The sequence below is a fragment of the Corynebacterium sp. HMSC064H12 genome (assembly GCF_001809925.1).
GTDB classification, from domain to species: Bacteria; Actinomycetota; Actinomycetes; order Mycobacteriales; family Mycobacteriaceae; genus Corynebacterium; species Corynebacterium jeikeium_D.
In genome coordinates this window covers 37963-123763 of the sequence record NZ_KV799345.1, presented here as the reverse complement: position 1 = coordinate 123763, position 85801 = coordinate 37963, and the positions used below count along the sequence as shown (strand labels likewise).

The following is an 85801-nucleotide window of genomic DNA, read 5'->3' as shown; positions in this document are numbered from 1 at the left end:
AAAGTCAGACACACTTTTTGCTACTTAACCCTGAAATTATGTAAGTGTTACTGCTATGGCTTCCTTTTTGTACAAAATCGGTAGATCCGCTTATCTTCACCGCTGGCGATTCCTCATTGTATGGCTGCTGCTCATCGCGGGCATGGGTACCGCGACGGCAACGCTGTACAGCGGCACGTCTGAGAACTTCACCTTTCCCGGCCTTGAGTCAGTTGAAACTCAAGAAGAGATTCAGCAGCGCTTTGCCACCGATGAAGATCAGCTAAGCGCACCCACGGGCACTGTGGTCATTCAAGCTCCAGAAGGCAAGACCCTCGAGGACCCAGCTATTGCAGGCGAGGTCGATGAGCTCGTCGCCGCAATGCGGAGCACCGAAGGGCTGACGAAGACCGAAGAAATTGTCCCGCCCATCATGGCGGCTGAGGGGATGAAGCAGCAGGCCATCCCGGCAATGCAAGCTCAGGGATTCCCTGAGGAGCAGATCAATTCGAACCTGGAGGCCGTCTCCCCACTGAGTGCCGATAAGACCACCGGCACCATTTCCGTGACTTTCGATGCTGCGACCAGCATGGATATCGAAAGTGGAGTCCGGGATGCGTTCACGGAAACCGTCGAAAAGCACAAGGGCGATCTGAACGTCGCCTGGTCCGGTAACGCGTTCCAAATGAGCGAGATTTCCGCCACTGCGGAGATTATCGGCATCATCGTGGCCGCAATCGTGCTCATTGTTGCCTTCGGAAGCTTCGTCGCCGCTGGACTGCCGCTGCTGTCGGCTGTCATCGGCCTGGGAATTGGCATGGCGGGCATCTTCGCCGCCACCGCTTTCACCGACACCATCTCCACCATGACACCGACGCTGGCGTCGATGATTGGTCTGGCTGTCGGCATCGACTACGCGCTGTTTATCGTGGCTCGCTTCCGCAACGAGCTGGTTGCACACGTCGATGGCTCGAACCTTGAGCCGAAGGAACTGGCCGCCGAGCTCAAGAAAATCCCACGCGAGGAGCGTGCACATCTGGCGGGCCTGGCCGTCGGCAAGGCTGGTTCCGCAGTGGTATTCGCAGGCCTCACCGTGCTGATTGCTCTTGCGGCACTGTCGATCATCAACATCCCGTTCCTGACCGCAATGGCGCTGGCCGCAGCATTTACCGTCGCTATGGCGGTGCTCGTTGCCATCACGTTGCTGCCGGCTATTCTCGGCCTGTTCGGCACCAAGGTTTTCGCCGGTCGCGCGCCATTTGTGAAGGCACCGGACCCGGAGAACGACACCCCGACCATGGGCCTGAAGTGGGTCCGCATCGTGCGCAAGCGTCCGCTGGCGTTCGTCCTGGGCACGGCAGTTGTCCTAATCCTGCTGGCCATCCCGGCTACCAACCTCCGTTTGGCCATGCCTTCTGACGGCATGATGGCCAAGGGCACTCCTAACCGCACGGCCTACGAAATGACCGAAGACGCTTTCGGCCCCGGCCGCAACTCCCCGATGATTGCGCTGGTGGACTACAAGGATCTCGCCGCACCGGAAAAGCAGAACGCCATGATGTCTGCCCTGACGGAGCTGCAGAGCGTCGATGGTGTGGTAAATGCTCAGGTCATCGCTACCAATGGCAATCCACAGGATCCGAGCGATCTCGGTGATGCCGCCCAGATTCTGATTACCCCGGCGTACAGCGCAACCGATGAGCGCGCTGCTGACCTGTTGCAATCCATTCGCGACGCCGAAGGCAAGTACAACGAGGACACGGGCGCCCGCTACTCCATCACCGGTGTTTCGCCCATGTTCGAGGACATCTCGCAGCGGCTTTCCGACGTGCTGTTGCCCTACATCGGCATCGTGCTGGTCTTGGCCTTCCTACTGTTGATGCTCGTCTTCCGCTCCATCTGGGTACCGCTGGTGGCAGCTCTCGGCTTCGCACTGTCTGTGGCCGCAACCTTTGGTGTCACGGTGGCTCTGTGGCAGGAGGGCGCCCTGGGCATCATCGATGACCCGCAGCCGCTGATTTCCTTCCTTCCAATCATGCTGATTGGTATCGTCTTCGGCCTGGCCATGGACTACCAGGTGTTCCTGGTTACCCGTATGCGTGAGGGCTGGGCGCACGGCAAGACAGCTGCTAATGCAACGTCCAACGGTTTCAAACACGGTGCTCGCGTGGTCACCGCTGCGGCACTGATTATGATTTCGGTGTTCGCCGCCTTCATCCTGATGGATGAACCGTTCATTAAGGTCATGGGCTTTGCCCTGGCAGCCGCAGTTCTCTTCGATGCCTTCATCGTCCGCATGACATTCATCCCGGCCATGATGTTCCTGCTCGGCGAGCGCGCCTGGAAGATTCCGCGCTGGTTGGACAAGATCCTCCCATCCGTGGATGTGGAGGGTGAGAACCTCAATAAGCAGTTCGGAAATGCTGAGGTGACCACTACAACTGAGGTAGCTACTGAAGCCAAGTAGCACCAGCTAGACAGCCATAAGCCCCGCCTCGACTCCAGTTTCGGAGGAGTCGGTGCGGGGCTTTTTGCCTACGTGTGGGGCTTTTGCGTAGGGCGCGGTTTAGGCCAAAGACAACGGCAAAGCCTAAGTCGATGGCGCGGTATATCTCAGCCACCGCAATACTGCTTTGACACGACGGTTGTAATCTTCAGGTTGGAAGCCGAGCTTCAAGAACACATTCGCCACATGTTTACTCACAGCGCCTGCGGTTAGTACCAGGCGTTTTTCTATTTCCTTATTACTGAGTCCCTGCGCCATCAGGTCGAGCACTTCGCGCTCACGTGGAGTCAGCTCGGCGATGCCGTCCTGCTTTGCGGCCAGTAGCGTCGCAACCACTTCAGAATCGACCACGGTACCGCCGCCACGCACTTCTTCCAGCGCCGCAACGAAGTGCTCGACATCCGAGACGCGTTCCTTAAGCAGGTACCCAAAGCCACTATGCTGCAGCAGGCGATCCAGGTAGCTGGCCGCCACGTATTGGCTGAGCACCACAACCGGCTGGTCGGGGTTGTCCTTGCGAAGTGTGGAAACCGCGAGCAGTCCGTCGTCACGCATGTTCGGCGGCATCCGGACATCGGTGACGATGACATCGAACGCCTGCTCTTCGGCGGTGGCGAGCAGCTGATCTGCATCGCCGACGGCGACAACCTCGTGCCCCAGCGCCCGCAGCAGGCCGGTCAGCCCCTCGCGCAAGAGTACGGAGTCCTCTGCCAGCAGTACTTTCATCGCGTCCTTCCTTGGCGAATCGGCAGTTCCAGCAGCAATTGGGCTCCACCGTCGGCGTTGGTGAGTTCCACGGTTCCACCGAGCGCCGCCGCCCGTTCGCGCAGGCCCGCAATGCCGGTTCCACTGTCATGCTTTACGACGTCTACAGCGTCCGCACTCGATGGTTTTTCCAGGCCTTCGCCATTGTCGTGCACAGTGACCGTAAGCGTACCCAGATGGGACACGAGCGCCTTCTTCGGAGCCTGAACCGCGAGAGTGATATCAGCTCGATCGGCATGGCCATGCTTGGTGGCGTTGGTCAGCCCCTCCGCTGCGCAGTGGTAAGCGAGCAGCGCTGTGGTTTCATCAATCGGGCCGAAGTCGGAGACACCGTCCTCACGAACAGAAACCTCCATGCCAGAGTGCGCTGCCAATTCCTCTACTGCTGCGACTAGGCCATTTTCGAAAAGCACTGGCGGGGCAATGCCAAGCACCACGGAGCGCAGCTGCGCAAGAGCCTGCGTTGCATTGCGGTCGGCGGCGGAGAGTGCCTCGGCTACCTTTTCCTCAGTCTTACCCATGCGAGCAGCGGCAATGTTGAGTTTCAAGGCGGTCAGGTGCTGCTGCGGACCGTCGTGAAGCTCGCGCTCAATGCGACGGCGCTCGCCTGAGAAGGAGTCAATGAGCACATCGCGGGACTGGCTGACTTCCTCGCTGGATGGTGCGAGGATGACGCGGGAGAGCCAAATGGACAGCAGGCCGGCACCGAGGTTGATGGCGATGGTCAGCACCAAAAAGACGATGGCGAAAACCCAGGCAACACCGATTTTCTGTGTGGGGTCTGTCAGAGTCCAGCTGAAAAACTCCACTTCATCAACCAGGAATGGTGCGCCAAAAAGTACACCAACAGTGAACCCGCCGCCGACCCACGCTATGAAGGTGACAAAGCCAATGGCCAACTGGACAAGCAGGTTGACGAAGTTGCGGATGTCGAACCAGCGATTGGTCACGCGGTTGGCGATTGGGGTGCCGGACCACGATGCTGCCCAGCGGGAGAGCCAATCGGCACCGCGGCCAATGAGCGGAATCCAGGGCAGAAGAAAAGCGGAGACAATCAATCCCGGAATGAACAGCAGTCCGAGAATAAAACTCCAGGCCAGCGCGATTAAATTCTTTTTCTTTGTCATAGTTTCAAAGCTAAGTTGGCCCGTGTCCAAATACAGTGGAGCTAACTCCCCTAAATTCAGTCGAGCTGAATACGTCCCGGCTTCTTTTCGCCGATACCTCGGTCGGCCAGTTCGTCATCAATGTACGTTGGCCGACCGACAATCAACCCAAGCACTGCTAGCACCACCGTGGTGCCAAGCAGTACGACCAGAATAGGTGTCCACGTTTCCGTCGTTCCAGCGGCCACACCCACCAGGAATGGCCCGACTGCGGAGAAAATGTAGCCGATTGGCTGCACGAAGCCGGACAGCCGCGCGGTCAGCTCATGGCTGCGCGTGCGGCCCGGAATCAGCGCGATAGCCATGGGGAAACAAAAACCACCCACGCCCAGCAGGAACGCAGCCCCAATCGCGTATCCAACACCAGTTTCCGCCGCTCCCCGCTGGTCGATCAGAATCATCAACGCGTACCCGAGGAAGAAAAGGCATCCGAGAACAAAGGCAACGTAGGACATGGTGCGGAGCCGTGCAATCAGCGGCGGCATCAGCAGTCCGCCGATGATGCCCAACCCTTGAACAATCATGGACGCTGCAGTGGCTATGTTTACGCTGATACCTGCGTCGATAAGCATTTTCGGCATCCAGCCCATGAGCACGTAGGCGTTCATCGACTGCACGCCGAAGAAAACTGCCAGTGCAATGGCTGTCGGTGACTTCCAGATTGGTGTGCTTGCCGAGGCACTGACCGGCGCCTTCGGGTAGTCGAATCCGATGCGTGCACGCAGCGGCAACCACACGACGAGCTGCACCAGGGCGGTGATTGCCCATGCGGCAAGCGCCCAGCGCCACATTTCGATACCACCTGCAGATGTCTCGGGAGAATCGCTAATCAAAAATGCCGTCGCTGGCCCCAGTCCACCGCCGAGGGCGAGCATGCTGGAGTACAGCATCATCAGCACGACCGTATGGCGACCACCGCGCACCTTAATCCACGCAGGTAGCAGTACATTTCCCAGCGCAATGCCAGCAACCGACAACGCAGTAAACAACAGGAATAGCCAGATGCTGCTCACCCACGGGCGCACCGCAAGACCGACGAATAGCAACGCTGCAGACAGTGTGAGTGCGCCGCTTAAACCCATGCGCTTGCCGACGGACACCGCGGACAACCCAATCGCGAAAAACGCGAGCCCCGGAATGGCCGTAATCAGACCACCAAAGGCGGAGGATGCGCCGAGGTCGGAGAGGAGCTGATCGAGCACCGGACCAATCGACGCAATACTCGGGCGCAAGTTCAGCGCCGCAACGATTACGGCTATGACAAGGACGGGGACGCCGAGTGCAATGGCGTTCTTCGAGGACCCAGGAACTTTTGATTGAGGTTGCCCTGGATTTTGTTCTGCTGCCATAACAGTGGACGTTACCGCTTTCTGTTAATGACTCTCTATCTGATTCAAGCCGCTCGTTCGGAGTAGCTTTAAAGATTGACGTACTCGATGTCGCTGTTGTCCTATCCTGGACTACAGCGACATCTCTTTTTCTGTATCTATTGACAGTCTTTCGGCTATCTCTGACGTAAGGATTGAACTGAAAATGGTTGAACCGATTTCTGATTCCATGCTCATTGCCTATGACGGCTCCGACGAAGCCAAGCGGGCGCTGGCCTACGCCGGAAAACTGCTGCGCGTTAAGAAGGCCTACATTCTGACGGCCTGGGAGCCTCTACAGCGTGCTGCAGCACGCACTGCTGGCGCCTCTGGCATGATGCAGCCCGACTGGGACGCCACTACTGAAGACGGCGATCCCGCTCACGACGAGGCCGTCCGTATTTGCCGTGAAGGTGTGCAGATTGCCGCTGAGGCCGGCTTCGTCGCGGAGCCCTACTTGGTAGAGACTGAAACTACTATCTGGTCGGCCATCGTCGATGCAGCTCACGACCTCGATGCGGGCGTGATTATCTCCGGCACTCGTGGTGTGACTGGCTTGCGTGGTCTGTTTACCGCCTCGACCTCTGACGCGTTGCTGAAGAATGCTGGCCGCCCGGTCCTCGTCGTTCCGGGGGAAAAGGAATAATTTCTAGAAAATTTTTAAAAACTTACTTAGCTGATAGAAAATGGGTTAATCTCTCAACTAAGAAAACTCAATGACCGCTGAAACCACCCAAAGTTCAAGGCAGGGAGAGATTCCCAGCTGTTCCACTGGTTTACAGAAGTCACAGAGTGTAGTTTTAAAAACAGTATTGACTTAATGCACACGAGGAGTCCTCAACATGGCATACGAAACTGATTCCGAGCAGCGTCGTAGCGTTGGCCCTGCCCTGGCCTCGGCGCTCATTGGCGCCCTTCTCGGTGGTGCCGCTATCTTCGGCATCGGCCAGGCTCTGACCGAAGACCGAATTCCGGAAGCACAGGCTGTTTCCACCGATGACGCTCTGCTTGGCGGTGTCGAGTACGGTCAGCGTTAAGCCCTTAACGCTAACCCTCCTTTAACGCTATGCCCACCTTTGTTCGAGCGCGTAAGCGCGTGCTTGTACCTTGGTGGGTTTTGCTGTGCCTGCTGGCATTCATCCAGTCCCCCGGCAAGACTGTCGCTGACACAAAGCACGACCTGACAGAAGACCCCATCGGGTTTTTGTCCGCCTCGCTCAACATGTGGTCAGACACCATGCCACTGGGACAGCTCCAAAACCAGGCATATGGCTATCTCTTTCCACAGGGCACATTCTTCGCGCTGTTCAGCTTGCTGCCCGATGTCCTAGCGCCCGGCTGGATCATCCAGGCGCTGTGGTGGAGTCTTACTCTCTGCTTGGCTTTTACTGGCGCATATCGCGTGGCCGAAGCTATAGGCGTCGGCACGCATACCTCTCGCGTACTGGCGGCGTTGTTGTACGCGTTGTCGCCGCGCGTGATTACGACGTTGGGCGCGATTTCGTCCGAGACCTGGCCCGTAGCGCTGGCACCGTGGATTCTGCTTCCGCTCCTGCGGGTCGCGGCCCGGCGCGAGGAACTGCCCTGGCGTGCGACTGCCCGTGCCGTATTGCTGTCCGGTCTAGCGGTACTGTGCACTGGCGCGGTCAATGCGGTCAGTACAGCTGCGGCTTGCATCCCCGCAGGTCTGATGCTGCTCTTCTTCGCTTTTACGGGGCCTCGCCGCGGGCGTGCGTGGGCGATGCTCGGCGGTTGGCTGGCTGCGTGTGCAGCGGTCAGCATGTGGTGGATCGTGCCGCTACTACTGCTGGGCAAGTACTCGCCACCGTTTACGGACTACATCGAGTCCTCCGGCGTGACCACTCGTTGGTTGAGTCTCGGCGAGACGCTCCGCGGCTCCACTTCGTGGACCCCGTTTGTCTCTTTCGAGCGAGTCGGCGGAAATGCGCTGGTCGCGGAGCCCATCCTCATTTACGCCACTCTGGCTGTGGCGGCGATTGGTCTGCTTGGCTTGGTCATGCGCTCACTGCCGCTGCGTCGGATGTGGCTGATGATGCTGCTCATCGGGCTTGTCATCGTGGCGGCCTGGACGGAGCCATTCGGGCTGGTGTGGGAATCGGCTCGAGAGGTGCTCGATTCCACGCTCGCAGCAGTACGCAACCTGCACAAATTCGACACAATTGTGCGCCTGCCACTTGTTATCGGCTTCGCTCATGCGACAGCCCAGCTGCCATGGCCGTGGCGAGAGTCGGCGAACGAGCACAAGAACGAGCCGGCGAGCGATTCAGCAGCCACTGGCTGGCAGCAGTGGCTGCACCCTGAGAAGCACCCGCGCGCTATCGCATCGATGCTGGTTCTGGTGGTTATCGCCAGTGCCACCGCCCCTGCGTGGAGCGCCCGCCTCGCTCCGGCAGGCGGTTTTTCCGAGGTTCCGGGCTACTGGCACGAAGCTGCCGACTGGCTGAATGAGCAGGGCGAGGACACCCGCACGCTGGTGATGCCGTCATCTCCGTTTGCTGATCAGACATGGGGCAATACTCGCGACGAACCGCTCCAGCCGCTTGCCGACGTGCCCTGGGCCGTCCGCGATACCGTGCCACTAGTGCCCCCAGAGGCGATTCGCGGCCTCGATGGTCTGCGCAATTCGCTGACTCGGGGCCGTGAGGTACCGGCGCTGGATGCCACCCTGCGCAACAATGGCATCGGCTATGTGCTGGTCCGCCACGACTTGAGAGTTACCTCGAGGGGCGATTCACTGCGTGCCATCACCTCCACGCTGCAGGACTCCCCGACCATGGAAAAGGTGGCGGAGTTCACGGACGAGGACGGCCATACCGCTATCCAGATCTGGGGCGCGGGCCCGAAGGAGCTGCGCAATCGGGCCCTTTCGCCGCGGTTGGTGGACACTACACAGGTGCCGCTGGTCGCCGGTGGTCCTGAAGTGCTCCCGCGGCTTGATGAGGTCGATTCCGATGCCCCGGTGCGCATCCTGTCAGGCAAGAACGCCGGCACTGTCACCGACACTCCCGCCCGCCGCGGCCGCAACTATGGTGAAGTCGTCGGAGCGGAGTCGGCAATCCTGGCCGAAGACGAGGACTCATATGTCCGCAACCTCGTTCCGGACTACCCCGTCGCGGGACTGCCGCTAACACAGACAGCAACGGGTCGCGCCACAATTGAGGTTTCATCGTCGGCCTCTGAGCCATACAACGTCGGTGGTGCATCGGCTGACCACTCGGTCAACGCAATGCTCGACGGCGACACCTCCACCTGGTGGGAACCCCTGGCGGGCAAGAGTCAGGCTGAGTGGGTCAAGCTGTCGTGGAAGGAACCGACCGATAACGCAGTGCTCAGCCTGACCGGTGCTCGCGTTCCGGCGCAACTGCGCATCCAGACCGATACAGCTTCCAGCTCCGTACAGTTGGTCCCGGGTGAGACGACCCGCATTCCGCTGCCCGGCGGCAAGACCACATCTGTGCTCATCACAGCAAAGATTGCTCCTGTGGGGTTTGCTATCTCCGAGCTAGGACTGGTGATTCCAAAGCGGGACACTGGCTTCGACGCATTCGAATCCAGCAACCCCGATTCCGATGAAGAAGCGGAACTTTCCGCCGAGGATATAGCGGAGGACCTCACGCCGGTTCGTGTCCCGGTGGTACCGAATTCCTCGTCGCTGGCTCAGCGTTGGGTCTTTGGCCAGGAGATTCACGAGGGCACGCTGGTGCGCCTGTTCACCGTTCCGAAGCCGGTAAAGGTGAAGGTCGATGCTGATACCTGCCGCAGCAGCATCGGAGACCCGTGGGCCAGCCTCCAGCGCGGTGACGGTTCTGATCACCGCGGGCTGACCTGTGGTGAAGAGATTGAGCTCTCGCCGGGGCCATGGCGCATCGATGCCAAGTCCGATTGGGTATCGCTCACCTCGACTGACTACTTCGCACCGTCAGCTGAGCAGCAGAAAGCCACGCCAATCGACCTGAACAATCCTATTGACGCTGCCGACCACGATCGCATCGTGTGGTTGCCAATCTCTGTCAATGCTGGCCACGAGCTTCGTGTCGGAGGTGCCCCCATGAAGCCGGTAACGGTCTCTGGTTGGCAGCAGGGTTGGACGATTCCGGCTGGAATTGGTGGTGCAGTCGAGCTGACCTATCCACCGCAGCAGACCTGGCGTACTGGAATCCTCGCAGGCGGCGCACTCGCAGCTGTGTACGCACTGGTCGCTGTGGGGCTGGCTTTCGCTTGGCGACGATTCGCTCTCACCTCTCCGATTCCCGCATCTTCGCTGGGCAATGACTTGCCGCGGGCGGCTATTGGCATTGCGGCTGCCGCGACAGTGACCCTGGTATCCAGCTGGCCTGGCGTGGTCGTTGCCCTCGTGGTGGTTGCCGCTACCCTTGGTGCGGTTTTCTGGGCACGGAAGCGTGGGGACGTCGTCAAGCCATGGCTGAACGTGCGAAATGCACTAATTGTGGCGCTTGCTGCGATGATGTCGATTGCGGGCTTGGTGCTGGCGGCGAACCCATGGCCAAAGGATGACTACGCCGGTGCCGGCTGGCCGCTTCAGTTACTGCTGACGGCGGCGCTGACGATCGTGGCGTGCTGCTCGATGCTTTCCGGTGGCGGTGCTGATGACGACACCGACAACACCGCTGATTAAAAGCCGTTAGCGGTTGACCCAGACGCGTGCGAAGAAGCGGCGGGCAGGTTCCTCGACGAGCGCGTAGGAGGCGGCGGCCACCGGAATCGACAGTGCGACCGTGACAATGGTGACACTGAGCAGATGTCCGGTGAACAGCTTCACGCCAAGCAGCGGGAATGCAATGGAGAGCATCGCCACATGCCAGAGGAAGATACCGTACGACCAGCGCCCTAGCGCCTGCATGATGGGGTGTTCAAGGAAGCGAGACTCCGGCGCTATCGTCCAGGGGCCGATGATGGCGGCACCGAAGACCAGACCGCACAGCAGGCGGCGGGTGAATTCCCAGTTGGTGAGCTCGACTAGCCCTTCGGGACCCAGGTAGGAAGCCAGAACCAGCGCACCAACGGCGATCGCCAGCCACAGCGAACGGCGGCGTGCCCAGCGCTGCATGGTCTCCACCTTCGCGCGGGCGGCATCGGTATCGACGCCCTGGAGCGATTCCAGCTCGGCGAGAATCATGCCAGCTGCGAACCAGGAAAAGTAGGCAATCGGCTGAATATGCGGGTTAACGCCTTCTGGGTACGGCAGTGGCAGGTAGGGCCAGCCGAAGCTCAAGATCGCAAGCAGGGAAATTGCCACTATGCGGCGCCCCTGCTGGCGATGTGGGTCCAACCGGCTAAGCCCAATGGCAAACAGCGGCAGCGCGATGTAGAACGCGACCTCCACCGACAACGACCACAGGTGCGTCAACCCACCGTGCAGCGAGCCGGAGAAATACACCTGTGTCAGCGTCAGATTTGTTAGCCAAATCTTGAGATCCGCGCCGCGCCCCACCGGCAGTGCGATGAGCACAATAAGCACTAGCACCCAGTACGCGGGCATAATGCGCGCGACGCGCTTCTTGTAGTACTTCGCCCAGCTCTTCTTCCGTCCGCCGTCGGCATCGGACAATGCTTTACGACGGGGAATTCCGCCGTAACCCGAGCGGTGAGAACGCCACAACAGGAATCCGGACAGCACGAAGAATACGGCCACGAAGAAGTCGAAGCGGCCGAGGATGCGCTCCCACAGGGCTCCCACATCATGCCCGGTCTGGAATGCGACGTGCGTGCCGATGATGCCCATCGAAGCCACAGCTCGCAGGCCCTCCAGCGAAGGCAGGAAGCCTGGGCGGAATATGGTGGCAGAGCTCGATGCAGTGCTGGATCCCGAGCTGGATGCAGTGTTCGGCATAGCGCTCGACGCTGTGTCTTGCCTAGCGCTTGGAGCTGCCGCAAATGCCTTGGACGTCATAGTACTTTCTTACACGGATACCGGAATGAGTAAAATCACTTGTATTCTATTATGAAATAAGTCCTGTTCAGGCCGGTTTTTCCAAAACTCTTTTGTTTTCCCGACAAGTTATTTTTTAAAAACACACCACATAACTCCTAACTTCCTGCTAGGTTTTGCAGCAGAAAGTTACGTACAGTTAAAGGACTATCCGCTGATGAAGAGAACTCTCGGACATGCACTGATTATCATCGGTGCTGCATTGATTGTCATTGCCGTCCTTCTGCCAACCTTCCTGGTGCCTCGCCTCCGGGTCATCCCACTTGACACTGTGAGCGACACCATCACGGAGGTGCGCGACGGCACCCTGTTGGACTCCAGCCAGCTGGGCAAGAATGAGCCAACGCCAAACCGCAAGAATGACCCGCGCTGCAAGGCAGAGACGGACGAAGAGAAGCGCGATCTCCCGGTCCACTGCTTCATCAACGACAAGACTCCGATGCAGTCGAAGCGCCACGTTGAGATTGAGGAGCCGGCTGACGACAAGATTGCAACTCTCCAGGTCGGTACCACTCTGCTGCGCGATGACCGCGAAGAGCCGAAGAACCTCATCAATGCGACCCTCGACCGCATCACTGTTGACCGCAGCACTGCGTACCCGGTAGATGACCCGATCTCCAGCGTTGCTATTAACGCACCGCAGGGTGGTTCGGACACCAAGCCGCCGACGTTCACCCGTCCGGGCATCCAGTACCAGTTCCCGTTTGGTGCTGAGAAGAAGTCCTACCCGTACTACGACGTCCAGGCGATGCGTAACTTCGAGATTGACTTTGTCGGTGAGGAAACTCAGGATGGCGTCAAGGTCTACAAGTACTCCATGACCATTCCGCCGCAGAACCTCTACGAGTCCCTGACCGAGCACTTCACTCGCGACGGCCGCAAGCTCACCGAGGCTGACAAGTCCTCGCTGGCTTCCATGCGCCTGAGCTTCCCGGCTCACAAGTGGGGCCTGGAGGGTGACGACGACGTCGAGCTGGATCGTTACTACACCAACGTCCGTACTGTCCGCGTCGAGCCGACTTCTGGCGTGATCGTCAACGGTACTGAAGAGATGTTCATGTTCTACGCCAAGGACGACAAGGAAGCTGAAGAAATTGCTTCCAAGGCTGGCCGTGAAAAGGAAGCCAAGGAGCAGAACCGTACCGCGATGAAGTACACCGCTCAGTGGGACGAAGGCTCCAAGGGCCGCCAGATGGACCGCGCTAAGGAAGCACGTAAGTCGCTGACTATCGGCGGCACTGTCGCACCGTGGATCCTCGGTATCCTCGGCCTGGTTCTCATCGTGATTGGCTTCCGTGTTCGCAGCAAGTCCGCCTAAGACGCCAAACTACGGTGCCACAGGCTCTCGCTTACCCTAAGTTTCACTGAGGAAAGCGAAAAATAATTTAATATAGGGCACGTGACACAACGTTTCCGCACTACTCTGACCCAGTCGGCTCGCTCTCATTCGGAGCGAGTCGCCTGGGTTTTTGTGTTGTCGTGGATTCTCCTGCTGACCGCTGCCGTGTGCTGGCCGCTCTTTGTGCCCCACAAGGCCCCGGCCGATGGTCGCTTTGGGGCACCGATGTTTCTGCTGCGCGACATGGTCATCCCCAATCACCCACCGCTTACCGACGCGGCCCTGGGACTCGGCCCCGCTGCGGCACGAGCTGTTCCGCAGGACACCGCACTGTGGGCACTGGGCTACTTTGTGGATGCCAGCCATTGGGTGCGCTTCGGCATGGTGGGCGCCTGTTTGATTGGTGGTCTTGCAGCTGCTGAGCTCGCCCGCAGGTTCACTCGCCACGGCTCGGGCACCAGTAGCGCATCCGGTGCGGGCCTTGTACCCATGACTCCGAGCTTAGCCAGCCAGCTGATTGCACCGACGATGCTGCTCTGGAACCCGTTTGTGGTCGAGCGTTTGCTCCAGGGACAGTGGTCACTGGTCATCGCCGTATTGCTGCTTCCGGCAGTTGTTCTGGCAACGCAGATGGGTAGTGCCTTGTGGCGCACCAGCGCAATTGCCGCTGCGGGTCTCACGCCGACCGGTGCCCTTTTGGCTGGTATCACCGGCATTGTTACCGCTCGCAATAACCGCGACCGCGCTTGGATTGTGGCCACAACAGTAGCGGTCAGTTCACCGTGGCTAGTGGCATCTTTGCTGAACCCGAGTGCAGCTGGGTCCTCTGATGCGGCTGGCGCTGCCGCATTTGCGGCCAGAGCAGAGGCACACGTCGGCACGCTCGGCAGCCTGTTGGGATTGGGTGGCATCTGGAATAAGCAGGCTGTGCCACTGACGCGCGAGGTTGGTTTTTCGGCGATTATGGTGCTGGCACTCCTGGTGCTTATGGGTCTGGGATTCCGTCGTGCCTGGCATTCGCAAGAGCGCTGGCGGGGGCTGATTATCACTGGCGCCACGGCCATCATGCTCGTCGCTCTCGCCGCAACAACGCCGGGCATTTTGATGATGGGTTGGGCGCTGGAGCACATCCCGGGCGCGGGCCTGCTTCGTGATACGCAAAAGTGGATCGCGCTCGCCGTCCCCGCCTATGTCATCCTCGCCGCAAGCGGTGCGGAATACCTGGCACGCCGCGCTCGCGGGGCCACCGCCAATATCGGCCAGTGGTTGGCTACTGGCGTCAGCGCGCTCATCATCATCGCCGCTGTCCCCACGCTGCCCGCCGATGTCGCTCCACTCCGCCCCATTCCGTCATGGGAGGGCTGGTCGGCGGTTTCCGGTGTCGTCGCGCTTGACGACGATCGCGTTGCGGTTCTACCTGCCGGTTCTTACCGCATCATTAATGGGCGCCCTGTCCTCGACCCGGCTACGAAGATTTTGCCCGCTCCGGTGGTGAGCTCCGGCGAATTGATCGTGTCTGGGCAGTCGGTGTCTGGCGAGGGAGCCACAACCGTTGAGCGTACGCTGCTCGGCGGTGCAAAGAAGCAGGAGGAGCTTGCGTCTGTGCTCCAGAGCCTTCGGGACCAGGGCGTTGGCTGGGTCCTAGTGGAGAATTCGCCCGGCAACTTCGGCGATTCAGCTGACATTGTGGCAGCGCTAGATCCCGTCTATGAAACACCTGACCTGCAGCTATACCATGTTCCCGGCGTTATCGATCCGACCACAGAACCAAGCCAGGGGGCCTATGCAGCTGCGTGGATAGCCTTTGGAATCTGGACTCTTTGCCTGCTCGCTGGGCTACTGGCGGGACTATTGGCTGGAGTAAAGGAAGCGCTACTGCCCCGCCGCAGGTAGCAGATTGTCCAGAGTTGGGTTTTCCAAGACATTCAGAACTGCCTCGCCAGTTTTGTCCCAGCCAAATTCTGCGGCACGGGCGACGCATGCCTTGAACATGGCGCGATGCAGTTCGCCGTTATCGAGAATCTGTCGTGTCTTGGTAATTAGGTCAGCTTCATCGCTGGCCAGCAGGCCAGTTTCACCGTCGTTGACCGAGTCGCGCAATCCCGCCGAGGATCGGTAACCGACCGTCGGCACGCCGTGCTGCGCCGATTCGATGACGGCGAGCCCCCAGCCCTCCTTGCGCGAAGGCATCAGATGCAGACATGCCTTGGAGAGGATGCGGTGTTTATCCGCCTCGGTGACCTGTCCGTGGAAGACCACGTGATCCGAAACGCCCTTGTCACGGGCGTAGTCCACGAGATTGTCGTGCCACCACCCCGAGCCAATAACATCGAGAATCGCACCTGGACGATCCTGCACAAGATCTGCGAGCACATCGATGGCGTGCTCAATCTGCTTATGCGGGACCAATCGCGACAGCGTCACCAGATGCGGTGCTGGACCGTCGCACTCGGATAGGTCTGCCATGATTTCGGTCGACTGCAATTCCCCCGGAATCGGGTCCACACCATTGCGAATCACCGCGATGCGCCCCGGCGACACTCCGAGTTCTACCAGTTCAGCGGCACTTGGTTCGGAAACGGTGATGTAGCGGCTGCGGCGGTGAATCATCGGCGACAGACGCGACTCAATGAACCACCCCAGCTGGCTAATAATCGGCCCCGCCACTGGCCACTGCTCGCGGTGGCAGTGATGTGTCAGGAGCACCGTCGGTGCGCCGGAGAAAATCCGCGCGAAAAAGGGGACACCGTTTTGGGTATCGACCACAACATCCGGCTTGCCGCCGAGCGCCTTGGCAAGTGGCCCCACGCCAAATCTAGCCCCCAGCATCGCGGTCCAGGAGCGCACGTAGACGGAGAAGTTTCCACCAGCGCGGGAGAAAGTCACGCCGTCACGACGTGAAAGGGCCGGTGCGCCTGGGTAGCTGGCCGTGCGGAACACCACAGTGTGGCCTTGGTCGGCAAGGTAACCTGCGACGCGCTCCAAATAGCGCTCACTACCTCCACCTTCGGGATGACCAGTGTCGCGCCAACACAACAATAAGATTTTCATAACAATATGAGCCTAACGCTCGGCACGGCTTTCGTTGCCGCTTTAGCTCAAATCCATACTCCCAGACCCAACCAGTCCATTAGATTGTTTGACGTGACCAGCTTTCGCTTTCCCGCTTTTATCGTCCCGCCCGCTCTGAAAGAGCTGCGCAGCTTTGCTACGCTGTCGCGCTCATTTGGGCTGCTCAACGACTTCAAATACGAGCAAACCGATCCCGATATCTTCTACGGGCACCTGGCTGAGGACACCATCGGCCTGTTGGAAGGCATCGCAGCTGGGGCGGATGGTGCGGCGGGGTCGACGGACACAGGGGGCACGTCGTCAAGCGTTACGACGAATACCGCACTGCGTGGCAAGCGCATCCTTGATGTCGGCGGCGGCCCTGGGTACTTTGGCCGCGCATTTGCCCAGCGTGGCGTGGAGTATTACACCTGCGAGCCCGATGTGGGTGAGATGGCGGCGGCGGGGATCAAGCTGGAGTCGTCGGTACGCGGATCGGGGCTGGAGCTGCCATTTCGCGATGATGCTTTTGACCTAACGTACTCGTCGAACGTTGCCGAGCACGTGCCCGAGCCGTGGACGATGGGCGAGGAAATGCTGCGTGTGACCAAGCCGGGTGGTTTGGTCGTTTACTCGTACACCATTTGGTACGGCCCGTTCGGCGGCCACGAGATGGGGATGACGCATTACCTGGGAGGTGACCGCGCGCGGCGCATGTATGAGAAGAAGCATGGCAAGCGGCCGAAGAACTACTTTGGCGAGTCCCTGTTCAAGGTCGGTTGCGGTGAAGGGTTGAAGTGGGCGCGCGCTGCCGCGGAGGCCGGCGACTGCGAGCTGCTGGCCGCTTTCCCGCGCTACCACCCATGGTGGGCCTGGTGGATGGTGCACGTGCCGGGGCTCCGCGAGTTCGCGGTGTCGAACCTGGTGCTGGTGCTGCGGAAGCGGTAGGGGGTCAGTTTCTCCCGGAGCGTGCTCCCCTGACTTCGTATCGTCTGCCACTAGACTGGAAACTCAAGCATTTTTACTGATTGAGCGGGGTTTTCACTATGAGTGACGCAGACCGGGCACAGCTGCACAGGACTATTTGGAACATCGCCAACGACTTGCGTGGCAGCGTGGATGGTTGGGATTTTAAGTCTTATGTGCTCGGCATGATGTTCTACCGCTTTATCTCGGAGAAGCTCACCGAGTACATCGATGACGGCGAACGTGCCGCTGGAAATGAGGACGCGGACTACGCTTCCCTTTCTGACGAGGATGCCGAGTGGGGCCGGGCCAGCATTGTCGAGGAAAAGGGCTACTTCATTGTGCCCTCTGAGTTGTTTACCAACGTCTGCAAGCAGGCGGCTGACGAGCACTACCGCGAGAACCTCAATGAACGACTGCAGCAGGTATTCAAAAATATCGAAGCATCTGCAAAAGGCACCGCTAGCGAAAGCGATCTTCAAGGGCTTTTCGACGACATCAACCTAGACAGCAACAAGCTTGGCAACTCGGTCATCGAACGCAATAACAAGATTTACGATCTGATGAGGCACATCGGCAATATGCCTCTCACCGTTAAAGCCGATGACAACTCCATCGACCTATTCGGTGATGCCTACGAGTACTTGATGGGTATGTACGCCTCTCAGGCAGGCAAGTCCGGAGGCGAGTACTACACGCCGCAGGAAGTCTCTGAGCTGCTGACCCGGATTACCGTGGTGGGAAAGAAGAGCGTGAACAGGGTGTACGACCCAGCTGTCGGCTCTGGTTCGCTGCTGTTGAAATTCAAGAAGGTGCTTGGCGAAGGCGGTGTCCGCGAGGGCTACTACGGCCAGGAAATCAACCTGACCACGTATAACTTGGCACGCATCAACATGTTCCTGCACGATGTGAACTTCGATAATTTCGACATTGCGCTGGGCAATACCCTCACCGAACCTGCACACTGGGATAACCAGCCGTTTGAGGCAATCGTGTCCAACCCGCCCTACTCCATCAAGTGGGAGGGCGACAACAATCCTCTGCTGATTAACGATCCACGCTACGCACCGGCGGGCGTCCTGGCCCCGAAATCGAAGGCCGATTTGGCTTTTACGATGCATATTCTCTCGTGGCTTGCGACGAACGGCACTGCCGCAATTGTTGAGTTCCCCGGTGTGCTTTACCGTGGCGGCGCGGAGAAGAAAATCCGCAAGTACCTGGTGGATAACAACTATGTGGATACGGTTATCCAGTTGCCGCCGGATCTTTTCTTCGGCACTACCATCGCGACCTGCATCATCGTGTTGAAGAAGTCGAAAAAGGACAATTCGGTTCTCTTCATCGATGCCTCCGCAGAGTTTGAGCGAAGTGGCAACAAGAACCGACTAAATGAGAAGAATCAGAAGAAGATTCTGGATTCCTTCACTGCCCGCGAGGATGTGGAGTATTTCACCAAGCTGGTGCCCGCTGAGGAGATTGCAGAAAACGACTACAACATCGCAGTTTCCTCCTATGTCGAGCCCGAGGACACCCGCGAGGTCATTGACATCGTAGAGCTGAATAAGCAGATTGTTGGCATCGTGGAGCGCCAGCGCCAGCTGCGCGAGGCAATCGATGAGATTGTGGCAGATCTTGAGGGAACCCGCACCGATGTCTGACACGAACGGCGACATGAGCATGGCGTCTGCGGGCGAGCTGGTGATGTTCCGCACGGACGACGGCGCTACTCGCATTGAGGTACGGCTTGTCGACGAAACCGTCTGGCTCACCCAGGCCCAAATGGTGGAGCTGTTTCAGTCGTCGAAGGCGAATGTCTCCGAACATATTAGGAATGTGTTTGCGGAAGGCGAGCTGCCCAGGTCAGAGGCAACTGTTCGGAAATTCCGAACAGTTCGACTCGAAGGCTCAAGGGAAGTTTCGCGCGAGCGGGAGCACTACAACCTCGACGTGATTATCTCCGTGGGTTACCGAGTGAGGTCCTTGCGGGGTACTCAGTTCCGACAGTGGGCGCTAGGCGTTTTGCGCGAATACCTGATTAAGGGCTTCGCCATGGACGATGAGCGCCTGAAAGAGGGCGGTGGCGGAACATACTGGCGTGAATTGCTGGAGCGCATCCGCGATATTCGCTCTAGTGCGAAGGTCATTCATCGCCAGGTTCTAGATTTGTACGCCACCAGCGTGGATTACGATCCGCGGGCCGCTGTGAGTAAGCAGTTCTTTGCGACGGTCCAGAATAAACTTCATTTTGGTGCTCACGGCCACACGGCAGCCGAGGTGGTTTTCGAGCGTTCGGATGCCACAAAGCCAAACATGGGGTTGACCAATTGGAAGGGCGAGCGCATCACCAAGGCTGAGGTGGAGATTGCCAAAAACTACCTTGCCGAGGACGAGCTAAAACGCCTGAATACCTTGGTTTCTGCCTACTTCGATGCGGCAGAGTTCCGTGCCCAGATGCACCAGCCGACGTATATGGCGGACTGGATGGATCACCTCACCACAATGATTGCGGCCATGGGTGGCAAGTCCTTGGAGGGAGCAGGAACGGTTTCCCACCGCCAAGCGATACAGAAGGCCCATGCGGAATACGAGAAGTACAAATCAGTGATTGATACCCAACCGAGTGGTGTGGAACGGGACTATCTCAAGGAAATCACTGCAGTTCAGAAGCAGATCCAGCAACCACCGAAGGAGCAGAAGTGAACCAGATCGAAAAACTCATCGAGGAACTCTGCCCGAATGGTGTAACGCATCTGCCGCTCGAAGACTTTCTGACAATTAGAAATGGTAAAGACCATAAGCACCTGGAGGATGGGGAGATTCCTGTCTACGGCAGCGGAGGAATCATGCGCCATGTAAATCAGGCAGCTGCTTCGGGCCCTTCAGTTCTCATTCCGCGAAAGGGTTCCCTGGGCAATCTTTTCTACGTTGAGGGACCTTTTTGGGTAGTAGACACTATTTTCAGAACAGAGATTAATGAAGATATAGCGTTGCCTAAATTTGTGTTTTACGAACTTCAAACTCTCGGCCTGGGCGAAATGAATCAAGCTGGTGGAGTGCCAAGTCAAACTCAAAGCAAGCTAAAAAAACTTAGGATTCCTATTCCACCTCTACCTATACAACAAGAAATCGTAAAAATTCTCGATACCTTCCAATCGCTGGAAGCGGAGCTGGAAGCGGAGCTGGAAGCGGAGCTGGAAGCGAGGAAAAAGCAGTATGAGTTTTATCGTAATCAACTGCTGACGTTTACCGAGAGAGAGAGAGAGTCCAGCGGACAACGCTAGGGGACATATTCGGAATGAAGGCCGGCAAAGCGATACGACGAGACGAAATCAGTCCAGTGCGTACTGCTTCTCACCCATTTCCCGCCTTTGGCGGAAATGGAGTTCGCGGCTATGTTCGGGAGGCATCGCATCCAGAAAGGGCTGTGCTGATAGGCAGACAAGGGGCTCTTTGCGGAAATGTAAATTGGGCTCCTGAAGATTTCTACGCAACAGAACATGCGATTGTTATGAACGCCCATGATTCAGTCAACATTCGCTGGGCCTACCACATGCTCAAATTTCTTGACTTAAACCAATACGCAACAAAATCCGCCCAGCCAGGTTTATCTGTGCAGCGGCTGAAATCAGTTCCAATCCCCATCCCTCCTCTCGAAGAGCAGGAGCGCATCGTGAATATTCTCGACAAGTTCGATGCACTCGTGAACAACCTCACCTCCGGCCTGCCAGCCGAGATTGAAGCTCGCCGGCAGCAGTACGAGTACTACCGGAATCAACTACTGACTTTTAAGGAATTGGCAGCATGAACCAGGACGGCGTCGGCAAGCGACGAGTAACCAAGTACGACCCGATTGCTGTCGGTGAGCAAAGCACCGTCGTAGCGGAGTACAAGGCCGAGGAGCGCATCTCGGAGGACTACCAAACCGAGGCGCAACTGGAGCAGGAACTCATCGACATCCTCCAGTCGCAGGCCTACGACTACCTGCCCATCCACAGCGAAGCAGACCTCGTTGCCAACCTGCGCCGTCAACTCGAAACTCTCAACCACGTCACATTTAGCGACGCGGAATGGGAACGGTTCTATCGCACCTGCGTCACCAGCGCCAACGACGGAATCAAAGAGAAGACCCGTCGCATCCACGAAGACCACATTCAGGTTCTTACGCGTGACGACGGCACGAGCAAAAACATCCGACTGCTGGATAAAGCAAATGTCCATAACAACCGGCTGCAGGTCATTAACCAGTACGAGGTTGGAAAGGGCGAAGGCGGTGCGAAACACTCCAATCGTTACGACGTCACCATCCTGGTCAATGGCCTTCCCATGGTGCACATCGAACTCAAGCGCCGTGGCGTAGATTTGCGTGAAGCCTTTAACCAGATTAGGCGCTACCAGCGCGACTCTTTCTGGTCCGGTGACGGTTTGTTCGATTATGTGCAGCTGTTTGTCATCAGTAACGGCACGCTGACCAAGTACTACTCCAACACCACCCGTGAACTACACATCAAAGAAACGGGAGGAAAAGGCCGCCCGGCGCGCGGTGCTAAGAGCTTTGAATTCACATCGTGGTGGGCTGACGCAAACAACAAACCCATCCGGGATCTTGTTGGCTTCACTAAGACATTTCTGTCCAAGCACTCGCTTCTCAATATTCTGACTAAGTTCTGCGTCTTCACTGCTGCGGAAGAACTACTGGTGATGCGCCCATACCAGATCGTCGCCGCTGAGAAGATTCTGCAACGAGTTGAGATTTCCAATAACTATCGTGAACGCCTTGGCACCACGGAGGCTGGCGGCTACATCTGGCACACAACCGGTTCGGGGAAAACCCTCACCTCATTCAAAGCCGCACAGCTGGCTAGCAAACTTTCGCATGTAGATAAGGTTCTCTTCGTCGTCGACCGTAAAGACCTCGACTACCAAACCATGCGTGAGTACGACCGCTTCCAAAAGGGCGCTGCGAACTCCAACACCTCGACCGCCGTGCTGAAGAAGCAGCTGGAAGACGACGACGCATCCATCATCATCACCACAATTCAGAAGCTGTCGAACTTCATCGCAGGCAACAAACACCACGATGTCTACGGCAAGCACGTGGTCATCATCTTCGACGAATGCCACCGCTCCCAATTCGGTGACATGCACACTGCCATCACGAAGGCGTTCAAGAAATACAACCTCTTCGGTTTCACCGGAACGCCCATCTTCGCCGACAACTCCACCAGCGGAACCAAAGCCAACCTCAAAACCACCGAGCAGGCTTTCGGCAAACGACTCCACTCCTACACCATCGTTGACGCCATCAACGATAAGAATGTCCTGCCCTTCCGGATTGACTACGTCAACACCATCTCGGTTGGAAGCGTTAAGGACAAGGAAGTCGCAGGCATCGACACCGAAGGCGCACTCCTGGCGGAGCCACGCCTGAAAAACGTCGTCGACTACACGCTCGAACACTTCGCTCAGAAAACAAAGCGGGAAACCTTCTACGAACACCGCGTTGTCGAGAACGTATCCGCCTCAGCAAAGGCCCGGCACCGCGGTCGGATTAAGGAAATAAAGAAAGAACAACGAGTTCGTGGCTTCAACGCTATCTTCGCCACCGCTTCTGTTGAGGCTGCCTACACTTACTACAACCTCTTCAAAAAAGCGCAAGTATCACTGCCAGAAGCAGAGCGCCTGAAGATTGCCATGATTTACTCATTCGCACCAAATGAGGCCGAAAAGGATGAGTCACCGACGATTCCGTCGTCAAGCGAAAAGAAAAGCGATGCGGCAGCTACTGCCGTGGCCGACGAGGCAGGCCTGCTCCGTGAAGAAGGCATGGAGCCCGAGCAGCTACCCAAGGTTGCGCGCGATTACCTGGAAGCGGCGATTGCCGACTACAACGGGTATTTCAAGACCAACTACGACACCTCCGCCGAGAAATTCCAGAACTACTACAAAGACCTCTCCCTGCGAATGAAGAACAGGGAAGTCGATATGACCATCGTGGTCAACATGTTCCTCACCGGATTCGACGCCACTACCTTGAACACGCTGTTCGTGGACAAGAACCTGAAATACCACGGGTTGATTCAGGCATTCTCGCGTACCAACCGAATCCTCAATTCCGTCAAGACGTACGGCAACATTGTCTGCTTCCGAGACCTCGAAGACGCCACAAATCAGGCGCTGCGGCTCTTCGGCGATACCAAGGCGCAAAGCGTGGTACTGCTTAAGCCCTACGCTGAGTACTTTGCCGAATATGCCAAGCTAGTGAAGCGACTGCTCCAGGAATACCCGCTGGATAAGGTCATTGTTGGCGAGAAGGCGAAGAAGGAGTTCATCAAGCTCTTCGGCGCGATTCTGCGTGTCCAAAACATCCTGACTTCCTTCGACCAATTCGCTGATGACGCGCTGTTGACGCCGCGCCAGGAGCAGGATTACCGCAGTATCTACCTCGACCTTTTTGCGGAATTCCGTACTGAAAGCGACGGGGACCGGGAGTCCATCAATGACGATGTCGTCTTCGAGATGGAGCTAATCAAGCAGGTCGAGATCAATGTCGACTACATTCTCATGCTCGTCGAGCAATACCGTGAAACCCACGGCAGCGACGAGAGAGAAGAAATTCGTGCCCAGATTTCTCGTGCTGCAAACTCCAGCCCATCGCTGCGGAACAAGCGCGACCTGATTGAAGAGTTCGTCAGCACCGTGAGCCTGACACAGCCCGTTGATGAGCAGTGGGAGGAGTTCATCAGGACCAAACGCACGGAAGAACTCAATGCGATCATCACGGAAGAAAGACTGCGGATGCCCACTGCGCAATCTTTCATTGAAGAGGCGCTGACCACCGGCATTGTCAGCACGCTTGGCACCGGAATTGTTCGAGTTCTTCCACCAATGTCGCGGTTTACCCCAGGTAATGAGCGTGAAAAGGTCAAGACGCGGGTGCTGCAGCGCATCCAGGCCTTTGTCGAACGCTATCAGAACTTGGGGTTCGCCGAGGATGATGGAGAGGCGGCATGATGGTTGCGGGCGGACGTTTGCGGGGGCTGGAGGGGCTGACGGAGTGGCAGCTGGGCGGGCGTAACGGTTAGGCCTTCACATAGCAGACCGTTACCGCCTCACTTCCGCGACTCCACGCCCCAAACTACTTATGTAATTACCCCCGGTTTCTCCCATAACCGCAGGTAGACAGGTGCGACGAGCTAACTTTCTCCCCAGTACCCCTCAAATTACCCCCGCCAATCCGGCATTCGTTATAGAGTGACGCACGACACTTTACGACGAATCTGTGAGGTAAAAACACATGACTTCCGCCACCATTCAGCCGGGCGGCGAAGCCTTCATTTACGAGGCAATTCGCACCCCGCGCGGCAAGGGCAAGAAGGACGGCTCCCTCCACGAGGTACGCCCGGTATCGCTTCTCGTCGGCCTCATCGACGAAATCCGCAATCGTTTCCCTGACCTGGACGAAGAGCGCATCAGCGACCTCATCGTTGGCTGCGTCAGCCCGGTCGGCGACCAGGGTGCGGACATTGCCCGGACCGCAGCACTCACCGCAGGTCTGCCGTACCGCACCGGCGGTGTCCAGATCAACCGCTTCTGCGCTTCCGGCCTCTCCGCCATCAACTTGGCTGCTCAGAAGGTCCGCTCCGGTATGGACGAGCTCGTCCTCGCCGGTGGCGTGGAGTCCATGTCCCGCGTGCCAATGATGTCCGACGGCGGTGCAATGGCGATGGACGCACAGGTCTCGTTTGCGACCGACTTCGTCCCGCAGGGTATTTCCGCTGACCTGATTGCATCGCTCGACGGCTTTGACCGTGAGTCCCTCGACGAGATGGCAGCACTCTCCCACGCTCGTGCCGCAAAGGCATGGTCTGAGGGGCGCTTCGACCGCTCCGTCGTCCCAGTCAAGGACGCGAACGGCCTGACCATCCTCGACCGCGATGAGACCATTCGCGAGGGCGTCTCCGCAGAGTCCCTCTCCGGCCTGCGCGCAGCCTTCACTATGATGGGCGAGCAGGGTGGCTTCGACGCAGTTGCACTGAAGAAGTACCCGCAGCTTGAGCGCATCAATCACGTCCACCACGCAGGTAACTCCTCCGGCATCGTCGATGGCGCTGCACTGACCCTGGTTGGTTCTGAGAAGGCCGGCGCAGACATGGGTCTGACCCCACGCGCACGCGTTGTCGCCACCGCCGTTAATGGTGTCGAGCCGACCATCATGCTCACCGGTATCGAGCCGGCTGTCCGCGAGGCACTGGCCAAGGCCAACCTGACGGTCGACGATATCGACGTGTGGGAAATCAACGAGGCGTTTGCCGCCGTCGTCAAGCACGCTCAGCAGAACCTGGGCATCGACTACGAAAAGCTCAACATCAACGGTGGTGCAATGGCCATGGGTCACCCGCTGGGTGCAACCGGTGCCATGATCACCGGCGCCGCAATCGACGAGCTGCACCGCACCGGTGGCCGCTACGCCCTCATCTCGCTCTGCGTGGCTGGCGGCATGGGTGTTGCAACCATCATCGAGCGCGTCTAAAGCAAACCGGAACGAAACTCACAGCGACAATTACCGCGGTCACACCGCGATAACCACAAAGGACTGACTGATTTATGAGCACAGATAACATGTTCCGGTGGGATCAGGACGACGCCGGAATCGTCACCCTCACCATGGATGACCCGAATGCGCCGGTCAACACCATGAACAAGACCTTCCAGGACGACATCCGCGCCACCGTGGAGCGCCTGGAAAACGAAATTGGCGACGGCTCTGAGACCTCCATCAAGGGCATCGTCATCACCTCTGCGAAGAAGACCTTCTTCGCAGGCGGCGACATCAAGCAGATGTCCAAGGCCACTGAGGACGATGCAGCTGACATGTTCAACATGGTCGAGGACATGAAGGCCTCCCTGCGTCGCCTGGAGAAGCTCCCGGTGCCGATTGTTGCTGCCATCAACGGCGCAGCACTGGGCGGCGGCCTCGAGGTCGCGCTGGCTGCTAATTACCGCGTTGCTGCCGATGCCCGCGGTTCCAAGATTGGCCTGCCAGAGGTCACCCTCGGCCTGCTGCCGGGTGGCGGCGGTGTCTCCCGCGTCGTTCGCATGCTGGGCATCCAGGATGCGCTGATGAAGGTCATTCTGACCGGCGCCCAGATGAACCCTGGCAAGGCCCTCGCAGCTGGCCTCGTTGACGAGGTTGTTGCTCCGGAGCAGCTCATCGACACTGCTCGCACATGGCTGACCAGCGAAGATGCTAAGGCCGCACAGCCGTGGGACGAGAAGGGGTTCAAGATCCCGGGTGGCGACCCGAAGACTCCTAAGCTCGCAATGAACCTGCCGTCCTTCCCGGCAAACCTGACCAAGCAGCTCAAGGGCTCCCCGATGAAGGCTCCCCGCCTTGCTATGCAGGCTGCCATCGAGGGCTCTCAGGTCGACATCGACACCGCACTGCGTATCGAGTCCCGCTACTTCACCGAGCTGGTCACCGGCACTCAGTCGAAGAACATGATGCAGGCGTTCTTCTTCGACCTCAACCACGCTCAGGGCGGCGGCTCCCGTCCGCTGCAGGCTGATGGCACCCCGTACCCGAAGCGCGAGTTCAAGAAGGTTGCCGTTGTCGGCGCCGGCATGATGGGCGCAGGTATCGCCTACGTGTGTGCAAAGGCTGGCATGGAAGTTGTCCTGAAGGACATTTCCCTGGAGAACGCCGAGCGCGGTAAGTCCTACTCTGAAGGTCTGGAGGCCAAGGCTCTCAAGCGCGGTCGCACCACTGAGGAGAAGTCCGCAGCGCTGCTGAACCGCATCAAGCCGACTGAGTCCTACGACGACCTCTCCGACGTCGATCTGGTCATCGAGGCCGTCTTCGAGAACACCGACCTCAAGCACAAGGTTCACGCCGAGATCGAGGCTGCAGTTCCGGAGACCTGCATCCTGGGCTCCAACACCTCCACCCTTCCGATCACCGAGCTGGCTTCCCACGTCAAGCGTGAGAAGGACTTCATCGGCCTGCACTTCTTCTCCCCGGTGGACAAGATGCAGCTGATTGAGATCATCTCCGGCGACAACACCGACCCGGCTATCCTCGCCGCTTCGCTGGACTTCGCTGTTGCAATCCGCAAGATCCCGATTGTTGTCACCGACTCCCGCGGTTTCTACACCTCCCGCGTCATCGGCACCGTCATCAACGAGGCCCTGCGTATGGTCGCTGAGGGCTACGACCCGGCCATCATCGAGGCCGCTGGTCGCCAGGCTGGTTACCCGGCACCGCAGCTCCAGCTTGCCGACGAGCTTAACCTCAAACTCATGGAGAAGATCGCTGGCGAGACCCGCGCTGCCGCCGAGGCTGCAGGTCAGACCTTGGACGAGGGCGGCGTACCGGATTTGGTCGAGGCCATGCTGCACAAGTTCGAGCGCCCGGGCAAGCTCGAGGGTAAGGGCTTCTACGAGTACGTCGACGGCAAGCGCTCCGGTCTCTGGCCGGGCCTGTTCAATGAGCTCCGTGAGGAGCTGAACATCGCCCCGATCGCTCCGGAGGACACCGACCTGCAGGAGCTGGTCGACCGCATGCTCTTCATCGAGGCCATCGAGACTCAGAAGTGCGTCGACGAGGGCGTTCTGCTTCACGACGCCGACGGCAACATCGGCTCCATCTTCGGTATCGGCTACCCGGCCTGGACCGGTGGTACTCGCCAGTTCATTAAGAACTACGACGGCGCCACTGTTGTCGACCCGGCCGCAGCTCACCCGGAGCGCCGCGGCGTCGCGGGCTTCGTCGAGCGCGCCGAAGAGCTGGCCGCTAAGCACGGTGAGCGCTTCAACGCTCCGGAGTCCCTGAAGAAGTAGGACTACCCCGAGCGCACCCCGGTTGCTGGAATTGTTCCAGTAACCGGGGTTTTTCGCCTTCGAGATCACCTCTACGCGCGTAGCACCGCTGAACGCACCAGCGCGCCAACCCCAATTCGGCCTACCCGTTAAACTGCGCACATGGCTCGAAATGTCGCTGATCTTCCCACCGCACTGCCTGAACTCGCTATCTCCCAGGAGGGATTCGCCGCCCCATCACCGCAGCTGGTCATGCTTAACGACGAGCTCGCGACCCAACTCGGTCTCTCCCCACAGTGGCTCCGGTCAGACGCTGGCCTGAAGTTCCTCACTGGCCGCGGCGCCGATCACGGAGTCGGCCAGGAAACCGATACCCCACTCGGCGCATACACAACCCCGATGGCCACGGCCTATGCCGGCCACCAGTTCGGCAACTTCGCAGGCCTACTCGGTGATGGTCGCGCGCTCTTGCTTGCCACAGTTGAGGCTGAACCGGGGCTGACTGGGCTGCACTGTCCGCCTAACCAGCCCGACTGCCCCAAAGAGACAACCCACAGCGACAACACCCAGTCCTACGAGATTCAGGCGAAAGGCACCGGCCCCACGCCCTTTTCCCGTGGCGGTGACGGCAAAGCCACGCTGACCTCCGCGCTGCGGGAGTACCTCATCAGCGAAGCCATGTATGCGCTCGGCATCCCCACCACCCGCGCGCTGGCGGTCATCAAAACCGGCGAAGAGATTTACCGCGGCTCGCAAACCCCATTCGACAACACCGACCCCACCACCGAACTTCAACCGGGTGGCATCGTCGTGCGCGTAGCATCCAGCCACCTGCGAGTTGGCACGTTCGAGCTGGTCGCTCGCTCCGGAACGGACACCGGAATCATGGATCGGCTCATCGAGTTCGCCGCGCAGCGGCATGGCTACGAGGGTTCGGCGGAGTCGGTTCTCCGGGACGTCGTCAAGCGGCAAGCCAATCTCGTTGCGGCGTGGCTGGCCTGTGGATTTGTCCACGGCGTGATGAACACCGACAATGCCAGCATCGCGGGCGAGACCATCGACTTTGGGCCGTGTGCGTTTCTGGATGCGCACGACCCCCGGGCGGTGTTTAGCAGCATTGATCGAGGCGGTCGATACGCGTTCGGCGCGCAGCCGACGATTGCCGGGTGGAACATGTCGAAGCTCGCGGAGACTTTGCTACCGCATTTCGCAGGCACCCCGGAGGATGCCCTCGCACGCGCCCGCGACATCCTGGGCGAATTCGCCGACGAGTTCACCGATGCGCTCAGCCGCAGGTGGCTGCCCAAGTTGGGGATTCTCCCCTCGCTTTACGACGACCCGCTGGCCATCCCCCTGGTGCAGCAGTGGCAGGCGTTGCTGGCGAAGTTTGGGCTCGACCATACGAATGCTCATCGGGCGCTGATTGAGGTTCTGGCCGATGGTGATGGGGATACAGTTGCTGCGTTGGCTGCGCTGACCAGGCTGACCGCTGATCCTGCGTTCCCCGCCGCCGCGGCTGAGTGGGGGCAGTTGTGGAAGCAGACGCGGGAAGAGCTGGGAATCGACCAGACGACGGCCCTGACACTTATGGAGGAAACGAATCCGCTGTATATTCCGCGAAACTACCTGGTCACGGAAGCGTTAGCGGCGGCAGGGGCGGGGGATCTGACCGACTACCGGCACCTGCTGGAGGCGGTAACCAACCCCTTTGAGTCGCAAGACGTCCCTGCGGGGTTCACGGAGCCGGCACCGCGGGAGTTGGGTGCTTTCCACTCGTACTGTGGGACTTAATGCGCTGCCTCTCCGCCTCCTCCAAAGTCCACTTCCTCTTCCAAAGCCCACTTCACGACACAGGTGTCACCTCGTGCCAGCTGTGGAGGTGGCATGAGGTGACACCTGTGTCGTGAAGTCGCGGATGGGGCCGGACAGGAGCCCGGCGGTGGGACAGCCAGAAATTCAGCAGCCCCAACCCCTGCGGGGGTGCCAGGATGTTACAACGTTGCACCACTGCACAGGATTAACTCCCCAATCGAGGGTAAAAGACACCGTCAAATAAGGGATGGTTCGCCTGATTAATACTCATATGTTTTTTGGACTTGTATGGTTAGAGACTGTATTGAACGGTCGTATCCAAACCTTAGAGCCCACCACACCCAAGTTGTCACCACCACCATTGCCTATGCAGGTGGGAGGTGGGTATCTAAGTCATTTGGAGTGAGCCGATCACCAAATTCATATCGCCTATCTGGCAGAATCTAGAAAGGCTCGCGATGCATAGACCCGTTGCCTCCGGCCCCTTCCACACCCGGCAGAAACTCCGGCGGAAGCTCCGACAGCGAGAGAAGTCCCGTGCCACAAAACTGCACGCAACAACGCTCAGCGGAAAAGGAAAGTTCACGCTGCATGTCCGCCAGATCCTGGCGGCTTTGCTGGTAATCGCCTTGCCAGGAAGCGCGCTCGCTGCCTGCAGCACTGACCAGCAACAGGTCGGCGCGGGGTTCATTGTGGTCCAGAACTCCGAACCACAGTCGCCGCTGTACACCACTGACACCAATGAAACCGGTGGTGGCGATATCCTCCGCATGCTCTACTCAGGTCTGGTGCGCTACGACACCGACGGCTCGATGATCCTGGACCATGCGGCAGAAATTAAGCCCAACGAGGACTCGACCCATTTCGACATCACGCTAAAACCGGGCTGGACCTTCCACAACGGCGAACCAGTCACCGCGCAGAGCTACATCGATGCCTGGAATTACGCTGCCTACGGCCCGAACCTGCAGAAGCAGCAGTCCTTCTTCGCCAACGTGCAGGGTTTTGATGCTGTTTCGGGAGAAAAGGCCACGGAGAAAACACTCTCCGGCCTGAAAAAGGTCGATGACCTGAGGTTCACCGTGGATCTGACCAACCCAGATTCTTCCTTCCCGCTCAGCCTCGGCTATGTCGCGTTTATGCCGCTGCCGAAGGCCGCGTTCGAAGACAAGAAGGCTTTCGGTGAACACCCAATCGGCAATGGACCGTACAAGATGGCCGAAGGCCGCGCTTGGCTGCACAACAACCAGCTAACTGTGGTTCGCAATGATGACTTCGCCGGTGAGCACAAGGCCCGTAACAACGGCCTGGTATACCGCTTCTACTCGGACGTGGACACCGCATATGCAGACCTCCAGGCCGGCCGCCTGGACACGCTGCCACGCACAATTCCACCAACGGCTCTCGCCAGCTTCCAAACCGACTTCCCCGACTCCAGCGCAAACGTCCCGACCTCCTCTTCGCAGTACTTCGCAATTCCGCGAAATCTGCCAGGTTTTTCGGGTGAAGAGGGCAAGCTTCGTCGTCAAGCGATTTCCATGGCGATTGACCGGAAACTAATCACTGAGAAGATTTTCTTCGACACCCGCACCCCGGCGCGCGAGTTCAGCTCGTTGACGCTCGGCGACCTTGACCCGAACGTACCTGGCCAAGAGGTGCTGGAATACAACCCGAAGAAGGCCCGCCAACTGTGGGCCGAAGCCAACAAAATTGCGCCGTTTACCGGCTCGTTCGACATCGCCTACAACGCCGACGGCGGACACCAGCAGTGGGTCGAAGCGGTGACCAACATGATTGGCGAGACCCTCGGCATCGATTCCCACGGCAAGGCCTACCCGACCTTCAAGCAGCTGCGCGATGAAATCTCCAACGAGACCATCACCAGCGGCTACCGCACTGGCTGGGCAGCTGACTACCCATCTGTGGCCAACTACATGATCCCGCAGTTCGTCACCGGTGGTTCCTCGAATGACAACCACTACTCCAATCCGGAGTTCGACAAGCTGATTCAGGAGGCGGCCTCGGCAAAGAGCGCAGACGATGCCAAGCCAATTTATGTCAAGGCTCAGTCTGTGCTGATGGAGGACCTGCCAGCGATTCCGCTGTGGTACCCCAATGCTTCGGTGGCGTGGAACCCGAAGCTGCGCAATGCCGTAGTGATGTGGGACGGCATCTTGGACTACCCGATGATTGAGAAGGACTAGCACCATGGGTTGGTATATCGGAAAGAGACTCCTGCAGATGGTGCCGGTATTCTTCGGTGCCACACTGCTGATTTATGCAATGGTCTTCGCCATGCCAGGCGACCCCATCGCTGCACTGGCTGGCGATAAGCAGCTGCCACCGGAGCAGGTCGCAGCACTGCGCGCCCACTACCACCTGGATGAGCCTTTCCTCGTCCAGTACTGGGAGTACCTCAAGGGCCTGTTCACCCTGGATATGGGCGAGACCTTCTCCGGTCGCTCGGTCGGCGAGGAAATCGCGCTGGCCTTCCCTATTACAATTCGCCTGGCTCTGATGGCCGTTGCCATTGAGGCCATTTTCGGTATCGGCCTCGGCGTTATTGCCGGTATGCGCAAGGGCGGCTTCTTCGACTCCACCGTTCTGGTGATGTCCCTGCTGGTTATCGCAACTCCGACCTTCGTGCTCGGCTTCGTGGCCCGCTACCTCTTCGGTGTGCGCTGGGAGATTGTCTCCCCCACCGTTGGTAGCGATGCCTCCTTTACCTCCCTGCTGCTGCCGGCATTCGTGCTGGGTCTCGTCTCGGTTGCTTATGTTCTGCGACTGACGCGCTCCGAGGTCTCGTCGGCACGCCATGCCGACTTCGTGCGCACTGCCCGCGCCAAGGGCTTGCCAACCTCTGAAGTCACCCGCCGCCACATCTTGCGTAACTCGCTGATTCCCGTTGTGACCTTCATCGGCGCTGATCTCGCGGCTCTGATGGGCGGCGCAATTGTCACCGAGGGCATCTTCAACGTGCCAGGTATCGGTGGCCTGATCTTCCACGCCGTCCAGATTGGTGAAGCTCCCACCGTGGTCAGCATCGTGACCATCCTGGTGGTTATTTACATGTTCGCCAACTTGCTCATCGACTTGCTCTACGCAGTCCTGGATCCGAGGATTCGTTATGCCTAAGCCAGATTCGACGCAGTTAGATTCGACTCAGCCAGAAAAGCAGGCCAACGCCGTGCATACCGGCACCGCACAGTCCGGCACCGCGCAGGCCCCCGCCGCCCAGGCGACGAACCCCGACCACAAGCAGTTACCGGATACCCCACCACTGGGGCTCTGGGGTTCGGCCTGGCAGAACCTGCGTTACCGCCCACTGTTCTGGGTTTCCGCATTCATTATTTTGCTCTCCATCGCAGTGGCCGCATTCCCGTCGCTGTTCACCTCTGTGGACCCGACGGCGGCAAACCTGCGTGACTCGCTGGCCCCAGCCCGCGACGGCCACCCGATGGGCTTCACTCAGCAGGGCTACGACGTCTACGCCCGTGTCATCTACGGTGCCCGCGCCTCGGTCATCGTCGGCATCGGCGTCACCCTGGCCGTGACCGTGGTGGGCATCATCCTCGGTGCCATCGCTGGCTATCTCGGCGGTTGGGTCGACGCGGTGCTCTCCCGCATCACGGACATGTTCTTTGCCATCCCCCTGATTCTCGCCGGCATCGTGCTGATGCAGCTGTTTACCGAACGCACCATTTGGTCCGTGGTCTTCGTGCTCGCTGCTTTCGGCTGGCCGCAGATGGCGCGCGTGGTGCGCTCCTCGGTGATCTCAGTGAAAAACGAGGAATACGTCACCGCCTCCAAGGCGCTCGGTCTGTCCAGCACCGGCATTCTCTTCCGCCATGTGCTGCCGAACTGCCTCGCCCCTGTCATCGTCATGGCCACGACCTCACTGGGTATTTACATCGTCGCCGAGGCCACGCTGTCCTACTTGGGCATTGGCTTGCCGACGACCACCGTTTCCTGGGGCAACGACATCTCTGTCGCACAGCAGGTGCTCCGCCAGGCCCCGTCCAACCTGTTCTGGCCAGCACTCGCCCTGGCGATTACCGTTCTCGGCTTCATCCTCATGGGTGACGCTTTGAAGGATTCTCTCGACCCGAAGGAGCGTCGTCGATGAGCACCGACACCAATACTTCCGCAGCGCCCATTCTCACCTTGAAGGATGTCTGCATTGGCTTTCCGACGACCACAGCGTCCGGCCGCCGCAGTAAATCGTTGACCGATGTGGTGCATGACGTCGACCTGGAGGTTTTCCCCGGTGAGACGGTCGCCATTGTCGGCGAGTCCGGCTCGGGTAAGTCCACCACTGTCCACGCCGCGCTGGGGCTGTTGCCCGGTGATGGTGAAGTCACCGGTGGCACCATCACCTTCGATGGCCGTGACATCACACACCTGACCGACCGCGAGTTTGTTAGCATCCGCGGCAACGGCATCGGCCTGGTCCCCCAGGATCCGATGACCAATCTCAATCCAGTGTGGACCGTCGGTTCCCAGATTAAGGAGGCGCTGCGCGCCAACAGCATCGCCACTGGCTCCGAGGCCCACAAAAAGGCGATTGAGCTGCTGGAACAGGCTGGCCTGCCGAACGCTAAAAAGCGTATCGACCAGTACCCGCACGAGTTCTCCGGTGGTATGCGCCAGCGCGCGCTTATCGCGATGGGCTTGGCCGCGCACCCAAAGCTGCTGATTGCCGATGAGCCCACTTCCGCTCTCGACGTGACCGTGGCGAAGAAGATCCTCGACCACCTCGACAAGCTCACTAGCGAACTCGGCACGTCCGTGGTGCTTATTACCCATGACCTCGGCTTGGCTGCCGAGCGCGCTGACCGACTCGTCGTTATGCAAGCAGGACGTGTCGTGGAGACCGGCCCTGCCCTGCAAGTTCTCACCCGCCCGCAGCATCCATACACCAAGCAGCTAATCGCGGCGGCTCCGTCGCTGGCTGCCCGGCGCGGTGATCGCGTGGTGGCGGCGCCGACGACATCGGATGCGGACCAGAAGGAGATTCTGGTCGCGAAGAACTTGGTGCGCGACTTCGCCATCCGCGGCGACCGTCCGTGGCGCAAGGATTCCTTCCGCGCCGTCGATGACATCAGCTTTACGCTGCGTCGCGGTCGCACCATCGGAATCGTGGGCGAATCCGGTTCGGGCAAGTCCACTGTCGCCAACATGGCGCTGGGGCTGCTCGATCCGACCGAAGGCGAAGTGCTTTTCGACGGCAAACGCGTCCAGGGCCGGAATCGTAAAGAGGAGCTGGAGCTGCGGCGTCGCATTCAGCCGATTTTCCAGAACCCGTATGCGACGCTGGACCCGATGCGCACGGTGCATTCCTCCATCGAGGAGCCGCTGCGGATTCACAAGATTGGCACCAAGAAGGAGCGTGAGCAGCGCGTATTCGAGCTTCTCGACCGCGTCGCTCTTCCCGCGGAAATGGGGCGCCGCTTCCCCGGTGAGCTGTCGGGTGGTCAGCGTCAGCGTGTGGCGATTGCGCGTGCACTGGCCCTGAACCCTGAGGTTGTGGTCTGTGACGAGGCGGTGTCAGCACTCGACGTGGTGGTGCAGGCTCAGGTGCTCGAACTGCTCGCTGAGCTGCAGGAAGAGATGGATTTGGCCTACCTGTTTATTACGCACGACCTCGCTGTGGTGCGGCAGGTGGCTGATGAGGTCATCGTGATGGAGCACGGCAAGATGGTTGAACACCGTCCGACCGACAATCTCTTCGACCACCCGGAGAAGGAATACACCCAGCGGCTGCTGGACGCCATCCCTGGTGCGTCGTTGGATTTGGATCTGTAGCTGGGCGGTGGCCTGTTTCCCCAGGGCACTTCGCTCCGCCCCCCTTCTGGGCCACTTCACGACACAGGCGTCACCTCGTACCAGCTGTGGAGGTGGCATGAGGTGACATAGGTGTCGTGAAGTGGCTGGGCGATTTTGAGTCGGAGCGGATTGAGCGGGAGAAGAGAGAAAGCTATCCGGAAAGACCGTCCAGACAGCCTGCTAGTCCTCCGGAGCAAGCTCGCTTTCAGTAACCCACTTGTGGTTCTTCATGGTCATACCATCATCGTCAATGTCGACCATGTACACCGGCTCCTGGGTGGAGTAGTCAACAGTGCCCTTGGCCCCCTTCATGCCCGCCATATGCTCGGCGTTGATGGTGATCTCGGAGCCGTCGGCAAGCGGTGCTTCGCCTGGGTTCTCCAGCTCCTCATGAACGACCCAGCGGTGGTCCTTCACCGGCTCACTGCCATCGGTCGGGGTGTAGGAAACGGAGTAGGTAGTGGTGTTGAAAACACCAACAACCTTGCCTTCTGCACCCTTCATGCCCGGCATGTGATCGGCGAGAACCTGCACTTCACTGCCGACCGGGAACTTCGCGTTGTCCGCCGCAATCATTCCCTCTGGAGCCGGACCACCATCGGCCGGATGGTCATGGCCGGCCATCGCGTCATCACCATGGTCACCATGACCGCCATGCTCATCGGCATCGTCCATATCATCCATGTCGTCATGGCCCTCAGTGCTGGTGGCCGACACGGAAGAGCTGGTCTCGCTAACAGTGCTGCTTGCCTCAGTACTAGCCGAATCATCGGAGGAGCAACCGGCCAGCACAAGGACGCTGGCGGCACCCGCGACTACGAGAGCATCTAGTGGTCGAATATTCTTTGCCATGGTTGAGCTCCTTTGTTGTTGATGTCAATCAATCTATGCCCTCACCCTAACAACGCTCCCCCGCCGTCACCATGCCTTACTTCCCGCGGCGGACGGAAATCGTCCAGCCAGCTTCACCGGTCTGCTCAAAGTTGGTGACCTCGTGGCCATCCTTCGCAGCCCAGCGCGGAATCGCATCCGTGGCCTGGGTGCAGTCGAATGGGATCACCAGCTCCTCGCCGACCTCAATCTTGTTGATCGCGTCCTTGGCCTCGATCAGCGGGAAGGGGCACACCGCGCCGACGGTGTCGAGCTCGTAACGCCCATCGCCCAGTGGCTTGAGCTTGCCGTCTTCCTGCTTGACGACGCTCCGGTCGAGCAACGCTACCGGCGCGACAGTAAAGGCACCCGCCAGCGGGGAGGCCTCGGTGCCAGCGACACCGGCACCTTCGCTACCCGGCAGGGACACAGGCGAAGTAGCAGCCGAAGTGACCGGAGCAGTTGCCGATACCGCTGTGTCGTTGGTGGTGGAAGGGGTGCTCGGGACGTCGTTAAGCGAAGATGCGGACGGCTTCAGCCAGAGCTTTGCGGCGATAGCGACACCTGCGGCGATGGACGCCAGTGCGAGCCAACCCTGGTAGCTGAACAGCGAGGTCTGAACCATGCCGTTACCGACGGTGCAGCCGCCGGCCCACGCAGCGCCGACACCCATGAAGATGCCGCCGACGACGGAGCGAGCGCCCTGGGTGGCGTCCGGGACGCGGAGGCGGAATTCACCGGAGGCCTTGGCCGCGATGAAGGAGCCGACGAGGATGCCGAGGACGAGGAGGACGCCCCAGTCGAAACGCTCGGTGTCACCAGTAACAACGTAGTTGGCGAGGTTGGAGGACGGAGTCGTGATGCCGAGGCCGTCGTTGCGGCCGGTGGCGGCGGACAGCGGCCATGCGATAACGCCAAGTACACCGACGATGGCGGCGGTGGCGTACACGTGCCAGGCCTTTTCAGTCAGAATGTGCGCGAGACCGGACTTGCGCGGCGCCAGAGTGGCCGGGCGCGGGCCGGAGAATTCTTCGCGCAGGAAGCGGACAGCGAAGTATGCCGTGACGGCGCTCAGCGCGATGACCAGTGGCCAGATGCTAATGCCCAGAGAGGCGTGAATGCTGGTCAGGCCGACGGTGCGTTCCTTCAGGGAATCCTGCAGGCCGTTGAGGAAGCCAGTCTTCATGGCAGCAGCGGATAGGGCGTAAAAGACCAGTGCGATCCAGGAGCCGATCAGGCCCTCACCGGAGCGGTACCAGGTACCCGAGGCGCAGCCACCGGCCAGGACGATACCAAGTCCGAAGATAACGCCACCGACAATAACGGCCAGCGGTGCCAGCTCGTTGTATTCGGGAGTAATCACGCCGGCGCTGGTCAGTGCGGCCAGGCCGATGGCGTGGACGGAAATAACAATCAGCAGGGAGACAAAGCCGCGCCAGCTGCGCTGAGTGAAGATATCGCGCAAGAAGCCGGTGACGCAGAAGCGTCCTCGCTGCATAACAAAGCCGAGCACGGCACCCAGCGCTAGTCCTGAAATGAGCATGAGAGTGTTTCTCCTAAAATTATGAGCCAGTCCGCCATCAAAGCCATAATGAACAGACCTGTCTATTAGTGGATTAGAAGCTACTCTACACAGCGAAAAAAGTCCAACTTAATGAAGTTTTCATAGGGTAGAACACCTGCCAATAGACAGACCGAACCGTATAGCTGCTGGTGAGAAGCGCAAGTTGTGGCAAGCTAAAACACTATGAGCGCACAGAATTCAGCCCTGGTTGGACACCAGCGACACCAGCGGTTCCTTGCGATGCGCTCGATACTCGACCTTCCTTTTACCCATGCTTTCGCCCTTGATCCTCAGGCGGTCATCGATATTTCCGGCGTGGCCCGCCTCAGCGAGCTCAATGCCAAAAATGTCGCAATAATCGACAGCTTGCGTTCACTCGCCCACACCAACACGCAGGACTTTTACGCCATCGATGACGCAGCAGAAGCTCTGGGGACCGCCTTGCGAATGGCGATTTCCTCCCGGCAGCTACTCTGGTTCAGCTCGCTGCCCGAAAGTGATGTGAAGAAGGTACAAAACATCCTCGGCGGCGACATCGTTCATGTGGTGGGCCCGGAACTGGCCGTCGATAAGCTCGATGGCAGTACCCTCGAGCTTCCCACTGCGCTGAAACAGCGCGGAGAACCACTGGTGCCCATCGCTATCTCGCCAAGCGAGCTGGTGCAGGCCTGGGCACACGGCAGTCTCGAGCAGCAAAAACTGCTCGCTTACCTGTTGGAGGGAACAAATACGCTGGTCATGCAGCAAAAGGATCTGCATGCACTACGCAAAGTCGGGACCAAACTCATCGAGCGCAACCCCGTGTGGCGCCTGCTCTACAACCCGAAAGTGTTGGCCTATCTGGTGGTAATGGTCTACTCTTCGCTCCGCGCGCTACCTGTGGTTTTCGTCCCCGGATTCCATGGCAATGTCTGGGTGCTGTGGAGCATCGACATCATTACCGCTATCCCCTACACCTGGGGAATTGTCGAGATGATCACCGGCCGCTCATTCGGCCGAAGAATGCTGGGGCTCCTGATCACCCTAGTGACTTTCGTCTCGCCTTACGTCTACTTCTGGGCCAATGGGCGCGATTATCCGATGTGGGTCACCATCTTTGTCATCGCGTTAATTGTCGCAGCCTGCGCCGTCGAATACGTCCGCTGGCTGCGCGACCGCGCCATCTCCGCAATCCTGCGCCAACCACCCACCAACTGCCGCTAGCGACCGCTAAGCGAGCGCCGCACGCCGCCAATAATCAGCCAGGCACCGGCGGCAACGTTGACAGCCACAAGCCCGTGGATAGACGCCTTGCTTAACGACGCTGCCATCGTCTCACTTGCGATAAGCATGCCGGTCGAGACAATCCAGATGAACGTTGCGGCAATGTTGGCAATCCGGCCGCGTTCCACGCGGAATGGATGCGTGTAGTGCAGCGGCACCAACGTCATTGCGCTGAAGATAAAAATGGCAGAGATACACACCGCCATCGGCGCGTTCCATACCCACAGCAAGACCGCCACGATATTCCACGCGGCGGGGAAACCAACGAAGTAGTAGTCGCCGGACTTGGCGGCTTCGTTGGCATAGCAGAACATCGACGACACCAGGACCAAAATGATCAGGGCAATCGCCAACGGCCGTGGCCCCAGCGGCAGATACATAACCATGAAAGCCGCGGGTATGGCGGTCCGGGTGAGATAGTCGACGATATTGTCCACCACTGCGCCGTTAAACCACGGGACGACTTCCTTGATGTGATGCTTACGCGCCATATTGCCGTCGACACCATCGACGACGAGGGCAATGCCCAGCCAAAACCACATCCAATGTGGGCGGCCCTCCAACAGTGCGACCGCAGCCAGCGTTGCCCACACCAAACCGGTCAGCGTAAAGGCATGCACAGCCCAGGCGATGACATGCTGGCGCCGGGTGAAGCGGGTGAAGGTCGCGGCGGTGCTGGCAGTATCGGCGCAGGCAGTATCTGGCCCACTGGCGGCACTAGAACTGGCATTGTCGGAGCGGGTAGTAGCGTTCACGGCAGATGTCCTTTAGAGAACAAATGCGCACAACTGCAAACCTTTATCGCAGTTGTGCGCAGAGTCGATTTTTTCAATCGGTGAGTATAACGGCCGATGGGTCGTTTTCCCGTATTTTTACTCGGGCTTGTTCCGAGTTATTTAACGACGATCCTCGAACCAACCGGTAACAGCCGGTGCTGTGTTCTCGTAGACCAGCTTGGCTTCGGTGTACTCCTCCAGGCCGGTCGGGCCCAGCTCACGGCCAATACCGGACTGACCAAAGCCACCCCACTCGGCCTGTGGCAGGTAGGGGCCAAAGTCGTTGATCCAGACGGTACCGTGACGCAGCTCGCGGGAAACGCGCTCAGACACCTCGCGGTTGGATGACCACACCGCACCGGCCAGGCCGTATTCGGTGTCGTTGCCAATCTCGATGGCCTCGTCAACCGTGGTGAAGGTCTCCACCGTCACTACCGGGCCAAAGGCTTCGTCGTGGACGCAGTCCATATCGCGGGTGACCTGGTCAATCACGGTTGGGAGGTAGAAGTAGCCGTCGGCAAGCGAGGCGGAACCATCGGCGGTGGTACCTGCGGCGATCTCGCCGCCTACGCGCACACGAGCGCCCTGCTCACGAGCTCGATCGACGTATGCCGCGACCTTATCCAAGTGCTGCTTCGAAATCAGCGCACCGGTCTCGGCCTTCTCGTCGAGCGGACCGCCGAGCTGGATGTGTCCGGCGCGCTCGACCAGATCGTCGACAAACTTCTCGGCGATGGACTCCTCCACAATCAAGCGAGCGCCCGCCGAGCACACCTGACCGGAGTGCAGGAACGCAGCATTGAGGGCATTGTCCAAAGCGGCTTCGTAATCGGCGTCGGCGAAGATGATGTTCGGGTTCTTGCCGCCGAGCTCAAGCGCGACCTTCTTCACAGACTTAGCCGCTTCACCAGCAATAATCTTGCCAGTGACAAGACCGCCAGTGAAGGAGACCATGTCCACCTTCGGATGCGAGGACAGCGGTGCGCCCGCTTCGGCACCAGCTCCGGTAATGAGGTTGGCAACGCCCGCCGGAACACCCAGATCATCGATGACGTGCATGAGTAGAATTGCTGTGTGCGGAGTCAGCTCCGCCGGCTTGAGCACAAAGGTATTGCCCGTGGCCAGCGCCGGTGCGACCTTCCATGCGGTCTGCAGCAGTGGGTAGTTCCACGGCGTAATCAGACCACAGACACCGACGGGCTCACGCACAATACGCGCGACGACGGACGGGTCATCCGCATCCACGAGACGACCGGCATCATTGCCTGCAAGCTTCCCGAAGTACTCAAAGCAGGCGATGATGTCATCCATATCGGCTGCCGCCTCTGGCAGGCGCTTACCGGTATCCATGGCCTCTGCCCAGGCAAATTCGTCCTTGCGCTGCCTGATGGCAGCACCGATGTCGAGTACCAACTTGCTGCGCTCAGCTGTGCTCCAGGATGCCCAGGAACCTTCCCCGGTACATCGGAAGGCGGCGTCGGCGGCGGCGATGGCGCGCTCGGTGTCGGTCGCATCTGCTTCCGCAACTTCGGCGATGAAAGAGCCATCGGCCGGGCACTCGATAGTGCGAGTGTTGCCAGCGGCTGCAGCGGACCAGGTGCCGTCGATAAACAGCGTGGCCGCGCCTTCGTGGGATTTGGCGGTCTCGGGTGCGAGGGCCTTATCAGTAGTTGAAGGCTTAAAGGTCATTTAGGAATCCTCCTTGGCGTAGTCATCAGACCATTCGCGGACAGGTTCGGCATTATCGGACAGATCTGAGGTGCCCGGGAGATCAGACTGCATGTGCAAAAACTCCAAGTGCCGTTCGTAGAGGTCGAGGACGTCGGAAATCAGCTGCTCTTGGGTGTAGCCATAGACGTCGTAGCCGAGCGAACCGGTCAGCGTGAAGACCTCGAGGCGGTAGTAGTAAATATCAGCATCACTGTCCAGGTGTACCAGGCCAGCAAAAGACGGCGTCAAGTGTTCAACCGGATAGACCTGGTAGCGGAAGCTCATCTCCTCGCCGAATCCGACCTGCAGGTCAATCTGGTCAATACCGACTTCTTCTGCTGGTTCACGGTGCAGCGTCACTTCACCGCCACGTTCCCTGATAGCATCTGCCACCTGTTCAAGTGCGGGCTGCACCACTCGGTCGAGGTAGCGCATGACTGGCTTCTTGCCCGGGAAGGACATGGAGCGGGCAAGTCGATTGCGCCAGTCACCCTGTTGGCCATCCACGGCGCGGCCCGACATCGCCCCGTGGAGGGCTCGACGTGTCGAATCCTGTTGCAACAGCTCCAGTCGCAGCGACTTAAACAGGCCATACATCACCAGATAGATGACAAAGGCAAACGGCAGACCCATCACAATCGTTGCCGACTGCAGCGTCGGAATACCACCGACATAGAGCATGGAGATGGTCAGCACACCGACCACGACAGCCCAGAAAATACGGGTCCACTTCTTACCGTCCTGCTGTGTGTCGGTGATCTTCGAAGTGAAGTTACTCATCACCAGTGCCGCCGAGTCCGCCGAGGTGATGTAGAGCAACAGGCCAATCAGAGATGCGACTGCAGCCACCATCATCGGCGCCGGGTACTGCTCCAGCAGCAGGTAGAAGGCACGCTCCGGGTAATCCAGTGCAGTCTGGCCAAACTCCGAATCGCCATTGATGACCAGGTCCAGCGCCGAGTTACCGAATACCGACACCCACATCAGGACGAAGAGGAATGGAATGGTCAGCGTGCCGACGACAAACTGGCGCAGGCTACGGCCACGGGAAATACGAGCCAGGAACAAACCGACGAACGGTGCCCAGGCCACCCACCAAGCCCAGAAGAACAGGGTCCAGGAATTCAACCATTCCTGCGCTCCGGAGAACGCGTAGGTATCCATAGTCATGGATGGGAACTTGGAGACGTACTCGCCGACGTTCATCACCAGGGCGTCAAACAGGAACGCCGTGCGACCAGTGACCAGGATGTAGAGCATCAAGCAGATGGCCAGGCCAACGTTGAGCTCCGAGAGACGGCGAATCCCCTTGTCAACACCGGAAACCGCGGAGGCGATAGCCACCGATACAGCCACGACGATTAGAGCGATCTGCCAGGACGTACTCTCATCCACCCCGAACAGCACGCGCAAGCCGTAATTCAGCTGGACGACGCCGATACCCAGCGAAGTTGCGACACCGAAAACGGTACCGAGCATCGCTGCGATTTCGACCGCTTCACCAGCGGGGCCGTGGATGCGCTTGCCAATGATTGGGTAGAGCGCCGAGCGAATGGTCAGTGGCATGTTCAAGCGGTAAGCGAAGTAGCCGAATGCCATGCCCATCAGCGCGTAGAGCGCCCAACCGGTCACACCATAGTGGAAGAGCGTGAACACCACTGCCTGACGCGCGGCTTCGATGGTCTCCGCATCTCCGGTCGGCGGGCCATAGTACTGTGCCACCGGCTCTGCTACCGAGAAGAAGAGCAGGTCAATGCCGATACCTGCGGCAAAGAGCATAGAGGCCCAAGAAAACAGGCCGAACTGAGGTTTGGCGTGATCGGGGCCGAGCTTAATCTGCCCCGTTCGCGAGATGGCGATGTAGAGCATGAAGAGCACTGCCACCGTCGCGGTCACGATATAGAACCAACCGAAGTTCTTCGATACCCAGGCGACAATGCCTGCTAGGGTGTCCGCTGCATTGTCCGGGGCAAAAATAGCCCACAGGGCAATGGCGAGAATACCAACGCCTGAAATAATAAATACAGGCCAGTTGACCTCAGGCTCAGAGGTCACACTCGCTTGCGCTTGTTGTGGAGGGACCGACTGCGATCGCTGCATTTCTTGCGACGATCCAGATTTTTCCTCCGTTACCTTCTCAGTTGGCGGAGTATCAGACATAGGAAAATCCTTCAGATTCGGGAACTAACCCAGCATACCTAGTTTGAATAATCCCTCAAGTCTTAGAATCGATTCAGAAGAATTCTCCACCCCAACATCAACATCTTCACCTGCATATTTATCCAGTTTTCAAGGCGTTTAAAATCATTCCAACTGGAATTGAATACCAATTGTGTGGCATTCTATATAGGTGAAGGGGATTTGAGATACGCCTCCGGCCACTTATTCCAATATCAATATATAGGGCCTGCCTTTAAATATTACTTGGGGCTTATCGGGGCTTATCGGGGCTTATCGCAGTCCTTGAAAACCAGTCCGATATACATCGGCAAACAACCTACGGAGGTACACCAGAACATGGGAGCTTTCCCGGCTGTCTTCAACTTCGGTAAAAAGAATGGCAACACCACAGTCGAACACCGCGACGTCGTCATCGTTGGCGCGGGCTCTGCCGGCTCTGTGCTGGCTAACCGGCTGTCCGCAGACCACACTCAGCAGGTGCTCGTACTCGAGGCCGGCCGCATGGACTCCCTCTGGGACCTCTACATTCACATGCCTTCGGCGTTCTCCTTCCCAATCGGTAACAAGTACTACGACTGGAAGTACGAATCCGAGCCGGAACCGGAGATGAACGGTCGCCGTATCTACCACGCCCGCGGCAAGGTCGTCGGCGGTTCCTCCTCCATCAACGGCCAGATCTACCAGCGCGGTAACCCCATGGACTACGACAAGTGGGGCGACACCAAGGGGCTGGAGAACTGGGGCTGGAACCACGTTCTGCCTTACTTCAAGCGCATGGAAAATGCACTCGGCTCCGACAAGGACGACCCGCGCCGTGGCCACGACGGCCCACTGCGCATGAAGCGCGGTCCGGCCGATTCTCCGCTGTTCAAGGCCTTCTTCAAGTCTGTCCAGCAGGCCGGCTACAACTACACCCCGGACGTCAACGGCTACCGCCAGGAGGGCTTCGGCCCCTTCGACGCGAACATCGACAAGGGCCGTCGCCTCTCCGCTGCCCGCGCATACCTGCACCCGGCTCTGCAGCGTCCAAATCTGGAGCTTCGCACCCGCGCAGAAGCCACCCGCATTCTCTTCGAGGGCACCAAGGCCGTCGGCGTGGAGTACGCCTGGAAGGGGCGCACACGTCAGGTGCGAGCAGACAAGGTCATCCTCTGCGGTGGCGCTTTCAACTCTCCGCAGCTGCTCGAGGTCTCCGGCATTGGCGATGAGAAGGTCTTGAATGCCGCCGGAGTGAACGTCGTCAAGCACCTGCCTGGTGTCGGCGAAAACCTGCAGGACCACCTGGAGGTCTACATTCAGTACAACGCCACCCAGCCGGTGTCTTCACAGCCGTACCTGGAGAAGTGGCGTTGGCCGTTCATTGGCCTGTGGTGGCTGCTCACCCACAAGGGCCCGGTGGCAACGTCGCACTTCGAGGGTGGCGGTTTCGCGCGCTCCAACGACAACGAGCCCTACCCGAACCTGATGTTCCACTTCCTGCCGCTGGCCATGCGTTACGACGGCACGAAGATCGATAGCCCGCACGGTTTCCAGTTCCACGTTGGTCCGATGTACTCGGATGCCCGTGGCCATGTCCACATCACCTCCTCGGACATCAAGGTCAAGCCGTCGATCCTGTTCAACTACCTGTCCACTGATCAGGACCGCCGTGAATGGGTCGAGGCTGTGAAGGTCTCCCGTAAGCTGCTGGACACTCCGGCAATGAAGGAGTACACCGACGGCGAGATTTCCCCGGGTGCAGATGTGCAGACCGACGAGGAAATCCTCGAGTGGGTCCGCAAGGATGCCGAGACCGCACTGCACCCATCCTGCACCTGCAAGATGGGCCCGGCCTCCGACGAGATGGCCGTGGTCGATCCGGAGACCATGCAGGTCCACGGCACCGAGGGCCTCTACGTGGTTGACGCTTCGGTCATGCCGGGCATCACCAACGGCAATATCTACGCACCGACCATGATGATTGCCGAAAAGGCCGCTGACCTCATCGCCGGCAAGACCCCGCTGGCACCGCAGGACATTCCGTTCTACCGCGCTGGCCAGGGTATGCCGCTGGATCCGCCGGAGAGCAACAAGTAGTTCTTGAGCTCTTGAGGCGGTAGCGCGGCGCCTATTGCGCAACGCCGTACGTCGGCACCGGCCGGGTTCTCCCACGCGGGGGAATCCGGCCTTAGTGTTACTCTCGCCCCTATGAGCAGTACAACCTCGCAGACACTCGAAAACCTCCGACGCTCATCAATCATTTTGGCGCCGATGGCCGGTGGCCCATCCACGCCCGAACTCGTCGCTGCCGTTTCCAATGCTGGCGGGGTTGGCACCCTTGCCGCCGGCTATCTCACTGTCGAAAAGCTCACTGAACAGGCACAGCAGACGTGCACACTGCTTGACGACGGCAAAGGTTTCGGCATCAACCTCTTCTGCCCCAACACGGCTGACGCCGGTGTCGGAACCTCAGAGGAGGAACTTGCTCAGTGGACCGCTTTTCGTAATCGTCTGGCGCCGGCTGCTGCCCACTTCGACATCGACTTGCCTGACACTCCGACCTGGTCAGATGACTACTTCTCGGCGAAAGTCGAGGCAATTCTCGCTGATGACTTTCTGCCCAATCCCGATGCCCTGAAGTTCGTCTCCTTTACCTTTGGCTACCCAGATAACGAGGTCATTGCTCAGGTAAAGGAATCTGGCCGCAGCGTGGTGCTCAATGCGACCTCAATTGAGGGCGTACGAGCGGCGGCTGCAGCTGGCGCTGATCGCATTGTCCTGCAAGGACTAGCTGCGGGTGGGCACCGCGCATTTGTGGAGGGGAAGGATTCGTCCGACAGCATTGGGGCCTCTGTAGAAGAGCTTGCCCAAGCAGTCACCGAAGCATGCGCAGTGACCGATGTACCTATCATCGCCGCTGGTGGGGTGGGTAACCGAGAGGACGTCGTCAAGCTTATGGAAGCCGGCGCGGTGGCTGTGCAAGTTGGCACACGGTTCCTCACCACCGCGGAGGCGGGTACGAAGGAGACGCACCGACGGGCACTGCGTGATTTGGTGGGGCGTGACACCGTTTTGACTCATGCTTTTTCCGGCAAGCCAGCGCGTGCCATCGAGAACACGTTTACCCGGGAGTTTTCTAGGGTCGCGCCGGAGCTTTACCCGCAACTGCACTACTTGACCACGCCAATCCGTGGTGCCGCGAATCAGGCCGGTGACCCTGAATATCTCAACTTATGGGCGGGTATTGCTTTTTCTCAGTGCGAGAACCAAACTGCGGGCGAGGTTGTTGCGGAGCTTTCCTGCTCAGCCGAGTAATACGAAGCCACCGAAGCTACAAACAGCACAATGACCAGCCACGGGCATATATCGCGGCTGGTCATTTGGCTTTATTTGTGACGATGGATTTTATGCCGACGGCGCAGTTGTGGCGTTAGGCGTCGAGCAGCCAATCGTTCGGGCTGAACAGCTCGAAGTGAATGTTATTGCGATTGACGCCACGCTTGGCAAGCTGATCACGCACGGCCTGCAAGAAGCCATTGCCACCGCAGAGGTAGAACTGCGCCCCCTCCGGCAGGTCAACATCGGTCAAATCCATCAGATCCGGCTCGTACCACACCTGCTGGCGGGCATTGACCAGTGCAGAGACTGCGTTATTGCGTTCTGCGCGCAGTGCGTCGGTGTTCTCGGCGCGGTCCGCGTGGAGGACGACAACATCACGCTTAGAGTCGGCGGCCACCAGGGCATCCAGCATGCCGATCATGGGGGTGGCGCCAATACCTGCGGAAATGAGCACTACCGGGTCATCGGACTTTGTATCCAACACCAGGTCACCTGCAGGCAGAGAAATTTCGATGGCATCGCCCGGCTGCACCTTTTCCCACAGCTGTGTGGAAACTTCGCCAGCCGGCAGGTCCTCGGAGGCATCGACACGACGAACCGCGAAGGTCAGAACACCTTCCTCGCCGCCGACCAGAGAGTATTGCCGTAGCTGGCCGGCGCCGTCCGGCATGGTCTGACGCACAGAGATGTACTGTCCCGGGAGGTAGGAAACGGGGGTTTCGTCGTCAAGCTTGACGGAGAACACTGCGACGTCATCACCGCGCTCTTCACGGGAGACGACATGAGCGGCGCGGAAGACATCTCCTGCTTCGACACCGAGGTCGTCATAGAGCCCCTTCTCGAAGTTGATGAGAACGCGCTGCATCTCCAAGTAGACGGCATCCCATGCGTCGCGGACAGCCCCCTGAAAGACCTCTGGGGTGAGGATTTCCTCGATGGCATCGAAGAGGTGCTTGTGTACGATTGGGTACTGCTCCGGCTTGATGCCAACGGAGATGTGCTTGTGGCCGATGCGGGAAAGCAGTTCTTCCGGGGCGGGAGCATCTGGGTCGACCAGGGTAGCTGCGAAGGTAGCGACGGATGCCGCCAGCGCCTTCTGCTGAGCACCCTGCTTCTGGTTGCCGCGGTTGAAGGTATCGGCAATGAGCTCTGGGTGAGCAGCGAACATCCGATTGTAGAAGTTCGGCGTGATCTTCTCGATGTTGGCACCGACGACGGGCAGGGTTTGAGTGACGATTTCAGCCTGCTCTGGAGTCAGGCCGTTCTTGTTAACATTCAGGTTTGGCATGACTTCACAATAACACCATATTGCGCATTCTGTTTGCGTATTATTGCCCAATGGGGTCCATAACTACTCTTTGTGGTTGAGTTTTACCCGTCTTGAACTGCACAAATGGCAATGTCGAAAACTTCACCAGAAAACTTCGACAGCACCATTTTTAGCTTTTTCAACCCGCGGTCAGACCTTCAGCTCTGCACCTAAACCGGACGAATATTGAGCTGGGTACTCCCCTGCGGACCGTCTCCCTCGGGGCGATTGGCATCCACACCATTAGCCGATTTGGGCGGAATGAGATCAGCAATCAACACCGGATCCAGTGCGGCGAAGAACGCCTCCTGCGCAGCCGCTAACTTGCCACGCAACAGGCACGTCGGCAGTAATGGGCAGTCAGTGCCGACACAATCGACGACCTCGTTGTTTTCCAGAGTGCGCAGCAGCTTGCCGACGGATTTTTCCGTAGCCGACTCGCGCAGATAGATGCCACCATTGCGCCCCTTGACCGCCTCCAAGAAGCCGAGCTCCACAAGTCGCGAGACAACCTTGGAAACATGCGCGCGAGACGCATTGAGAGACTCCGCCACCTCAGCAGCGGTGTACTTCCGTCCCGGCTCCCCCATCGCCATCAAAGTGATGACACGCAGGCTCAAATCAGAGAAAAGCGTTAATTGCATTGCGTGTCACCCTTCATCGTTGTACTGCACAAACCACCCCCTTGCCAGCCACTTCGGGCAACAAGGGGGTGGTTCTATGTTCTAGCTTTTAGCAAGGCTAGCTAGCAAGATCTTAGTCCTGCAGGCTCTTCTCGATACGAGCCTTCAGAGCCTCGAACTCGTCCCAGACTTCCTGCGGAACGCGGTCGCCGAGGAACTTCAGCCACTCCTCGTTGTCCGGCAGGTCACCCTGCCACTTAGCAGCCGGTGCCTTCAGGGCTTCCTTGACATCTTCAAAGTCGATGTCCAGGCCAGTCAGGTCCAGGTCCTCTGCCTTAGCGGTGTGACCAACAACGGTCTCCTTGGCGCCAACACGGCCCTCAATGCGGTCAATGATCCACTTGAGAACGCGAGAGTTGTCACCGAAGCCCGGCCACAGGAAGCGGCCGTCTTCGCCGCGGCGGAACCAGTTGACCAGGAAGACCTCTGGCATCTTGTCGCCGCCCTTGACACCCATGTCAATCCAGTGCTGCAGGTAGTCACCGACGTTGTAGCCAATGAACGGCAGCATTGCCATCGGGTCATGGCGCAGGGAACCGACCTTGGCCTCAGCGGAAGCAGCGGTCTGGCCGGAAGCCAGGGTTGCACCGATGAAGGTTGCGTGGTTCCAGGACAGTGCCTGGGTCACCAGCGGCACAGTGTCCGGGCGGCGACCACCGAACAGGATGGCGTCGATCGGGACACCCTGCGGATCGTCGTACTCCGGTGCGGCGACCGGGCACTGCGAAATCGGGGTGCAGTAACGGGAGTTCGGGTGCGAGGACAGCTCGTCGGAATCCGGAGTCCAGTCATTGCCCTTCCAGTCAATGAGGTGCTCCGGCTTGCCTTCCATGCCTTCCCACCAGACGTCACCATCGTCGGTCAGCGCGACGTTGGTGAACAGGGTGTTACCGGCCTCCATGGTCTTCATGGCGTTCGGGTTGGAGGAGTAGTTGGTGCCCGGTGCAACACCGAAGAAGCCGTTCTCCGGGTTAACAGCGTACAGGCGACCGTCCTCACCGAACTTCAGCCATGCAATGTCGTCGCCGACGACCTCGGCCTTCCAGCCCTCGATGGTCGGAGTCAGCATAGCCAGGTTGGTCTTACCACATGCAGACGGGAATGCAGCGGCGATGTGGTAGGCCTTGCCCTCTGGGTTGGTGAGCTTCAGGATGAGCATGTGCTCAGCCATCCAGCCCTCTTCCTTGGCCATGACCGAAGCGATACGCAGTGCGTAGCACTTCTTGGCCAGGATGGCGTTTCCGCCGTAGCCGGAACCGTAGGACCAAATCTCCTTGGTCTCCGGGAACTGGGTGATGTACTTCTCATCGTTGCACGGCCATGCAACGTCCTCCTGGCCTTCCTCCAGCGGAGCGCCAACGGAGTGCAGAGCGTGGACGAAGTCCCCGTCCGGACCAATCTTGTCCAGGGCATCCTGACCCATGCGGGTCATGATTCGCATGGAGAGAACCACGTACTCCGAGTCGGTCAGCTGAACACCCAGCTTCGGCTCCGGGTCGGTAATCGGACCCATGCAGAACGGAACGACGAACATGGTGCGGCCCTTCATGGAACCGCGGTAGTGCTCGGTCATTTCCTTCTTCAGCTCGACCGGATCCGCCCAGTTGTTGGTCGGGCCAGCGTCCTCTTCCTTTTCAGAAGCGATGAACGTGCGGGACTCCACACGAGCAACGTCCTTCGGGTTAGAGCGGGCAAGGAAAGAGTTCGGGCGCTTTTCCTCATTCAGCTTGATAAGAGTTCCCTTATCAACCAGGTCCTGGGTAAGGCGGTTCCACTCTTCTTCCGAGCCATCAGCAAAGACAACCTTGTCTGGCTGGGTCAGTTCTACGACCTCAGCAATCCAGCGCAGCAGTTCGGCGTTCTCGGTCGGGGCCTGGCCCTCGAGACCAGGAATAGAAGGTGCGGACATCAGTTCTCCTGACTCATTGATTCGCGTCTTAATTTAAGGTTACCGGGGGATACCGAAAGTTGCCGGGCCCCACATCGACAATCGGCTCGTTCCCGCATTTGCAAGCCGTTACATCACAGCTTTACAACAAATAATTTTCCCCGCCCCATTCTTGCGACCTGTTCATTTACGGCCATAACCAGGGACCAAGGCCAGCCTCACCATATAAATTTACAACCATTAACCCCTTGCGGGCAGTTACCCCCATTTGTAAGCAACCGAGACACGGGTACCCCCGTGCGCAGCGTTCCCAAAGTCGTTAGTCCCAGCTGCCCCGAGCGGATTGCTCCCATGAATACGCATCCCACTTCCCCGCGGCTGATGCCGGTTCCACTGCTGCTCCGCCCATCGCGTCAGCAGCCCTCACATCATCACTGCTCCAAGACTCCCAAGTGCCGTCAAAACGGACCGTCGTAACGTGATCCACCGTGCCGTCACCGTCCAGATCTGAATAGATTGACAACCCGGAATCGTCGGCAAGCGTAATTGACCCCTCGTCGTCGCCGAGGTCGTAGAGCTGCCCATCGACCTCCACAACCAGCCCGGCACCACCAACGTCCGCCGACTGCCCATCAATCGGTGTCGCCGCCTCCAAACCACACGGCGTAGCGGGCGAACGCGCCTCCACCCCGCCATCGGACGCGGGTTGATCGGAAAAGTACTGCAGTAAAGAAAACTCATCCATCGTGATATCCCCCTATTTCTCTTCGCTGTCACAGCTATCGTGCAGGCGTTCCGGTGTACTCCGCCAGCTGCTCTATTCGCCATCCCGGACCCCGCGCACCAATGGCTTCGCGCACCGTCATCTCCACGGACTGTGTCCATTTTCGCCGCAGATGGGCAAGGTAATTTGCCCGCCACTGCGAGGTGCGTTGGCGTGCGTTACGACGAATCGTTGCGCTCACCGCCACCACCGCAACACCGAGGCCTATTGCGAGTGCGACCAGCTGCGCCGCAAGCGTCGGCACCCCAATCCACATCAGCAATCCGTGGACGATCCGCACTGCGCCGACCGCCACGCCAAGCGATGCCACCGCCACCAGAGTGTCCATGACATAACTGGGGCGAGCCGGGCTTGCTGGAGCGGGCACTGAAATTTCCACACGAAGGCCCAATTCGTCGCCACACCGCTGTTGCAGCCGCGTCGCTGCGACCTCGGCACGACCCTGAAGTTCCGCCTGATTACCTGCGGGGCCGTCAGCCACTTCCTGGAGTGCATCCCGCACTGCGCTCTCAGCTGCCAACTGCATCTTCCGCTGCAATCGCGCCGCCGCCCCGGCTCCGCGCGATCGCTCCTGTGCCAGCTGAGCTCGCACATTTCGAGCCCGGCGCGCACTCAGTGTTTCCCCCGGGTTTCTGGGCGGACCTTCTGCCAGCAGAACCAGGGTTCTGGCCATCCTCTCGTCCAGCGCTCCCATTGGGATTGTGCTGTCGATTTCCTGACGCCAGGCCTCGGCATACTCACCATTGCCAATCAGGCCAACTGCAACACGGCCGGTGGCTTGGCTAATGGCTGCAACCGTGCTGACGCACTCCCGCGTGGGCTGCACCTCGCTGTCTGCAACATAGAGCACGACGGCGCTGCGTTTATCCACAAACTCCAGGCGACGTGGCGGAGTCGCAGTATCAACAATCTGCGAGAAGTCCGCGCGGTCCGCTGCGTCCCCGGCTTTGGTGACAAGAAGCGGTGGCTGCTCCGGCCTCTCGGCCGAGACCGGGAGTGGCTCAACTACGTCCGGTGCTGCCATAACAGCTCCTCCAGGCTGTCTCTAGCCGCGGGAAAGGCCGCCGCAATCTCAGTCAACTGCACTGCGAGTAGCCCGTCATCATTGCGTGATCCGCCTTTCGCCCCGTGGCGTTCAGCAATCTTCCGCAACGCGGAGCTGAACAAAAAGGTGTGTTCAGCTGTCTCGTTTGTGGTGATGTCGCAATACTCGTCGGCAAGCGAATGGCGAATCGGTTGTTGCTCGATGACCAGCGCGACAGGGACGGACAGCTTGTCGGCCAGCTCCGCGTGACATTGCGAAAATGCCTCGCGCACAGCGGTTTCGCGCACGCCCCTGCGCAATCGCGCGCAGATTATCGATGGCCGTTTCTCACGCTCAAGCGCCTTGGCGACGCACACCTCCGCACCGCTCGTGTGTGTGGTGTCCGAGTGCGCGACCTGCCGTGCTGACAGCCAGTCCACCACAGCGGCGCGCAACGACGATGTAGATCCTGTTGACGGCTGTGTTGTTTCCGTGACGTCACTTGCGGAAATAAGGTCCATTCGGCCTAGTCCCCTCCCATAAATCCCCTGCGCAGTTTAGTTAAAAACCTGCGTAACCCCCATACGGCCCGTAGGCCAGAATCCGCGCCCTGAAACACTGCGCTAGGCAGACCCCAAGCACCGCTTCAACCAACGAATAAGCGCGGCTTCGCGTTCAGCCTACAGCGGACCGCGGATTCGGCAAGTCGGCAAAACAAATTGCCCCGCCGTGCCGCCTATTCAGGACGACGCGGCATCGTCAACCGGCGTGAAACCGCCAGGACAACAACAAAAATCCTAGGGGCAATGATTGGATAGTTGGCCGATGTCGTGGACAATAGGGAACGTGACTACTTCTGATTTTTCTGAAAATATCGAACAGCCTGCGGTTTCGCAGCAATCTGAACCATTGCCAACTCGCGCGGACGAGCAGGCGGAACAACCGCATGAACGCCAGCCGAAGAAGGGCGAATTGCCTGCAGGTCGTCCGGAAAAGACCCAATTCGACGATGGTCTTGACTACCCGCGCATCGGCAATCTGTCCTTCCGCCGCGGCACTTTGACTCCCAACCAGGAAAAGATCTGGGAAGACAACTGGGACACGTACGGCAAGGTCCTCTCCGACGAAGTCATTGACGTGGAGGAATGGTTCGGCCGCAAGGGACCGACCATCGTCGAGATTGGCTGCGGCACCGGCACGTCCACCGTGGCTATGGCTCCGCAAGAACCGGACCACAACATCATCGCCGTTGAGCTCTACCGCCCTGGCCTGGCGAAACTGCTCTCCGCCACCGTGCGCAATGAGGTGTCGAACATCCGCATGGTCCGCGGCGACGGCGTCGAGGTCCTGCAGCGCATGATCGAGCCGGAGTCGCTGGCCGGCGTACGCCTGTTCTTCCCGGACCCGTGGCCGAAGGCACGCCACCACAAGCGCCGCATTGTGCAGTCCGGCACGTTGCGCCTGATTTCTTCGCGTCTGAAGCCCGGCGGCATTTTCCACGCCGCCACCGACCATGCGGACTACGCCGAATGGATCGAGGAGCTCCGCGAGGTCGAGCCGACGCTCGAGCCCATCGCCTGGCCCTGGCCGGAATCCCCCATGCTTCTCGACCGACCGACGACCAAGTTCGAAGCCCGCGGCCTGAACCTCGACCACGACATCCACGAGTTCATCTGGCGCAAGAAAGAGGCATAGGAACATGAGCACTACCCAAAACACCTCTGCCAGCTACAACACCACCGAGACGCACCCCACCGCACTGCTCGTGTGGGATGCCCCGAACTTGGACATGGGGCTCGGCGCCATTTTGGGCTCCCGCCCGACCGCCGCGCACCGCCCCCGCTTCGACGCCGTGGGCAAATGGCTTATCGACGAAGCCGAGCGCGTATCCCACAAAATCGGTTCCGATGTCCTCCCCGAGGCCACGGTGTTCACCAACGTCAACCCGGGCTCAGCGGAGATTGTCCGCCCCTGGGTCGAGGCTCTGCGCAATGTCGGTTTCGCGGTCTTCGCAAAGCCGAAGATCGAAGAGGACACCGACGTTGACCCGGACATGATTGCGCACATCCAACGGCGTTACGACGAGGGCGTGTTGCGCAGTGTCGTCGTTGCGTCCGCCGATGGCCAGAATTTCCAGGAGCTGCTGGAAAAGCTCGCATCCGAGGGGATTCGGGTAACCGTCATCGGTTTTCACGAGCACGCTTCCTGGGCGCTGGCCTCCGATGCGATTCGCTTCGTTGACCTGGAGGAAATCAAGGGCGTCTTCCGCGAGCCGCTACCGCGTATCGATCTCGACCGCCTGCCTGATGGCGGTGCGTGGCTGCAGCCGTTCCGTCCGCTCACTTCGTTGCTCAAGGAGCGCGACGGCAAGAACGACGACTAGGGAGACCACTGCGGCGACGTCTAGGGAGACGAACAGGAAGACGAACAGGCTTCTTATTTATGTCACGACTTAAAAAAGTCCTCAAAACCGGCAATTCGAGCTGGCTACGATCGATAATCCTCGTGGCCCTCGTGATTGCCGGTGTCGTCCTGACGGTAAGAAACTGGGACAGCGTCGTCCAGGGGCTCCAAATCCTTGCGGATGTCGACGCTAAGTGGCTGTTCATCGCTATTTTTTCCGTGGCTTTTTCGCTCTACGCGATGGCGGAAGTGATGCGTCTGCTGTTGCGAGCTGGAGGCGTAAAAGCAGCCACTCGCCGTAGCACCAATGCGCTAACCCTCGCATCCAACGCGTGGGCGGTCACCGTTCCCGGTGGTGCTGCATTCTCCACGGCGCTACAGATTAAGCGCATGATGCAGTGGGGCGCATCCGCGGTCCTTGTCAGCTGGTTCGTGCTTTTTTCGGGCGCGTTGTCGTTTTTAGGTCTGGCATTTCTGGGGCTTGGCAGCCTCTTCTTCGTCGGACAGGGTGGCACGACCGCGGTGCTCATCGCTATGGCAATTGCGGTTTTACTAGCCACCATTTTGCTGTGGCGGATTTCGCAGAACCCGGCTTTTCTCAACAAGACAGGCGCGTGGTGTCTGCGTGTCTTTAACAAGATTCGAAAGAAGCCCGCGGACACCGATGTCGACCGACTTGAAGAGTCCGTCAAACAGCTGACCAGCGTGAAGTTGCCCGTGCAAGCTTTGGCTCTTTCCTTCACCTGGTCCTTTATCAACTGGGTCGCGGAAATTGTCTGTCTCTACGCCGCCATCCGTGCCGTTGGTGTCGATGACATCTCCGCTACGAAGGTGCTGCTGGCTTTCGTAACCGGCAAGCTCGCAGGTTTCATCCAGGCCACACCGGGCGGCATCGGCACTGTCGAGGCCGCTTTGACCGCGGCTCTCATCGCAGGCGGCACCACCGGCGCCGAGGCCTTTGCAGCGGTGCTGGTCTACCGCATCGTTTCCTTCGTCCTGGTGGCAATTGTGGGCTGGATTATCTACGCCCTCGGCTTCGACCACAAGGATCAGCCCGAGCATCAGCCAGTCGCTGACCGCTAATGGCTTCCTCGCCGCTGGTCGCTGGTCACCCACCAATCTGAGGGGTCGCTAGACTAAGAAGCATGAACACACGCGTATCGACGTTCTTGATTGACATCCTCGCCATCTTTATTTTCGCCGTGTTGGCACGTCTGGCTCACAACACTCCCGAGGATCCTTTTACCTTCATCAATATCCTCGATACCTGGTGGCCGTTCGCATTCGGTGTCCTCCTGGGCACCGCGCTGATTAAGAACGAGCCGAACCCGCGTGCAGTGAGTTCAGGCGCAATTGTGTGGCTCGGCACTGTCGTCGTCGGCCTAGCTGTGTGGGCCACCCGCAATTCGGCAGTCCCGCACTGGTCCTTCATTCTGGTTGCCTCAGTCATGAGCGCCTTGCTGCTGCTGGGTTGGCGAGCAGCGTCGAATGCGGTTGCTCGTAAGTCTCTGGACTAAGCCTTTGGCCCCGTTCCTAACCCTTCGATTTAGTTCACTGACTAAATCTGGTTTTTAATTTTTGCACTCCGCCTCGATAATTGAAGAATGGACAAATCTTCAGACGAGGCTCTCGGCAATCAACCAACTGCTGAGACCCAACGAACTCATAACCCCGCAGGGTCCAGCGAAGACCGCACCTTCATGGGCCAACCGTGGGGTCTCGCCAATCTCTTCGGCATCGAAATGTGGGAGCGCTTCAGCTTCTACGGCATGCAGGCCATCCTGGCTTTCTACATGTACTACGAGACCACTCAGGGCGGTCTCGGCCTGGACAAGGGTGCTGCTACCTCTATCGTCGGTGCTTACGGCGGTCTTGTCTACATGGCCGCACTCGTTGCCTCTCTGGTTGCTGACCGTATCCTTGGCTCGGAGCGGACACTGTTCTACTCCGCCATCCTGGTCATGTTTGGCCACATCTCCTTGGCATTCATCCCCGGCGTGATTGGCCTGGCTATTGGCCTTGTCTCCATCGCAATCGGCTCCGGCGGCGTGAAGACCAACGCACAGGTCGTGCTGGGTCAGCTCTACGCAAAGGACGACCCGCGTCGTGACGCCGGCTTCTCCATCTTCTACATGGGCGTCAATATCGGTGCCCTGTTCGGCCCACTGCTCACCGGCTGGATCTGGGGAATGAAGGGCTTCCACTGGGGCTTCGGCCTGGCCGCTATCGGTATGGCTGCCGGTCTGATTCAGTACATCCTGATGCGCAAGTCCACCATCGCCGAGGCTGGCCATGAGATTCCGAACCCGCTGCCGAAGAAGCAGTACCCGGTATGGATTGGCATCGCAGTGGTCATCACTGTTGTCTCGGTTACGCTGGTTTCCACCGGAATTGTTCCGGTCACGACTCTTTCCACTGTGGTCACAGTGATTGCACTGATCGCCGCTGTGGTGCTGTGGTGGCAGATGTACTCCTCGCCACTTACGACGAAATCGGAGAAGACTCGCCTGGTCGGCTTCATCCCGATGTTCGTCTCAGGCGTGCTGTTCTTCGGTATCTTCCAGCAGCAGTTCACGGTGCTGGCCATCTACTCGGACATCCGCCTCGACCGCGAGATCTTCGGTTGGGAAATGTCCCCGGCCTGGATTAACTCGATCAACCCGATCTTCATCATCGCCTTCTCGATGGTCTTTGCAGCCGCCTGGTCCAAGCTTGGTGACCGCCAGTGGTCCACCCCAGTGAAGTTCGGTGTCGCCAACATCATCATCGGTATCTCGCTGTTCTTCTTCATCCCATTCTCCGGTGGCGGTGAGAACTCCACTCCGCTGTATGCGATTATCTGGATTCTCTTCCTGTTCACCATGGGTGAGCTCATGCTGAGCCCGGTCGGCAACGCCCTTGCTACCAAGGTCGCTCCGGCAGCATTCCCGTCGCGCATGATGGCCGTCTGGCTGATGGCAGTCGCTATGGGTACTTCGCTGGCAGGCACCCTGGCCGGCTTCTACAACTATGAGGATGCCGCTGCTGAGAACACCTTCTTCATCACCCTGGGTATCGCCTCGGTTGTCCTGGGCTTGATTCTGCTCGCCCTGCGCAAGTGGATTGTCAAGGAGTTCGTCGACGTCCGATAGGGCTGGCTCCGTAGGGCTGCCCCTCGCTCTGGCACAGCCCACGCCCACGCCCCTCCCCCTCCTCCCCACTTCACGACACCTATGTCACCTCATGCCGCCTCCACAGATGGCACGAGGTGACATAGGTGTCGTGAAGTGTTTTTTGGGTGGCTCTGAACATGCTTCGCCACAAACTCGCCACCAGCACAACCGCCATCCACAGATTTTCCCCACCTCCCCACCGGCTAAAATTGAGGCCATGTTTGCCATCATTACCGTCACCGGCGAGGATCACACCGGCATCATCGCCGCCGTCACCACTGCTCTGGCGGAGCAGGACGTCAACATCGTCGATGTTTCCCAGACCCTCATGGATAAATGGTTCACCATGATCCTGCGGGTGGAGTTCAACGAGAAGGCCACCCCCATCAGCACGCTGCAGGGTTACATGGATTCCGTCGGCAAGCGGGAGGGGCTTGTCATTCGAATCCAGTCTGAGGCGCTATTCAACGCCGTCAACGAGATTTAAAGGGCGCGACCAGGATGGATTTCAACTTCGCGCAATCTAAGTTCCTCGACACTATTGACATGATCGAGAAGTACCGTCTGGATATCCGGACGGTCACCATGGGCATTTCCCTGCTCGAGTGCTCTCGCTCTGAAATGGAAGCCACCGCACAGGCGGTGTATGACCGCGTAACCAGGCAGGCCGCTCGCCTCGTGGAGGTCTGCGAGGGTATCGAGGCGGAGCTGGGCATTCCGATCGTCAATAAGCGCATCTCCGTCACACCAGTTTCCCTCATCACGGCCGGTTGCGAAGGCGACCCCACCGTGGTGGCCAAGGCACTGGACCGCGCCGCCCGCGATTCTGGCGTGAACTTCCTCGGCGGCTACTCGGCGCTCGTCGAAAAGGGCGCGACGACCAGCGAGAAGCGGCTCATCGACTCCATTCCCCACGCTCTTAGCGAGACCGAATTGGTGTGCAGCTCGGTCAACGTAGCGTCGTCACGCGCGGGCATCAACATGGATGCAGTGCGCCGCATGGGCGAAGTGGTGAAGGAAGCTGCGGCGCAGACCGCCGACCGCAGCTCGATTGCCTGCGCAAAACTGGTGGTTTTCGCCAATGCGGTGGGCGACAACCCCTTCATGGCCGGCGCGTTCCACGGTGTCGGGGAGCCAGATTGTGTCGTTTCTGTCGGCGTTTCGGGTCCGGGTGTGGTCGATCGCGCGCTCGGCGATCTGCATGGCGCCAGCTTTAACGAAGTCGCCGAGGAGATTAAGAAGGCAGCGTTCAAGATCACACGCACGGGTCAGCTGGTCGGCACGATGGCGTCGGAGCGCCTGGGCGTGCCTTTTGGCATCGTGGATCTCTCGCTCGCGCCGACCGCCGAGATGGGCGACTCCGTCGCTCATATTCTCGAGCATATGGGGTTGGAGCAGGTCGGCACGCACGGCACCACTGCCGCGCTGGCACTGCTTAACGACGCCGTGAAGAAAGGCGGCCTGATGGCGTGTTCACGCGTCGGTGGACTGTCCGGGTCGTTCATTCCGGTCTCTGAGGACAAGGGCATGATTGATGCTGTGCGCGCGGGGTCGATCAGCATGGACAAGCTGGAGGCGATGACCTCTATTTGCTCGGTGGGCTTCGACATGATCGCGATTCCCGGCGACACGCCTGCGACCACGATTTCCGGCATGATTGCCGACGAGGCCGCCATCGGTGTGATGAACCACAAGACCACCGCAGCCCGCCTCATTCCGGTGCCGGGTACCAAGCCGGGCGATGAGGTGAACTTCGGTGGTCTGCTCGGCTACGCGCCGGTCATTGATGTCAATGCCAAGGGCAATGCCGAGTTCATTGCCCGCGGCGGCTACATCCCCGCGCCGGTGCACGGCTTCAGGAACTAGCGGATTCGGACGAGGCTCCTACGATTGCAGGCGGCGCCCATTTGCGTCATAGGCGTAGGAGCCGCTACCGACGAGAATCAAAATGAACTCGATAAATGCCCAAATGCTGACGCCGATAATGAGGAAGAAGCCAACCAGGAAGATGGCGGTAATCCAGCCGAATACCGTCAGTGCTAGCTGAATAGCACCACGCGAGTTGTGCCCCAAGTAGAAATTGTGAACACCCAGGGTGCCCAGGAAGAAAGCAAGCAGAGCCGCTGCAATCTTGGACTTATCCGAGACAGGGGAACCTGCCACCCCGTAGCCCTGGTGCGGGTTCGGGCCGCCGAAGCCAGCGGAATACGCCGGCGCCTGCTGGTTTGGGTAACCACTCTGATACGGATTCGAGTACCCGTTGTGGAAATTGTGCTGGCTCGGGTCCTGATAGCCCTGCCCCACGTTCGGCTGCTGCGGTGGGTATGGATCCGAGTACGGCATACCGGAGCTGTAAGCACCCGAGCTGTTAGCGAACTTCCCCTTGGACCTCGGCATACCGTCTTCGTCGAAATCTCCATATGGGTTTGTCGGATTCGTCATTGCACCCTACCTTTTCGCCTAGATTTCCCCGGTCATGAACAGCAGTTCCTTGGGCGATAATAACCGGTTCCGTCAGACTGCTTCCTGCAACTTTGTCAATTTCTTTCGAAATTTTAGCGAAACTGTTGTTTTGGAACATTAAACACCAGTTCTTGAGCAAGATTCTAACAGCAAGTCCCCGTCGGGGGCGTCTCGCACATTTCGAGCTGCCTCTACCGCGCCAGCGATTGCTCAATCAGTTCGCGAGCCCAACCCTCAGTCCAGGCCAGCGGAGTCGTCCCCGGAATTGCCACATCATTCGTGGCGTAGGTCGCGTGCGCACCCGCGCCGGTAATCATCTCCTGCGCTCGTGCAATCGCATCGGCCACTCCCGGAGGCACATCACAGAAGGAGTCCGATGGCACGCAGACATTCTGGACCTTGTCATTAAGAGGACCAAAGCCGTCTCGTGGACCGCGCATCGTCGCGCCCGGAACCACAGCCTGCACAATGCCGCCAAGCGGCTGCAATGACAGCTCGACGCCCACACCAGCCAGCGGAACGCCCTGGTTCACGCCCTGATTGGGGTCACGCCGCGGGTCGCCCAACAGAGCCACGCCCGCAATGCGCTCGGCCGGAACGACACCGCGGCCATTGCCGATGTCAGAGGCCAAATCACCTGCAATAGCGGCACCCTGGGAGAAGCCCATCAGGACGAAGTCCGTCAGTGGACACTGCCCGTGCAAGTCAGCCATTTCCTTAGCGGTGACATCGCGCCCGACTGCCTGCGAATCATCGTAAGTGAGTTGGTCGGGCAGCTGATGCGTCTTGATCTGTGCCGGGTACGGCGTAGTCCAGACCTTGACATCACCCTCCGAGTAGGACCCTGAGATCGAGTTCGTCAGGCCAAGCAGCAGCGAATGCGGGTTCGCGGTCGGGGCCATCGGATCATCGTCAGCACGCGATTCCGCAGTTCCGGGCACGGCGATAACTTCTACCGCCGGGCACCACTCGGGTTGTTCGGCCAGAACCCCGCCATCGTCACCGGGGGTCGGTGGGGTTTGACCGCCTTGGTCGTCGTTAAGCCATTGCACTACGCCGAAGCCAATAGCGGCCACCAGCACAATGACCGCCAGAATTGTCAGCACTTTACGCATGAGTGCTAGCAATACGCCTTTTTAGCGGAGCTTGCAATAGTCTTCGCCACTTCTTCGGCGCTTTCCTGTGAGCGCCCCTGGGCGACCAGCTGCCCGGCAATCGCCAGCGCGATGACTTCACGCTCCTCCTCCGGTGCGTCCGCGCATGCCGCGCGACCTGTGCCGATGAGCTGATCCTCCACCCCATCAACATCGATTCCCGCTTTTTCCAGCGCTCCGAGGTATGAATCGTCCGCCTCGCTGAGCTTCATCTGCCCATCGGGCGCTTCGTCCACGCGCTTAGCTTGGGGATCTGTGATCTCCGGCGCAGACTTTTCGCTCGACTTCGGCGCAGAAGTCTTCGTGCTTGACGACGTCGTGGAGGTCTTCGTAGTCGTCGACGAGGTGACCTCCGAAGATTCCACTGTGGAACTGCCACAGGCGGCCACTCCGAAGGTCAGCAGCGCAACAGCTGTGGTTGTAGCCAGTGTCCGGAAGGACTTGTTCATGGACATTTGTCTATCCCTTATTCAGTGCCCTGCTTTGGTTGGCTTACTTGTCATCACCGTTGTCGGCGGCTGGGGCCGGCGCTTCTGGCTTATTGCGCTCTTCGACAATCTTGCCGTTGAGCTGACGAATCCAGCCACCCTCGAACTGCTGCTCAAGACCGCCGGCCTTGACTGGCTGCAGTGGGCCGACCGGGTAGCCGAACGGGCCATTTTCGTAGCCAGTGCTGCCCCAGTGGTCAGTGATGTCGTTGGAGCGCACCGGCTGTGCACCAGTTTCCGGAGTCCAGTAAATGGCACCGTGTTCGAAGCGCTGGAAAGCGCCGCGGGCGAGCTTGACCTCGTCGCCGTCGACAGGCAGACCCAGATCGGACTCAGCGCCACCGAGCTCCTTGTAGACACGGCCGATTTCACCACGCACGATGCGAGGTTCTTCGCCGCCGATCTTGACGATGGTGCCACCCTGGAAGTCCTGGGCGACACCGCCCGGAATACCGCGGTGGTTGGCGACTGGGTAGCCCAGCGGACCGGTCTCGAAGCCGGCCTTGCCCCAGACGTTCATAATGTCGCCGGTGACTTCGTGGGCTCCGCCTTCCGGAGTCCAGTAAATCGAACCCTTTTCGAAGTGAACGAAGCGTCCCGAGCCATCCGGCGTAGCCAGTTCGTTGGTCACTGGGTAGCCGAGCGGCGAGGACGGACCACCGAGCTCGTTGTAACGCGAACCGATGCGCCCCCAGACCACATGTGCCCCGGAATCCGGGTGCCAGTAGGCGGTACCGCCGGTAAAGTCCTGAGCCACGCCATTCTTGGCGACACCATACTCATCCGACAGGCAGGTGCCAATTCCCGGCAGAGATGCAACGGCCTTCTCAATCTCGCCACCTACGCGGCAGACAGCGCCACGATCGGACTCCGGCAACTGCAGTGCATCGGCCAGCGTTGGCCAGGCCTGACTGACCTCGAATTGCCAGTACGGCCAGGTGTGAGTACCCGAGCTCCGGAAGTTCACAACCGGCTCGACGCCCTTTTCGCGAGCATTTCGGATGAAGGTCTCACTGGTCATGCGGGAAAGCACTTCCAATGCGTAACCGGTCGGATTGTCCGGCTTCGTCGGATCGATCTGCGACGGCACGTCCCACTCACCGGTGTTGCCGTTACCCGCCGAGATGTACAGCGACATGCCCTTGAGCTTGTCGATGTTCAGCTTCGGATCATTGTCCTTCCAACGCTGCGAACCGAGCGGGCCCCACATCTTCGTCGCGTCATAGCCACCGGTGTTCTTCATCGCCAGAGCGATTGCCTGCGGCATGCCGGGCGAAGTCATGTCTAGGTAACCTGAGAGGCTACCGGCAAACTTCCACAGCTCCGGCGAGTGTGCTGCGACGTTGTAAGCACCGGTAGCGCCCATGGAGATACCGATGATGCCGCGTTCATCGTTGCCGCGGAAGCCGTTGGTGATAACCGGCACGAGCTCCTTAGTAATGAAGCTCTCCCACTTGTAGTTCTGACCGTTATCTGGCTGATCCCAGTCAGAGTAGAAGGACGATGTACCGCCGGCGGGCATAACCACCAGGACATTCTTGTCCTCGTAGAAGCGTTCGATATTAGTAGCGCGAATCCAACCGGAGTAGTCATCAAACGATGCCATACCGTCAAGGTGGTAGACGCTCGGGAATGTGCGCTCCTTGTCGCGGTACCAATCGCGCGGCAGCAAAATCTCAACCTGAATTGGCTTCTCCGGCATGGCAGCCGAGCGAATGTGCGCAATGACGTGGTGATCTGTGTACCACTCGACTTTGTCTACGCTGACTCCGCTGGGCAGGTTCGCCACTGCGGGAGTATCGACTTTAAATGGCGTACGCTCCGGCCCCGGCATCGGCTTCGGCATGCCCAGGCCAGGTAGCTGCGCACCAGCAGCTTGCGCTGCTTCAGCGGCCTTAGCAAGGTCTCCCAGGTCTCCAGATTGAGCTAACTGCCCCTGAACGGCCTGAAGTTCCTCGTAGCTGGGCAGACCTGGCTGAGCTGGCTCGGGAGCCGCCACTGCAGCAGGGGCACCGAGAGCGAGAGTCAACGGTAGTGCCAAAAGTGCGGTCAACGCCCGCGATGACTTCCGGCTGTTGCCGAGGCCACCACGGAGGAATCTAGCGGTTACGCGCATAAGAGGGCTTCCCTTTACAAAGTCGCTGGTTGAAATTATTTGAGACATTGAGTGTTGCACCGGCGCCGATTAGGCACCTGCAGATAGCATCACGCGGCGCTAGAGCTATGCGTTTACCGTTCCGCTTCTCAGAATTACGTGGTGACCAGCAACGTATCCGAAGGTTCCCCTCCTCCGGCGTGCCGCTGCAAGAAGAATCTCACACACGTTCTGCGAAACAAACGGTATAGCTACCTGAATAGCTTCACCCTTTACTTTAAGGTTCGACTCTCATGTTTACCCTCTTACGGGTAAAAACCGTGGAGACACACGCAAAAGGAACTGAATTCAAGCTTTGACAGGGCAACTCTTTGCGCCCCTCTAAGCCGTTACCCACACCTTCCGCTCAGCATCCAAACCCGGACTTGACACAGAAAAAAGACCAATCCCAACAAAAGGATTGGTCTTTTTTCAAAATTGAGACTTCTTAAGAAGCTAGCCCCTTTACGCAGTTATCCAGCACCAGAGCTAGGTCAGCACACGAGGGCACCAGAGCGCTCTGAAACAAATACCGACTTAAAGGCCCAGCGCCCGAAGAATGTGCGGGCGAGCAAGCGCGGCATCACGGCCCCACAGCTCCCACGAGTGGATACCGTTCGGGCTGTAGACAAACTGCGCATTGAGGCCGGCAGCGCGAGCATCCTGCTCAAAGCGCTGCGTCGAAGCGCGGGATACGGACTCCATCACGGCACGCCAGACGGTGTCAGGGAGCTGCGGCACCGGACGGTTCAAAACCTCCGGATCACTCCACAGGCTCTGAACACCCTGGGCGGAGGAAACATACATCGGCAGCCCCTTGAGCTGGTCGAGCAGCATCGAAGGGTCATGGGCCTGGCGTTCCGCCGAAGCCGGAACCGGAAGACCCCACATGCCAGTCGGATTCACTACACCAGTGCTAGCCACCATTGCAGTGGTACCCGTAGCAACTACCTCGTTCGACATCTGGTAGTAACCGGACAGCGAAGTAACATGCTTGAACTGGTCACGGTGGCGGGCTGCCAAAGAAACCGCCGCAGCCGCACCCATGGACAAACCAGCGATTGCGTTGCGGTTCGGGTTGACACCAAACTCACGCTGCAGATAGACCGGCAGCTCCTGAGTCAGGAAGGTCTCCCACTTCTGGATCTTCGGACCCTCAGCAGTCACAGCCGGGGTATTCCAGTCGGTGTAGAAGGAGCCATCGCCAGCAGCCGGCGCAACCAGAGTGATGTTGTCATTGGCGAAGGTCTGAGCAATGTGACCCGACCAAATCCAACCGGACGCGCCCTTATTAAAGCCCCACAGACCGTCGAGCATGTACAGGGACGCATCGCCGCCACCAGTAGCCGCCTTAATCTGAACCGGAATATTGCGGTTCATAGCCGGCGAGAAGACCTGGCAGTACTGAACCCACCAGTTGTATGGATCCCACTCACAGCCTGGACGCAGTCGATCACGGTTTGGATCAGCACTCGCATCCTTCGCGGATGCGAGCATGATGCCACCAAACACCATTGCAACAGCCACAAGGGCAGCTACGACCTTCACCGTGAAGTTACGACTCACTGCAGTAAAGCTCATCGTTCTCCTCTTTACTTTCGGACTTACCTCCGCGCCAGACTTCTCGGAGGCAGTCGCTTGCGCGAGCTTTCGCTTTTCTGCTTCCAGTTGTGACGCGACAACTGGAGACCCCACAAAAGAATCTCGAGTATGTAACGATACTCAATCGTTTCCCTACATCCAAGTTTAAATCGTAATCATTCCGTAATATTTCTCACATTTCCCCTCAAAACTATCCACCACAAGGAGAAACAATGTTTACCAGCATGGAATTACAAAATTGTAATTCCGCCCCGACTAATCCGTAGGACTGACTGAGAAACCTAAAACACGCCTACAAGAACCCCAAACACAACGTAAGTATTAGCTAGGCACAAAAAAGCCCATGCACCCCTCGGTGCATGGGCTTTCAGCTACCAACCGAACCCGACTAGAACCCGACGAGAACCCGACGGAAATCGCAGTTCGCTTAAAGGGATAAGAACTGGGAACTACCCCAGAGTCGGGACAGCGTAGACAGCGATGGCAATGGACAGCAGCCACAGGACGGCCAGTGCCTGCAGCGGTCGGTCCTTGAGCGCAATCTCATCCGGGCTTCCCGCATCACCACGGTCAACGTCGGCGGCGAAGCGCAGGATGGCCACAGTGAATGGAACCATCGAGATCTCGTACCAAATAGCCGAAGTCGATGAAGTGCCCGGCGCGCGGCCCATCTCAAAGCCCCACAGCGCGTAGCTCAGCACCACGGCGGTCGCAGCGAGGGTCCACACAAAGCGCAGGTAAGTCGCGGTGTAACCCTGCAACGACTTTCGAATCTTCTTACCCGTGCGCTCTGCCAACAGCAGCTCAGCGTAACGCTTACCGGCTGCCATGAACAGCGAACCAAAGGCGGCAACCAGCAAGAACCACTGGGACAGGTTGATGTTGGCAGCAACACCGCCGGCCATTGCACGCAGCATGAAACCCGAGGACACCAGCGCAATATCAATCACCGGCTGGTGCTTCAGGCCAAAGCAGTAACCGAGCTGCAGTGCAATGTATACAGCCACAACAATTGCTAGCCCCGGCCCCTCAGAGGCAAACCAGGACACCGCAATCGAACCAATAATCAGTGCGACCGCCATAATGTACGCCATGCTCACCGGCAGTACGCCAGCGGCAATTGGGCGGAAGCGCTTGGTTGGGTGCGCCCGGTCAGCTTCAACATCGCGGGCATCATTAATCAGGTAAATCGACGATGCGGCCAAACAGAAGGCCACAAACGCCACCAGGATGTCGACGGTCAGCGTACCGATCGAACGTCCCGAGTCCATGATCTCGTTGCCGGCTGCCAGTGGAGCCGCAATGACCAGGACATTCTTCACCCACTGCTTCGGGCGAAGCGCCTTGATCATGCCGTCCAACAGATTCTTCGGCGGATGCCCCTGCGGGTGCGCAGGCTCATCGATACCGGAAGTGTGCGGCTCGGACCCAATCCTTGATTGAGAAGCTTGCCGCTGGTTGGCCGACACATTGGCCAAGTTGTCGTTCTCCGCCTGTGTCACTGTGCATTCCTTTCCGCAATGGAGGGCTGTCCACCCTGGTTATGCTGCGCCTTTTTCGGCTCGATGACCTTATCACCTATCTTGTCCACCGCAAGAGCAGTGGCTGTACCCAGCGCTGCTCCGAGAGCGACATCGGTTGGGTAATGAACTCCCAGCACCAGGCGGGAGAGCATAATCGCCGGCACGCCCACGGCCGGTGCTGCCGGGTAACCCAACTTTGCAATCCCCACCAGCGCCGCCGTCGTCGACGTCGCGTGCGAGGACGGGAAACTCAGCTTGCTTGGCGTACCAACGCCGATTGCTATACGACGGTCATGGGGACGCGGGCGACGGACAATGCGCTTAAGCACCACCGATGCCGCATGCGAGGTAAAGGCGGCCACACCGACCTTTGCCCAGCTAATGCGTCGCTCCTTATCCACCGCCGCCCCGAGGGCAGCGAGCCCCATCCACCCAAGGGCGTGCTCACCGAAATAGCTCATGGCACGCGCGGTGGGCAGCACACCCGGAACGTCGTTAAGCGTGTGCTGAATATTAACGAGAACGTCGGACTCGCCGAACGGATCGCCTTTAATTTTCGAAGACATTCGCCCAGGCCTTCCTACTGGTCAAATCGTCATAGGCTGCGCGGTAGCGTGCCTGCATTTGCTCGAACCGCTCCTCAACCTGCTTTTGCAGCTCCCAGGATTCTTCCAGCAGAGCCTTGGCCTTGTCGCGGTCACGTTGGCGATACACCACGCCACGGCCGTCAGCGGTGGTGACCGTTGCGCCATCCAGACGCGACAGGGAGAACCAACGAGCCTCCAGCGGCGCCAGGTTTGCCTGCGGCACCGCATGGTGCTCGGAGTTTTCCGGGCGCACGCTGTGAAGCAAGCCCTTGGCCAGCCAACCGACCTTCTTCAGCTTGCCCAGACGACCACCGACATCCTTTGTCGGAATCCCCGGAATACCGGAGGGCTTTGGCAGATCGCCTGCACTCGGCAGCACAACCGCGTCGGGGAAGCTCTTGCGCAGGGCATTGATGCGCGGCAGCGAGGACTCGAGAATGTCGAATAAACGCTCGGGACCTGCCAGGAAGTCCTTCATGGCTTCGTTCTGGATGGCAACAGTGGAGTACTCCAGGCACAGAAGGTGCTTGAAAGTGGCCTTGCGCATGGAACGCACGATACCGGCAGCATCGCCCTCGTGCTGAAGGGCCGCGACAATCAAGCGGTTGCGCAGGTGGAAGTACGCCTGCCAATCAATCGCATCATCCTTGTCCGACCAGGCCATATGCCAAATTGCGACGCCCGGCCACGTAGCCGTCGGAAAGCCTGCCTTGCCTGCGCGCAAACCGTATTCGGCATCGTCCCACTTAATAAACAGTGGCAGCGGCTGACCGATTGCCTCAGCGGCGACGCGCGGAATCAGGCACATCCACCAGCCGTTGAACTCAACATCGATGCGACGGTGAAGATCCTTCGAATCGACAACCTCACCGGTTGCGTTAGTGCCGTGCTCCCCGCGATCGCGCAGTGGGTGCGCATAAAAGTCGTGGTCATAGTGGACGTGCGGAGCGGAAGTCCACATGAAGTCATGGCGGCCGATGACTTCACCCATCGAGTGCAAGTGGCTGCGCTCCTGCAGGTTCAGCATCTGACCGCCGACCAGCATCGGGGACTTCGCGAACCGGCCGACAGCGACCGCACGCAGAATGGAATCCGGTTCGATGGCGATGTCGTCATCCATGTAGAGAATGAACGGGCTATCGGTCGCACGCTTCGAATCCGAATCCGGACCGCCCAGGGCCTCATACATAATGCGGGAGTACCCGCCAGAACCACCGAGATTTCCCTGCGGGAAAATACGCAGGCGGTCACCAAAGTGCTCGGCGACAGCATCAAAGCCCGGCTCGTCTGCCGGGTGCTTGGTGCCCTGGTCAGGCATCAAAACAGCATCGATGATGGCATCGACCTCAGGATCCGAGGACAGCGCCTCAAGAGCAGCAACTGCGTCGGTCGGGCGATTGAACGTCGGGATACCGATAGTGACGCGCCCCTCCGGCGCCGGATGCTCCGTGCCGTCCGGGTACGTCTGGCTCGGCGCCTCGATATCGGAGTACCAACCTGCGGAGTGGATTACCACGTCCGTCTCACAGGTGAGGTCAAACCAAATCCAGCCGCCGTCTTCAAACTGCGTCAGCGGTACTGGGATTTCGCAGACGTGCACATCCTTGCCGTCCACCTTGGCTTCCGCGCCTTCAGCCGCCGCACCCAGATCACCGACAACTTCGCCGGTCACGGCGATGCGCGCACCGTCAATCTTCGAACGGTAGATGTCTACGCGCGCAGTACCGGACAGCTCCAGGCGCAGGACAACATTGTCCAGATTCGTCCACCGGCGCCAGTAGCTGGCCGGAAAAGCATTGAAGTAGGTTTCAAAACTAACTTCATCACCCGCCGGAACAGTGGCTGACGTGCGCGAATGCGCTTGCACACGACCGGCATTAGTCTCCGGCTCAACCAAGTAGAGCGAGCGGACATCACGGGGCTCACCCAACTTTGGCAGCAAAACCCGCTGCAGGCGTTCAACGGCAAGGCTTGACGACGTTGTCGGGGTATGTGTCCGCTTTTGTTCAGGCTGTGATGCCATGAGACGTATCAACCACTTTCCGAAAGGTCTACCGGGGGTGTTGCCGCCGATAAGTTACCGACGTTTCTATCTCATAGCATCCTAGTGCCCGTGGCGGATTGCCTCTTGTTGCCACGCTAGCGACAGCCCAGAATGTGAAAGCCCCTACGCGCTGCGGACTATCTGCTGCACATAGGGGCTTTTTCGTTCAGTTTGTAGTTTTAAGCTCCGAGGAAACCTTCGATGCGGGCCTTGGAGTTCTGGAGGTTACGATCCCAGGTCGGCCAATCGTGGATACCGGTCTGCTCGTATTCAAACGTGGCATCCAGACCGGAGGTACGAGCACGCAACTCAAACTCGCGGGTGGACAAGCGGGACAGCGACTCCAGCGCAACGCCGCCGGCCTTCGGGACGACCCGGTAGAGATTCTTCGGGTCACGAACCTCATCCGGAACACCATTTGCCGAGGTAATAACCAGATCCAGCCCCTTCATCTTCTCGACATTCAGGTACGGATCATTACGGACACGCTCCGCTGACATAGGCGCACCCCACATGTCGAAGGAGCTGTAGCCAGCCGACAGCTGAGCAGCCTCAATTGCCGTGGTCATACCCGGCGCAGTGGTGTGCAGGTAACCGGAGAAGGCAAGAGCCTGACCGAACTGGTCTCGGTGGTTGTATGCCAGCGATAGTGCAGCAGATGCACCCATGGACAGACCTGCAATGGAGTTACCAGTGCGAGAAATGCCGAACTCACGCTCAAGGTAAACCGGCAGTTCCTGAGTCAGGAAAGTCTCCCACATGTTTACAAACGGACCGTGCACACTAACCGACGGACGCTTCCAGTCGGTGTAGAAGCTACCGCCGCCACCACCTGGAATAACCAGGTTGACGTTGGATCCCTCAAAAGTACGTGGGGCGTTACCGTGCTCCACCCAGTCAGAGGCATCAGCCGGGCTACGCAGGCCATCTAGCAGATAGAGAGCCTTGTTACCGCCATTGGCAGAGGCCACAATCTGAACCGGAATATTACGGTCCATGGCCGGCGAATAAACCTGGCACTTCTGGGTGAAGTACTGGTACGAATCCCACTCACAACCCGGGCGCAGCGAGCCTCGGTCACCCGCCGCGCTCGCGGCCGGCGCCATGGTCAATGCAGACGCGGCCACAGCTACTGCGGACGCAACGGCTGCAACCTTTCGACGCCAACCACGGAAAGTAGAGGTGATTTTCACGTGTGCATTCTCCTCACAATGTGCGATTCCCCACGGCCGGTGGGAACTATCAGGCGTGTTTCCGCTTCAGGGAATTACCTTAAGAAACAATAAATCTTCGACAAACTTACCCGCATTCACTGTCGTTTTCCAGCAGAACACGTCGAGACCCCACTTTTCGGCGGGTTCTGGTATCCGCATTTTTACTGCGCAAGCCCCCGCAGCTCGCGCGACTCCCGCGCCCCGCGCCAGGTAATAATCGCGCCAGCCGCCGCGATTAGCACGATGCCCAGCGCCATGGACCAAGTCACTCGGTCACCGGAAAACGCCCAGCCCAGGATTGCACCGATGACCGGGTCCAGTGCAAAGAGCGTGCCGACGACCGCCGCTGAGACAATCCCCGCAGCGATGGTGTCCATCACGTAGGGAATAACAGCGCCAATAAACCCGGAAATAACGATGGTGGCCCACATCGAACCGTCGACAAGCGGTGCAGCGGAAACAGAAAACGGCGCGAGCACGATTGCTGCGACGACCACTGACAGCGCCAAATCTGGCATGCCACCGCCTTCGGTGCTGCCCATTCGGGCGGAGAAGAGCGTGTAAGCGCCGAAGAAGATCGCGCCGATTGCGGCGTAACCAATGCCGATAGGGTCCAGGTCATTGGAGGGCTGGGCAATCAGTGCAACGCCGATGAAAGCGACGATGGCCCACAGGCGGGAACGCCACATTTTCAGTCCCAGGAAAGACACGACGCAGGGGCCGAGGAAGTCGATGGTGACGGCGACACCCTGTGGGAGGCGGGCGATGGCGGCGTACACCATCATGCTCATCATGCCCATGGCGATGCCGTAGACCACGATGTTGATGGCGCGGGCGCGGGTCATTCCGGACAGTTTTGGTCGGAACAGAACCACCATAATGATGGCGGCGGCGGTCATGCGCAGGCCCGATATGCCCGGCGCGCCGACCGTGGAAAGCATGCCAGTGACCAGCACGGCCGCGGCCTGTGTGCCAAGAGAACCGATCAGAACCAGAATTACGGGAGCCACTGGTAGGGTGAGAAACTTGTTCACACGCTGCAGCAATGGCCCCTGCTGGGGAACTTCGGTTTGGGTTTTCTCACGCGACACTCGCGCAATACTAGCGCGGGAGCCGGAAGCGGCAAATTAGTGCCCGCGCTCCTGCTCGATTGCTTCGCCGTCGTTGAAGAACGGCGCAATCTTGTTGTCGAACATCGACAGTGCAGAACCGATTGCCATGTGCATGTCCAGGTACTGGTAGGTGCCCAGACGACCACCGAAGAGAACCTTGTTCTCCTGCGCTTCTGCTGCAGCGAGCTTGCGGTAGGCCTCCAGCATCTCGCGGTCTTCCGGAGTGTTGATCGGGTAGTACACCTCGTCGCCATCGTCGGCGAAGCGGGAGTATTCCTTAACAATTACCGTCTTGTCCTTGACGTAATCGCGCTCCGGGTGGAAGTGGCGGAACTCGTGGATACGGGTGTACGGCACATCCGCGTCGTTGTAGTTCATCACTGGAGTGCCCTGGAAATCGCCGGTGTTGACAACCTCCATCTCGAAGTCCAGCGTGCGCCAACCCAGCTTGCCCTCTGCGTAGTCGAAGTAGCGGTCCAGCGGGCCGGTGTAGACGACTGGGGCGTCCGGGGAGACAGCGCGGAGTTCGTCGCGCACCTCAAACCAGTCGGCATCGACAACGACGTCAATCTTGTCGGAGGTCACCATGTTTTCCAGCCAGGCGGTGTAGCCGTCGACAGGCAGACCTTCGTAGGTGTCGTTGAAGTAGCGGTTATTAAAGGTGTAGCGAACAGGCAGGCGGGTGATGTTGCCGGCCGGCAGGTTCTTCGGGTCGGTCTGCCACTGCTTGGCGGTGTAGTGCTTGACAAATGCCTCGTACAGCGGGCGACCAATCAGGGAGATTGCCTTTTCCTCAAGGTTCTTCGCGTCACGCGGATCCAGACCATCGGTCTGGTCCTTAATCAGCTGGCGCGCCTCGTCCGGGCTGTAGTACTTGCCGAAGAACTGGTTGATCAGCCCCAGCCCCATCGGGAACTGGTACGCGGTGCCCTTGTACATAGCGAACACGCGGTGCTGGTAGTCGGTGAAGTCCGTGAACTGGTTGACGTAGTCCCACACCCTCTTATTAGAGGTATGGAACAGGTGCGCACCGTACTTGTGCACCTCGATGCCAGTCTCCGGCTCTGCCTCCGAGTAGGCGTTGCCGCCGATGTGGTTGCGGCGTTCGACAACGAGCACGCGCTTACCCAGCTCAGTGGCGGTCCGCTCAGCAACGGTCAAACCGAAGAAACCCGAACCGACCACGATGAGGTCGTAGGTGTTGTCCTTGATGTCCTGTAGGGACTTCGGAGCAAATTCATTGGCAGTGGTGTTCTTTTCGCTACTCACGCCTTAAAACCTATTGCATTTCCATCCGGTTTGCGGGTGTACACGCGGGCTTTACGACGTCCATGTGAGCCCAGCCCAACGTTCGCTTGGTCACATTATTTGATAATTTTCCCAAAATTAACGAGGAAACACAGATGTCTCACTAGATTTTTTTAGTCACACTGGTAACATCCTTCTCAGAATTTTCTGTTGCTTTGCAACTTTCCTTCCCTTCGACCCCGGGTAGACCTCGGGTCGATAACCCTGTACCCCATTTTTTTTGGAGCTTTTACCGTGCCAACTCGCCGTCGCATCAATGCCCCGTCGATGGGCCGTCGAACCTTCCTCTATGGACTGGCAGCTACTACTGCCGCAGCTCCGCTAGCAACATGGGGTATTCGCCAGGCCCCTACCCTGGTTGAAAGCCCAGGCGTAGGCCCCATCGCAGCCAAGATCTCGACATCACCGCTGGTTGACGCTGTCACGATGATGATTGACGACGCAGCCGTCGGCACGCATGCCATTACCGATGCCCTGCACCCGCTTCGCGGATTCGTAAAGGACATCACCCGCGACGAACCGTTCTCCCAGTTCGCACTCACCTGGCCGGGCGATGACAATCTGCAGCTGTACGTTCGCGCCGAGCGCGAAGACGGCAGCTTTGGCCCGTGGTTCCACGCTGATTCGCACGGTCCGATGAATAACTCCGGGCAGTCGGGCACCGAGCTGCTGTTCGTTGAGCCCACCCGTCGCGTGCAGGTGTCGACTGTCGGCCTGAACCTCCTCGAAGGCCTGGATCCCCGCAACATCATTGGTATCGACAACCTTGACCCCGCCACTATCGGCGATTCCCTGCAGGACCTCGTCAGCGCTACGGCCGCATTGTCCCTCAACGCTGTCCAGGCAGTTTTCATCGACGGCGTAGAGCAGGTCGGCGAGGTTATTCAGCCAGTTGCGTACGAGTCGTCGATTGCCGGCGCGCCAAATGTAATCAGCCGTGCAGCGTGGGGCGCAGATGAGTCCATCCGCAGCGGTTCGAGCTCCTACAGCACTTTCAAGGGCGCGTGCATCCACCACACCGCGGGTTCCAATAACTACTCAGAGTCCCAGGGACCAGCCATTGTCCGTGGCATTTATGCCTACCACGCAAATACGCTGGGCTGGGGCGATATTGGCTACAACGCGCTGGTCGATAAGTACGGCAACATCTACGAGGGCCGCTACGGCGGCCTGGACAAGAACATCGAGGGCGCACACGCAGGTGGCTTCAACAACGGCACCTTCGGTATCTCGGTGATGGGCAATCACGACCAGCTGGAGATTCCGGATGCGGCCGTCACTGCACTCGGCGAGATGGTCGGCTGGCGCATGAAGGTCGGCGGCGTCGATCCGATGTCCACCGCCGCACTGACCAGCGCCGGCTACTCGAAGGCACGCTACAGCTCCGGCCAGACCGTGAACCTCCCGGCCATCTTCGGTCACCGCGACACCGGCTACACCTCCTGCCCAGGCACCTTCGGCTACCAGCAGATGGATGCCATCCGCGCTGCAGCCAAAGCCAAGTTTGATGGTGCCGGTGGAGCGGATATTGCCGGCCGCTCGACGGATCCGAACAACCAGGACGGAGAGGCCGCCGGCATTCCGCCGATTCCGGGCACCGGTGAGTCGAGCGACAATGGCGGTTCCCTCGGAAACGTGGAAACGCCCACGCCAGGCGAGGTTGTTGGTGAGTTTCTAACTGAATCCCTGCCAACCAACCCTGCCGAAGCTACGCAGGCCTGGTTCGCACCTCAGAACTAAGCCCCCCCCCGCTTATCTAATCCAGGCATAACCACATCACATTTGTGGTGTAACACCAGATTTTCGTAATCACCCAGGAGTTATTACCGTGTTTAGTCGCCGCCGCATCAATCGCCGCGCAGGTGCCAAGCAATCCTTGGTACTCGCTGCCGTGGCGACCCTTGCCCTGACACCCGTTGCCGTTGTCGGCGCAGGTGCCGCTTATGACCTCATTGAGGAAAACGGCGCCGGCCCCATCGACCCCGTTGTCCAGAGCAAGTCGCTTGCAGACAGCGTCTCCGTTCTCGTCGAAGATGCAGCAATCGCAACGCAGTCGCTTGCCGACGAAGCTCATCCCAACCGCGGTGTCGTCAAGGAAATTACCTCCGATACTGAGTTTTCCCAGTTTGCGCTGACGTGGGCCGGTGACCCTGATATCGCCAGCTTCGTCCGCGCCGAGCGAGCAGACGGCTCCTGGTCCGACTGGTTCAGCGTTGACCCGGACTACCCCGCTGAAGGCAATGGCAACGGCCTGAACGGAACGGAGCTCATCTACATCGAGCCAACCAAGCGCGTTCAGGTTTCCACCCACGGACTTAACATCTTCGGTCCGGGTTCCGGCGTGGATCTGAAGGACATCAAGGGCGCTGAGAAGCTGGATTTGTCCAAGCTCAACCTCGACGAGATTAATGCCGAGGACGCGAAGAAGGCCGTGGAGGATGCAAAGGATTCCGCTACGGATGCGGCCAAGGATGTCGCCGAGGCCGTTGACGATGCCACTTCCGACTACCAGCAGACTCCGGATGCAGCTCCTGGGGACGCACTCGATGACCCGACTGCTCCGAGCGCTAACGACGCTGCAAATCTGGACTCGCCGAATCTCCCAGTGAAGTGGACGGACATCGAACCGGTCGCCGATGAACTGCCGATCGACCAGGTCGACGCAGTGCTAATCGACGGCCAGGCTGCTGCATCCGGCATCGACCCAATTGTGGATGCCAAGAATGTCACGGGCATGCCGAAGGTCATTACCCGTGCCGGCTGGGGCGCCAACGAAAACAACCGCTGTAAGGGCGCGGACTACGACAGCAAGCTTGTCGGTGCCACCGTGCACCACACCGCTGGTTCAAACAACTACACCGAGAGCCAGTCCGCTGGTATCGTCCGCGGCATCTACCAGTACCACGCACAGACTCTGGGCTGGTGCGACATCGGATACAACGCTCTTGTCGACAAGTACGGCAACATCTACGAGGGCCGCTACGGTGGGCTGGATAAGAATGTCCAGGGCGCACACGCAGGTGGCTTCAACACCGGTACTTTCGGCATCTCCATGATGGGTAACTACTCTTCGGTTGCTCCCAGCGAGGCCGCACTGAACTCGGTGGGCAATATGATTGGTTGGCGCCTGAAGGTCGCCGGCATTAAGCCGACCGGCCAGATTCAGATGACTTCGGGTGGCACCAGCTACGCCAAGTATGGATACGGTCAGCAGGTCACTCTGCCGACAATCTTCGCGCACCGCGACGTTGGTAACACCACCTGCCCGGGTGATGCTGGCTACGCCCAGATGAGCAAGATCCGCTCGATTGCCGAGAAGAAGTACAACACACTCACCAGCGGAAAGATTGACAATGAGGGCCCTGACGGCTTGATTGACCTCCTCGTTCCGCAGGATGAAAAGGACGATAAGACCGCCGAGGACACAGACTCGCAGTCGAGCGAATCGACCGAGTCGAGCACGTCGACCTCTACTACCTCGACCACTTCGACCACCTCGGCATCCACGGGTACGTCCACGACCTCGTCCTCCGAGAAGTCCTCGAGCGCATCGAGCACCACTTCGTCGACAACGTCGAGCTCCGACTCGACCACCTCGGGTACTTCGGACACCTCGGAGCCAACCGACGCCACGAACACCGGTGACACTGCTTCGGCTGACTCCTCCGCACCGTCGGCAAGCGAGCAGAGCAACTCCTCCTCGCCGAGCGCATCCGACGAGCAGCAGAAGGCACAGGCTCTGGAGACAGTCTCGGGTGCACGTTCGATGCTGGCCTCGGCGCTGGGCATGCTCGGCGCACCGGGGCTCGGACAGACCGCCGATGCGATTCTGGGTGCCGTTGGACGCTCGATTGAAAACGGCCCGTCAATCGCTGACCTGCCGGTACTGATTGACAAGATCATCACTATCAATGAGCAGAACGACCTGGCTGCCGAATGGCGCCAAGTTTCCGAGGAAATGGGCTCCGTTCTCGGTTACGCAATGTCCGGTATCCAGAGCGGTTCTACCGTAGCGAACAATGCTGGCCAGGCCGATGCCCTGCGCTACGTGAAGTTCTCCAACGGCGTAATCACCGACTCCGACACCACCGGCGCGCACGCTATCTGGGGCAAGATTGCTGATGAGTGGGCCCGCCAGGGCTTCGAGGTCGGCAAGCTGGGTGCCCCGACGAAGACCCAGGTGGTCGATGGAAACATCGAGCGCGCTGAGTTCCAGAACGGTTCAATCACCTTCGACCGCACCACCGGCGAAGTCAAGACCGAGCTGAAGTAAACGCTGCAGTAAACCCGAAGCAGACGCTGTCGAGCACTGGTCAGCCAGCTGGCGCGGGGAAAAACCTCGAGGCTAGCTAGAACCAGCGCTCCAGCACACGAGCAACACCGTCATCATCATTGGTGGCGGTGATTTCGTCTGCAATCTCCTTGACGTTGTCAGCCGCATTGCCCATGGCCACACCCGTGCCCGCCCACGACAGCATCTCGATATCGTTCGGCATGTCACCGAAGCAGACCACATCTTTCGCGGTCGCTCCGACCAGTTCAGATACGTATTCAAGCCCGGCGCGCTTAGTCACGCCCGGCGCGGACACCTCCAAAAGCCCGTCCGGCATGGAGTAGGTCACGTGCGCCAGGCTCGCGTCAATTGCGGGGGCGACCAGTTCATATAGCTGGGCACTGTTCACATCTGAGTTTCGCAGTAAGAGTTTCGTCGCGGGTTCTGACAACACGGCCTCTTCAGCAAGCTCACCGTGCTCATCCGATTCCCACGCATGATCATAGGACGGTGCCACCACAAAAAGCTCATCGATGGCGTCATTCGCCGATGTCCCAGCGCGCTCTGCCGCAATGCCGATTCCACCGATGGATCGCGTCGCTTCGCGCGCATGCTTAACGACGTATCGCAGCGTCTCTGGCTTCAGTGTGTTGGCGGCAACTACTTCATCACGGCCGGAGTCGTAAATCACGGCGCCATTGGCGCACACGCACAACGGCTGAACCGGCAGCTGCTCGAGCACTGGCTGCAACCACCGGGCCGGCCTTCCCGTGGCCAGCACCAACGGGGTGCCGCGGCGTAGCATTCGCGTGACGGCCTGTCGCAGGCGGGGAGTTACCCGCTCCCGCGAGTCGATGAACGTCCCGTCAATATCCGAAGCTACGAGTAGTGGATGTAGTCTCTCGGTCACTTCGAACTACTTGCCGTCCTCACTGTTGTCATCTTCACCGTCATCGCAAAACCGGTCGTGCAACAACTGCAGCGTTGTGGCTACTCCCCCATGCTCGACAGTGTCAATTACCCAGTCCGCGTTCTTCAGCAAGGCCCAGTCCGCATCGGCCATAACTACCGGCATGCCGACACGCTGTGTAGCTTCCTCAAAGTTCGAGCGACCGGCGAAAAGAATCGCGGTTTCTTCCTTGCGAGCCTGCTTGCGCAGCGTGCTAACCACCGCATTTGTGACGTCCAGCTTGCTGGCGCCCTCCGGAAGTTCCACGACCTGCAGGTCAACCGATTCCAAAGCCGATAGATTCGGCTTATCTCCCGACTCGTGCAGAACAACGATTGTGGCTCCGACATCACCGAGCTGCTGCAAGGCCTTGATAGTTTCTTCGCTAATTGTGCCCGCGTCGTCGGCAAGCGATGCGGGGTAATCGAAGATAAACGTCTCCGGCTGAGCGGCGATGAGCCTGTTCAAGCGCTGTGGAAGCTTGTCGCGAATCATCATCGACTGGCCGATAAGACGGTAAACGGTCTGCTGCGTCTGTTCAACACCAGAGGCGGAGGCCTTCTCGAGCTGCACGTACGCTTCGCGGAACGTCACACGCATCGAATCCGTGGCAGTACGCACGGACTCCTTGCTCTCCTTGGCGCCGGCGACGACATCATCAGCCATCTGTTCCACAGACTGACGGAACTGCGCCAACAGCGCGGTCGTCTGTTCCCTTCGACGAGCAGACTCCGCGCTCATCGTGTGCGAGGCATCGAGGAACTGCTGCCTGGTCTGATCGCCGAACTCACGCGCACTATCGCCGAATTCACGCGCCGACTCGGCTAGCTTTTCCTTGAATGCGGCCAGGTCACCGCGCAAATGACGGATACGCTGACGCTCTTCTTCGACTTTCAGGTCCTCTGCCTGGGCCTCTTCGAAAGTCGGTGCGCCGCCGCCAAGGCGAGCCGGTACCCAGTAGGCGCCCTTCGGCAGCGGACCTTCTTCAGCTGCGTACTCGTCCCAGAGCTGACGGACACCCTGATCCATGATTTCGTGTAGCTTTTCGGTGGCCTCTGCCGGATCGCCCTCCGGGGTCCACGGCGGCAAAACCGTAATATGAATCGGAGTATTACTGCGACCGAGATGCTTGGGGTGCCCCTTCGTCCACACGCGCTGGGATCCCACAATCAGCACTGGGATGATGGGCTTGCCGGTGCGCTGCGCCATACGCACCGCACCCGACTTCAGATTCTTGACTTCAAAGCTGCGCGAGATAGTCGACTCCGGGAAGATGCCTACCAACTCGTCGTTTTCCAGCTTTGCGCAGGCCTCTTCGAAAGACTTGGAGCCGTCGGTGCGGTCGACCGGAATGTGCTTACAAGCACGCATGATTGGGCCTGCAATCGAATGGTCGAAAACTTCCTTCTTCGCCATAAAACGGACAAAACGACGATGCTTGCGGAATGGAAGACCGACATAGGTGAAGTCCATGTATCCGGTGTGGTTAGTAACGAGAACGGCGCCAGAGTCTTTCGGCACGTTTTCCCAGCCCTTAACGGTGAACTTCAAACCTTGGGCAAAGAAGACGGTGCGCGCCAATCCGATAATCGTTAAGTACACAGGATCCTTGAACATGGCCTTTACTCTACAATCTTTCGCACCCCTTAGCGGGGCGATATGTACTGGTATCTGAGACCCATGAATAAATGTCGTTACAGGCTCATATTCATGTGTAAATGCGAGCGCAGCTCCAGTCATCGCCTCTCAAATACGCCACACGCCCGCCGTGCACCCATTGCCCACCCATCAGCCATCTTTGACACCCCCATTATGGGGGGTTCATTGCCAGCTGACTGTCAGTCTAAAAGCAGTAAATCTCTATTAACATAGCCATCTACCTGCGGAAAATCGGACAACATTACTGGCGCGATTTTCGTGACTTTTTGCCCCATTATTTATATCTACGTAACCGTAGGTTAGCGCTTACAAGTAAGCCAAGTTTTGGTAACCTGAGCCGTGAGCCGAGAAATTCTCTTCGACGAAAAATCAACGCCCCCACCGGGAAGGATTGGAAAATGTCGTCCTCTTCATCTCTCGCCCCATCTGCAGTTCTAAACAAGGAACAGCATGAAAAGACCTGGGAGAAATTCGGTACCGAGCAATACGACGTCGTCATTATCGGCGGCGGTTCTGTAGGCGCTGGCGCTGCGCTCGATGCCGCAACCCGCGGTTTGAAGACTGCGGTCATTGAAACTCGTGACTTCGCAGGCGGTACCTCTAGCCGCTCCTCAAAGATGTTCCACGGCGGTCTGCGCTACCTGCAGATGTTGGACTTCCGCCTGGTAGCTGAATCCCTGCGCGAGCGCGAACTGTCCATGTCGCATCTGGCACCGCACCTGGTTAAGCCACTGCGCTTCGTCTTCCCTCTGACTCACCGCGTATGGGAGCGTCCGTTCATGGCATCGGGCTTCTTCCTTTACGACGTCATGGGTGGCGCCAAGCAGGTTCCGATGCAGAAGCACTACTCCCGCAAGGGAACCCTGAAGCAGGCTCCGGGCCTGAAGGAAGATGCCGTGGTCGGCGGCGTTCGCTACTACGACACTCTGGTTGACGATGCCCGTCACACCATGACTGTCCTGCGCACCGCTGCTCACTTCGGCGCTGACGTCCGCACCTCCACCCAGGTTGTCGACTTCGTGAAGGAAGGCGAGCGCATCGTCGGCGCGAAGCTCCTTGACACCGACACTGGCGCGACCACCACTATCCGCGGCAACGTTTTCGTCAACGCCACCGGCATTTGGTCCGATGAGATTGAGAAGCTGGCTGGCGTCACCGGCAAGTTCCGCGTCCACACCTCCAAGGGTGTCCACATTGTTATTCCGAAGTCCGCTCTTGAGGGCTCGGTGGCAATGACCTTCGTGACTGAGAAGTCCGTCCTGTTCGTTATCCCGTGGGGTGAGTACTGGATTATCGGTACCACCGACACCGACTGGACCATGAACCTGGCAAACCCGGCAGCTACCCGCGCTGACATCGACTACATCCTCGATCACGTCAACGCCAAGGTTCGTCGTCCGATTACTTACGACGACATCGTCGGTGTCTACTCGGGTCTGCGTCCACTGGTGGAAGGCGACTCCGACTCCACCACCAACCTCTCCCGTAACCACGCTGTTGCCCACGTTGCTCCGGGCATGGTCTCCGTCGCAGGCGGTAAGTACACCACCTACCGCGTCATCGGCGCCGACACCATTGACGCTGCAGTCCAGGATGTTCCACGCAAGGTACCAGAGTCCGTCACCGCTGATGTCCCGCTGCTCGGTGCCGATGGCTACCACGCACTGAACAACCAGAAGCCAGCGCTGGCCAAGCAGTTCGGTATCACCGAAAAGCAGGTCGAGCACCTGCTCAACCGCTACGGCTCCCTCATCTACGAGGTTCTGGCTCCGGCAGCCGAGGACAAGTCCCTGCTCGAGCCACTGGAGGCCGCTGAGCAGTACATGCGCGCTGAGGTCCTCTACGCAGTGACCCACGAGGGCGCAATGCACCTCGACGATATTCTGGAGCGCCGCCTGCGTGTCTCCATGGAGTACGCACACCGTGGCGTCGACAGTGCCCGGGCCACCGCGGAACTGGTTGCCCCAGCTCTGGGTTGGGACAAGGAGACGATGGAGAAGGAAATCAAGGTCTTCATCGAACGCGTCGAAGCAACCCTGGCAGCTGAGCATGAACTGACCGACAAGGCCGCTAACGAGATTGCTGCTCACGCAGTGGAGACTCGCGCGGATGTCGACGTCAGCCTCGACCGCTAGTTCATTTCCCACCCTCCCCTAGGTGGCCATACGAGTTAGCTCTTGAATGGCCACCAGCGCTGTAGCCACAACGAAATAGCTTCCTTCTCGGGAAAACGGCTTCGCACTTCAAAGGGCTGATGGGGTCGAAATAAAAGTGCCGGCGAAAAATAGTTTCTCGCCGGCATTTCTTATACCTAAAGAATTCTACGTTGCAAGATTCATCGTGACCTTGCCCGGTCACGACTCACAGAGAGTTTCTACATCTCATGGAGACAATCACAGGATCCCAGGCATTCCTCTGGGAGTTTTTCGGAACCGCCATTCTGATTCTGCTCGGTAACGGAGTCTGCGCCTCTATCAACCTCCGGACTACCCGCGCAGCAAATGCTGGTTGGATGGGCATTGCCTTCGGTTGGGGCATGGCTGTTTTCGCTGGCGCATCTATTGCCGACGTATCCGGCGGGCACTTGAACCCAGCGGTAACCGTCGCCCTGGCAGTCAAAGGCAGCCTGGCTTGGAGCCTGGTCCCCTACTATGCCGCAGGCCAGCTGTTGGGCGCATTCGTAGGTGCAATCCTGGCATGGGCCGCGTTTAAGCAGCTGTTCGATGCCAATGGCGTTGACGACAACGGCAATCCGACCAATGCGAATGCCGAAACCGGTGGCAACTTCTTCACCGCGCCGGTTCATCCAAATAACTTCTGGAATGCCGTCACCGAGTTCATCGCGACCTTCGTTCTGCTCGCATTCATCCTGTTCGGCCCAGCCGGCGGCGAGCTTGGCCCGCTGACCTACTTCGGTGTCTCGTTCATCATTGTGTCGATTGGTCTTTCCCTTGGTTCCCCGACTGGATACGCTATCAACCCTGTTCGTGACCTCGGCCCCCGTTTGGCCTACGCTTTCGTGCTCCCGATTAAGGGCAAGGGCGATGCGAACTGGGCATATGCATGGGTCCCGATTGTCGCACCGATGCTGGCAGCTGTGGCTGCAGGCGCTCTTGCCTTTGCCATCGGATAACGGGAATATGAGAGTAATCGCACAATAAAATAGCGCAAGTCCGAAAACTCACATTTACACACAATTTCGCTAGGAGTATCCCCCATGATGCACAGCAAATATGTCCTCGCCATTGACCAGGGAACTACTTCCACCCGCTGCATCATCTTCAACCATGACGCAGAGATCGTCACTGTCGCCCAGATGGAGCACAAGCAGATCTTCCCGGAAGAGGGCTGGGTCGAGCACGATGCCCAGGAAATTTGGACCAACACCCGTCGCGTAGTCAGTGAAGCTCTCGCTGATGGCGACATCTCCTCCCAGGACATTGAGGCAATCGGTATCACCAACCAGCGCGAAACCACTGTCGTCTGGGACAAGAACACTGGTGAACCGGTCTACAACGCCATCGTCTGGCAGGACACCCGCACGAACGCCATCTGTAAGGAGCTCATGGGGGATGAAGGCGCGGACCGCTGGCGTGAGACCACGGGCCTGCGTATCAACTCCTACCCGGCTGGACCAAAGGTACGCTGGATTCTCGACAACGTCGAGGGCGCTCGCGAAAAGGCTGAGGCTGGCGACCTACTCTTCGGCACTATCGACACCTGGCTGCTGTGGAATCTCACCGGCGGCGCAGAGGGCGACAACGGCGAATCTGCAGTTCACGCAACGGACGTCACTAACGCATCCCGTACTCTCCTGATGGACCTCAAGACCCTCGAGTGGGATGAGGACATTTGCCGTGAGATTGGCATTCCAATGTCGATGCTGCCGGACATCCGCCCGTCGGTAGGCGACTTCGGCCGCGTTCGCGCCCGCGATGCGCTGTCCGGCCTGCCCATTACAGGTATTCTCGGCGACCAGCAGGCCGCCATGTTCGGCCAGGGCTGCTTCGGCGAGGGCGACACCAAGAACACCTACGGCACTGGCCTGTTCATGCTGATGAATACCGGCGAGAACCCGAAGTGGTCCGAGCACGGCCTCATCTCCACCGTCTGCTACCAGGTCGAGGGTGAGAAGCCGGTCTACGCTCTCGAAGGCTCTGTCTCCATGGGCGGCGCACTTGTTCAGTGGCTGCGTGACGAGCTGCAAATGATTCCAAATGCCGCTTCCATCGAGAACAAAGCAAAGAGTGTCAAGGACAACGGTGGCGTGTACATCGTGCCGGCATTCTCCGGTCTCTTCGCTCCTCGTTGGCAGCCGGACGCCCGTGGCGTCATCGTCGGCCTGACTCGCTTCGTTAACCGCAACCACATCTCCCGCGCTGTGCTGGAGGCTGCTGCGTACCAGACCCGTGAGGTTCTCGATGCCATGGTCGCAGAATCCGGCACGGACATCACGACGCTGAGCGTTGATGGCGGCATGACCATGAACGAGTTCCTCATGCAGTTCCAGTCCGACATCCTAGATGTCACTGTCACGCGCCCGAACAACATCGAAACCACTGCTCTCGGCGCTGCATATGGTGCAGGTCTGGGCGTTGGCTTCTGGTCGAGCTTGGATGAGGTCAAGGCCCACATCACGATTGACAAGAAGTGGCGTCCGAAGATGGAGGCCGAAGAGCGCGATCGCCTGTTCCACCAGTGGAACCGTGCCGTTGAACGCACCTACGGCTGGGTCGAGGATACCGATGCTGAGGAGGCACCGAAGCCTGAATAAGCCCTCGTAAGAGCCTAAAAATGGCTCCG

At 59.0% G+C, this 85801-nt stretch carries 63 protein-coding genes; 34 read left to right on the top strand and 29 right to left on the bottom strand.

The window, feature by feature from the left end; translation table 11 throughout:
- Nucleotides 1–55: 55 nt before the first annotated feature.
- Nucleotides 56–2446: an MMPL family transporter gene (locus HMPREF2681_RS06940; RefSeq protein WP_070546554.1), complete on the top strand. Its 2391-nt coding sequence runs from the start codon at nt 56–58 to the stop codon at nt 2444–2446.
- A gap of 123 nt (nt 2447–2569) precedes the next feature.
- Here HMPREF2681_RS06940 and HMPREF2681_RS06935 read toward each other — a convergent pair whose 3' ends face one another.
- Genes HMPREF2681_RS06935 through HMPREF2681_RS06925 form a run of 3 tightly spaced genes read right to left on the bottom strand, consistent with a single transcriptional unit; the run spans nt 2570 to nt 5765 of the window.
- A complete protein-coding gene (locus HMPREF2681_RS06935) occupies nt 2570–3211 on the bottom strand; it encodes a response regulator transcription factor (RefSeq protein ID WP_070546552.1) in 642 nt (213 codons plus the stop codon).
- Nucleotides 3208–4377, bottom strand: coding sequence for a sensor histidine kinase (locus tag HMPREF2681_RS06930; protein WP_070546550.1), 1170 nt, complete (start codon nt 4375–4377; stop codon nt 3208–3210). The genes HMPREF2681_RS06935 and HMPREF2681_RS06930 overlap by 4 nt, the downstream gene beginning before the upstream one ends.
- A 56-nt stretch (nt 4378–4433) precedes the next feature.
- On the bottom strand, nt 4434–5765 hold the full coding sequence (locus HMPREF2681_RS06925) for an MFS transporter (protein ID WP_083301604.1): 1332 nt from the start codon (nt 5763–5765) through the stop codon (nt 4434–4436).
- Nucleotides 5766–5949: 184 nt separating this feature from the next.
- Here HMPREF2681_RS06925 and HMPREF2681_RS06920 point away from each other — a divergent pair, with 184 nt between their 5' ends.
- The 3 genes from HMPREF2681_RS06920 to HMPREF2681_RS06910 all read left to right on the top strand — a co-directional run bounded on the left by HMPREF2681_RS06920 (nt 5950) and on the right by HMPREF2681_RS06910 (nt 10440).
- Nucleotides 5950–6429 (top strand): universal stress protein, encoded by a 480-nt coding sequence (locus tag HMPREF2681_RS06920; protein WP_005510532.1) that lies wholly within the window; start codon nt 5950–5952, stop codon nt 6427–6429.
- A gap of 196 nt (nt 6430–6625) precedes the next feature.
- Nucleotides 6626–6820, top strand: coding sequence for a DUF2613 domain-containing protein (locus tag HMPREF2681_RS06915; protein ID WP_005510537.1), 195 nt, complete (start codon nt 6626–6628; stop codon nt 6818–6820).
- Nucleotides 6821–6849: 29 nt separating this feature from the next.
- Entirely contained in the window at nt 6850–10440 is a 3591-nt protein-coding gene (locus tag HMPREF2681_RS06910) for an alpha-(1->3)-arabinofuranosyltransferase domain-containing protein (RefSeq protein ID WP_070546548.1), read from the top strand.
- Nucleotides 10441–10446: 6 nt separating this feature from the next.
- On the opposite strand, the gene HMPREF2681_RS06905 is transcribed toward HMPREF2681_RS06910, so the two are convergent.
- A complete protein-coding gene (locus tag HMPREF2681_RS06905) occupies nt 10447–11655 on the bottom strand; it encodes an acyltransferase family protein (RefSeq protein WP_246815956.1) in 1209 nt (402 codons plus the stop codon).
- 256 nt (nt 11656–11911) lie between these two features.
- Between HMPREF2681_RS06905 and HMPREF2681_RS06900 the strand changes: the two genes are divergently transcribed.
- Entirely contained in the window at nt 11912–13072 is a 1161-nt protein-coding gene (locus HMPREF2681_RS06900; RefSeq protein ID WP_048734381.1) for a cell envelope lipid trafficking protein PgfA, read from the top strand.
- Between the two features lie 81 nt (nt 13073–13153).
- Nucleotides 13154–14986 (top strand): MmpA family trehalose lipid delivery protein, encoded by a 1833-nt coding sequence (locus tag HMPREF2681_RS06895; RefSeq protein WP_070546545.1) that lies wholly within the window; start codon nt 13154–13156, stop codon nt 14984–14986.
- Here the strand turns inward: HMPREF2681_RS06895 and HMPREF2681_RS06890 are convergent.
- Nucleotides 14966–16144, bottom strand: coding sequence for a glycosyltransferase family 4 protein (locus HMPREF2681_RS06890; protein WP_070546543.1), 1179 nt, complete (start codon nt 16142–16144; stop codon nt 14966–14968). The genes HMPREF2681_RS06895 and HMPREF2681_RS06890 overlap by 21 nt on opposite strands.
- Before the next feature lie 93 nt (nt 16145–16237).
- On the opposite strand from HMPREF2681_RS06890, the gene HMPREF2681_RS06885 reads away from it, so the two are divergent.
- From HMPREF2681_RS06885 to HMPREF2681_RS06825, 13 genes are all read left to right on the top strand, one after another.
- Complete coding sequence (locus tag HMPREF2681_RS06885) at nt 16238–17092, top strand: class I SAM-dependent methyltransferase (RefSeq protein WP_239660028.1); 855 nt, start codon at nt 16238–16240, stop codon at nt 17090–17092.
- 98 nt (nt 17093–17190) lie between these two features.
- The gene (locus HMPREF2681_RS06880; RefSeq protein WP_049191026.1) at nt 17191–18768 is read left to right on the top strand and encodes a type I restriction-modification system subunit M; all 1578 of its coding nucleotides are present in this window, start codon (nt 17191–17193) and stop codon (nt 18766–18768) included.
- Nucleotides 18761–19810 carry a virulence RhuM family protein gene (locus HMPREF2681_RS06875; RefSeq protein WP_070546541.1) on the top strand — a complete coding sequence of 350 codons (1050 nt, stop codon included), beginning with the start codon at nt 18761–18763 and terminating at the stop codon, nt 19808–19810. The genes HMPREF2681_RS06880 and HMPREF2681_RS06875 overlap by 8 nt, the downstream gene beginning before the upstream one ends.
- Complete coding sequence (locus HMPREF2681_RS06870) at nt 19807–20391, top strand: restriction endonuclease subunit S (RefSeq protein ID WP_070546540.1); 585 nt, start codon at nt 19807–19809, stop codon at nt 20389–20391. Before HMPREF2681_RS06875 ends, HMPREF2681_RS06870 begins: the two co-directional genes overlap by 4 nt.
- A 14-nt stretch (nt 20392–20405) precedes the next feature.
- Complete coding sequence (locus HMPREF2681_RS10955) at nt 20406–20915, top strand: restriction endonuclease subunit S (protein ID WP_083301603.1); 510 nt, start codon at nt 20406–20408, stop codon at nt 20913–20915.
- Nucleotides 20912–24121: a type I restriction endonuclease subunit R gene (locus HMPREF2681_RS06860; protein WP_049193179.1), complete on the top strand. Its 3210-nt coding sequence runs from the start codon at nt 20912–20914 to the stop codon at nt 24119–24121. The genes HMPREF2681_RS10955 and HMPREF2681_RS06860 overlap by 4 nt, the downstream gene beginning before the upstream one ends.
- Nucleotides 24122–24404: 283 nt before the next feature.
- A complete protein-coding gene (locus HMPREF2681_RS06855; protein WP_069358928.1) occupies nt 24405–25640 on the top strand; it encodes an acetyl-CoA C-acetyltransferase in 1236 nt (411 codons plus the stop codon).
- Nucleotides 25641–25714: 74 nt separating this feature from the next.
- Nucleotides 25715–27946 (top strand): 3-hydroxyacyl-CoA dehydrogenase NAD-binding domain-containing protein, encoded by a 2232-nt coding sequence (locus HMPREF2681_RS06850; RefSeq protein WP_070546536.1) that lies wholly within the window; start codon nt 25715–25717, stop codon nt 27944–27946.
- Between the two features lie 141 nt (nt 27947–28087).
- Entirely contained in the window at nt 28088–29716 is a 1629-nt protein-coding gene (locus HMPREF2681_RS06845) for a protein adenylyltransferase SelO family protein (protein ID WP_070546534.1), read from the top strand.
- Between the two features lie 479 nt (nt 29717–30195).
- Nucleotides 30196–31941 (top strand): peptide ABC transporter substrate-binding protein, encoded by a 1746-nt coding sequence (locus HMPREF2681_RS06840; RefSeq protein ID WP_049191012.1) that lies wholly within the window; start codon nt 30196–30198, stop codon nt 31939–31941.
- A gap of 4 nt (nt 31942–31945) precedes the next feature.
- Nucleotides 31946–32872 carry an ABC transporter permease gene (locus tag HMPREF2681_RS06835; protein ID WP_016421610.1) on the top strand — a complete coding sequence of 309 codons (927 nt, stop codon included), beginning with the start codon at nt 31946–31948 and terminating at the stop codon, nt 32870–32872.
- Nucleotides 32865–33863 carry an ABC transporter permease gene (locus tag HMPREF2681_RS06830; RefSeq protein ID WP_070546532.1) on the top strand — a complete coding sequence of 333 codons (999 nt, stop codon included), beginning with the start codon at nt 32865–32867 and terminating at the stop codon, nt 33861–33863. Before HMPREF2681_RS06835 ends, HMPREF2681_RS06830 begins: the two co-directional genes overlap by 8 nt.
- A complete protein-coding gene (locus HMPREF2681_RS06825; protein WP_070546531.1) occupies nt 33860–35542 on the top strand; it encodes a dipeptide ABC transporter ATP-binding protein in 1683 nt (560 codons plus the stop codon). The genes HMPREF2681_RS06830 and HMPREF2681_RS06825 overlap by 4 nt, the downstream gene beginning before the upstream one ends.
- A gap of 201 nt (nt 35543–35743) precedes the next feature.
- Here the strand turns inward: HMPREF2681_RS06825 and HMPREF2681_RS06820 are convergent, their stop codons facing one another.
- Nucleotides 35744–36415: a YdhK family protein gene (locus tag HMPREF2681_RS06820; RefSeq protein WP_083296871.1), complete on the bottom strand. Its 672-nt coding sequence runs from the start codon at nt 36413–36415 to the stop codon at nt 35744–35746.
- A gap of 76 nt (nt 36416–36491) precedes the next feature.
- A complete protein-coding gene (locus HMPREF2681_RS06815; RefSeq protein WP_070546529.1) occupies nt 36492–37976 on the bottom strand; it encodes a YeeE/YedE thiosulfate transporter family protein in 1485 nt (494 codons plus the stop codon).
- Nucleotides 37977–38180: 204 nt separating this feature from the next.
- On the opposite strand from HMPREF2681_RS06815, the gene HMPREF2681_RS06810 reads away from it, so the two are divergent.
- Nucleotides 38181–39200 carry a hypothetical protein gene (locus tag HMPREF2681_RS06810; protein ID WP_070546528.1) on the top strand — a complete coding sequence of 340 codons (1020 nt, stop codon included), beginning with the start codon at nt 38181–38183 and terminating at the stop codon, nt 39198–39200.
- On the opposite strand, the gene HMPREF2681_RS06805 is transcribed toward HMPREF2681_RS06810, so the two are convergent.
- The 3 genes from HMPREF2681_RS06805 to betT all read right to left on the bottom strand — a co-directional run bounded on the left by HMPREF2681_RS06805 (nt 39197) and on the right by betT (nt 43906).
- On the bottom strand, nt 39197–40015 hold the full coding sequence (locus HMPREF2681_RS06805; protein WP_083301602.1) for a CDP-alcohol phosphatidyltransferase family protein: 819 nt from the start codon (nt 40013–40015) through the stop codon (nt 39197–39199). The two genes, HMPREF2681_RS06810 and HMPREF2681_RS06805, sit on opposite strands and share 4 nt — an antisense overlap.
- Nucleotides 40016–40156: 141 nt before the next feature.
- Entirely contained in the window at nt 40157–41725 is a 1569-nt protein-coding gene (locus HMPREF2681_RS06800) for an aldehyde dehydrogenase family protein (protein WP_070546526.1), read from the bottom strand.
- Nucleotides 41726–43906 (bottom strand): choline BCCT transporter BetT, encoded by a 2181-nt coding sequence (betT, locus tag HMPREF2681_RS06795; RefSeq protein ID WP_070437253.1) that lies wholly within the window; start codon nt 43904–43906, stop codon nt 41726–41728.
- A gap of 357 nt (nt 43907–44263) precedes the next feature.
- Between betT and betA the strand changes: the two genes are divergently transcribed.
- The gene (gene betA / locus HMPREF2681_RS06790) at nt 44264–46003 is read left to right on the top strand and encodes a choline dehydrogenase (protein ID WP_070546524.1); all 1740 of its coding nucleotides are present in this window, start codon (nt 44264–44266) and stop codon (nt 46001–46003) included.
- Between the two features lie 111 nt (nt 46004–46114).
- Nucleotides 46115–47221, top strand: a complete 1107-nt coding sequence (locus HMPREF2681_RS06785; RefSeq protein WP_070546523.1) for an NAD(P)H-dependent flavin oxidoreductase — start codon at nt 46115–46117, stop codon at nt 47219–47221.
- 115 nt (nt 47222–47336) lie between these two features.
- Here HMPREF2681_RS06785 and HMPREF2681_RS06780 read toward each other — a convergent pair whose 3' ends face one another.
- The 6 genes from HMPREF2681_RS06780 to HMPREF2681_RS06755 all read right to left on the bottom strand — a co-directional run bounded on the left by HMPREF2681_RS06780 (nt 47337) and on the right by HMPREF2681_RS06755 (nt 53454).
- Complete coding sequence (locus HMPREF2681_RS06780) at nt 47337–48533, bottom strand: globin domain-containing protein (protein ID WP_049190990.1); 1197 nt, start codon at nt 48531–48533, stop codon at nt 47337–47339.
- 191 nt (nt 48534–48724) lie between these two features.
- Entirely contained in the window at nt 48725–49198 is a 474-nt protein-coding gene (locus HMPREF2681_RS06775; RefSeq protein WP_049190987.1) for an RrF2 family transcriptional regulator, read from the bottom strand.
- A gap of 112 nt (nt 49199–49310) precedes the next feature.
- Nucleotides 49311–51146, bottom strand: a complete 1836-nt coding sequence (locus HMPREF2681_RS06770) for a phosphoenolpyruvate carboxykinase (GTP) (protein ID WP_070546521.1) — start codon at nt 51144–51146, stop codon at nt 49311–49313.
- A 298-nt stretch (nt 51147–51444) separates the two neighbouring features.
- The gene (locus HMPREF2681_RS06765) at nt 51445–51870 is read right to left on the bottom strand and encodes a DUF6802 family protein (protein WP_070546519.1); all 426 of its coding nucleotides are present in this window, start codon (nt 51868–51870) and stop codon (nt 51445–51447) included.
- 34 nt (nt 51871–51904) lie between these two features.
- On the bottom strand, nt 51905–52933 hold the full coding sequence (locus tag HMPREF2681_RS06760; protein ID WP_070546518.1) for a hypothetical protein: 1029 nt from the start codon (nt 52931–52933) through the stop codon (nt 51905–51907).
- Nucleotides 52915–53454, bottom strand: a complete 540-nt coding sequence (locus HMPREF2681_RS06755; protein ID WP_070546516.1) for a hypothetical protein — start codon at nt 53452–53454, stop codon at nt 52915–52917. The genes HMPREF2681_RS06760 and HMPREF2681_RS06755 overlap by 19 nt, the downstream gene beginning before the upstream one ends.
- A gap of 325 nt (nt 53455–53779) precedes the next feature.
- On the opposite strand from HMPREF2681_RS06755, the gene trmB reads away from it, so the two are divergent.
- From trmB to HMPREF2681_RS06720, 7 genes are all read left to right on the top strand, one after another.
- Complete coding sequence (gene trmB / locus HMPREF2681_RS06750; RefSeq protein ID WP_224784268.1) at nt 53780–54628, top strand: tRNA (guanosine(46)-N7)-methyltransferase TrmB; 849 nt, start codon at nt 53780–53782, stop codon at nt 54626–54628.
- A 4-nt stretch (nt 54629–54632) separates the two neighbouring features.
- Complete coding sequence (locus tag HMPREF2681_RS06745) at nt 54633–55316, top strand: NYN domain-containing protein (protein WP_005510460.1); 684 nt, start codon at nt 54633–54635, stop codon at nt 55314–55316.
- A gap of 59 nt (nt 55317–55375) precedes the next feature.
- Nucleotides 55376–56419, top strand: coding sequence for a lysylphosphatidylglycerol synthase transmembrane domain-containing protein (locus HMPREF2681_RS06740; protein WP_083301601.1), 1044 nt, complete (start codon nt 55376–55378; stop codon nt 56417–56419).
- Nucleotides 56420–56481: 62 nt separating this feature from the next.
- A complete protein-coding gene (locus tag HMPREF2681_RS06735; protein ID WP_016421636.1) occupies nt 56482–56853 on the top strand; it encodes a DUF3054 domain-containing protein in 372 nt (123 codons plus the stop codon).
- An 87-nt stretch (nt 56854–56940) separates the two neighbouring features.
- On the top strand, nt 56941–58467 hold the full coding sequence (locus tag HMPREF2681_RS06730) for a peptide MFS transporter (protein WP_016421637.1): 1527 nt from the start codon (nt 56941–56943) through the stop codon (nt 58465–58467).
- 238 nt (nt 58468–58705) lie between these two features.
- Nucleotides 58706–58975: an ACT domain-containing protein gene (locus HMPREF2681_RS06725; protein ID WP_016421638.1), complete on the top strand. Its 270-nt coding sequence runs from the start codon at nt 58706–58708 to the stop codon at nt 58973–58975.
- Between the two features lie 14 nt (nt 58976–58989).
- Nucleotides 58990–60354, top strand: coding sequence for a PFL family protein (locus HMPREF2681_RS06720; protein WP_049193157.1), 1365 nt, complete (start codon nt 58990–58992; stop codon nt 60352–60354).
- Nucleotides 60355–60372: 18 nt separating this feature from the next.
- On the opposite strand, the gene HMPREF2681_RS06715 is transcribed toward HMPREF2681_RS06720, so the two are convergent.
- The 11 genes from HMPREF2681_RS06715 to glf all read right to left on the bottom strand — a co-directional run bounded on the left by HMPREF2681_RS06715 (nt 60373) and on the right by glf (nt 74021).
- Nucleotides 60373–60930 carry a TM2 domain-containing protein gene (locus HMPREF2681_RS06715; protein WP_016421640.1) on the bottom strand — a complete coding sequence of 186 codons (558 nt, stop codon included), beginning with the start codon at nt 60928–60930 and terminating at the stop codon, nt 60373–60375.
- Nucleotides 60931–61142: 212 nt separating this feature from the next.
- Nucleotides 61143–62066, bottom strand: coding sequence for a cutinase family protein (locus tag HMPREF2681_RS06710; RefSeq protein WP_049193155.1), 924 nt, complete (start codon nt 62064–62066; stop codon nt 61143–61145).
- 5 nt (nt 62067–62071) lie between these two features.
- Complete coding sequence (locus HMPREF2681_RS06705; RefSeq protein WP_016421642.1) at nt 62072–62560, bottom strand: DUF732 domain-containing protein; 489 nt, start codon at nt 62558–62560, stop codon at nt 62072–62074.
- A 37-nt stretch (nt 62561–62597) separates the two neighbouring features.
- Nucleotides 62598–64709 carry an alpha/beta hydrolase-fold protein gene (locus HMPREF2681_RS06700; protein WP_070546514.1) on the bottom strand — a complete coding sequence of 704 codons (2112 nt, stop codon included), beginning with the start codon at nt 64707–64709 and terminating at the stop codon, nt 62598–62600.
- A 555-nt stretch (nt 64710–65264) separates the two neighbouring features.
- On the bottom strand, nt 65265–66308 hold the full coding sequence (locus HMPREF2681_RS06695) for an alpha/beta hydrolase (protein WP_049193152.1): 1044 nt from the start codon (nt 66306–66308) through the stop codon (nt 65265–65267).
- Nucleotides 66309–66778: 470 nt separating this feature from the next.
- The gene (locus tag HMPREF2681_RS06690; RefSeq protein WP_049193199.1) at nt 66779–67798 is read right to left on the bottom strand and encodes a decaprenyl-phosphate phosphoribosyltransferase; all 1020 of its coding nucleotides are present in this window, start codon (nt 67796–67798) and stop codon (nt 66779–66781) included.
- A gap of 29 nt (nt 67799–67827) precedes the next feature.
- A complete protein-coding gene (locus tag HMPREF2681_RS06685; RefSeq protein ID WP_049190962.1) occupies nt 67828–68418 on the bottom strand; it encodes a phosphatase PAP2 family protein in 591 nt (196 codons plus the stop codon).
- A complete protein-coding gene (locus tag HMPREF2681_RS06680) occupies nt 68402–70462 on the bottom strand; it encodes a glycosyltransferase (RefSeq protein ID WP_070546512.1) in 2061 nt (686 codons plus the stop codon). Before HMPREF2681_RS06680 ends, HMPREF2681_RS06685 begins: the two co-directional genes overlap by 17 nt.
- Before the next feature lie 200 nt (nt 70463–70662).
- The gene (locus HMPREF2681_RS06675) at nt 70663–71676 is read right to left on the bottom strand and encodes an alpha/beta hydrolase (RefSeq protein ID WP_049171829.1); all 1014 of its coding nucleotides are present in this window, start codon (nt 71674–71676) and stop codon (nt 70663–70665) included.
- 182 nt (nt 71677–71858) lie between these two features.
- A complete protein-coding gene (locus HMPREF2681_RS06670; protein WP_224784018.1) occupies nt 71859–72788 on the bottom strand; it encodes an EamA family transporter in 930 nt (309 codons plus the stop codon).
- Nucleotides 72789–72824: 36 nt separating this feature from the next.
- Nucleotides 72825–74021: a UDP-galactopyranose mutase gene (gene glf, locus HMPREF2681_RS06665; RefSeq protein WP_042388989.1), complete on the bottom strand. Its 1197-nt coding sequence runs from the start codon at nt 74019–74021 to the stop codon at nt 72825–72827.
- Between the two features lie 330 nt (nt 74022–74351).
- Between glf and HMPREF2681_RS06660 the strand changes: the two genes are divergently transcribed.
- Both HMPREF2681_RS06660 and HMPREF2681_RS06655 read left to right on the top strand, forming a co-directional pair.
- Nucleotides 74352–75857, top strand: a complete 1506-nt coding sequence (locus HMPREF2681_RS06660) for an N-acetylmuramoyl-L-alanine amidase (RefSeq protein WP_070546511.1) — start codon at nt 74352–74354, stop codon at nt 75855–75857.
- Nucleotides 75858–75945: 88 nt separating this feature from the next.
- Nucleotides 75946–78390 carry an N-acetylmuramoyl-L-alanine amidase gene (locus HMPREF2681_RS06655; RefSeq protein WP_070546509.1) on the top strand — a complete coding sequence of 815 codons (2445 nt, stop codon included), beginning with the start codon at nt 75946–75948 and terminating at the stop codon, nt 78388–78390.
- Nucleotides 78391–78466: 76 nt separating this feature from the next.
- Here the strand turns inward: HMPREF2681_RS06655 and HMPREF2681_RS06650 are convergent, their stop codons facing one another.
- Both HMPREF2681_RS06650 and HMPREF2681_RS06645 read right to left on the bottom strand, forming a co-directional pair.
- Complete coding sequence (locus HMPREF2681_RS06650) at nt 78467–79300, bottom strand: Cof-type HAD-IIB family hydrolase (RefSeq protein ID WP_070437289.1); 834 nt, start codon at nt 79298–79300, stop codon at nt 78467–78469.
- Between the two features lie 6 nt (nt 79301–79306).
- Complete coding sequence (locus HMPREF2681_RS06645; RefSeq protein WP_070546507.1) at nt 79307–80956, bottom strand: lysophospholipid acyltransferase family protein; 1650 nt, start codon at nt 80954–80956, stop codon at nt 79307–79309.
- Nucleotides 80957–81396: 440 nt separating this feature from the next.
- Here HMPREF2681_RS06645 and HMPREF2681_RS06640 point away from each other — a divergent pair, with 440 nt between their 5' ends.
- The 3 genes from HMPREF2681_RS06640 (at nt 81397) to glpK (ending at nt 85772) form a co-directional block, all read left to right on the top strand.
- Complete coding sequence (locus HMPREF2681_RS06640) at nt 81397–83133, top strand: glycerol-3-phosphate dehydrogenase/oxidase (protein WP_070546505.1); 1737 nt, start codon at nt 81397–81399, stop codon at nt 83131–83133.
- A gap of 248 nt (nt 83134–83381) precedes the next feature.
- Nucleotides 83382–84131, top strand: a complete 750-nt coding sequence (locus HMPREF2681_RS06635; RefSeq protein WP_179078173.1) for an MIP/aquaporin family protein — start codon at nt 83382–83384, stop codon at nt 84129–84131.
- An 84-nt stretch (nt 84132–84215) separates the two neighbouring features.
- Nucleotides 84216–85772 carry a glycerol kinase GlpK gene (glpK, locus tag HMPREF2681_RS06630; protein WP_070546503.1) on the top strand — a complete coding sequence of 519 codons (1557 nt, stop codon included), beginning with the start codon at nt 84216–84218 and terminating at the stop codon, nt 85770–85772.
- Nucleotides 85773–85801: the final 29 nt, after the last annotated feature.

What these genes read in the sequence shown, in the direction of transcription:
- HMPREF2681_RS06940 (WP_070546554.1), top strand. Translation starts at nt 56, where the DNA reads ATGGCTTCCTTTTTGTACAAAATCGGTAGATCCGCTTATCTTCACCGC.
- HMPREF2681_RS06935 (WP_070546552.1), bottom strand. Translation starts at nt 3,211, where the DNA reads ATGAAAGTACTGCTGGCAGAGGACTCCGTACTCTTGCGCGAGGGGCTG.
- HMPREF2681_RS06930 (WP_070546550.1), bottom strand. Translation starts at nt 4,377, where the DNA reads ATGACAAAGAAAAAGAATTTAATCGCGCTGGCCTGGAGTTTTATTCTC.
- HMPREF2681_RS06925 (WP_083301604.1), bottom strand. Translation starts at nt 5,765, where the DNA reads ATGGCAGCAGAACAAAATCCAGGGCAACCTCAATCAAAAGTTCCTGGG.
- HMPREF2681_RS06920 (WP_005510532.1), top strand. Translation starts at nt 5,950, where the DNA reads ATGGTTGAACCGATTTCTGATTCCATGCTCATTGCCTATGACGGCTCC.
- HMPREF2681_RS06915 (WP_005510537.1), top strand. Translation starts at nt 6,626, where the DNA reads ATGGCATACGAAACTGATTCCGAGCAGCGTCGTAGCGTTGGCCCTGCC.
- HMPREF2681_RS06910 (WP_070546548.1), top strand. Translation starts at nt 6,850, where the DNA reads ATGCCCACCTTTGTTCGAGCGCGTAAGCGCGTGCTTGTACCTTGGTGG.
- HMPREF2681_RS06905 (WP_246815956.1), bottom strand. Translation starts at nt 11,655, where the DNA reads ATGCCGAACACTGCATCCAGCTCGGGATCCAGCACTGCATCGAGCTCT.
- HMPREF2681_RS06900 (WP_048734381.1), top strand. Translation starts at nt 11,912, where the DNA reads ATGAAGAGAACTCTCGGACATGCACTGATTATCATCGGTGCTGCATTG.
- HMPREF2681_RS06890 (WP_070546543.1), bottom strand. Translation starts at nt 16,144, where the DNA reads ATGAAAATCTTATTGTTGTGTTGGCGCGACACTGGTCATCCCGAAGGT.
- HMPREF2681_RS06880 (WP_049191026.1), top strand. Translation starts at nt 17,191, where the DNA reads ATGAGTGACGCAGACCGGGCACAGCTGCACAGGACTATTTGGAACATC.
- HMPREF2681_RS06875 (WP_070546541.1), top strand. Translation starts at nt 18,761, where the DNA reads ATGTCTGACACGAACGGCGACATGAGCATGGCGTCTGCGGGCGAGCTG.
- HMPREF2681_RS10955 (WP_083301603.1), top strand. Translation starts at nt 20,406, where the DNA reads ATGAAGGCCGGCAAAGCGATACGACGAGACGAAATCAGTCCAGTGCGT.
- HMPREF2681_RS06860 (WP_049193179.1), top strand. Translation starts at nt 20,912, where the DNA reads ATGAACCAGGACGGCGTCGGCAAGCGACGAGTAACCAAGTACGACCCG.
- HMPREF2681_RS06855 (WP_069358928.1), top strand. Translation starts at nt 24,405, where the DNA reads ATGACTTCCGCCACCATTCAGCCGGGCGGCGAAGCCTTCATTTACGAG.
- HMPREF2681_RS06850 (WP_070546536.1), top strand. Translation starts at nt 25,715, where the DNA reads ATGAGCACAGATAACATGTTCCGGTGGGATCAGGACGACGCCGGAATC.
- HMPREF2681_RS06845 (WP_070546534.1), top strand. Translation starts at nt 28,088, where the DNA reads ATGGCTCGAAATGTCGCTGATCTTCCCACCGCACTGCCTGAACTCGCT.
- HMPREF2681_RS06840 (WP_049191012.1), top strand. Translation starts at nt 30,196, where the DNA reads ATGCATAGACCCGTTGCCTCCGGCCCCTTCCACACCCGGCAGAAACTC.
- HMPREF2681_RS06835 (WP_016421610.1), top strand. Translation starts at nt 31,946, where the DNA reads ATGGGTTGGTATATCGGAAAGAGACTCCTGCAGATGGTGCCGGTATTC.
- HMPREF2681_RS06830 (WP_070546532.1), top strand. Translation starts at nt 32,865, where the DNA reads ATGCCTAAGCCAGATTCGACGCAGTTAGATTCGACTCAGCCAGAAAAG.
- HMPREF2681_RS06825 (WP_070546531.1), top strand. Translation starts at nt 33,860, where the DNA reads ATGAGCACCGACACCAATACTTCCGCAGCGCCCATTCTCACCTTGAAG.
- HMPREF2681_RS06820 (WP_083296871.1), bottom strand. Translation starts at nt 36,415, where the DNA reads ATGGCAAAGAATATTCGACCACTAGATGCTCTCGTAGTCGCGGGTGCC.
- HMPREF2681_RS06815 (WP_070546529.1), bottom strand. Translation starts at nt 37,976, where the DNA reads ATGCTCATTTCAGGACTAGCGCTGGGTGCCGTGCTCGGCTTTGTTATG.
- HMPREF2681_RS06810 (WP_070546528.1), top strand. Translation starts at nt 38,181, where the DNA reads ATGAGCGCACAGAATTCAGCCCTGGTTGGACACCAGCGACACCAGCGG.
- HMPREF2681_RS06800 (WP_070546526.1), bottom strand. Translation starts at nt 41,725, where the DNA reads ATGACCTTTAAGCCTTCAACTACTGATAAGGCCCTCGCACCCGAGACC.
- betT (WP_070437253.1), bottom strand. Translation starts at nt 43,906, where the DNA reads ATGTCTGATACTCCGCCAACTGAGAAGGTAACGGAGGAAAAATCTGGA.
- betA (WP_070546524.1), top strand. Translation starts at nt 44,264, where the DNA reads ATGGGAGCTTTCCCGGCTGTCTTCAACTTCGGTAAAAAGAATGGCAAC.
- HMPREF2681_RS06785 (WP_070546523.1), top strand. Translation starts at nt 46,115, where the DNA reads ATGAGCAGTACAACCTCGCAGACACTCGAAAACCTCCGACGCTCATCA.
- HMPREF2681_RS06780 (WP_049190990.1), bottom strand. Translation starts at nt 48,533, where the DNA reads ATGCCAAACCTGAATGTTAACAAGAACGGCCTGACTCCAGAGCAGGCT.
- HMPREF2681_RS06775 (WP_049190987.1), bottom strand. Translation starts at nt 49,198, where the DNA reads ATGCAATTAACGCTTTTCTCTGATTTGAGCCTGCGTGTCATCACTTTG.
- HMPREF2681_RS06770 (WP_070546521.1), bottom strand. Translation starts at nt 51,146, where the DNA reads ATGTCCGCACCTTCTATTCCTGGTCTCGAGGGCCAGGCCCCGACCGAG.
- HMPREF2681_RS06765 (WP_070546519.1), bottom strand. Translation starts at nt 51,870, where the DNA reads ATGGATGAGTTTTCTTTACTGCAGTACTTTTCCGATCAACCCGCGTCC.
- HMPREF2681_RS06760 (WP_070546518.1), bottom strand. Translation starts at nt 52,933, where the DNA reads ATGGCAGCACCGGACGTAGTTGAGCCACTCCCGGTCTCGGCCGAGAGG.
- HMPREF2681_RS06755 (WP_070546516.1), bottom strand. Translation starts at nt 53,454, where the DNA reads ATGGACCTTATTTCCGCAAGTGACGTCACGGAAACAACACAGCCGTCA.
- HMPREF2681_RS06745 (WP_005510460.1), top strand. Translation starts at nt 54,633, where the DNA reads ATGAGCACTACCCAAAACACCTCTGCCAGCTACAACACCACCGAGACG.
- HMPREF2681_RS06740 (WP_083301601.1), top strand. Translation starts at nt 55,376, where the DNA reads ATGTCACGACTTAAAAAAGTCCTCAAAACCGGCAATTCGAGCTGGCTA.
- HMPREF2681_RS06735 (WP_016421636.1), top strand. Translation starts at nt 56,482, where the DNA reads ATGAACACACGCGTATCGACGTTCTTGATTGACATCCTCGCCATCTTT.
- HMPREF2681_RS06730 (WP_016421637.1), top strand. Translation starts at nt 56,941, where the DNA reads ATGGACAAATCTTCAGACGAGGCTCTCGGCAATCAACCAACTGCTGAG.
- HMPREF2681_RS06725 (WP_016421638.1), top strand. Translation starts at nt 58,706, where the DNA reads ATGTTTGCCATCATTACCGTCACCGGCGAGGATCACACCGGCATCATC.
- HMPREF2681_RS06720 (WP_049193157.1), top strand. Translation starts at nt 58,990, where the DNA reads ATGGATTTCAACTTCGCGCAATCTAAGTTCCTCGACACTATTGACATG.
- HMPREF2681_RS06715 (WP_016421640.1), bottom strand. Translation starts at nt 60,930, where the DNA reads ATGACGAATCCGACAAACCCATATGGAGATTTCGACGAAGACGGTATG.
- HMPREF2681_RS06710 (WP_049193155.1), bottom strand. Translation starts at nt 62,066, where the DNA reads ATGCGTAAAGTGCTGACAATTCTGGCGGTCATTGTGCTGGTGGCCGCT.
- HMPREF2681_RS06705 (WP_016421642.1), bottom strand. Translation starts at nt 62,560, where the DNA reads ATGTCCATGAACAAGTCCTTCCGGACACTGGCTACAACCACAGCTGTT.
- HMPREF2681_RS06700 (WP_070546514.1), bottom strand. Translation starts at nt 64,709, where the DNA reads ATGCGCGTAACCGCTAGATTCCTCCGTGGTGGCCTCGGCAACAGCCGG.
- HMPREF2681_RS06695 (WP_049193152.1), bottom strand. Translation starts at nt 66,308, where the DNA reads ATGAGCTTTACTGCAGTGAGTCGTAACTTCACGGTGAAGGTCGTAGCT.
- HMPREF2681_RS06685 (WP_049190962.1), bottom strand. Translation starts at nt 68,418, where the DNA reads ATGTCTTCGAAAATTAAAGGCGATCCGTTCGGCGAGTCCGACGTTCTC.
- HMPREF2681_RS06680 (WP_070546512.1), bottom strand. Translation starts at nt 70,462, where the DNA reads ATGGCATCACAGCCTGAACAAAAGCGGACACATACCCCGACAACGTCG.
- HMPREF2681_RS06645 (WP_070546507.1), bottom strand. Translation starts at nt 80,956, where the DNA reads ATGTTCAAGGATCCTGTGTACTTAACGATTATCGGATTGGCGCGCACC.
- HMPREF2681_RS06640 (WP_070546505.1), top strand. Translation starts at nt 81,397, where the DNA reads ATGTCGTCCTCTTCATCTCTCGCCCCATCTGCAGTTCTAAACAAGGAA.
- HMPREF2681_RS06635 (WP_179078173.1), top strand. Translation starts at nt 83,382, where the DNA reads ATGGAGACAATCACAGGATCCCAGGCATTCCTCTGGGAGTTTTTCGGA.
- glpK (WP_070546503.1), top strand. Translation starts at nt 84,216, where the DNA reads ATGATGCACAGCAAATATGTCCTCGCCATTGACCAGGGAACTACTTCC.